General features: G+C 52.0%; 100 protein-coding genes and 1 other RNA gene (1 of these 101 running past the window's edge). 54 read left to right on the top strand and 47 right to left on the bottom strand.

Going from position 1 to position 115,343, the window contains the following annotated elements; all coding sequences use genetic code 11:
- On the bottom strand, window positions 1–322 hold the 5' portion of the coding sequence (waaA, locus tag Q1A69_RS04085; RefSeq protein ID WP_299581559.1) for a lipid IV(A) 3-deoxy-D-manno-octulosonic acid transferase. Its footprint begins 977 nt before the window's first position; 322 of the gene's 1,299 nt are visible here — the first part of the coding sequence; the start codon lies at window positions 320–322; its stop codon lies off the left edge, out of view.
- Between the two features lie 174 nt (window positions 323–496).
- Here waaA and Q1A69_RS04080 point away from each other — a divergent pair, with 174 nt between their 5' ends.
- Both Q1A69_RS04080 and Q1A69_RS04075 read left to right on the top strand, forming a co-directional pair.
- Window positions 497–1,612 (top strand): glycosyltransferase family 4 protein, encoded by a 1,116-nt coding sequence (locus Q1A69_RS04080; protein WP_299581557.1) that lies wholly within the window; start codon window positions 497–499, stop codon window positions 1,610–1,612.
- Window positions 1,609–2,274: a YrbL family protein gene (locus Q1A69_RS04075; RefSeq protein ID WP_299581473.1), complete on the top strand. Its 666-nt coding sequence runs from the start codon at window positions 1,609–1,611 to the stop codon at window positions 2,272–2,274. Before Q1A69_RS04080 ends, Q1A69_RS04075 begins: the two co-directional genes overlap by 4 nt.
- Here Q1A69_RS04075 and Q1A69_RS04070 read toward each other — a convergent pair.
- Complete coding sequence (locus Q1A69_RS04070) at window positions 2,271–3,161, bottom strand: ELM1/GtrOC1 family putative glycosyltransferase (RefSeq protein ID WP_299581469.1); 891 nt, start codon at window positions 3,159–3,161, stop codon at window positions 2,271–2,273. The genes Q1A69_RS04075 and Q1A69_RS04070 overlap by 4 nt on opposite strands.
- Before the next feature lie 178 nt (window positions 3,162–3,339).
- Between Q1A69_RS04070 and Q1A69_RS04065 the strand changes: the two genes are divergently transcribed.
- Window positions 3,340–4,674 (top strand): UDP-glucose/GDP-mannose dehydrogenase family protein, encoded by a 1,335-nt coding sequence (locus tag Q1A69_RS04065; protein ID WP_299581467.1) that lies wholly within the window; start codon window positions 3,340–3,342, stop codon window positions 4,672–4,674.
- 111 nt (window positions 4,675–4,785) lie between these two features.
- On the opposite strand, the gene Q1A69_RS04060 is transcribed toward Q1A69_RS04065, so the two are convergent.
- From Q1A69_RS04060 to Q1A69_RS04050, 3 genes are all read right to left on the bottom strand, one after another.
- Complete coding sequence (locus tag Q1A69_RS04060) at window positions 4,786–5,748, bottom strand: branched-chain amino acid transaminase (RefSeq protein WP_299581465.1); 963 nt, start codon at window positions 5,746–5,748, stop codon at window positions 4,786–4,788.
- A gap of 60 nt (window positions 5,749–5,808) precedes the next feature.
- The gene (gene glnE, locus Q1A69_RS04055; RefSeq protein ID WP_299581463.1) at window positions 5,809–8,652 is read right to left on the bottom strand and encodes a bifunctional [glutamate--ammonia ligase]-adenylyl-L-tyrosine phosphorylase/[glutamate--ammonia-ligase] adenylyltransferase; all 2,844 of its coding nucleotides are present in this window, start codon (window positions 8,650–8,652) and stop codon (window positions 5,809–5,811) included.
- Between the two features lie 67 nt (window positions 8,653–8,719).
- Window positions 8,720–10,492: a GspE/PulE family protein gene (locus Q1A69_RS04050; RefSeq protein ID WP_299581461.1), complete on the bottom strand. Its 1,773-nt coding sequence runs from the start codon at window positions 10,490–10,492 to the stop codon at window positions 8,720–8,722.
- A gap of 143 nt (window positions 10,493–10,635) precedes the next feature.
- On the opposite strand from Q1A69_RS04050, the gene Q1A69_RS04045 reads away from it, so the two are divergent.
- The 6 genes from Q1A69_RS04045 to ilvD all read left to right on the top strand — a co-directional run bounded on the left by Q1A69_RS04045 (window position 10,636) and on the right by ilvD (window position 18,252).
- Window positions 10,636–11,313 (top strand): TIGR00153 family protein, encoded by a 678-nt coding sequence (locus Q1A69_RS04045; RefSeq protein ID WP_299581459.1) that lies wholly within the window; start codon window positions 10,636–10,638, stop codon window positions 11,311–11,313.
- A 10-nt stretch (window positions 11,314–11,323) separates the two neighbouring features.
- Window positions 11,324–12,598, top strand: a complete 1,275-nt coding sequence (locus tag Q1A69_RS04040; protein ID WP_299581457.1) for an inorganic phosphate transporter — start codon at window positions 11,324–11,326, stop codon at window positions 12,596–12,598.
- A gap of 264 nt (window positions 12,599–12,862) precedes the next feature.
- The gene (locus tag Q1A69_RS04035; protein ID WP_299581454.1) at window positions 12,863–13,741 is read left to right on the top strand and encodes a DMT family transporter; all 879 of its coding nucleotides are present in this window, start codon (window positions 12,863–12,865) and stop codon (window positions 13,739–13,741) included.
- The gene (argE, locus tag Q1A69_RS04030; RefSeq protein ID WP_299581451.1) at window positions 13,719–14,882 is read left to right on the top strand and encodes an acetylornithine deacetylase; all 1,164 of its coding nucleotides are present in this window, start codon (window positions 13,719–13,721) and stop codon (window positions 14,880–14,882) included. Before Q1A69_RS04035 ends, argE begins: the two co-directional genes overlap by 23 nt.
- Before the next feature lie 74 nt (window positions 14,883–14,956).
- Complete coding sequence (gene argA / locus Q1A69_RS04025; RefSeq protein WP_299581448.1) at window positions 14,957–16,279, top strand: amino-acid N-acetyltransferase; 1,323 nt, start codon at window positions 14,957–14,959, stop codon at window positions 16,277–16,279.
- Between the two features lie 137 nt (window positions 16,280–16,416).
- Window positions 16,417–18,252, top strand: coding sequence for a dihydroxy-acid dehydratase (gene ilvD, locus Q1A69_RS04020; RefSeq protein WP_299581445.1), 1,836 nt, complete (start codon window positions 16,417–16,419; stop codon window positions 18,250–18,252).
- 47 nt (window positions 18,253–18,299) lie between these two features.
- Here ilvD and Q1A69_RS04015 read toward each other — a convergent pair whose 3' ends face one another.
- From Q1A69_RS04015 to lgt, 10 genes are all read right to left on the bottom strand, one after another.
- Window positions 18,300–18,950, bottom strand: a complete 651-nt coding sequence (locus Q1A69_RS04015) for an energy transducer TonB (protein WP_299581442.1) — start codon at window positions 18,948–18,950, stop codon at window positions 18,300–18,302.
- Between the two features lie 227 nt (window positions 18,951–19,177).
- On the bottom strand, window positions 19,178–20,530 hold the full coding sequence (locus tag Q1A69_RS04010) for a tetratricopeptide repeat protein (protein WP_299581439.1): 1,353 nt from the start codon (window positions 20,528–20,530) through the stop codon (window positions 19,178–19,180).
- A 12-nt stretch (window positions 20,531–20,542) separates the two neighbouring features.
- Window positions 20,543–21,160: an energy transducer TonB gene (locus Q1A69_RS04005; protein ID WP_299581436.1), complete on the bottom strand. Its 618-nt coding sequence runs from the start codon at window positions 21,158–21,160 to the stop codon at window positions 20,543–20,545.
- A gap of 5 nt (window positions 21,161–21,165) precedes the next feature.
- The gene (locus Q1A69_RS04000; RefSeq protein WP_299581433.1) at window positions 21,166–21,567 is read right to left on the bottom strand and encodes a biopolymer transporter ExbD; all 402 of its coding nucleotides are present in this window, start codon (window positions 21,565–21,567) and stop codon (window positions 21,166–21,168) included.
- Window positions 21,568–21,681: 114 nt separating this feature from the next.
- Window positions 21,682–22,209 carry a MotA/TolQ/ExbB proton channel family protein gene (locus tag Q1A69_RS03995; RefSeq protein ID WP_299581430.1) on the bottom strand — a complete coding sequence of 176 codons (528 nt, stop codon included), beginning with the start codon at window positions 22,207–22,209 and terminating at the stop codon, window positions 21,682–21,684.
- Between the two features lie 14 nt (window positions 22,210–22,223).
- Window positions 22,224–23,594, bottom strand: coding sequence for a MotA/TolQ/ExbB proton channel family protein (locus Q1A69_RS03990; RefSeq protein ID WP_299581427.1), 1,371 nt, complete (start codon window positions 23,592–23,594; stop codon window positions 22,224–22,226).
- Complete coding sequence (locus Q1A69_RS03985) at window positions 23,591–24,373, bottom strand: DUF3450 domain-containing protein (protein WP_299581424.1); 783 nt, start codon at window positions 24,371–24,373, stop codon at window positions 23,591–23,593. Before Q1A69_RS03985 ends, Q1A69_RS03990 begins: the two co-directional genes overlap by 4 nt.
- 287 nt (window positions 24,374–24,660) lie before the next feature.
- Complete coding sequence (locus Q1A69_RS03980; protein WP_299581422.1) at window positions 24,661–25,170, bottom strand: dihydrofolate reductase; 510 nt, start codon at window positions 25,168–25,170, stop codon at window positions 24,661–24,663.
- Window positions 25,171–25,182: 12 nt separating this feature from the next.
- Complete coding sequence (locus Q1A69_RS03975) at window positions 25,183–26,016, bottom strand: thymidylate synthase (RefSeq protein ID WP_299581420.1); 834 nt, start codon at window positions 26,014–26,016, stop codon at window positions 25,183–25,185.
- 6 nt (window positions 26,017–26,022) lie between these two features.
- Window positions 26,023–26,871, bottom strand: a complete 849-nt coding sequence (gene lgt / locus Q1A69_RS03970; RefSeq protein WP_299581555.1) for a prolipoprotein diacylglyceryl transferase — start codon at window positions 26,869–26,871, stop codon at window positions 26,023–26,025.
- 104 nt (window positions 26,872–26,975) lie between these two features.
- Here lgt and Q1A69_RS03965 point away from each other — a divergent pair, with 104 nt between their 5' ends.
- From Q1A69_RS03965 to Q1A69_RS03945, 5 genes are all read left to right on the top strand, one after another.
- The gene (locus Q1A69_RS03965; protein WP_299581417.1) at window positions 26,976–27,791 is read left to right on the top strand and encodes an NRDE family protein; all 816 of its coding nucleotides are present in this window, start codon (window positions 26,976–26,978) and stop codon (window positions 27,789–27,791) included.
- Between the two features lie 444 nt (window positions 27,792–28,235).
- Window positions 28,236–30,200: a L,D-transpeptidase family protein gene (locus tag Q1A69_RS03960; protein ID WP_299581414.1), complete on the top strand. Its 1,965-nt coding sequence runs from the start codon at window positions 28,236–28,238 to the stop codon at window positions 30,198–30,200.
- Between the two features lie 235 nt (window positions 30,201–30,435).
- Entirely contained in the window at window positions 30,436–31,620 is a 1,185-nt protein-coding gene (locus Q1A69_RS03955; protein ID WP_299581413.1) for a L,D-transpeptidase family protein, read from the top strand.
- Window positions 31,621–31,647: 27 nt separating this feature from the next.
- Entirely contained in the window at window positions 31,648–32,808 is a 1,161-nt protein-coding gene (locus Q1A69_RS03950; RefSeq protein WP_299581412.1) for a L,D-transpeptidase family protein, read from the top strand.
- 320 nt (window positions 32,809–33,128) lie between these two features.
- Complete coding sequence (locus Q1A69_RS03945; RefSeq protein WP_299581410.1) at window positions 33,129–33,662, top strand: DUF882 domain-containing protein; 534 nt, start codon at window positions 33,129–33,131, stop codon at window positions 33,660–33,662.
- Window positions 33,663–33,736: 74 nt separating this feature from the next.
- Here Q1A69_RS03945 and Q1A69_RS03940 read toward each other — a convergent pair whose 3' ends face one another.
- Window positions 33,737–34,915 carry an imelysin family protein gene (locus tag Q1A69_RS03940; protein WP_299581408.1) on the bottom strand — a complete coding sequence of 393 codons (1,179 nt, stop codon included), beginning with the start codon at window positions 34,913–34,915 and terminating at the stop codon, window positions 33,737–33,739.
- A gap of 67 nt (window positions 34,916–34,982) precedes the next feature.
- Window positions 34,983–35,642 carry an HAD family hydrolase gene (locus tag Q1A69_RS03935; protein ID WP_299581406.1) on the bottom strand — a complete coding sequence of 220 codons (660 nt, stop codon included), beginning with the start codon at window positions 35,640–35,642 and terminating at the stop codon, window positions 34,983–34,985.
- Window positions 35,643–35,981: 339 nt separating this feature from the next.
- Here Q1A69_RS03935 and Q1A69_RS03930 point away from each other — a divergent pair, with 339 nt between their 5' ends.
- The 3 genes from Q1A69_RS03930 (at window position 35,982) to Q1A69_RS03920 (ending at window position 39,726) form a co-directional block, all read left to right on the top strand.
- Window positions 35,982–36,488 (top strand): RNA pyrophosphohydrolase, encoded by a 507-nt coding sequence (locus Q1A69_RS03930; RefSeq protein WP_299581553.1) that lies wholly within the window; start codon window positions 35,982–35,984, stop codon window positions 36,486–36,488.
- A gap of 89 nt (window positions 36,489–36,577) precedes the next feature.
- On the top strand, window positions 36,578–38,830 hold the full coding sequence (ptsP, locus tag Q1A69_RS03925; protein ID WP_299581403.1) for a phosphoenolpyruvate--protein phosphotransferase: 2,253 nt from the start codon (window positions 36,578–36,580) through the stop codon (window positions 38,828–38,830).
- 149 nt (window positions 38,831–38,979) lie between these two features.
- On the top strand, window positions 38,980–39,726 hold the full coding sequence (locus Q1A69_RS03920; protein WP_299581400.1) for a hypothetical protein: 747 nt from the start codon (window positions 38,980–38,982) through the stop codon (window positions 39,724–39,726).
- Between the two features lie 114 nt (window positions 39,727–39,840).
- On the opposite strand, the gene gcvH is transcribed toward Q1A69_RS03920, so the two are convergent.
- The 10 genes from gcvH to Q1A69_RS03875 all read right to left on the bottom strand — a co-directional run bounded on the left by gcvH (window position 39,841) and on the right by Q1A69_RS03875 (window position 49,433).
- Window positions 39,841–40,227 carry a glycine cleavage system protein GcvH gene (gcvH, locus tag Q1A69_RS03915; RefSeq protein WP_299581398.1) on the bottom strand — a complete coding sequence of 129 codons (387 nt, stop codon included), beginning with the start codon at window positions 40,225–40,227 and terminating at the stop codon, window positions 39,841–39,843.
- A 66-nt stretch (window positions 40,228–40,293) separates the two neighbouring features.
- Entirely contained in the window at window positions 40,294–41,382 is a 1,089-nt protein-coding gene (gcvT, locus tag Q1A69_RS03910) for a glycine cleavage system aminomethyltransferase GcvT (protein ID WP_299581395.1), read from the bottom strand.
- A 205-nt stretch (window positions 41,383–41,587) separates the two neighbouring features.
- Window positions 41,588–42,694, bottom strand: a complete 1,107-nt coding sequence (locus tag Q1A69_RS03905; protein ID WP_299581392.1) for a hemolysin family protein — start codon at window positions 42,692–42,694, stop codon at window positions 41,588–41,590.
- Window positions 42,695–43,099: 405 nt separating this feature from the next.
- The gene (locus Q1A69_RS03900; protein ID WP_299581389.1) at window positions 43,100–43,384 is read right to left on the bottom strand and encodes a hypothetical protein; all 285 of its coding nucleotides are present in this window, start codon (window positions 43,382–43,384) and stop codon (window positions 43,100–43,102) included.
- 758 nt (window positions 43,385–44,142) lie between these two features.
- Window positions 44,143–45,123: a rhomboid family intramembrane serine protease gene (locus tag Q1A69_RS03895; RefSeq protein ID WP_299581386.1), complete on the bottom strand. Its 981-nt coding sequence runs from the start codon at window positions 45,121–45,123 to the stop codon at window positions 44,143–44,145.
- Window positions 45,124–45,255: 132 nt separating this feature from the next.
- Entirely contained in the window at window positions 45,256–46,491 is a 1,236-nt protein-coding gene (locus Q1A69_RS03890) for a UbiH/UbiF/VisC/COQ6 family ubiquinone biosynthesis hydroxylase (protein ID WP_299581383.1), read from the bottom strand.
- Between the two features lie 67 nt (window positions 46,492–46,558).
- A complete protein-coding gene (gene ubiH / locus Q1A69_RS03885; protein ID WP_299581380.1) occupies window positions 46,559–47,800 on the bottom strand; it encodes a 2-octaprenyl-6-methoxyphenyl hydroxylase in 1,242 nt (413 codons plus the stop codon).
- A gap of 66 nt (window positions 47,801–47,866) precedes the next feature.
- On the bottom strand, window positions 47,867–48,253 hold the full coding sequence (locus tag Q1A69_RS20325; RefSeq protein WP_366525546.1) for a M24 family metallopeptidase: 387 nt from the start codon (window positions 48,251–48,253) through the stop codon (window positions 47,867–47,869).
- A 47-nt stretch (window positions 48,254–48,300) separates the two neighbouring features.
- Window positions 48,301–48,846 carry an aminopeptidase P N-terminal domain-containing protein gene (locus tag Q1A69_RS20320; protein ID WP_366525545.1) on the bottom strand — a complete coding sequence of 182 codons (546 nt, stop codon included), beginning with the start codon at window positions 48,844–48,846 and terminating at the stop codon, window positions 48,301–48,303.
- Window positions 48,847–48,878: 32 nt separating this feature from the next.
- The gene (locus Q1A69_RS03875) at window positions 48,879–49,433 is read right to left on the bottom strand and encodes a UPF0149 family protein (RefSeq protein WP_299581377.1); all 555 of its coding nucleotides are present in this window, start codon (window positions 49,431–49,433) and stop codon (window positions 48,879–48,881) included.
- A gap of 115 nt (window positions 49,434–49,548) precedes the next feature.
- On the opposite strand from Q1A69_RS03875, the gene Q1A69_RS03870 reads away from it, so the two are divergent.
- The 4 genes from Q1A69_RS03870 (at window position 49,549) to Q1A69_RS03855 (ending at window position 51,032) form a co-directional block, all read left to right on the top strand.
- Entirely contained in the window at window positions 49,549–49,842 is a 294-nt protein-coding gene (locus Q1A69_RS03870) for a TIGR02449 family protein (protein WP_299581375.1), read from the top strand.
- Window positions 49,842–50,171 carry a cell division protein ZapA gene (locus tag Q1A69_RS03865; protein ID WP_299581373.1) on the top strand — a complete coding sequence of 110 codons (330 nt, stop codon included), beginning with the start codon at window positions 49,842–49,844 and terminating at the stop codon, window positions 50,169–50,171. Before Q1A69_RS03870 ends, Q1A69_RS03865 begins: the two co-directional genes overlap by 1 nt.
- 75 nt (window positions 50,172–50,246) lie before the next feature.
- A non-coding RNA gene (ssrS, locus tag Q1A69_RS03860) (6S RNA) lies at window positions 50,247–50,427 on the top strand.
- A gap of 26 nt (window positions 50,428–50,453) precedes the next feature.
- Window positions 50,454–51,032: a 5-formyltetrahydrofolate cyclo-ligase gene (locus tag Q1A69_RS03855; protein WP_299581370.1), complete on the top strand. Its 579-nt coding sequence runs from the start codon at window positions 50,454–50,456 to the stop codon at window positions 51,030–51,032.
- 112 nt (window positions 51,033–51,144) lie between these two features.
- On the opposite strand, the gene Q1A69_RS03850 is transcribed toward Q1A69_RS03855, so the two are convergent.
- Entirely contained in the window at window positions 51,145–51,282 is a 138-nt protein-coding gene (locus Q1A69_RS03850; RefSeq protein WP_299581368.1) for a hypothetical protein, read from the bottom strand.
- 245 nt (window positions 51,283–51,527) lie between these two features.
- Window positions 51,528–53,042: a threonine ammonia-lyase, biosynthetic gene (gene ilvA, locus Q1A69_RS03845; protein WP_299581366.1), complete on the bottom strand. Its 1,515-nt coding sequence runs from the start codon at window positions 53,040–53,042 to the stop codon at window positions 51,528–51,530.
- A gap of 214 nt (window positions 53,043–53,256) precedes the next feature.
- Here ilvA and rpiA point away from each other — a divergent pair, with 214 nt between their 5' ends.
- The 3 genes from rpiA to Q1A69_RS03830 all read left to right on the top strand — a co-directional run bounded on the left by rpiA (window position 53,257) and on the right by Q1A69_RS03830 (window position 55,157).
- Window positions 53,257–53,928 (top strand): ribose-5-phosphate isomerase RpiA, encoded by a 672-nt coding sequence (gene rpiA / locus Q1A69_RS03840; protein WP_299581364.1) that lies wholly within the window; start codon window positions 53,257–53,259, stop codon window positions 53,926–53,928.
- Window positions 53,929–53,943: 15 nt separating this feature from the next.
- A complete protein-coding gene (locus Q1A69_RS03835; protein WP_299581362.1) occupies window positions 53,944–54,567 on the top strand; it encodes a transglycosylase SLT domain-containing protein in 624 nt (207 codons plus the stop codon).
- A 209-nt stretch (window positions 54,568–54,776) separates the two neighbouring features.
- Window positions 54,777–55,157 (top strand): DUF4168 domain-containing protein, encoded by a 381-nt coding sequence (locus tag Q1A69_RS03830; RefSeq protein WP_299581360.1) that lies wholly within the window; start codon window positions 54,777–54,779, stop codon window positions 55,155–55,157.
- Between the two features lie 180 nt (window positions 55,158–55,337).
- Here the strand turns inward: Q1A69_RS03830 and Q1A69_RS03825 are convergent, their stop codons facing one another.
- Window positions 55,338–55,652, bottom strand: coding sequence for a helix-turn-helix domain-containing protein (locus Q1A69_RS03825; RefSeq protein WP_299581358.1), 315 nt, complete (start codon window positions 55,650–55,652; stop codon window positions 55,338–55,340).
- 528 nt (window positions 55,653–56,180) lie between these two features.
- On the opposite strand from Q1A69_RS03825, the gene Q1A69_RS03820 reads away from it, so the two are divergent.
- Window positions 56,181–57,218, top strand: a complete 1,038-nt coding sequence (locus tag Q1A69_RS03820) for an AraC family transcriptional regulator (protein ID WP_299581355.1) — start codon at window positions 56,181–56,183, stop codon at window positions 57,216–57,218.
- A gap of 109 nt (window positions 57,219–57,327) precedes the next feature.
- Here the strand turns inward: Q1A69_RS03820 and Q1A69_RS03815 are convergent, their stop codons facing one another.
- Window positions 57,328–58,569 carry an OmpA family protein gene (locus Q1A69_RS03815; RefSeq protein ID WP_299581352.1) on the bottom strand — a complete coding sequence of 414 codons (1,242 nt, stop codon included), beginning with the start codon at window positions 58,567–58,569 and terminating at the stop codon, window positions 57,328–57,330.
- Between the two features lie 370 nt (window positions 58,570–58,939).
- On the opposite strand from Q1A69_RS03815, the gene Q1A69_RS03810 reads away from it, so the two are divergent.
- The 4 genes from Q1A69_RS03810 (at window position 58,940) to Q1A69_RS03795 (ending at window position 65,000) form a co-directional block, all read left to right on the top strand.
- Window positions 58,940–60,148 carry an acetyl-CoA C-acetyltransferase gene (locus Q1A69_RS03810; protein WP_299581349.1) on the top strand — a complete coding sequence of 403 codons (1,209 nt, stop codon included), beginning with the start codon at window positions 58,940–58,942 and terminating at the stop codon, window positions 60,146–60,148.
- Window positions 60,149–60,158: 10 nt separating this feature from the next.
- Window positions 60,159–62,315 carry a 3-hydroxyacyl-CoA dehydrogenase NAD-binding domain-containing protein gene (locus tag Q1A69_RS03805; RefSeq protein WP_299581346.1) on the top strand — a complete coding sequence of 719 codons (2,157 nt, stop codon included), beginning with the start codon at window positions 60,159–60,161 and terminating at the stop codon, window positions 62,313–62,315.
- A gap of 190 nt (window positions 62,316–62,505) precedes the next feature.
- On the top strand, window positions 62,506–63,654 hold the full coding sequence (locus tag Q1A69_RS03800; RefSeq protein ID WP_299581343.1) for an acyl-CoA dehydrogenase family protein: 1,149 nt from the start codon (window positions 62,506–62,508) through the stop codon (window positions 63,652–63,654).
- 152 nt (window positions 63,655–63,806) lie between these two features.
- Entirely contained in the window at window positions 63,807–65,000 is a 1,194-nt protein-coding gene (locus Q1A69_RS03795) for a CaiB/BaiF CoA-transferase family protein (protein ID WP_299581340.1), read from the top strand.
- 580 nt (window positions 65,001–65,580) lie between these two features.
- Here Q1A69_RS03795 and Q1A69_RS03790 read toward each other — a convergent pair.
- Window positions 65,581–66,126: a hypothetical protein gene (locus Q1A69_RS03790; protein WP_299581337.1), complete on the bottom strand. Its 546-nt coding sequence runs from the start codon at window positions 66,124–66,126 to the stop codon at window positions 65,581–65,583.
- A gap of 813 nt (window positions 66,127–66,939) precedes the next feature.
- On the opposite strand from Q1A69_RS03790, the gene Q1A69_RS03785 reads away from it, so the two are divergent.
- Both Q1A69_RS03785 and Q1A69_RS03780 read left to right on the top strand, forming a co-directional pair.
- The gene (locus Q1A69_RS03785) at window positions 66,940–68,514 is read left to right on the top strand and encodes an ABC-F family ATP-binding cassette domain-containing protein (protein ID WP_299581334.1); all 1,575 of its coding nucleotides are present in this window, start codon (window positions 66,940–66,942) and stop codon (window positions 68,512–68,514) included.
- A gap of 42 nt (window positions 68,515–68,556) precedes the next feature.
- Complete coding sequence (locus tag Q1A69_RS03780; RefSeq protein ID WP_299581331.1) at window positions 68,557–70,092, top strand: cryptochrome/photolyase family protein; 1,536 nt, start codon at window positions 68,557–68,559, stop codon at window positions 70,090–70,092.
- Between the two features lie 325 nt (window positions 70,093–70,417).
- On the opposite strand, the gene Q1A69_RS03775 is transcribed toward Q1A69_RS03780, so the two are convergent.
- Window positions 70,418–70,834 carry a VOC family protein gene (locus Q1A69_RS03775; protein WP_299581329.1) on the bottom strand — a complete coding sequence of 139 codons (417 nt, stop codon included), beginning with the start codon at window positions 70,832–70,834 and terminating at the stop codon, window positions 70,418–70,420.
- A 651-nt stretch (window positions 70,835–71,485) separates the two neighbouring features.
- On the opposite strand from Q1A69_RS03775, the gene Q1A69_RS03770 reads away from it, so the two are divergent.
- From Q1A69_RS03770 to Q1A69_RS03735, 8 genes are all read left to right on the top strand, one after another.
- Window positions 71,486–73,093 (top strand): ABC-F family ATPase, encoded by a 1,608-nt coding sequence (locus tag Q1A69_RS03770; RefSeq protein WP_299581326.1) that lies wholly within the window; start codon window positions 71,486–71,488, stop codon window positions 73,091–73,093.
- 446 nt (window positions 73,094–73,539) lie between these two features.
- Window positions 73,540–74,325: an outer membrane protein OmpK gene (locus Q1A69_RS03765; protein WP_299581323.1), complete on the top strand. Its 786-nt coding sequence runs from the start codon at window positions 73,540–73,542 to the stop codon at window positions 74,323–74,325.
- A 1-nt stretch (window position 74,326) separates the two neighbouring features.
- Window positions 74,327–75,688: an NCS2 family permease gene (locus Q1A69_RS03760; RefSeq protein ID WP_299581321.1), complete on the top strand. Its 1,362-nt coding sequence runs from the start codon at window positions 74,327–74,329 to the stop codon at window positions 75,686–75,688.
- 11 nt (window positions 75,689–75,699) lie between these two features.
- Window positions 75,700–76,263 (top strand): phosphoribosyltransferase family protein, encoded by a 564-nt coding sequence (locus Q1A69_RS03755; protein WP_299581319.1) that lies wholly within the window; start codon window positions 75,700–75,702, stop codon window positions 76,261–76,263.
- Between the two features lie 387 nt (window positions 76,264–76,650).
- A complete protein-coding gene (locus Q1A69_RS03750; RefSeq protein WP_299581317.1) occupies window positions 76,651–77,991 on the top strand; it encodes an aspartate aminotransferase family protein in 1,341 nt (446 codons plus the stop codon).
- 326 nt (window positions 77,992–78,317) lie between these two features.
- On the top strand, window positions 78,318–81,011 hold the full coding sequence (pepN, locus tag Q1A69_RS03745) for an aminopeptidase N (RefSeq protein WP_299581315.1): 2,694 nt from the start codon (window positions 78,318–78,320) through the stop codon (window positions 81,009–81,011).
- Window positions 81,012–81,380: 369 nt separating this feature from the next.
- Window positions 81,381–81,842, top strand: a complete 462-nt coding sequence (locus tag Q1A69_RS03740) for a GNAT family N-acetyltransferase (RefSeq protein WP_299581313.1) — start codon at window positions 81,381–81,383, stop codon at window positions 81,840–81,842.
- Window positions 81,843–81,886: 44 nt separating this feature from the next.
- Window positions 81,887–82,939: a kelch repeat-containing protein gene (locus Q1A69_RS03735; protein ID WP_299581311.1), complete on the top strand. Its 1,053-nt coding sequence runs from the start codon at window positions 81,887–81,889 to the stop codon at window positions 82,937–82,939.
- Between the two features lie 855 nt (window positions 82,940–83,794).
- On the opposite strand, the gene Q1A69_RS03730 is transcribed toward Q1A69_RS03735, so the two are convergent.
- The 4 genes from Q1A69_RS03730 to Q1A69_RS03715 all read right to left on the bottom strand — a co-directional run bounded on the left by Q1A69_RS03730 (window position 83,795) and on the right by Q1A69_RS03715 (window position 90,085).
- Window positions 83,795–84,670 carry a hypothetical protein gene (locus tag Q1A69_RS03730; RefSeq protein ID WP_299581309.1) on the bottom strand — a complete coding sequence of 292 codons (876 nt, stop codon included), beginning with the start codon at window positions 84,668–84,670 and terminating at the stop codon, window positions 83,795–83,797.
- Complete coding sequence (locus Q1A69_RS03725) at window positions 84,670–85,896, bottom strand: hypothetical protein (protein ID WP_299581307.1); 1,227 nt, start codon at window positions 85,894–85,896, stop codon at window positions 84,670–84,672. The genes Q1A69_RS03730 and Q1A69_RS03725 overlap by 1 nt, the downstream gene beginning before the upstream one ends.
- Before the next feature lie 184 nt (window positions 85,897–86,080).
- Window positions 86,081–88,234, bottom strand: a complete 2,154-nt coding sequence (locus tag Q1A69_RS03720) for a transporter substrate-binding domain-containing protein (protein ID WP_299581305.1) — start codon at window positions 88,232–88,234, stop codon at window positions 86,081–86,083.
- Window positions 88,235–88,582: 348 nt separating this feature from the next.
- Entirely contained in the window at window positions 88,583–90,085 is a 1,503-nt protein-coding gene (locus Q1A69_RS03715; RefSeq protein WP_299581303.1) for a hypothetical protein, read from the bottom strand.
- Between the two features lie 327 nt (window positions 90,086–90,412).
- Here Q1A69_RS03715 and Q1A69_RS03710 point away from each other — a divergent pair, with 327 nt between their 5' ends.
- Both Q1A69_RS03710 and Q1A69_RS03705 read left to right on the top strand, forming a co-directional pair.
- Window positions 90,413–91,963 carry a CocE/NonD family hydrolase gene (locus Q1A69_RS03710; protein ID WP_299581300.1) on the top strand — a complete coding sequence of 517 codons (1,551 nt, stop codon included), beginning with the start codon at window positions 90,413–90,415 and terminating at the stop codon, window positions 91,961–91,963.
- A 143-nt stretch (window positions 91,964–92,106) separates the two neighbouring features.
- On the top strand, window positions 92,107–94,836 hold the full coding sequence (locus Q1A69_RS03705; protein WP_299581298.1) for a M1 family metallopeptidase: 2,730 nt from the start codon (window positions 92,107–92,109) through the stop codon (window positions 94,834–94,836).
- A gap of 181 nt (window positions 94,837–95,017) precedes the next feature.
- Here the strand turns inward: Q1A69_RS03705 and Q1A69_RS03700 are convergent, their stop codons facing one another.
- From Q1A69_RS03700 to Q1A69_RS03690, 3 genes are all read right to left on the bottom strand, one after another.
- Window positions 95,018–95,599 (bottom strand): HdeD family acid-resistance protein, encoded by a 582-nt coding sequence (locus Q1A69_RS03700; RefSeq protein WP_299581296.1) that lies wholly within the window; start codon window positions 95,597–95,599, stop codon window positions 95,018–95,020.
- 449 nt (window positions 95,600–96,048) lie between these two features.
- The gene (locus Q1A69_RS03695; protein ID WP_299581294.1) at window positions 96,049–97,362 is read right to left on the bottom strand and encodes an aminotransferase class III-fold pyridoxal phosphate-dependent enzyme; all 1,314 of its coding nucleotides are present in this window, start codon (window positions 97,360–97,362) and stop codon (window positions 96,049–96,051) included.
- A gap of 130 nt (window positions 97,363–97,492) precedes the next feature.
- Window positions 97,493–98,938 carry an NAD-dependent succinate-semialdehyde dehydrogenase gene (locus Q1A69_RS03690; protein ID WP_299581292.1) on the bottom strand — a complete coding sequence of 482 codons (1,446 nt, stop codon included), beginning with the start codon at window positions 98,936–98,938 and terminating at the stop codon, window positions 97,493–97,495.
- Window positions 98,939–99,144: 206 nt separating this feature from the next.
- Here Q1A69_RS03690 and Q1A69_RS03685 point away from each other — a divergent pair, with 206 nt between their 5' ends.
- From Q1A69_RS03685 to Q1A69_RS03645, 9 genes are all read left to right on the top strand, one after another.
- Entirely contained in the window at window positions 99,145–100,098 is a 954-nt protein-coding gene (locus Q1A69_RS03685; RefSeq protein WP_299581290.1) for a LysR family transcriptional regulator, read from the top strand.
- Between the two features lie 160 nt (window positions 100,099–100,258).
- Complete coding sequence (locus Q1A69_RS03680) at window positions 100,259–100,636, top strand: PH domain-containing protein (protein WP_299581288.1); 378 nt, start codon at window positions 100,259–100,261, stop codon at window positions 100,634–100,636.
- Between the two features lie 78 nt (window positions 100,637–100,714).
- The gene (locus tag Q1A69_RS03675) at window positions 100,715–100,945 is read left to right on the top strand and encodes a hexameric tyrosine-coordinated heme protein (RefSeq protein WP_143730228.1); all 231 of its coding nucleotides are present in this window, start codon (window positions 100,715–100,717) and stop codon (window positions 100,943–100,945) included.
- Between the two features lie 329 nt (window positions 100,946–101,274).
- A complete protein-coding gene (locus tag Q1A69_RS03670; RefSeq protein WP_299581286.1) occupies window positions 101,275–101,856 on the top strand; it encodes a nuclear transport factor 2 family protein in 582 nt (193 codons plus the stop codon).
- 296 nt (window positions 101,857–102,152) lie between these two features.
- Window positions 102,153–102,614, top strand: a complete 462-nt coding sequence (locus Q1A69_RS03665; protein WP_299581284.1) for a YccF domain-containing protein — start codon at window positions 102,153–102,155, stop codon at window positions 102,612–102,614.
- Between the two features lie 377 nt (window positions 102,615–102,991).
- Window positions 102,992–103,285, top strand: coding sequence for a hypothetical protein (locus Q1A69_RS03660; protein ID WP_299581282.1), 294 nt, complete (start codon window positions 102,992–102,994; stop codon window positions 103,283–103,285).
- Window positions 103,252–103,692 carry a DUF5694 domain-containing protein gene (locus Q1A69_RS03655; protein WP_299581280.1) on the top strand — a complete coding sequence of 147 codons (441 nt, stop codon included), beginning with the start codon at window positions 103,252–103,254 and terminating at the stop codon, window positions 103,690–103,692. The genes Q1A69_RS03660 and Q1A69_RS03655 overlap by 34 nt, the downstream gene beginning before the upstream one ends.
- 312 nt (window positions 103,693–104,004) lie before the next feature.
- On the top strand, window positions 104,005–104,610 hold the full coding sequence (locus tag Q1A69_RS03650; protein WP_299581278.1) for a lipase: 606 nt from the start codon (window positions 104,005–104,007) through the stop codon (window positions 104,608–104,610).
- A 70-nt stretch (window positions 104,611–104,680) separates the two neighbouring features.
- Window positions 104,681–105,136 (top strand): phosphate-starvation-inducible PsiE family protein, encoded by a 456-nt coding sequence (locus Q1A69_RS03645; protein ID WP_299581276.1) that lies wholly within the window; start codon window positions 104,681–104,683, stop codon window positions 105,134–105,136.
- A 78-nt stretch (window positions 105,137–105,214) separates the two neighbouring features.
- On the opposite strand, the gene Q1A69_RS03640 is transcribed toward Q1A69_RS03645, so the two are convergent.
- The 6 genes from Q1A69_RS03640 to Q1A69_RS03615 all read right to left on the bottom strand — a co-directional run bounded on the left by Q1A69_RS03640 (window position 105,215) and on the right by Q1A69_RS03615 (window position 110,065).
- Window positions 105,215–105,976: a TerC family protein gene (locus Q1A69_RS03640; RefSeq protein ID WP_299581274.1), complete on the bottom strand. Its 762-nt coding sequence runs from the start codon at window positions 105,974–105,976 to the stop codon at window positions 105,215–105,217.
- A 201-nt stretch (window positions 105,977–106,177) separates the two neighbouring features.
- Window positions 106,178–106,564, bottom strand: coding sequence for an STAS/SEC14 domain-containing protein (locus Q1A69_RS03635; RefSeq protein ID WP_299581272.1), 387 nt, complete (start codon window positions 106,562–106,564; stop codon window positions 106,178–106,180).
- A 181-nt stretch (window positions 106,565–106,745) separates the two neighbouring features.
- A complete protein-coding gene (locus Q1A69_RS03630) occupies window positions 106,746–107,060 on the bottom strand; it encodes a DUF2007 domain-containing protein (RefSeq protein ID WP_299581270.1) in 315 nt (104 codons plus the stop codon).
- Window positions 107,061–107,128: 68 nt separating this feature from the next.
- Entirely contained in the window at window positions 107,129–107,527 is a 399-nt protein-coding gene (locus tag Q1A69_RS03625) for a hypothetical protein (RefSeq protein ID WP_299581268.1), read from the bottom strand.
- Between the two features lie 204 nt (window positions 107,528–107,731).
- The gene (locus Q1A69_RS03620; protein WP_299581265.1) at window positions 107,732–109,240 is read right to left on the bottom strand and encodes an aldehyde dehydrogenase; all 1,509 of its coding nucleotides are present in this window, start codon (window positions 109,238–109,240) and stop codon (window positions 107,732–107,734) included.
- 162 nt (window positions 109,241–109,402) lie between these two features.
- On the bottom strand, window positions 109,403–110,065 hold the full coding sequence (locus Q1A69_RS03615) for a fumarylacetoacetate hydrolase family protein (RefSeq protein ID WP_299581262.1): 663 nt from the start codon (window positions 110,063–110,065) through the stop codon (window positions 109,403–109,405).
- A 149-nt stretch (window positions 110,066–110,214) separates the two neighbouring features.
- Between Q1A69_RS03615 and serA the strand changes: the two genes are divergently transcribed.
- From serA to Q1A69_RS03595, 4 genes are all read left to right on the top strand, one after another.
- Entirely contained in the window at window positions 110,215–111,462 is a 1,248-nt protein-coding gene (serA, locus tag Q1A69_RS03610) for a phosphoglycerate dehydrogenase (RefSeq protein ID WP_299581259.1), read from the top strand.
- A 297-nt stretch (window positions 111,463–111,759) separates the two neighbouring features.
- Entirely contained in the window at window positions 111,760–112,668 is a 909-nt protein-coding gene (rarD, locus tag Q1A69_RS03605; protein ID WP_299581256.1) for an EamA family transporter RarD, read from the top strand.
- A gap of 624 nt (window positions 112,669–113,292) precedes the next feature.
- Window positions 113,293–113,706, top strand: a complete 414-nt coding sequence (locus tag Q1A69_RS03600) for an MBL fold metallo-hydrolase (protein WP_299581253.1) — start codon at window positions 113,293–113,295, stop codon at window positions 113,704–113,706.
- A 51-nt stretch (window positions 113,707–113,757) separates the two neighbouring features.
- Window positions 113,758–114,213 (top strand): cupin domain-containing protein, encoded by a 456-nt coding sequence (locus Q1A69_RS03595; RefSeq protein WP_299581250.1) that lies wholly within the window; start codon window positions 113,758–113,760, stop codon window positions 114,211–114,213.
- Window positions 114,214–114,278: 65 nt separating this feature from the next.
- On the opposite strand, the gene Q1A69_RS03590 is transcribed toward Q1A69_RS03595, so the two are convergent.
- Window positions 114,279–114,659 (bottom strand): VOC family protein, encoded by a 381-nt coding sequence (locus Q1A69_RS03590; RefSeq protein ID WP_299581247.1) that lies wholly within the window; start codon window positions 114,657–114,659, stop codon window positions 114,279–114,281.
- Window positions 114,660–115,343: the final 684 nt, after the last annotated feature.

Genomic DNA, 115,343 nt, shown 5'->3' with positions numbered 1-115,343 from the left:
AGTGTAAAAGACGCCCCCCCAAAACCGGTTGTAGCGCCTCGCGGACCCGTTCGGAGCCGGTGGGGGTACTAGTAGTCACCAACCATTGCCAATCGGGATGACGGGCGGCCAGCTGGGCAATAACCGGCACTGCGGCCAGCGTCTCTCCCACGGAAACCGAGTGTACCCACAAAAGTGGCGCGCGGCTGAGGCGCGTCGGCACACGCCCCAAGCGTTCCCGCAGACGTTGCCGATACGCGGGCTGGCGGCGACCTCGCCACCAGAGGCGCAGCAAAATAAATGGGACGGCCACTCGAAAAATACAGGTATACAGGACACGCATCGACAAAAGTGCTTCACAGGAAGAAAACAAACGCCGGTAGGGTGTACCACCAGCTGTACGGGGTCGGGCTTCGCTGCATATAATGAGTTCCCTGCCAGGAAGCCAAAACCCGGCCATCATATCACTGGCAGAACATTTTCTTCTTGGTCACTCGGAGCTGGTCACTTGAAAGTAGTGCAACTACTGCCCGCCTTGAATTCGGGCGGGGTTGAACGCGGAACCGTGGATTTTGCCCGTGCGCTGGTCCATGCCGGACATCAGTCAATTGTCATTTCCAGTGGCGGGCGCATGGTCGAACAGTTGCAGCGTGAAGGCTCGCAACATATCACCATGCCCATCCACAAAAAGTCCTTAACCAGTCTGTTACAGGTGCGTCCACTGCGCAGCCTGCTCAAGGAACTGAATGCCGATATTCTGCACGTACGCTCCCGCGTACCGGCCTGGCTTACTTATCTGGCCTGGAAAAAAATGCCGCAAGCCAGCCGTCCGAGGCTGCTGAGTACCGCCCATGGACTCTACTCGATCAATCGCTATAGCGCGATCATGGCAAAGACTGAACAAGTTATTGCTATTTCCCGTTGCGTCAATGATTACCTACTCAAAAACTATCCGAGTGACCTACAGGCACCACCCCAGATTGTCTACCGGGGCGTGGATACCGAAGAGTTTCATCCGACAATTAGCCTGCCCGAAAACTGGATGGAAAAAACCTGTGCCGAATTTCCCCAGCTTGAGGGAAAGCGCTGGCTGCTACTTCCTGGACGTCTAACCCGCTGGAAGGGCCAGGAGGATTTCATCGACTTAATCGCCAAGCTCGCCCCCCTGAATAGCGACATACATGGCGTTATCCTCGGCGGTAGCGAAGCGAATAAAGCCCATTACGAAGAAGAGCTCAAAGAGAAAGTACAAAACCTGGGCATTGAAAATCGTATCAGTTTTGTCGGGCATCGCTCAGATATCCGCTACTGGTACAAGCAGTCCTCTCTGGTTTTTAACCTGTCTCAGCGCCCTGAGCCTTTTGGCCGTACCGTTATTGAAGCCGCCGCCATAGGTACTCCCATTATCGGCTATGACATCGGCGGCCCGGCCGAGTCCCTACAGGCTTGCTTTCCGCAGGGGTTGGTCAATCAAGGGGACTTACCAATGCTCCTCGAACGCACTCGGGAAATACTCGACACGCCGCTGCAAAAACCCCATCTCTCGGAGGATTTCACCCTGGAGAGACAGGCCTCACACACCATGGATATCTATCGAGCGATGCTCAATAGCAGTGCCAGGGCAACGCAATGATAGATTTAAACAACCGGGACCCCTTTGCCAGCGGGGGCAATCGCTTTTGTTACCTTCACCCTCAAGATCCCCAAAAGTGTGTCAAAGTCATGCGTCCGGGGCGCACCCGGGTACTGCTGAACAGAGCGCCCTGGTTTAAACGCTGGCGCGGCTTGGACAGCTTTGACGACAACCTGCGCGAACAAGAAGGTTATAGCCAGCGGGCCATACAACAAAGTCGAGAGGGGCTGTGGCAGCACCTACCGCGCTGGTACGGAATCCAGGCAACGACCCTTGGTCCAGCTGCGGTCACCGATATGATTCTGGACGAGGCCGGGACCCCGGCCCCCACCCTGCGCCAATACCTCAACAAGAATGGATTGGATGCAGAGATCCGCGCGGCCCTTGAAAAATTTGCCGACTGGCTATTGGAGTACGAGGTACTGACCAAAAACCTGATCGCACACAATCTGGTTCTGCGCCGGGAAAATGGGCATTTACAGGTCTATGTTATCGACGGTTTAGGCTGCGCCTCATTTTTACCTCTCCCCCAGTTTTCCCGCTTCTTTGCCAGACGCTATATCCACCGCCGTATTCAGCGGATGTGGCTGCGGGTCGAGTGGGAGGTCTCCGACAAGAAAATACCCTGGAGAAAATTTGAGGCGCGAGGTCTCAAGGGCTAATTTAGCGGCAAGCCACAGCGGCGCAAGAGCGCCCTGGCACACAGGAGATACTGATCTAAAGGTTGGCGCTGTGGCTGAGCCAGCACCTCGCCAAGGTGTTCGCTGACAATGTCCTGATCGATCAACCTCTGCACGGCTGCGCGGACCTTGTTGGACTTGCCCCGACCGGGAACCCGGATTACCCCCACTCGCGCGCGACTCTGCAGGGACTCGAACAACATTGAAACACTGTCTTCACTCACCCAGATCTGCCCTGCCAACGCCATCTGCTCCTGAACCCAACCGGGAGCACATGTACGCCAATCGACCAGGTTGATACGTTCACCGGACAACGCATCCAGCGTGCCCTCTGGAGTGCGCCGGCTGTCTGTAATTTGCCACTCGATAGGCTGGTTTAGCAGTGGCTCGATCTGTTCACTGATCGCCCGGATATCCCAGGCATAATGCTTGCTCGGGCCACCGAGCAATACCAATCCGCGCCCGGCCTGCGGGCTATTTTCAGGCAAAGGTTCCGTGAGCGCACCCTGGCTTAGAATAACGTTCTCGAGAGGTGGTGGCCGATCGTGTTCCGGCACAATCGCATAATCGAACCAGCTAAATGGCAACTGAGGACGATTAATCGATATCGCACGCCCACCAAAACGTCGCCGGGCGGCCAACATCGGCAGGCGACTCTTGCGACCAGTGCCGATAAGGAAATCCGGCTTTGGAAGCTGCTCTAGTTCTTCCATTCGCCCCAGCAATATACGCGATGGGGTTAACCCAGCCGGGATATCAAAGCTCTGTACCTGTCCGGCAAAACTCTTTCGCAAGCCGCAAACCAGCGCCGCGCTCTGCTTCTCATGCGCCCGGTTACCATCGAGAAAACGCCAAACTCTCAGCTGCAAAATGCGTAAACCCCTGTCATTGAAAAGCCTGCAAGCATAGCGTATTGCGCCTTTGTCAGCGAATAAGAGAGTCCCAGAATGCCGTGCTTAGCACAGGGTATGCTGGCAATATCTGGTACACTAGCGCGCATGTTTTATGGGCAACACAGCCCCTTCAGCGACAGGTAATGGGATACACATGAATGTAACGGTATTTGGCAGCGGTTACGTCGGTCTAGTTCAGGCCGCAGTTTTGGCTGAAGTTGGCCACAATATTTTATGCATTGATATTGATGAGAAAAAAGTCGAAGACCTGAAAAATGGGATTATCCCCATCTACGAACCCGGCTTATCCCCACTGATCGAGCGCAACCTGAAAAATGGGACCCTCAATTTCAGCACTGATGCGTCAAAGGGTGTCGAGCACGGCGAAGTCATCTTTATCGCCGTCGGAACCCCCCCCGATGAAGACGGCTCTGCCGATCTTCGCCATGTCCTGGCAGTCGCCAAGTCTATCGCCACTTATATGGCTGGCCACAAAGTCATCGTCAACAAGTCGACAGTTCCGGTTGGCACTGCGGATAAAGTAAGCAAAGCTATCACTGCCCAACTGGCAGAGCGCAATGCGAAAAACCTGACCGTTGAAGTGGTATCAAACCCCGAATTCCTCAAAGAGGGTTCTGCCGTCAGTGATTGTATGCGACCGGACCGAATCATTATTGGAACCAGCAGTCCCTCCGCAGAGGATGCCCTGCGCCAACTGTATGCTCCCTTCAACCGCAACCACGAAAAAATCATCACCATGGATGTCCGCAGTGCGGAACTGGCCAAATATGCAGCCAATTGCATGCTGGCCACCAAAATCAGCTTTATGAATGAGATGGCACAGATTGCCGATCACGTAGGGGCCGATATTGAGCAAGTGCGCCAGGGTATCGGTTCCGATCCCCGCATTGGCTACCACTTCATCTATGCCGGCATCGGCTACGGCGGTTCATGTTTTCCTAAAGATGTAAAAGCACTGATATCGACGGCGTCCCAAATGGGCATATCTCCCGGTATATTGAATGCAGTTGAGGAGCGAAACCAGGCCCAGAAAAGCTATTTGCTTGAGAAAATTAAAGAGCATTTTGGCAACGACCTGAACGGCAAAACCATCGCACTCTGGGGACTTGCCTTCAAACCCAATACCGATGATATGCGTGAAGCCCCCAGCCGCACGTTAATGGAGCAGCTTTGGCAGCTAGGAGCAAAAGTGCAGGCCTTCGATCCCCAGGCCATGGAGGAGTGCCAACGGATATATGGTGTTCGTGAGGATATGCAATTATGCGGCACGAAAGAAGTCGCGCTATCTGGAGCCGACGCCCTCATTATCGCGACCGAATGGCAACAGTTTAAAGCGATTGATACAAAGGCAGTAATTGAAGCGCTAAATAACCCAGTTATTTTTGACGGGCGCAATCTCTATGAGCCCAAGCACATGAATGACAACGGAATAGATTATTACTGCGTAGGCCGCCCCAAAAATAAGTAGCGCTCAAAAATACTGCTTGGGGGGGATAGCCCCCCATTGCTGAACAATAGCCGTTCCAAAACGCTAAAATGCATGTTATCAAATCAAAAAATTAACTGGCCTCTAGCGGTTTCAGGCAACGGCAAAGCGATTATCCTCACCAAAATTACCATCGGCCACATCGCTCAACCATCCCCGATGTGCAGTACTGCGCCCCTGTACCACATCGAAATAAAGCCCCTGCAGGCGACCAGTGATTGGTCCGCGATGGCCACTGCCGATGGATCGCCCATCGAGCATACTGACAGGTAGAACTTCCGCCGCAGTACCGGTGAAAAAAGCTTCGTCGGCGATATAAACCTCATCGCGGGTAATACGCTTTTCCACGACGCGATAACCGCACTCCCTGGCCAACTCAATCACCGTATCCCTGGTAATACCATCCAGGCAGGAAGTCAGCTCAGGGGTATAGATAATCCCGTCCCTGACAATAAAAAAATTCTCCCCGCTGCCCTCGGCCACATAGCCTTCGGGATCCAACAAGAGTGCTTCTTCACAGCCGTTGCGAATCGCCTCCTGCAGAGCCAGCATCGAATTAATGTAATTGCCGTTGGCCTTGGCCTTGCACATGCTGATATTGACGTGGTGGCGAGTATAAGAGGAAGTATTCACCTTTATGCCGCGCTCCAGTGCCTCGGGGCTCATATAGCTGGGCCACTCCCAGGAAGCCACAATCACATGAGTAGTGAGACCCTCTGCACGCAATCCCATCCCCTCAGACCCGTAAAACACCATCGGCCGCAAGTAGGCTTGATGCAGGTTATTTTCCCGCACCACCAGACGCTGGGCTTCATTCAGCTCATCGGCATTGAAAGGCATTGGGATATTCATGATTTTCGCAGAGCGGAATAATCGGCGAGTGTGATCCTGCAGCCGAAAGATACTGGCTCCACGGTCGGTCTCATAGGCGCGTACACCTTCAAACACCCCCATACCGTAATGCAGGGTATGGGTCAGCACATGCACGCGCGCATCGCGCCAGGGCACCAATTCACCATCAAACCAGATAACGCCGTCGCGGTCGGCAAAAGACATAGGGCAACTCCTACAAATCCTGAAAAACAGTTTAATCGGGCAGCAGGGTAAAGCCGGGCTTTAACCGAGTAATTGCTGCCAGTTTGTTAGAACGGTCTTTCTTTCCGCTGTGAAGCGGTCATCGCTCACTGTCCCTGGCAAATGTTGTAGTGCCAGGCGATGACCTTCAGATCGGTAGGCTTTGTAGGCGTCGATCAGATGCCCGACCTGTTTGGCCGGCATCAGGCCCGCGTCGTTCAGACTTTCGAGAATGCGAATATTATCGGTATACCGCACGATCGAGGGCGCAGCTTGTGCCCAGGCCAGAGCCGCATATTGAACCAAAAATTCAATATCGACAATACCGCCCGGGCCGTGCTTCAGATCGAAATTCTGATCATTGCTCTTATCCAGATGGGTGCGCATTTTATTGCGCATTGCGATCACTTCCTCGCGCAGTTTCCCCTCATTTCTCGGCTCGCAAAGCAATCTAAGGCGCAGCGCTTGAAAATCCTCACAGAGTGGGCCACTGCCCGCAACCGGACGTGCGCGCACCAGAGCCTGGTGCTCCCAGGTCCAGGCGCTCTCGCGCTGATATTTTTCAAAGGCCGTCATGGAAGTAACCAGCAGACCCGAATTACCCGAGGGGCGAAGGCGGGTATCCACCTCATAAAGGGGTCCGCTCAAGGTGCGAGTTTGCAGGATATGAATCAGCCGCTGCGCAAGGCGGGTGTAGAAGCGCAGGTTATCAATGCTGTTATCGCCGTCGGTGTAACTCTGCGGATCCGCATCGTGCACAAATACGATATCCAGATCCGAGCCATGAGAGAGTTCCAAGCCACCGAGCTTGCCGTAGGCCACGATAGCGAAATGCATATCTTCCGCCGTGGCCCCGGCCGGCTGCCCGTATTTACCCACCATCTGCGCCCAGGCCAAACTGAGGGATTGCTGCAATATTCCCTCGGCCAGCCAAGTGAGGGAGTCGCTGACCTGCATCAGCGGCAATGCACCGCTAACTTCCTGAGCGGCGATACGAAGGCTCTGGCTCTGCTTGAAATAGCGTAGCGCCTCCATCTGCAGCTCCAGATCTTCGGGGTCAATCCGCAACAGCTCGCGGCGCACTTCATCGGCAATATCTGCCGCCGTGGCCGGCGCCAACAGACGGCGGGAGTCCAGCAGTTCATCCAGCAGAATCGGATGGCGCGCCAACTGCTCGGCGATTCTGGGGCTGGCGCTACACAATTGCACCAACTGGCTGAGCACCGGTGGATTTTCATTGATCAGCACCAGATAAGCGCTGCGACGCAATATGGAACGCACCAGAGGCAGCACCCGGCCGAGCACCAAAAGTGGCCGTTCCTGTAAACTGGCCGCGGCCAATAACAGCGGCATAAACTGGTCCAAACGCGCACGCGAGGGTGCCGGCAGAGCCGCTACCATAGAGGAGTCATTTAGGTCTTGAAGCAGATCCAGCGCCTCACGCGCCGGGCTAAAGCCGATATTTTCCAGTGTTTGCTGGTTGACCTCTTCACTGCCCCCCTCACTGCAGCTACCCCATAGCCCCTGCCACTCCTCTGCCACGCGAGGTTCCGCAATCTCTTCCGGCGGCGCGATAACAGTATCGAACTCACGCTCCACCACATTGCGTACCCCTGCGAGCTCAGCGTACAGTTGATCCCAGCTGTCGCGGCCGAGGGCGAAAGCGAGCCGCTCACGTTCCGACTGATCCTGCGGCAACGCCTGGGTCTGCTGGTCTTTATAGGCCTGCAGGGCGTGCTCTACACGGCGCAGCAGCAGGTAACAATTTGCCAGCTCATCGGCTACACCGGGCTCCACATGGCCATCGGACTCCAACAGAGGCAGCAGTTTTAATAAATTGCGCTCACGCAGCGCCGGTTCGCGCCCCCCGCGAATCAACTGAAAAGCCTGGGCAATAAACTCCACCTCACGAATTCCACCGCGGCCCAATTTAATATTGTCCGTGAGTCCCCGAGCCCGTACCTGCCGCTGGATCAAGGCCTTCATTTCGCGCAGAGCATCAATCGCGCTGAAGTCGATATAGCGGCGATAAGTGAAGGGGCGCAATAATTCCATCAACTCTGCCGCGACTTCACTTTTGCCAGCCACTGGGCGCGCTTTAACCATGGCATAGCGCTCCCATTCGCGCCCCTGGGTCTGGTAGTAATCCTCCAGCGCGGCAAAATGACTCACCAGGGGGCCACTATCGCCGTAGGGGCGCAGGCGCATATCCACGCGAAACACAAAACCATCGGCGTTAATCGCGTCCAGGGATTTAATTAAACGCTGCCCCAAGCGCTGGAAAAATTTCTGATTTTCCACGCACGGTTCACCGTCGGTGTGGCCCGGCTCCGGATAGGCAAAAATCAGATCGATATCCGATGATAGATTCAATTCACGGGCACCCAATTTGCCCATTCCCAATACCACCATGGACTGTGCATTCCCCAGGCGATCGCGGGGCTCACCGTAGCGCTGTGCCAATTGGTCGTGATGCCATTGCAAGGCGGTGTTGATCGCGAGCTCCGCCAGATCGCTGAGACGCAGGCAGGCTTTTGGAATATCCCATTGGTCGGCAAAATCCCGGTAAATAACTTCGGCGATTGTGCGATTGCGCAGCTGCCGCAGGGAAAAATCGAGACTTTCATCGCTATCAAAGCTGGCTAACGGCAGGCCCTGGTCATCACTCTTCAGCAGATCTATCAACAACTGCGGTTGGCGGCGACACTGTCGATAAAAAAACTCGGAGCCGATAAAACTGCGCGCCAGCCCCAATCGAAGCGCCCTATCGCGCAATAGTTCTTTCGCTTCCCCAGCCAGCTCCGAACCCGCCTCTTCACTCCAGTCGCACCACAGGGATTGCAGTTGGGACTGCAGGGGCTCGGGGCAAATAGCGCTATCAAACATACGGAATCAGTCCTTATTTCCAAAAGTGGTGAACACTACAAGGGGCCGCTGGGCCCACCGCTCTCGGTCAAAAAGCGATATCTGGCGGCGGAGCCACACGCAACACTTCCGCTACTGTGGTCACACCGGCCGCCACTTTTTTGGCTCCCGAGAGACGCAGGCTATTCATGCCATCGCGCATAGCCTGACGGCGCAACTGCTGCAGATCACAATCGGGGGTCACGATCGTCTGCACCGCCTCGCTGAACGGCAGGATTTCATAAATACCCTGGCGTCCTTTGTATCCGGTGTTGCGACATTCAAGGCAGCCTTCTGGCCCGTATACCTTATCGGGCATTGGCGCTTTCCACGGGCGCACCAGGGAGTGCCAATCCGCCTCATCAATTTTGTCTTCACGCTTGCACGCGGGGCACAGTGTGCGCACCAAGCGCTGGGCCATCACGCCCAAAATGGTGGACTTCAGCAGGTAATGGGGCAACCCCAGGTCCAGCAGGCGGGTAACCGCCGTGGGGGCGTCGTTGGTGTGCAGAGTGGAAATCACTAGGTGGCCGGTGAGGGCCGCCTGTACGGCCATCTGTGCGGTTTCCAGGTCGCGGATCTCTCCCACCATGATGATGTCTGGGTCCTGGCGCATCAAAGTGCGGATACCCGCGGCAAAATCGAAACCGATAGCATGGTGCACTTGGGTCTGGTTGAAGCTCTCTTCCACCATCTCGATGGGGTCTTCCACCGTGGAAACATTAACGGCACTGGTGGCCAACTGCTTGAGGCCGGTGTAAAGGGTTGTGGTTTTACCCGAACCCGTTGGACCGGTAACCAGCACGATGCCGTTGGGGCGCGCCAGCATTGTCTGCCAACGAGCCAGGTCGGAACCCGCGAGCCCCAGATCGCTGTAGGAACGTGCCAATACTTCAGGATCGAAGATTCGCATCACCAACTTCTCGCCGAAAGCAGTGGGTAGGGTGGACAGACGCAGCTCCACCTCACTGCCATCGGGTCGCTTGGTTTTGATGCGGCCGTCCTGGGGCTTGCGCTTCTCCGCTACGTTCATCCGCCCGAGGATTTTCAAGCGGCTGGTCACCGCCGCATTTACTTGGTCGGGCAATTCATGGATCGGATGTAAGACCCCGTCGATACGAAAGCGTATGCGCCCCACCTGGCGCCGGGGCTCGATATGGATATCACTGGCGCGCTGATCAAAGGCGTGCTGTAGCAGCCAATCGACAATATTAACAATGTGCTGGTCGTTGGCCTCTGGGTCTTTGAGGCCGCCCAGTTCCAGTAACTGTTCGAAGTTATTTGCCGCAGAGGTACCCTGCAGACCACTGGCGCCGGAAATGGAGTTGGCCAGGGAGTAAAATTCCACACAGTAACGTTTGATATCCGCCGGATCTGCCACCACGCGGCGCACCCGGCGCCCGCTGGTGTGTTCCAGCTGTTCTTCCCAACCGTGAGTGAAGGGTTGCGCGGTAGCCACCATCAGCTCTTCCGCACCGGCCTCAACACACAGAATTTGGTGGCGCTTGGCAAACTGAAAGCTCATCACCTCTGTGACGGCATTCACATTCACTTTGAGCGGGTCGATATGGTAGAGGGGATGAGCGGAACTCTCCGCCAACCAGGCACTGAGCAACTCGTGGCTCAGAGTACCGGGGGCCTTCTGGTTTCCCAGATCGCAGCTGGCGATATAGCTAAGGGGGTGCATCTGTGCCTGCTCAGCGGTGCGCGGCGACCCCACGATGCGGTTCGCGTCCAACCTGCTCACGTAACCTTGGACGACAAGGTCTTCCAGTAGTCCGCGCAAATCCAGCAACCTGTCCGCCGCTCTGCTCTCAGCCATCGGTAACCCCTTATTCTCATATGACGACGCATTGTAGCCCTATCAACTATTGGGGACAGTGCATCGTTAACGCACTATTACCGAAGTTGCCCCGATTGGGGTACCATGCCGCCGATTTCGTGTCCTGAGCAATGGAGCTAACCATGGCCCTGTCGAATATTGCCAATCTGTTTGGCCGCTCACCGATCAAGCCGATCGAGAAGCATATGGCTACGGCCCACGAGGCTTCAGCCGACCTGATCCCCTTCTTCGAGGCCCTGATAAAAGGCGACCTGGAAGAGGCGGAACAAATTCAGTTGCGTATCTCTGCTACAGAGAATCGCGCAGATGACATCAAGAGAGACCTGCGTCTGCACCTGCCGGACAGTTTGTTTATGCCTGTTTCGCGGTCCGATCTGCTGGAACTACTGCACGCACAGGACGAAGTAGCCAATACGGCTCAGGACATCGCCGGGCTGGCGGTGGGCAGAAAAATGCAGATCCCGCAGAACCTGCAGTCTCTGATGACCACCTTTGTAGAGAGCGCTGTGGCCACTTCTGCCCAGGCACTGCGCGCCATCAATGAGCTGGACGAGCTGCTGGAGAGCGGCTTTGCCGGGCGCGAGGTGAACATCGCCAAGCGTATGACAGAAGAGCTGGATGAATTGGAACGCAAGTCAGACAAATTGGAAGTCGAGATTCGCGCTGCACTGTTTTGTATAGAAAAAGACTTACCGCCGGTGGATGTCATGTTCCTCTACCGGATAATTGAATGGATCGGCGAACTGGCTGATCGCGCCCACAGCGTGGGTAACCGTTTGCAGTTGTTGTTGGCACGTTAGGGGGTTCAGCGTGGAAATTCTTAGTCAATACGGCCATATCTTATTGATTCTGGCCATTGTGGCGGGCTTCTTTATGGCCTGGGGCGTTGGCGCCAATGATGTCGCCAATGCCATGGGTACCTCAGTAGGCTCCGGCGCACTGACTATCAAACAGGCGATTGTCATCGCCATGATTTTTGAATTTGCTGGCGCCTATCTGGCCGGTGGGGAGGTTACCGCCACCATACGTAAGGGCATTATCGATTCGGACGTCTTTGCCTCACAACCTCAGCTACTGGTGTACGGTATGCTGTCGGCGCTACTCGCAGCGGGTACCTGGCTGCTGGTGGCCAGTATCCTAGGTTGGCCGGTATCCACCACCCACTCTATTGTCGGCGCCATTGTGGGCTTCTCCGCGGTGGGCATATCCGCCGATGCCGTATCCTGGGGCAAGGTGGGTAGCATTGTGGCGAGCTGGGTCGTGTCGCCACTGCTGGCAGGCACCATCTCCTTCCTGTTGTTCCGCAGTGTTCAGCGCCTGATCCTCGACACCGAAGATCCTTTCGCCAACGCCAAACGCTACATCCCTTTTTATATGTTCGCGGTAGGCTGGATGATCTCCATGGTGACCCTTACCAAGGGTCTGAAGCACGTTCTCAAAGATGCGAATATCAAGCTCAGCTTCATACAGGATGCCGGCATTGCGGCGATTGTCGGCCTGATCGTCGCGGGTGTTGGCGTCAGCATGCTCAAGCGCATTAAGCGCGACCCCTCGATCGAAGCAGAAAATCGCTTTGCCAATGTGGAGCGGGTGTTCGCCATCCTGATGATTTTCACCGCCTGCGCCATGGCCTTCGCCCACGGCTCCAACGACGTGGCCAACGCAGTGGGCCCGCTGGCGGCGGTAGTGAACACCATCCAGAGTGGTGCCGTCACCGCTAAAGCCACTATGCCGTCCTGGATTCTCCTGCTCGGGGGCCTGGGTATCGTGGTTGGCCTCGCCACTTACGGTTTCAAGGTAATGGCCACCATCGGCAAAAAAATTACCGAGCTGACCCCCAGCCGCGGATTCGCCGCCGAGCTCGGCGCCGCCTCCACGGTGGTGATGGCATCCGGCACCGGCCTGCCCATTTCCACCACCCACACATTGGTGGGTGCGGTGCTCGGCGTCGGCTTGGCGCGGGGCATAGGCGCACTTAACCTGCGCATGATCACGACCATCGCGGCCTCCTGGGTCATCACGCTGCCCGCGGGTGCGGGTATAGCTATTCTATTCTTCTACTTTTTTAAAGGGCTATTTGGCTGATCTCAGCCAGGTCTATCGAACTAAAAAAGGGAAGCTGAGCTTCCCTTTTTTAGTTCTGCCTTTTCCCCCAGGTAACTCTTCTGAACACGCCTCAACTAACCCTCGCTACCATCTATTGAAAGAATACCGGGACACACGGATTACCGATTTTTCAGGGCCATGTACTGGCTTCCAGGGCGTGGAGCGCTTCCATTTATCCCCCTCGCACGCAATACTCACCGGCCAATACTCGCCATGTGAATTTGGCTCTGAGAACGCTTTAACATGCCACTCCTTATCATTGTCACACTCTTGTGGGCCTTCTCTTTCAGTCTCATCGGCGTCTATCTGGCGGGGCAGGTAGATAGCTACTTTTCAGCGATGACCCGAGTTTTATTGGCCGCTCTGGTTTTCCTTCCGCTGTTGCAATGGCGTCGCTGCAGCGCGCGCAACGCCGTAACCCTAATGGCTATTGGAGGCCTACAGCTTGGGGCCATGTACCTCTTTTATTACCAATCATTCCTTTTGCTGAGTGTACCTGAAGTACTATTGTTCACCATATTCACCCCCCTCTATATCGCCCTGCTCTACGATCTGATAGAGCGACGCCTATCACTGTGGAATCTGGCCATTGCCCTGCTTGCAGTATTCGGGGCAGCTATCATCCGCTGGGATTCTCCCAGTGGAGACTATTGGGCTGGTTTTGCCGTGGTCCAGGGCGCTAACCTGTGCTTTGCCGCTGGCCAGGTGGCCTATCGGCAATTTATGCGGCAGGATCAGTCACTTCCCCCGAGACAGACATTTGGATGGTTTTTCCTCGGTGCGGCCCTCGTTAGCGTGATTGCCTGGCTGATCCTGGGGCGCCCCCAATATCCGCAGAGCGCAACGCAGTGGACTGTGCTGCTGTGGCTCGGGCTGGTCGCCTCCGGCCTTGGCTATTTCCTCTGGAACAAGGGGGCTCTCCAGGTTTCCGCCGCGACACTCGCCGCCATGAACAATGCTTTGGTACCAGTCGGCCTGCTGGTAAATCTGTTGATCTGGAATCGCGATGCAGATATCCCCAGGTTGGCTCTGGGTGGATGTGCCATTGCCGTGGCGGTTATTCTCAATGAGCGACGCAATAAGATAAGGGACAATCCCAATGGCACCTATCGCAGTACCTGAGCTAAAAACCCAACTCCAACAGCTAATCGCCTGCCCAAGTGTCAGTGCCACAGACCCGGCTCTGGATATGGGCAACCGCCCGATTGTGGAAATGCTCTCCGCATGGCTAGAAACTTTGGGCTTTGCCGTTGAACTGATGCCCCTCCCGGGCAGCCCCCACAAGGCCAATCTGATCGCCACCCTGGGCGCACGTGAAGGTGCCGAAGGTGGCTTGATACTGTCTGGACACACCGATACGGTCCCCTACGATGAAGGGCTTTGGCACTCAGATCCCTTCAAACTCACGGAGCGTGATAACCGCCTCTACGGTTTGGGCAGCAGCGATATGAAGGGTTTCTTCCCTCTGGCTATTGAAGCGGCACGATCCTTTTGCCATCAACCGCTGCGCCAACCCCTGACGATACTTGCCACTGCCGATGAGGAAACCTCCATGACCGGCGCCAGAGAGCTCGTCAAGGCGGGTCGGCCAAAGGGGCGTTACGCGGTGATCGGAGAACCTACCGGTTTGCGTCCGGTGTGTATGCATAAAGGCGTGATGATGGAGTCGGTACGCATCACCGGACAATCCGGCCACTCCTCCGATCCAAGCCTCGGCGCCAGCGCCCTCGAGGCCATGCACGGCGTGATTGCAGAGCTGCTCAGCCTGCGGGGAGAGTGGCAGGAGAAATATAATAACACCGGGTTTGTCGTCCCCGTGCCCACCTTGAACCTGGGCTGCATCCACGGCGGCGACAATCCCAATCGCATCTGCGGCGCGGCGGAGCTGCAGTTTGATGTGCGCCCCTTACCGGGCATGGCTCTTGAGGAATTGCGTGCGGAACTGCAGCAAAGGTTGCAGGCCCGCATCCCCAGCGACAGAATTCAGATGGAAATAGTCCCACTCTTTCCCGGCACCGAGCCCTTTGAGCAAAGCCGTGATTCCGAGCTGGTCAAGGTTGCCGAAAAGCTCACGGGTTACAAAGCCGAGAGTGTCGCCTTCGGCACTGAGGCCCCCTACTTGAAGAGTCTGAATATTGACACTATTGTGCTCGGCCCAGGCGATATCGACCAGGCACACCAACCGGATGAATACCTCGGTTTGGACCGTATAGAGCCGATGGTGAAAATATTGCACAACCTGATCGGCCGCTTCTGCCTCTAAACCGGGCTATACCGCAGACCCGTATTCGGCTGCGCCCTTAAATCGCAAACACTTCGACAGACGGTAAGGCATTAGTGAGCGACGAAAACGCCTCTCTCAACTGGTTCCGCCACGCGGCACCCTATATCAACGATCTGCGTGGTCGCACTCTGGTGGTCGGCATTCCCGGCGACGGCCTGGAACATCATAATTTTCGCAACCTGGTTCACGACCTGGCCCTCCTCGCCAGTCTAGGTGTGCGCCTGGTAGTGGTGCACGGTTCCCGCGCACAGGTCAGCCGCGCCCTCGATGAACGCGGTATCGAGAACCGTTTTCACGGCAGTAAGCGCATCACCGACAGGGAAAGTTTGGAAGTCATTAAAGCCGCAGTGGGGAGATTACGTTTCGATATTGAAGCCGCTTTTTCCCAAGGGCTCCCCGATTCCCCTATGGCCCGCTCGGCATTGAAAGTGATCTCGGGAAATCTGGTCACCGCCCGCCCCTGCGGGATTCTCGATGGCGTGGACCTCGGCTGGACCGGCACGGTCAGGCGTATGGAAATCAATACGATTGAACAAGCTCTGGACCAGGGCGCGCTGGTATTGCTATCGCCACTGGGCACCTCTCTGACTGGTGAGCTATTTAACATCAACTACCTGGATCTGGCCGCGGAGGCCGCGCGCGCATTGCGCGCCGAAAAGCTGGTGCTATTTCGCGAGCCGGCCCAATTGCTACTCAATGACAACCCGGTCAATGAACTCAGCATTGTTCAGGCCGAGCAGGCCGCCACCCGGGTACAGAGTGAGACCCTGCAGTGCGCTATTCGCGCGTGTAATTCCGGTATTGCCCGAGTTCACCTTCTTAGCTATTGCCAGAATGGCGCCCTGATCCAGGAACTCTTTCGCCGTGAGGGTGCAGGAACCATGATCTACCGGGATAGTTATGAGGTCGTGCGCCGGGCCCGTATCACCGATGTGGGGGGCATTCTGGGCCTGATCCGCCCGCTGGAAAAACAGGGGGTGTTGGTACGGCGCTCACGGGAAAAACTCGAAGCGGAAATTGAGCACTTTACCCTGGTGGAGGTCGATGGGACGCCTGTGGCCTGTGCCGCGCTCTACCCCATCCAGGAGGAAGGCGGTCCAACATCCGCAGCGGAAATCGCGTGTGTGGCCAGCCATCCGGATTTTCGCGGCGGCGGTCGCGGCGCCAAACTAATGCGCCACCTGGAGCGCCAGGCTCGCACAATCCATATTTGCGAGCTCTATGTCCTCACCACCCAGACCGAACACTGGTTTATTGAGCAAGGCTTTGAGCAGGTGAATGTCAGTGATCTGCCCGCCTCGCGGAAATCCTTATACAACATTCAGCGCAATTCCCGCATCCTGCGCAAGCGTTTGGGCTGGGATAACGACGCTTAGGCAAGTTCGACACCACCTTATTCGAAATCGTTATCCTAGTAACGCACTCAGTGGACCACTAATGGGTGAAAACATCCCGAATATGGGCTTTTTTTGCTAAGCTGTCGCTTTAATTTGCCTAGCCGGATGCTTGAATCATGCCCAGATATCGTTCCCGTACCTCCACCGCCGGACGCAATATGGCCGGCGCCCGAGCCCTGTGGCGCGCCACAGGCATGACCGATGCAGATTTTCACAAACCCATTATTGCTATCGCCAACTCCTTCACCCAGTTCGTACCGGGTCATGTGCACCTGAAAGATATGGGGCAACTGGTCGCGCGGGAGATCGAGCGCGCCGGCGGCGTCGCCAAGGAGTTCAACACCATCGCCGTAGACGACGGCATCGCCATGGGCCACGACGGCATGCTCTACAGCCTCCCCAGTCGCGAGATTATCGCCGACTCAGTAGAGTACATGGTCAATGCCCACTGCGCCGATGCCCTGGTATGTATTTCCAATTGCGACAAGATCACCCCCGGAATGCTGATGGCCGCGCTGCGCCTGAATATCCCGGTGATCTTTGTTTCCGGCGGCCCGATGGAGGCCGGCAAAACCAAATTGGCCGATCACAAACTGGATCTGGTGGACGCTATGGTGATCGCCGCCACCGATACGGCCTCCGATGAGGAGGTGGCCGAGTACGAGCGCTCTGCCTGCCCCACCTGTGGGTCCTGCTCCGGCATGTTTACCGCCAACTCCATGAACTGTCTCACCGAGGCTCTGGGGCTCTCGCTACCGGGCAACGGCACCCTGCTGGCCACCCACGCAGACCGCAAAGAGCTCTTTCTGCGCGCTGGGCGGGAAATCGTTGCCCTGACTAAGCGTTACTACGAAAAAAATGACGAGAGTGCCCTACCCCGTAACATCGCCAACCGCACCGCCTTCATGAATGCCATGGCCCTCGATATCGCCATGGGAGGCTCGACCAACACCATTTTGCACCTGCTCGCCGCTGCCCAGGAGGGGGATATCGATTTTCATTTAGAGGATATCGACCGGCTCTCCCGCGAGGTTCCCCAACTGTGTAAAGTCGCTCCCAACATCGAAAAGTACCATGTCGAAGACGTCCACCGGGCGGGGGGCGTTATGGCAATTCTCGGCGAGCTGGAGTCCGCCGGACTGATCGATACCTCGCAACCCACCGCCTACGGCGGCTCCCTCGCCGATGCGCTGAACCGCTGGGATATCAGCCGCACCGATGACAACTCTGTGCACGACTTTTACCGCGCCGGCCCCGCAGGCATTCCCACTCAAACCGCTTTCAGCCAAGCCTGTCGCTGGCCGACCCTGGATGCCGACCGCCAGCACGGTTGTATCCGCTCCGCAGATCACGCCTATTCAGCGGAAGGGGGCCTGGCGGTACTGTTTGGCAACCTGGCCCCCAATGGTTGTGTGGTAAAAACTTCCGGCATTGACGAGTCATTGTGGCAATTCGAAGGCCCAGCCCACGTCGTCGAAAGTCAGGAAGCCGCTGTTGCCCATATTCTCGATGGCAAGGTACATAAGGGTGAAGCGGTGATTGTGCGCTATGAGGGACCCAAAGGCGGCCCCGGTATGCAGGAGATGCTTTACCCCACTAGTTACTTAAAATCCAAGGGGCTTGGGGAGCACTGTGCCCTGATCACCGATGGCCGCTTTTCCGGCGGTACCTCCGGTCTATCAATCGGCCACGTATCCCCGGAAGCCGCCTCCGGTGGCAACATCGCCCTAGTCCGTAATGGCGACCCAATTCGAATCGATATACCCGCACGCAAAATTGAGATTGTTATTAGTGAAGACGAACTCAACAAACGTCGTCAGGAAATGAGCGGGTGCGGTCAGGCGGCCTGGAAGCCGAGTGAACCGCGTCCGCGCAAAGTCAGCAAGGCGCTAAAAGCCTACGCATTACTTGCCACCAGTGCCGACCGGGGCGCGGTGCGGGAAATTGATTAGGTAGAAATACCTGGGATTTAAAAAAACGGCCCCAGTGGGCCGTTTTTTTATTGCGCCAATTTATAGGCAATACGATTGCGCACGCCATAGCGCTCAACCGGCTGGCCATCTTCCACTTGCGGCTGATATTTGAAGCGCTCTGCCGCTGCCAGCGCCGAGCGGTTAAATACGCTGGTGGCATTACCGGCGCTATCATAGCCAGCAACGACCCTGACATTACGTACCGCGCCGGTTTTGGTTATCACAAACTCTACAATCACGTACCCCTCTATGCCTCTGCGCAGAGCCGCACTGGGGTAACGCGGTGCGGGCTTATAAACAGGCAAAGGGTCTCTCGATACCAAATCAAAAATGCCTTCGTTAATAACAACCGGAGGCGTCACTGTTGTATTGGTATTTATAACCTTTACATCTTCTTTCTCTCTGGGAGGCTGAAGCGTTGGCGGAACTTCCTGAGGGCTTGCCGGTGCCTCATACTCTTTCATGGTAACCACTTTCTTCTCGGTAATATCGATAGGCTGAATCGTCGGTAATGGCTTTGCTAGAGGCTCCTCAAAACGAGTGGAGATCAACTGGCTCATTAAAAAAATCAACCCGAGGGTGGTCAGGGCAGCGTAGGCTAAGCCCTTCGCATAACTAGAAAGCAAGTGGGTAGGGAAAAATTCGGGGCTGGAAATTGGCGTGCAAGCTCTATCCATAACACCTCTCCTATTGTTATTAGGGTGCGTAAAAGGCATCCAAGTGCCGTAATGGAAAAAGCTGATCAGCTGACTCTAATCATTAGCCAATTTATATAAAAATGCAAATAGTTCGTTAATACAGGTTTTCTCAATTTTTTGTATTGGAAATCAGAAGTAAAAGAACATAAAAAAAGCCGTGCATTTCTGCACGGCTTTCTCGAGGACCTAAAAAGCTAACTCAACAATTAAATTGCCAGCTGCTTTTCACGCTCCTGTTCACCTTTCACAAAGGCTATCCACTGCTTGGCAAACTTCTCAGAGCGTTCATCTTTTTCAGCCTTTTTAAGACTTACTAAAGCGGCGTCATAGCGCTTCAAGTTGGCATTCGCCATGCCCATCACGACATGCAGGGTATCAACACGCTTGATATTGCCTTTCTTTAGAGCTTTTTTACCCATGGAAATGGCTTTCTCATTCTGGTCCAGATCCAGGTAGATACCAGCCAGACGCGAGTAGATTTCACCCTTGTCGGAAAGACTAGCGGCCGCTTCCAGCTGGGGGATCGCTTTTTGCAGCTCTTGAGCCATCTGGTAAGCCTGGGCAAGTGTCTCCAGGTTCTTGGCTGTACGTGGAATCTTCTTCTCTTTGATGCCCTTGGCAATCACCTTGGCCCCCTTATAAGGCATATCATGCCCCATAAAGAGATAACCCATGTTCAACAGGTCCCGATCCTTCTCCAAAGCGCCGGCAAGATAAGCCGCCTCCATCATATGCAGCTGGTCTTTATCGCGTTTGAGCTCGCCATACATCGCAGCCAGTGTTTTGTAATACACAGGCTTCGGATAATGCTGCACCAGCTTTTCCAGAACACCGGCTACTTTTTTATAATCACTGCGCTCGAAGTAAATGTACTGCTGAAGACCGTACCACCCCTCTTTCGGTACCTTGCCCTCTTTCTCGTACATGGACACCGCAACATTAATATCCGCGAGTGCCTTGCTCTGATTGCCAACCTGGTTATAAGCCTGGGCACGCAAAGCGTAGGAGTCGGCAGTAATACGATCGGAAACTTTGAACCATTGGTTCAGGTAATTGATCGCCTGCTTGTAGTCCTCTGTGACGAAGTAGAGCTGAGCAAGAGTGAATAAGGTTCCCACTTCAAGTGCCACCGGTAGGTTTTTCTCACCCTGGCTCAATACTTTCTTAAAGTACGGGATTGCCTGCTTATAACGCTCAGTACTGTAGTAAACGACACCGAAGAAATTGTACATCTGCGCTACTTCATAGCCGTTGTACCGCTTCTTACTCGCATCCATCTCCTTCAGCGCGACAAGGGCGCCCGCCCAGTCCTCTGCGTCGGCAGCTTCCTGGGCTTTTTCCAGCTTTTTATACGCGGCTTCGCGCATAGCCGGTACTTTGCGGCTCTTCTGTTTGCTGGGCTTTTTTTGCTCCTGCGCCAGGGCAGAAGCGAAAGGTGCGGAAACACCCGCTGCTTCGAGCACGGTGACACTGACCGCCGGTGCCAGCACCAGGGGTAGTGCCACAGAGGTGCGCAGAGCGAGCTTGGACAAACCTTTGCGAATGCTTGTCAACTTCATAGTGCTTCCCCCTTAGTCCTTAGCCATATTAAAGCTAATCTTAGTCCGCACATTGGGGACTTCAGTCGGCTTGCCATCAACTACCCGCGGCTTGTACTTATACTTCAGCGCAGACTTGAGCGCGGCCCTGTTAAAAACAGAGGTCGGCTTGCCGTCCAGGGTAAAAGCTTCGACCACTTTGGGGTCGCGCACAGAACCGTTGGTGGTCACCGTGTATTCAACAATCACAAAGCCTTCCATACCTCGCTGAAGAGCGCGGCGTGGATACTGAGGCTGAACCTTGACGATCGGCAGATAATCACCCTCACCAAAGCTAAAGCCCGTAAGCTTGACACCACCAGAGGCTTTCGGTGCAGAAATGCTGATGCCACCATCGATGTCCGGTTCTTCGAACTCCGGCTCTGGCATTTCCGGCGGCGGAGTCTCAGGATCCTCCGGTTTCACCGGCTTGGTCGTATCGTACTGTGTTTCAATCTTCTGCTCAGGCATCACCACATCGGCAACTTTGAACTGCTCCTTGTCCTCTGGAGCCTTCATGTTTGCCGCAATCAGCTGATGCATGGTGAAGATGAGGCCAAAGGTTGTGGCTACTGCCAGCGTACCTGCCCCAAGAAGTCTTACCGGATTCATAGCTGTTAACTCTTTTCTGTCGCGACCGAAACTTTCTTGATACCGATCTTCCTGGCCGCTTCCGCAATCAGGGCAATCTTCTCAATACTCGCTTCCTTATCGGGCTGAATCACCAACCACCCTTTCGGGTTTTCCGAGTAGAGGCGTTCCAGGACAATCTTTACCTGGCGCTCATCAACCTTATCTTTGGCAATCCAGATCTCATCACTATCGTTGATCGCTACCAGAATTGAGGCGGCTTTGAGTTCTGCGGTTGTCGCTTCCGGCTTCACAACATCAGCACCCGGCTCCTTGATAAAGGTCGCGGTGACGATAAAGAAGATCAGCATGATAAACACCACGTCCAGCATGGGCGTGAGGTCGATAGCGCCGGCTTCTTCTTCTGCCGTATTTTGTCTTTTGCTCATAGCAACTCTCTTAGCGAACTTTTCCGGCGGAAGCCCAGAGAGGGCCCCCGGCGAAAATTTCTGGCTTGGCTAAACCTTCACAGCAAATAAGCTCGCCTATTCGCTGATGTGTGCCTAGTGATCCATGGTCAGATGATCTTCCAAAAGCTGGGTCTCACGCTCAGCCTTACGAGCGAGATAGGTGTTGGCAAATACACCAGAGAGGGCCGCAACCATACCCGCCATCGTCGGGATAGTTGCCATGGATACACCACTGGCCATCTGTTTGGCGTCGCCACCACCAGTAATCGCGAGAACATCGAACACGTTGATCATGCCCCAGACCGTACCCAGCAGCCCGAACAGAGGTGCTAGGGCAACACAGGCCTGGATCATGTCCATATTGTCCTGAATCTTCTCGGATACCCGGGAAATCATCGCGTAACGGATCTGGTGGGAAGACCAGGATTTGCGCTCGTTGCGCTCCTCCCACTGGTCTACCGCACCTTGAACGTCGCTCTTTAACGCTTTGTTAAAGTAAAAAACACGTTCAAAAATCAGCGTCCACATAAAGAAGGTCAGGCCGGCGATCAGGAACAGTACTGGCCCGCCCGACGCCATAAAGGCGTTGACGGCGGCCCATGCGTCATTTAATGCGTGCATGTTGCCGCCTCCTCTTATTTACGCTCGGCGTTTTCTGCCACGATACCGGCACTCTGCTCTTCCAGAATGTGCAGGACACGCTTGGCGCGACCGTTGACTACGGTGTGCATCAGTACAGTGGGGATAGCCACTACCAGACCCAGAACGGTGGTGATCAGGGCGGAAGAGATACCACCAGCCATTGCTTTAGGATCACCGGCACCGAAGATAGTGATCGCCTGGAAGGTAATGATCATACCGGTAACGGTACCCAGCAGACCCAGCAGCGGGGCTACCATGGCAATGATCTTCAACAGGTTGAGACCAGACTCTACCGCCGGGCGCTCTTTCAATACGGCCTCTTCCATCTTCAGCTCGAGAGTCTCGCCGTCGACACCTTTGTTCTCTTCCGCAACAGCCAGTACACGACCCAGTGGGTTGTTGGTGTTCGGGGTAGAGGAACGCAGCTGAGCACTTACTTTGGCACTAACACCGGTCAGTACGATCAGGCGGAAGATGGCCAGCAGCATGGCGAATACACCAACCGCAGAGATGATGTAGCCAACGATGCCGCCCTGGTGCCAGCGCTCAACGAGGTCGGGGCTGTTGATCATAGCTTTCAAGTAGGAGCCGCCCGTAGGACCAGTCGGGTCAACACCAAAAGCACTGAACCCAGCGGTGGAAGCCTGCAGGCTTTCCGCCATGCTTTGGAACTTGGCATCCGGCTGGCGAATCAGTTCCGCCATTTTGTAGGCGTCGTTCATTTCCAGGTACTTGCCGTTGGAAACCAAGTTAAAGTTACCAACACGAACCACCTCCTGCTCAGCCTGCTCGCCGCTGGGCTTAATCACCGTAGCGTTGAACTTAACAACCTTGCCGGATTCTACGGTTTCACGTTGCAATTCAAACCACAGACGCTCGATTTCCTCGATAGTCGGCAACTTGGTTGCACTGTTCATCTTGGCCAGCAGGCCGTCGATAAACTCGGTACGACCGGGGTACTGAGCGGAAACCAGAGAGGAACCAACGTTCGCACGCAGATCTGCCGCGGTAGAAGACATATGGCCGAACAGTTCTTTCAAAGAACCCAGGCGCTCATCCAGCTGCTGACGCTTCTGGTCTACAGCCACTTCCTGTTCCTGGTATTTCTTTTCCAGTTCGGCAGAGCGTTTCTCTTCAGCGGTGCGGGTGTCTTTGGCTTTCTTCAGCAGGCTCTGCTGGTTGGACTTCTGACGGCGGAACTCGGCTTCGCGCTGCCTGTGCTCCTTGGACTCGGCAACCTTGGATTGCTTAACCATCTTGAGCAGGTCGTCGAGAGAGGAGGCTTTTTCCTGTGCAACAGCTGAGAAGCTGATCAGGCCAGCCGCTGCTGCAACTAGTACACGTTTGGCGATAGAGGATTTCATTGCGCTGCCTCCGGTGCCGCGATCGGCATAGTCATGATATCGATAGTGGCCTGCTTCTTGGCGATCTTGAGGCCGTTCATGAGGGCGCGGCGGTATTCGCCAGCATCAATCTCAACCCAGGCTTTTTGGCCTTTGTCGTAGGCGAGAGAAATCTTGGAATCCGTGGTCTGAGCCAGCAGGGCAATACGGCCAATTTGCAGCACTTTCACTTCGCGCTCCTGACCGTTGACGTTCAGGGAATCGCCGTAAGTGTCGATCTTACGCGCGTATTCCGCTTCGAAATTGTACAGTTCCAGTACCTGGCGGAATTTTTCCGCAACGGTAATATCGGAACGGTCCATATTGTTCTTTACGCCTTCGAGGTTGGCCATGCGCTCGTCCAGTTTGAACGGGGCATCCAGTTCAATGAACTGTTCCAGGCCGTCCAGCATACGCAGAATCAGCGGCTGGATCTGACGCTCAATTACCGTGACGTTGGCAATGGAATCATCCAGCTCATTGATCACTTCGAGCTGATTGGCCAGCTGTTTTTCCAGCTGACGGTTATACACTCGCAGACCATCGATTTCTTTATTAACCACCTTGAAGTCCTGCAGCAGGCCGCTGGTTTCTTCGGCAATCTTGTCGATGCGCTTTTGCGATGCCTGGGCCGCAGTGGTTTTCTGCTGGCCGACGGCGAGTACGTTATCGAGAGTATCCGCAGTGGCTACGCTGCCGTAGAGCGCGCCGGCAGACAACGCAGTGGTCAGCGCCACAGCCATGAATCGCTTGGTTTTCATTAGACCCCCCAGTGGGTTCAATATTTCACAACATGGTCGCGATGAGTTAGCTGCCACAACGCGGTGTCCTTTTGTTTTAAAAACATTGGTTAGAAGACAGCTAAGAGCCGCACATTGTAAACAGCCGATTTGATTATTCAAATGCCGATTGCCAGCATCGGCCCGCATGGGTAGCAAGGTAACACCCAGGTAACAAAACCGGGTCGCTTGCACACATTAGCGGCGAAGTTCCTTGTGTAAGCTGTCGCAGAATTTAACAGATTGATCAACTTTTAATCAAATTGTTTTTATTTAAATCTGTCGTACTGAACTAATGCGTAGTTGTACTCATTCTTGTCGGAGGCTGGGTAACACTCCCGTACAACCTCGACCCATGAGTCATTAAGTGTAGGAAAGAACGCATCGCCCGCCACTTCCGCATCCACCTCTGTGATGTAAAGGCGGGCCGCCCGCGGCATAGCCAGGCGGTAAATCTGCGCACCGCCAATCACCATCAGTTCGCTGGCGCCAGTCTCAGTGGCATACCCACCGGCAAGCTCGAGAGCAGACGCCAAAGAATCCACAACCTCAACCCCCTCAGCCTGCCAGTTGGGGTTGCGGGTAATCACGATATTGGCGCGGCCAGGTAGCGGGCGGCCTATAGACTCATAAGTCTTGCGCCCCATCACGATAGGTTTCCCCATCGTGGTGCGCTTAAAGAACTGCAGGTCGCCGGAAATGCGCCAGGGCAGCTGATTTTCCCTACCGATAGCGCCATTGCGCGCCACAGCCGCAATCAGTGCAATAGGTGTATCCACCGATTCCACCTCCTAAACCGCTACTGGTGCCGGGATATGCGGGTGCGCCCGATAGTCCTGCAACTCGAAATCCTCAAAGCGGAAAGCAAAGAGGTCTTTAACTTCGGGGTTGAGGAGCATTTTGGGCAGAGGTAAAGGCTCCCGCTGCAACTGCAACTCCACCTGCTCCAGATGATTGGAGTAAAGATGCGCATCGCCAAAGGTGTGGATAAATTCACCCGGCTGCAAATCACACACCTGCGCCAGCATCAAGGTCAAAAGGCTATAGGAAGCGATATTGAAAGGCACCCCGAGAAAGATATCGGCGCTGCGCTGATAGAGCTGGCAGGACAACCTGCCATCCGCGACGTAGAACTGAAATAGGGCGTGACAGGGAGCCAACGCCATACGTCCCTCGCGGGCATTGTCCGCAGGAGAAACGCCCTCATCGGGAAGGTCGGCCGGATTCCAGGCGCTAACCATCAAACGGCGGGAGTCCGGGCGGGTTTTCAGCTGCTGCAGCAGCTGTTCAATCTGGTCAATCCTGCGCCCATCTGGAGTGGGCCATGAGCGCCATTGGTGGCCATAAACTGGCCCTAAGTCGCCATCCTGGGTGGCCCATTCATCCCAGATCCGCACTTTGTTTTCCTGCAGGTAGCGAATATTGGTATCGCCCTGTAAAAACCACAGAAGTTCATGAACAATCGAGCGCAAATGACACTTTTTCGTAGTAATTAGAGGAAAACCTTCGGCCAGATCAAAGCGCATTTGATAGCCAAACACGCTCAGGGTGCCGGTGCCGGTACGGTCACTTTTCACTGTGCCATTTTCACGCACATGGCGCATTAGATCGAGGTACTGCTTCATTTCTATCTAGGCTCCGCCATTTACCTGGGAACGTGTTTCTTTATTACTCGCCTTTCCGCGCCCCTGGGGCAGCGGCTGAGTGCGGTAGCTCCACACCAGCAGGGCGATACCGGCAACAATCATCGGCAGACTCAAAAGCTGACCGCGGGTCATCCAGCCGAACAGATCAAAGCCTATATGGCCGTCCGGCTCTCTTACAAACTCCACCAGGAAGCGGAAAATGCCGTAAAAAAGTACAAACATACCGCCAACGGCGAGGCGTGGGCGCGGCTTGCTGGAGAACCACCAGAGCAACGCAAAGAGCACCAGCCCTTCGAGAAAAGCCTGATACAGCTGTGATGGATGCCTGGCCAACAACTCCGGATCCTTGGGAAATACCATGCCCCAAGGGCCTTCCGTTGGGCGGCCCCAAAGTTCCTGACCGATAAAATTACCGAGCCGCCCCAACCCGAGACCGATGGGCACCAGCGGGGCGACAAAGTCGATTAGCGCCGGGAAGGTTGTGCCAATTTTACGGGCATAGAGCACTGTGGCTAACATCACACCGACCAGCCCTCCATGGAAACTCATGCCACCTTCCCACACTTTGAGCAGGGAAAGCGGATTTTCCATCAGCTGCGGGAAGTTGTAGAAGAACATGTAGCCGAGCCGGCCACCCACAACCACGCCGATCGCGCAGTAGAGAATCAGATCCTCCACCTCCGACTTGATCACCGGGGACCAGGGCCTGGTGCTGCGTCGCAATGCCAGCCACCAGGCGACAATAAAGCCGAACAGGTACATAAGGCCGTACCAGTGCACTTTTAAAGGGCCAATAGCAATGGCCACTGGATCGATTTCTGGATAAGTCAGCATGGGAGAATCGAGATTGTTGGCGAAGCGCGTATTATGGTCGCAAAGCGCCCCCCAGCGAAAGAGGCGCGCCATCAGCCGCCTCCCAGGAATACGTCATCTGCCTATTGCTGTTTGCCTACCACTGCCACCCGGACTACCCGCTTCTGCTGATTGCCAATCGAGATGAATTTTACGCCAGAGAAACTGATCCAGCGGGGCCCTGGAGGGGCGGCCAAATGATCGCGGGGCGGGACCTGCGGGCGGGGGGTACTTGGGCGGGTATCGCTCGGGGGCGGGTGGCTGCCGTCACCAACATCCGCGAGCCCGACCGGGCGGAACCCGGCGATGTTTTGTCTCGCGGAGAAATCCCACAGAAATTCCTGACGACTTACAGCTCCCCCGAACAGTTCGCACAGGGCCTTGAGGGCGTGCGATATCGCGGATTTAATGCGCTGTTATTCGCCCAGGGTGCCAACCAACCCCTGGTCTGTGCCGGCAACCGCCACCGCCCTTTTGCCTTTTCTTCCGGTGTGCACGGTATCTCCAACGGTGCGCCCGATGCCCCCTGGCCCAAGGTTGAAAAGGGCAAAGCCGCGCTGGCGGAAATGATCAGGTGCGTCGATGGCCCAATCAACCAAACGAACTTTATTGGTCCCGCCCTGAGCCTCCTCCGCGATACCTCCCCAGCAGCGGACGCGGGACTACCCAATACCGGCGCGGGCCTGCCTTTGGAACGTGCCCTGTCGCCAATTTTTGTGCGGATAGTGCAGAGAGAGAATCTCCTGCCAAACGATGTTGCCGATGGCGACATCGCGCAAGGTTATGGAACTCGCGCCAGCACGATTATTGCGGTTCACCGCAGCGGCCTGACCCAGCTGTGGGAACAGAGCTTTACCCAGGGGACACGTTCCGGACCACTACGCCACTTTTCCATCCCCTAACAGCCCTCGGCAAGCCCCTGAAATTAGTAAGGTTTTTGAGGGCTGACCGAAAAGTTGGCCGTATCTATTCGTCCAAGCACAGAGTGACTGGTTGATAAATTTCCACCAATACCAGAACGCCATTGAGCAATTTACGATTTTTTCGGCGCTCCGACAGCAGTAGCCGCGGCACCTATTCTCAGAAGAAAGAAACGCCAAGCAAATTCTGCATTTATTGCCATACTTAGATTCACAGACTGGAATTGGTTGAGTTTCGCGCAAGTGTGACGCCAATTACTGTCTCAATAAGAGGACGTCGCGCGGGACGCATGACAAGTGCGAGCCATCGCTAGACACCAAACAGTCTCAGGATGGGTTCGCTTCAGGTTCGGAAGGTATGAACGATCTGGCGCCCGGCATTATCCACAGGACAACACCGGGCCCCTGCTGTATCGCCGAGGTACCATGTCTTATTTCAACCCAGAGCAGCGCAATCACAAATCCATTCTGCCCGTGCTGATTCTCGGCAGTCTCTGCGTCTCTATCCTTTATTACGCCTTTTCCGCCAACCAGAAAACGGTGCCGGTGTTGCCGGAGAACGCGGTTCGCCCGCACTTGGTGCATTGGCTGGAAGAGAACCCCGACGCATGGCCCGCCCAGGATCCTATCTTCAACCCCGCTGCAGTGCGCAGAATTTACCAGCGCACCAACTATCGCCTGCTTTGGTTCGATAACTACAACCTGAGCGACAGCGCCAACGACCTACTAAAACAGCTGACCGCGGCCAGCTCCGGCAACCCCAGCAGTATGGTGGACTATCGCTATCACCTCGGTTATTTCGACCGCACCTTGCGGGACACACCCCAGCGCCTGCAGATGGCCGCGGTGCTGGATATCTTGTTGACCGACGCTTTTGTGTCCTATGCCCAAGATACCCAGCTCGACAGAATCCATCCAAAGAGCCGCCCGCGCCGGGGCGTAACACCTGTTCTGCGCGAACACCAGGGCTTTCGCATGGTGGCCTACGGCAGGGCCCCACAACAGACGAGCAATGAGCCCAGTGGGCGCAAATACTTCCGCGGCTATGACCGGGCGCGCAATATTGGTAGTAAACCGCGCAGCCGCTATTACTCCCGCGAGTACAATACCGACCGCGAACGCAAGCTCTCCGGGTCCACTAGAACCCGCAATGAGCAGCGTACCCGCTACAACTCCCACAGTGAAAACGCTGGTAGCAACGCCGGTGCCCGCAGGGACGGCAGCCGGGTTTACTACAATCAGGGCCGCAATAGTAATGAGCCCCGCCGGGCTTCTCCATCACGTTCAGAAAACAGCGAGGGACCTTACTTCGAGGAAAGTACGCCTTACGGTAGCGATGTCTACGCACTCAGAAGCGCTCTTGAACGGCTGCGCAAAATCTCCAGCAGTGGTCGCTGGCGCCCGATACCTCCCGGACCGGCCATGACCATGGGGGCCCGTCACCCCCACGTGGGCCGCCTGAGAGATATCCTCACGCTCTATGGAGACTACCAGGGCCGCTACAGCTATGGCGGAGTTGACCGCAATCGCTTCGACCGGGGCCTGCACGAGGCGCTACTGCGCTTCCAGAAGCGCCACGGGCTCAAACCGGACGGCATTGTCGGGCGCGCTACCCGCAAACGCCTGAATCTCTCACCCACCGCGCGCGCCAGGATTGTGGAGATGAACATCCAGCGTCGCGAGGAATTGCCCGCCACTCTTGGCAAGCGCTTCATCCAGGTGAACATCCCGGCCTACCGCCTGCAATACGTGGAGGATGACCGGGTGAAGCTGGCGATGAATGTTGTGGTAGGCAAGAAAAAACACGCCACTCCAGAAATTACCACCAGGGTCAGCAAGGTGATCTTTAACCCTACCTGGACAGTACCGCGCAGTATCCTAGTCAATGAGATCCTGCCCAAGGCACGTAAAAACCCTGCGGGTATGGAGAACATGGGTTATCGGGTGGTGAGTGGCAGCGGCGAACACCTGCCTCTCACCAGCAATAACTTGTCTGCCGCCGGTGCAGGCTCTTATTTGATGCGCCAAATGGGCGGTGAGGAAAATATCCTTGGGCGGGTTAAGTTCGAAATTCCCAACAAGCACGATATCTACCTGCACGACACCCGCGCGCGCACCCTGTTCTCCCTCACGGACCGGGACTATAGCCATGGCTGTATTCGCCTGGAAAAACCACGCCACCTGGCCGAGGCCCTTTTGCGTCCCCAGGGGGACTGGGACCAGTGGCGTATCGACCAACTCACTGTCGGAGAGAAGACAACCGATGTCGATTTAAACCGATTGGTGAAGGTCTATATCACCTATTGGACCGCCTGGGTGGATGGACAGGGCAAACTGAATTTCCGCCCGGATATCTATGGTAAGGACGGGTTAACCGACAACCAGTTCTGAGCACTTCGGGGCGGTCCGATGGACCGCCCTTAGCCTCCCACCTCCACACCCTGTATTCTTTTTTTCTGAGAAACACCTATAGGTCATTCCTCAATAATATGAAGGGCCCGTGAGTCACAAGTTATCAATGTGAGCGGTGCGATCGATCTTTTTGGTCGCTTATCGCTTACAGGGGTGATTTATGGGTGCTGACAACCATTCTTCCTTTCACAGAACGCCAAATCACCGTGGTGCAATGGCCCTCGTGCTAACCATTGCTCTGGGCATTGATACTGCCCCGGTCTTGGCGAGCAGCGGCGAAAAACTGGAATTGCCCGTGGCAGGGAGAGACCCCTTTTCACCTTACGGCAGACAATACAGTCTGCTCAGCGAGGAACTGGCCCGCTATAGGGGATTGGCCCAGGGGAATCAATGGCGCCCTCTGGATGCCGGGCAACCGATAACGCCTGGCAGCCGTGGCCCCCGAGTGGCCCAGTTGCGCAGCCTGCTGATGCTCTACGGGGATTTCCGTCCCGCTGATTTCAGTGACAAAGAGGCAGAAGAAGCACTCCACGGTGACGTCTACGATAAACCGCTGCAGGCGGCTGTCCGTCGCTTTCAGCGCCGTCACGGCCTGAAAGCCGATAGCCTGGTGGACGAGCGCACCCGCAGCCGACTCAATACGAACCCGGAAAAACTCGCCCGTATTCTCGCCGCCAATATCGCCCGCTGGGAGGAACTTCCCAAAGATCTGGGGCCCAGATACATCATCGTCAATGTACCCGAATTTAACTTGCGCCTGATCGACGGCGAGCGGGAGCAATTCCGCATGAAGGTCGTCGTGGGTAAACCTAAACACAAGACTCCGCAGTTGACCACGCGCATGACCCGCCTCGAATTCAACCCGGTGTGGCGGGTTCCACCCAGCATCGCGCTGCGCGAGCTACTGCCCAAGGGCAGCTCGGCGCTGAGCGCGAAGGGTTACCGATTGATCAATCACCGCGGCAGAGCCGTTCCCTTCACCCGCGGTAATGTCGCCGCAGTGCGCCGGGGTCAAGTCTCCCTGCAGCAGAAGGGCGGACCAGGAAACGCTCTCGGACGCGTCAAATTTGTGATCCCCAATCGCCACGCCATCTTCCTACACGACACCACCAGCAAACACCTTTTCAAGAAGTCCCAACGCGCCTTCAGTCACGGCTGTATACGCCTGGAAAAACCCCTGAAGTTTGCCCGCATGATGCTCGCGGAACAAAACCGCTGGAACAGCGCGCGTATCGAGCGCGCATTAATGAGCGGTCGCACCCACGGCGTCGCATTAAAGAAAACCCTGCCGGTTTATATCGCCTACTGGACCGCCTGGGTGGATGAAAAAGGCCAACTGCAGTTTCGCCCGGATATCTACCAGCGCGACAAACCCGGCAAAGGGGCAAACCGTGGCTGAATTTAATCACTCCAGCGGGAGTTCACTATGGCTTGGTATCCCCGCCACCTTTGGCTAGTTGCCCTACTGGCAGTGGCCATCGCCTCCGCTGCCCCAATCAACGGTGCCCTCGCCACCAGGGAGGCTGCGGCCCTGGATACGGCCAGCATGGGCGACCAGTTGCGCAGCGAAGCCAGCCGTTACCGCGCGCTGGCCAAATACTGGCGTCCAATTCCTCAAAACGGCCCTCTGCGGGCGGGGGATAGGGGTGAGCGGGTATTACAGCTTCGCAAACTGCTGGAGCTCTATGGGGACTACCACGGTCAGCCCGGCCCTGTATCCGCCCCACAGAAGGACCCTATGCGTTTTGATAGCGCACTGCAATCTGCGTTAAGACGTTTTCAGCGTCGTCACGGCCTGACACCCAGCGGCGTCGCCGAAGGGGAGACCCTCGCAGCCCTGTCGGTTTCCCCCATGGAAAGAGCCGCGCAAATGACGAGGAATGCGCAGCGCTGGGACAAGCTCCCCCCTCTTACTGAGAGCCGCTATGTACTGGTGAACGTGCCTGACTATCGCCTGCAATTGGTAGAGGAAGGCCGCATCAAACTGGACATGAAAACTGTGGTAGGTAAAAACAGTAGCCGCACCCCAAATTTACACACCCATATCACCAGTGTGGTGTTCAACCCTACCTGGACTGTGCCACGCAGCATCCTGATCACAGAATTGTTGCCCAAGGCAAGACACAACCCGGCCGCTATGCACCGGCGCGGTTATCGCATTATCCAGTACCGCGGCGGCAAAACCTCTCCAATCACCAGTGAAAGCCTGGACCGAGCCGCCGGCGGCCACGCCACCCTGCGCCAAGTGAGTGGCCCGGGTAACACCCTAGGTAAGGTGAAGTTTGTTATCCCCAACAAGCAGGCCATATTTCTCCACGACACCCAGGCTCAGAGTCTCTTTACAGAGCACCAAAGGGCTTTTAGCCACGGATGTGTTCGCCTGCAGCAACCCGAGGAGCTCGCCTATACCCTGCTGCAATCCCAGGGGTGGGACAGAACCCGCATAGCCCAGGCTGCCATTGGCGATGAGCCCCTCAAGGTTTCGATCAAGCCCGCGCCCAGGCTCTACATCGTTTATATGACAGCCTGGATAGACACGGAGGGTCGCCCCCAATTCCGCCGCGATATCTATCACCAGGATAAATAGCCTCTCAGCACTAGCCACCCTCGCCAAATGGCCTTTCTGCACTCGCATAAAACTTGGCAGTCGCAAAAAAAACGAATTTTTACGTTTTGTCTGTAGATGACAACGCTGTCTCTGGTTTTTGTCCACATTGTCAGCATCCAGGCACGGAGACACGAAAACCGCTAGTACGCCAGCAAAAATTTACCCGTCGGACCCTTTGAATATTTCCTAATTAGCAGGTCGTAATTTGTAACGAATGGTTATTTTTTGTACATTTTCCGCCGTACCCGGTTGCCCCCACCCAAGGGCGCACCGAAGAGAGTTAACGACGAGGCGGAATTATGAAGAACCCATCCAGACGTCGATTCCTGGCAGTGACCTGCGCAACTGCGGCGGCGGTCAGCGCCGGACCGACTTTCGCGAAAGTCGGCAGCTCCCGCACCCTGAAGATGCGCAATCTGCACACTGGGGAGAAGCTGGAGACCGCCTACTGGACAAACGGTAGCTACAGCAACGGCGGCTTGAAACAGTTCAACAAACTATTGCGTGACCACAGGGCCAACGAAGTGACCCGCATGGACCCGAAGCTATTCGATATCGTGTATAAGCTGAAGGAGAAGTTCAATTATAAAGGGACCATCGAGATTATCTCTGGATACCGCTCGCCCAAGACCAACGCTAAGTTGCGCGCTGCCGGCCGCGGTGTTGCCAAGCGCAGTTACCACACGCGCGGCATGGCTCTGGATATCCGGATGCCCGGCGTGTCTCTGTCAAAGCTGAGACAAGCCGCACTGAACCTAAAGGCGGGCGGTGTCGGTTACTACCCGAAGAGTAACTTCGTACACGTGGACACAGGCCCTGTACGTCGCTGGTAAGCGATGTCAGATCCCCAAACAGCAAAAACCCCGGCGAAGACCGGGGTTTTTGCTGTTTGGTTAAGCGGGTCGACTCAGTCTTCCACAGCCGGTAGCGAGACTGGCATCACATCCTTTTCTGAGACCGGCACATGCACAGTACCCGTCATCAGGCCCGCCATCTGCTCCAGTAACTTACGCGCCCTGCCCAACTGCCCCAATTCCGCCAGCTCAAACGGATCCTCCATCTTTAACAGCAGGGCCTCAAAGTCGGAAAAAGTCTGTTCCAGCGCTCTGACCTGGTGGCGATCGAGCAATACCTCCGCCATACCGCCACCGCCTGTGGGTATCCAGTTCGACTGTAAGGTCGCCATAATCGCCAGCAGAGCCTGCTTCGAATCCGCGGCGCGGCCACTTTCCACATCGCTCTCAGAGCCCTCGGGTAGCCGGCGCATTAGCTGCTCATCAATAACCTGGGTGTGGGCGGCGCGGATCTGCTGCAAACGGGCCACTGGCCCGAGAGACAGGTACGCACGAGAGAGATTGTTGGCCGAGGTGGGCCAGCGGCGCGCCAACCCAGCCATATCCTCTTCGATACCCTTTACAATCAGGCGGGTTAGCTCGCGGCGGCGGTTGGCCGCCAGGGCCTCCGGCTTCTCGCCATTGCTATCGGCGACAAAATCCTCAGACATACGCTCGCTGGTTGGGCCCCAAAGCATCACCTCAAGGGCATGAAAACCGGTGCTCGCCTCCTCGTGCGCGGTGAGGCGGTGCTGCTTGCGCAGATTCACCAAGGTCAGCTCTATGGCGGTGTCGTTGACGATACCGCTGTCCGAGTAACCCGGCACCGTATCCAGGTAGCCCGGCTGGGCGGGCCAACTGTCCAGCGCAAGCAGCAACTTGCGCCCCTGACCGCGCAGATCCGAGGGTGAGAAGGCCAATTGAATATAAGGTAGAGTCGCCGCGAACTCGCGATGCGCATCCAACCAGGCGAGCCTGGTCTCCTCCAGTTGCTCCTCGCTGGGCTGCGCCAGCAGAGCCTGAACCGCCCGCTGTAGGGTTTCCACCGAGGCATGGGCGTGGAGTACCTGGGCCTGTCCCGCCTGCCAGATAGCCAGGGATAGATCGGCCGCGGCCTCTACATCGACCTGCTGGCTTGCTGTGGGGCGCTCGACTTTCGCCGGCTCGGCGCTTCTCTGCTCGCAACCGATTAAGATGAGCAGGCTGCCCATCAGCAGGGCGGCAACCATGTACCGAAGGGTATATCCGTTCACTCCATTCCTCGTTTTGTATTGGTTTAAAGGCCGCAACTTTTCATTTGCTAACAACGGTTATCTAGCCCTAGTCGCGCAGGCTGATGATCGGCCAACCCCGGGACTGCGCCTCCGCGCGCAAACGGGCATCGGGATCCACCGCCACCGGGTGTTCAACTTCAGTGAGCAGGGGTAGGTCGTTAATAGAATCGCTGTAGAACCATTTCTCTCTACTCGCGTATTCGGGGTTTTGCGCCAGCCACTGGTGCAAACGCAAGACTTTGCCAGCCTGGTAACAGGGGTCCCCCGCCACCCGGCCGGTAAAACGGCCCTCGTGCTCTTCGGGTTCGGTCGCCAACAGGGTATCCACCCCCAGGCGCGCGGCGATCGGCTCCACCACAAAACGATTGGTGGCGGTAATAATCATGATGTGATGGCCTTTGCGACGGTGCTCACCAATCAGCTCTTGTGCCGCCGGCAACCAAAGTTCACTGATCACCTCCTGCATAAACTCGCTTTGCAGATTCTCTAGCTGACCGCGCGAGATTTGTGCGAGCGGCTCCAAGGCAAACTCCAGATAGGCGAAAATATCCAACTCGCCTCGCTGATAGTCCTGATAAAAACGGTCATTACTTAAGCGGTAGTGCTCACCATCCACATGCTCGCGCTCCACCAGGAACTCACCCCAGGCGTGATCGCTATCGCCGCCGATTAGCGTGTTGTCGAGATCAAAAATTGCCAGGTGCATCGCCGGTTCCCCCATAAACTATAGATTCGCAAAGGCTATTTCGCCGCCAGGGTAAAGCAACCTCCACTACCGTGGCGGACGATTTTACCGCGCACTCGCCCCGATCACACGGACTGCGTCACTGAATTGCTGTAAACCCACCTCTGTGGAACAATGCGGGACAAGTAAGCGCGGCGCACGGCCGCACACAACAGTATTGAGGACGGTATTTTGGGCGACGGCAAACCGGCACAAGCCGGACGAAGAAACCGCCGTAGGCCTGCCAAGCAGTCAAATCGCACCGATAACCCCAGCGGCAATAACCGTAACCGGGGCCAGGGTGGCGACAACAGCAGCAATATAGACGCAGAGGGTTTCCGCCCCAATGTCGGTATCATTGTGCTGAATGCCCGCGGTCAAGCACTGTGGGCTAGGCGGGTTGGTGGCAAGGACGCCTGGCAATTTCCCCAGGGCGGTATAAATCCGGGCGAAACGCCTGAACAGGCGCTATACAGGGAACTGTACGAAGAAGTCGGACTCACTCGTGACCAGGTCAGTCTAATCGCCTGCACCCGCGGTTGGCTACGCTATCGGCTGCCACAGCGCCTGATCCGCCGGCGCTCAGAACCCCTGTGCATCGGGCAAAAACAAAAGTGGTTTTTACTGAAACTGGAGGCCGAAGAATCCTGTATCGGCTTCGACAACGGCTATAAACCGGAATTTGATCACTGGCGCTGGGTCAGCTATTGGCACCCGTTAAGCAAAGTGGTCACCTTCAAGCGCGAGGTTTACCGGCGCGCGCTGGCCGAACTGGCCCCACAACAGATTCAGCTGGAGAGACGTTGGTTACGCGAACGGGGCGAGTAACCCACCCGCGCCCGGTGCGTTCCGGCACCATTGGGCTCCGGACTGCCCTGGGCCCGTAATCTTCTTTGTTGACTGGCGAGGAAAGGCCATTGCTCGGATCTCTGCGAAGTATCGTTCAGGAAGTTAACTCCGCCAGGGACCTGCCCGCGGTGCTGGAGATTATTGTGCGGCGTGTGCGCGAAGTCATGCACACACGGGTCTGCTCTGTATACCTGCGCGATAAAGAATCCGGCAATTATGTTCTGATGGCCACAGACGGCCTGCGCCCCAGTGCCGTGGGCCAGGTTCACTTGGCGCCGGGTGAGGGGCTGGTGGGCAACGTGGTCACCCGCGAAGAACCCATCAACCTGGAAAAAGCCGAAGCCCACCCCGCCTTCCAATATTTCCCCTCCACCGGGGAAGAGCGTTTTAGTGCATTTCTCGGCACGCCGATTATCCACCACCGCATCGTACTCGGGGTCTTGGTAGTCCAGCAGGAGGAACAGCGCCGTTTCGATGAGGGAGAAGAGGCGTTTCTGGTCACCCTCTCCGCACAACTCGCCGGGGTAATCGCCCATGCCGAAGCCACTGGTACACTGGCCACCATCCGCCGACAACGACAGGAAACCCATTTCTCTGGCATCGCCGCCTCACCCGGCATTGCCATAGGTCGCGCCCATATTGTCACCCCAAGGGCCAACCTGGCCACTGTGCCCTATTCCCTGTGTCTGGATATAGAAGCGGAATTAGTCTTATTCCGACAGGCGCTCACCTCCGCCAGAGAGGAAATTCGCGAGGTAGGCGAGCGGCTCAAGTGCGAGCTCAACCGCGAAGAGCGCGCACTCTTCGACGCCTACATCAGCATGCTCGACGACAATTCTCTCGCCGTGGAGGTCTGCGATCGTATTGAGCAACAGCTGAGTGCCCCCAGAGCCTGGGCCGAAGTCATGCTCGAACATGTGCGTCGCTTTGAGGCCATGTCCGACTCCTACTTCCGCGACCGGGCTGCCGATGTGCGCGATTTGGGCGCGCGGGTCCTCACACACCTACACCAGCAACAGCAGAGCGAGCGCGACTACTCCGAGAACACCATTCTTGTGGGGGAAGAACTCACCGCAGCTGTTTTAGCCGAAGTCCCACGCGAAAAGCTTATCGGCGCCGTCTCAGTAAAAGGTTCCTCCAACAGCCATATGGCCATTATTGCCCGCGCCATGGGACTACCAGCGATCATGGGTGTGCAGGACCTGCCCTACGAAACCATCCACGGCGTGGATATGGTGGTCGATGGCTACCGCGGCGATCTTCATATCCATCCCGGCGCAGAACTCAAGCGGCGCTATGACGAAATAGTGGAAGAGGAGCAACAACTCGCCCACAGCTTCGACCACCTGGCCGACCTCCCGGCGGAAACCGCCGATGGACACCGGGTGCGCTTGCTGGTTAATACCGGGCTCATGGCCGATGTTGCACGCTCCCTGGAGCGCGGTGCCGAGGGTGTCGGCCTGTTCCGCACCGAAGTACCCTTTCTGTTGCGCGACCGCTTTCCCTCCGAAGAGGAACAGCGGGAGATTTACCGGGAACAGCTGGAGGCCTTCGCCCCCCTACCGGTCACTATGCGCACCCTCGATGTGGGCGGCGACAAGGCACTGGCCTACTTCCCAATCGAAGAGACCAACCCCTTCCTCGGATGGCGCGGCATCCGCGTCACCCTGGACCACCCGGAAATTTTCCTGGCGCAAGTGCGTGCCATGATGAAGGCCAGCCTGGGATTCAGTAACCTGCGTATCATGCTCCCCATGATCAGCGGGCTCAATGAACTCGAAGCCGCACGCAAACTGATTGAGCGAGCCTATCAGGAACTACTCGAGGAGGGCTATGAAATAGAAATGCCGCCACTTGGGGTTATGGTGGAAGTCCCCTCCGCCATCTACCTGATTCGCGAACTAGCCGAACGCGCGGACTTTATCTCGGTGGGTAGCAACGACCTGACCCAGTACCTGTTGGCCGTAGATCGCAACAACAGCCGCGTCGCCAATATCTATCATGCCTTACACCCCGCGGTATTGCGCGCGCTGCAGGAGATTGTCAATACTGCCCACGCGGAGGGCACCAAGGTCGGCATTTGTGGGGAACTGGCTGGGGAGCCCGGTGGCGCTCTGTTGCTGGTGGCAATGGGGTACGACATGCTGTCAATGAACGCCACTAATCTACCCCGGGTAAAAGCCACCCTGCGCGCAGTGCGTCAGGCGGATAGCAAGTTACTCTTGCAGCAGGCTCTCAAAATGAGCTGCCCAGTAGAGATTGAAAAAATAGTTAAAAGTTACCTCAAAAAAGCTGGCTTAAAGGTGACCTTACAGCCATAAATACATTTATCCAGCCTTGATACTTTCAATCAAAATATCCAAATTACATTCGAATAACTCAGAGGCGCCTAGCCTTTGAGAAATATTCCATGCTATTTCGAATTTAGCTGAAGCAACCCCCCCCGCAAGTAAGCACACACTAACGTTCAATGGTAGAATCCTCACGTAGCTCTAACTCACTTGAGCGTGCCTTTGCTAAACAATTTACTCAAAAAATTTTATTGTTAGGAAATATTTTCGTGCTAAAAAAAATAGCGCTTCTTACTCTGGTTATCACGGTTACTGCCTGTGTTTCTCCTACCTCCCTCGAGGAGCAATCTGTAGCCCCAAATTACCAGACTAAAGAATCAGTTTTGATTTCAGTTATCGACCAACGTCAACGAGTTCTTCAGGGAAAAAAGAAAACTTTTGTTGGTAAAGCTCATGTATCGTTTGGGATTCCAGTCGATTGGCACGTGAAACAAGTGCTTGCTACAGAACCGGGTGATAAAGAGAAAAACTTGGGGCAATTTTTACAAAGCCGACTTGTTCATGGCTTAAATACTTCTGGTTGGAATGCCATTGAAGTTGATCTGGATGAGAGCCCTGAAGAGGAAACTATCAGGCGACTGATGAAAGAAAACAATGCGGGCAAAATGATTAGCTTGGTACTTAATGAGTGGTACTTTAGCGTCAATCTTAATTGGGTATCCGCCTTTAACTTTGATACTGATACCAATGTACTGGTTTATGATTTGGAAGAGGGCCAGCTTCTAACAAAAAATATCAAAGAGCGTGACGTTATTGAAGAGAAGGCTAGCCAATCTCCCCAAAATAATGTGCTACTGGCTTATAAGGCTCAGCTAGACCAAATAGTAAATGATGAGGAAGTACGCAAAGCTATGTCTTTTGACTAGAAAGTACAGAAGCTTTGCCAAGTGATCAGCAGTCATTTGTACAGATTTTATTATTAACTATTGAAAAGACCACTAAAAATAGTGGTCTTTTCTTTTATCGCAATAGACTGGAACTCAGTCCTCAGACTCCGAACGATATGCGTCGGCATCCAACATATTATCCAACTCACTTACATCGCTGGGCTTGATACGGAAGAACCAGCCATCATCGTAAGGGGAGGAATTAACGGTTTCCGGGGATTCTTCCAGAGATTCATTCACCTCGACCACCTCACCGGATACCGGGGAGTAGATATCGCTGGCGGCTTTAACGGACTCAACCACACCGGCCTCATCGCCAGCGGCCAGGTTGCTGCCGACTTCCGGCGTCTCAACATACACCACGTCGCCCAATGCATCCTGAGCGTGGTCGCTGATGCCGATAGTGACAGTGCCATCCTCTTCCAGTCGAGCCCACTCGTGGCTGGAGAGGTATTTCAATTCATTGCGGATTTCGCTCATGCTGTGATCCCTTGATTAAGCATCTCAATAGAATGTCTTGCTGCGCGTACACCTACAGTGCGGCGCTTAAATAACCGATTTACCGTTGCGCACGAAACAGGGCTTAACCACCTTGACCGGCTGCATTTTTTTGCGGATTTCTACTTCGGCGGTATCACCGACACTGACCGGTACTCGCGCCAGAGCAACGGAGTAACCCAGGGTTGGCGAGAAGGTTCCGCTGGTGATGATACCGCGCTCTTCGCTACCGTCCACCATCACATACTGGCCCGCGCGCAGGACCCCGCGCTCTTCCAATACCAGGCCGACCAGCTTGTGTTCAACGCCCTTCGCCTTTTCCTCTTCCAGCTCAGCGCGACCTATAAAGTTGCGGCTTTCCGGCGCCCAAGCGACGGTCCAGGCCATATTGGCGATGAGAGGGGATGTTTCCTCGTCCATTTCGTGGCCGTAGAGGTTCATACCCGCCTCGAGGCGAAGGGTATCCCGTGCACCCAGGCCACTGGGTGCGACTCCGGCATCCGCCAGGGCGCGCCAAAAACCGCTGGCGTCTTCGCCGGGCAGCATAATTTCCAGGCCATCCTCGCCGGTGTAACCGGTACGCGCCACAAACCATTCGCCGCGTGCCACACTCTGGAAGACTTTCAGCGCATCGATCGCAGCGGTCCAATCGATACCCAACACCTCTTTGGTCTTGCTGATCGCATTGGGGCCCTGAATAGCGATCATCGCCAATTGTGGGCGCTCAGTAAGGGTGATATCAAAAGATTCCGCCTGCTTGTTCATCCAGGCTAGATCTTTCTCACGGGTGGCGCAGTTTACAACCACGCGATAGCCGGGGTCTCGCAGGTACACGATCAGATCATCGATCACGCCGGCCTTTTCATTCAACATGCCGGTGTACAGGGCCTTACCTGGATTGCCATCGAGCTTGGCCACATCATTGGCCAGCAGGTAGCGCAGGTAATCGCGGGCATCGGCACCATCGATGTCGACCACCGTCATGTGGGAGACATCAAACATCCCCGCATCGGTGCGCACCTGGTTGTGCTCATCCAGCTGCGAGCCGTAGTGCAGCGGCATATCCCATCCACCAAAGTCCACCATTTTGCCGCCCATAGCGACATGCGTGTCATACAGAGGCGTTCTGTTTCCCATTGTAAATTCTCAGTCCGTCAGGTTCCGAAGCGGCGTATTCTAGCGGCTTGGGTACTGGCCTTGCCAGCTGGCTATGCGCTGCGACATTTCTGCTCAGCTAGCCTAGCAGCCACCGGGATCAAAACCTGTACAGGTTGCCAGTGGCCGTCAAAGATTCCGCCGAGACGATCTGCAACCCCAAAATGAGACAAGCGGCGAGCGGAATTCAGTCGTCACGGCCTTTACCGGCCTCCTCAGTATCCTGTTCGCGCTGGGCTGACGTATCCACCTTGAGGCCGTGTCTCTTCGAGCGCCAACGCCACAGGCGCTTAGCCAACTCCTGGCGATCCGGAGTCTTATCCGCCTCATCGACAATTTCCTCGCCAAGCAGCGTCTCGAGGAGATCCTCCAAAGTAACCACCCCCTCCAGGCCACCGTACTCATCCAACACCGCACTGATCTGCATCCGCCGCGACAACATTTTCTGGAAGGCTTGATAGATGGTGGCGGTCTCCGGCAGCATCAACATTTCACGGCGAAACTCCGCCAGCTTGCGCTCCCCCTCCCCCTTCGCATGGGCGAGCAGTAACTCTTGTTTGAGTACAAAGCCCACCACACAGTCCTGATCGCGGTTTTCATATACCGGAATGCGGGAAAAGCGCCCCCTTTCCACCTCCTCATAGGCCTCGGCGAGAGTGGCGTCCTCCGGCAGGGAAAAAACCACCGTACGCGGCGTCATCACCTCGCGAACAGAGTGATCGCGCAGGGTAAAAAACAGATTGCGCAGAATACTCGACTCACGCTCCTCAAGCTGGCCCTCCGCCTCTCCTATCTCCGCCATAATCGCAAATTCATCGCGGCTGAACCCTGTAAGAGTAGGCCCGTGGGATAAGCCCCGCGTCAACCACTCGGACATTTTCACAAACGGATAGAGCAGCCAAACCAACCCGCGCAGCGCATAGGCGATAATCGGTGCCAGCTGGCGCCAATAAACGGCCCCTAGCGTTTTCGGGATAATTTCTGAGAAAACCAGAATCAACAGAGTGAGAATTGCGGAGGCAATACCCAGGTACTGGTTGCCAAAAACCGCCGCAGCCTGGGCGCCAGCCCCGGCGGCACCGGCGGTATGGGCAACAGTGTTCAAGGTGAGAATCGCAGCCAGAGGCGCGTTGATATCGCCTTTGAGCTTGCGCAACAGGGGACCCGCTTTGTGTCCCTGTCGTTCAAGCAATCGCACATAGGGCGTGGTGACACTGAGGATGACCGACTCGGCAATTGAGCACAAAAAGGAAAAACCGAGAGCGATAAAAATATAAGTGATTAAGAGAAACATATGTGCCTGGTTACAGCAGAATTAGGCTCCAATTCTTGCGCACTGTCCGCGACACAACAAGCCTAGAGAGCAGTAAAGCCCCAACAAAACAGCTTGCAACGGGTCGACGCCTTCCCCGTAAAGATACAGGGAGAGGCATCCGCCCAGTGCCATTCTCGTTTGGGCTAGCAATACTCTGGGAGCCTTCCAGCTGAAAAACCAGATCGAATCTGTCTCGAGTTATCCCGTCAGTACTCGCGGTCTCCAGATTTGAGTGGTAAATCTCCAGGCTCTCCCAATATTCGCCGAAACGAACACTGTAGACCCTTTGGGGGTATAAGTTGTCGGCAAGCGCGTGAATTACCAAGGCGTTCAACGGGTGCTCACGACCCAGAAGAATACACGCCAAATATCCAACGTAACGGCCTACAGCTGCCACCCGTTGATCTTTTTCGATCCAAACCCTGCGATTTCAATCACTCGGCTCTCACAATCGTGTCCGCATACGGTCGGCCGATACTGCAATATAAAGACCCCGCGCATCAGGCGGCCATTCGGTGAAAGCTTGGGACTGAAACCTAACACCTCGTTGGCCGTGGATAAATTGGGAGGCTTAATGCGCCGGACTCCTAGGAATACATCGAAATCTGGGCGGATATCACTGTTTTGGGAATCGGCCACAATGGCCAGGCGTGATTCCTCCGGAGACACGTCATAACTCTCTGAACCCTGGATCCAGCAAGGAATTTGCCAGCCAAGCTTAACGAAATTTTAAAGCCTGAGAATCTGGGCGCCTCATTCCGTGGCGTTCATAACACTAAAAAAGAAATCCAGACTAGATAACTCGATTCAAGGCGAAAGTCCGTCAAAACCACGTTTCACCAAATAGTAAATCTGCTTTGAACCTTCACGATGTCTTTTGCAATATTTGCTCTGCATAGCACCTCACTTCCTGTGAGGGTAAGGAGCCCCCGAGTGTGTCCCGGTGTAAAGAAGACAGCACCATTAATCCCATCGCCGGAAAGGCCAAAAATCTCCTGATCCTTCCGCTAAGTACCTGGGGTAAATGCACCGCAGAGCGCTTTGGTATCCCAGACTTTCAAAAACAGCCACCCAAACCAATCTGTAGGGCAATAGGTCATGGGCTTTCCTGTTAAAAATAGGCCAAATCGCCACTGTGGGCTACGACCGGTGCCGCACAGTATTTTTTGCAGCTTGCCGGCGCTACCGGCATGGTCCGAGTGGGCATAGGTAATAACGATCAGATCTAGTGCTTTAAAAGTAAGTCCCTTCGGGCGAGAAATTTTCCAAATTTTTTCTCTGTACCGGGCAATCCAAAGTCCACCAATTGTTTTCCCTTTGAGCTAAAAATCAGGTGCGCGTTCCCCCCCATGGGGAGTACCGGAATTCTAATAATGCCCAGGTTTGTCATTGGCTATTGCTTGCTACCCTTGCACAGCTTGGATTGTCTACGACGGAACAAACCTGCGTGCCCCACTCAATGCACAGTACACCAGGGCAATGAACAGGCCGCTGAGAAGGCCACCGATATGGGCGGCATTGGCAACACCCACCCCAGTCAATAAAGTCATAATGCCCAGGGCGCACAGTAGCAACCATACCAGGGCCACTGTGAGGATACCTGTGGGTATATCGCGCCACTGGGGCTGAAAACGCTGCACAACCAGGGCGAATCCTACCAGGGCATAAACAACACCGGACATACCGCCAAAAAGCACCCGGGGCTCCCAACAATACTGGGCCAGATTAGAGGCAACAGCACCGAACAACACCAGCGCTACAAAAAGAAAACTACCCCCACGGGCCTCAATGGGCCTGCCGAGAATCCAGATACCCAGAGCATTGAACAAGGCGTGAGGCAGGGAGAAGTGCACAATGGCCGGGGTAAATAATCGCCACCACTGCCCCTGTTGTATATGCCAAGCCAAAGAGGACTGCGAAAACGGCGTTTGAGAAAAAAGCGCACCGCTGCTCCGATCGGGATAAATCAGCAGGCCACTGCTTAAATTATTTATTTGCAAAAACCACCCTAAAAAACACAGGGCGATCAACAAAAGGCTGATCGGTGTTTTATCCAGGGGAAAAGTCGGCAGCACAAAGGCTGAAGCTTTGGGCTGCCCATCCGACATAGCGCCCTCAGGCCCCTGCTGGGTTTCAATCGTTGCGTTTGTGGTTTGCGGCCCTTCACTTGTGGGCTCACCATTCTCCACACGCTGCATTTGTACGCGATCGAGATCTAGCTCACCTGAATCCCAACGCTGTAGCAGCGGCTTCAGCATATCGGCTAAGCCTGCATCAGGACTGAGCAATAATTGCTGGTTTTTTTCCTCGGTAATACGCAGGGGCAATTGGTAGCGATGAATAAATCGCGCCAGCGCACTGAGATCTTTAGAGGAGGGGAAAGAATAAACGGTAATCCACTGGCTCAATTCAGAAAACCTTTTTTGCCGACCTGCCAACGAACATCATATTCCAGCAGATTTTATTTCTATACCCAGCGGCCAACTTGAAGCTTTTAAGTTAGCCGCTGGGGAAAATACAGATTGAATAGCAAGCCCGCACTAAACCGCCATAGCCCGCATAATGATCCGTTTCTTTAACATGGGGCTGGCATCTACCATACTCAAGCCGGTATTGCGCAGCCAGCGCCAGTGGAGGTCGCCGGCTCCAAACAGGGACTTGAAAGCGCTCATTGCCTTGAGTGTAGTGGCATTATCGCCACGGCGACGACGCTCATAGCGCGCCAATACCGAGGCGTGCGCCGGCTCCAGGCCGCGAGACAGGGCGCGATCTATTTCATCCGCGAGCACACGAACGTCCTGAAAGCCCAAGTTCACACCCTGTCCCGCCAGTGGGTGAATACTGTGGGCTGCATCCCCGACCAAAACCGCACCGGGGCCGTGGTAGCGCTCCGCGTGGCGCGCGCGCAGGGGGAAGGAAAAGCGTTCACTGACAGATTCCAGCTTGCCCAGCCGGCTCTCGAATGCCTTCTCAAGATTCAGGGCAAAAGCCTGGTCATCCAACATCATCAATTCGCGCGCGAGCGGATCATCTGCCGACCACACCACCGCACAGTGGTTATCATCGCCCAGTCCGGCCAGAGGTAGAAAGGCCAGAGGGCCACTCTGCAGAAAACGCTGCCATGCGGTGTGCCGGTGGGACCTCTCAGAGCGCGCGACACAGACCAGTGCTGTCTGATGGTAATCCGTATCCTGGCAGCGGATGCGCAGCAGGTCACGCACCTTAGAGCGGGCGCCATCTGCACCGATTAGCAGGCGTGTACGTACTATTTCGGCCTGCTCCCGCAATCCCTCGACCCCATCGGACTGTTCGCCCCGCGGCTGCAGGTGCCAGAGGCCGCAGTCGCGCCACCAGCTCTCCAGACGGAAGCCATTCACCAACTCCACATTGGGCAGAGCCTCGAGTCTCGCACGCAGGGCGGCGATAATAATACTGTTCTCAACAATATGCCCCAGATTGGGCAGCTGCACATCGCGACTGTTAAAACGTACAGAACCGGTGCCATCCGCATCCCATACACGCATTTCCACATAAGGGCAGGCACGCTGCGTGGAAATTTCCTCCCAGACCCCGATCTCATCGAGCAGCGCGCGGGAGGCATGGGTAAGGGCTACAACCCGCGGCTCGTAGTCCTCAGATTGTTGCGGTGCGGTCTCAGTAGAGGCCTCCAACAGGGCCACGCGCATCCCCGGGTGACGCACAGCGAGCAGCGCGGCCTGGGCCATACCCACCATCCCCGCACCGACAATGGCAAAGTCCAAACGGTGTCTATTCATATCTAGCCAATTCCACTGTTTTACCGAATGATGTGCCGAGTATTGTGCCGTGCTGTGCAGAGCACCGTTAGAGCCCAAATCCCGCCGCCTGGCCAATAAACTGCTGCCGCAGCGGAGGTATCAGTGTAAGACCAAGCAACCCCATTTGGCGCACCACTTGTTGAAAAGGATTCCCCGAGGAGAACAGCGCCGGAATACGGTCGCTGAAACCCACGGTTAATCGCTGATCGCGCCGGCGGTTTTCACCATAGGCGGCGAGGCATTCCAGCTGTCCCACAGCGCCCTGCTGCAACCGCGGCTGTGCCAGCGCCTGTGCCAGGGCATAGCAATCCCGCACGGTCAGATTAAATCCCTGCCCGGCCACTGGATGCAGAAAATGCGCACAATTACCGAGTAACACCACGTTGCGCCGCCACTGTTCCCGGGCCAAAGACAGGCTGAGCGGATAACCCTGCAGGGCACCCGCTTTGATAAACCGGCCGGCGCGCCAACCAAATTGCTTTTGTAAGCGCTGCAAACGCGCATCTTCCGAAAGCACACAGATACCCTCAGCCTCCTTCTCCGCGCAGGCCCAAACCAGAGCCGCGCGGTGAATACCCTCGCGCCTTGGCAATGGCAGCAATGCCATAGGACCGGAAGGGGTAAAACGCTCAAAGGCGACGCCTTCGTGGTCCCGTTGTAGAGCAACAGTAGTGACCAGCGCCCTCTGTTGGTACTTTACCGTGTCAATTTCCATTCCCAACTGCCTGCACAGGGGGGAATCGACGCCATCGGCGACTACCAACAACGCGCAACCCAGTACGTTCTCAGGACCACCTTCAGCGGCGTTCCAGTGCAAATTCGCGCCGCCATTATCCATATGCACCCCTGTCACCCGAGCCGGCGCCAAAAGCTCGACCGGCGTCTCTGCCAGCGCCTTATGCAGAATGGGCCCCAGTGCCGCATTTTCGATAACTGCCCCCAGCATCCCCTCAAAACTGGCCTGTTCCTGTTCACTGGCAGATAGTGCTGCACCGAAAGCGTGGCCCCGATCACTGACCTGAACGCGCTTGATTGGCGCGCAGTACTCACGCAGGGCGGGCCACAGCCCCAGCTGTCTGAACAGTTGTAGGCTGCCGGCGGCAATTGCGGTGGCACGGGTATCGAAGCTGGGCAGCTCAACACTGGCAGCGGCATCGGGCAAAGCCCTCTGCTCCAGTAGCCGAACACTGAGATGTGGACAAAAATGCGCCAGCATCAGTGCCAAACTGGCGCCCGCCATACCGCCACCGACAATAGCCACATCCACCCGCTGTTGCGGCTCACTCATTGCAGTCTCCCCCGGCCCGGCGACCGGAAAGAGTCCGGGAGCGGGGCCACTAAATCTCAAATTAAACTAGCGGGTCAGAAAATCCCGGCCGTGACGCATGGTGTACTCGATATCGCGCACGACTTTCGGTGCGCCATCGGACAGAACGGATGCCCCTTGCTCGGTCAGGGCAACATCGTCCTCTATGCGAATTCCCATACCGCGAAACTCTATGGGTATTTGCTCATCGTTCGCGGGTATATAGATGCCGGGCTCGACGATCATCACCATCCTCGGTTCCAGTTGGCGCCAGGCACCCTGGACCCGATAATCGCCCACAACGTGAACATCCATCCCCAGCCAATGGCCAACCCGATGCCTATAAAAGGGCTGGTAGGCACCGCAGTCCAACAAGTTGCGCAGATTATCGCGCAACAGTCCCAGATCCAATAACCCGCGGGTGATCACTTCCACGCTGGCAGTATGCGGATCGTTTCAGTGATTGCCCACGCGCACCCGCTCTATCGCCGCTCGCTGCGCCGCCAGGTCAACTTCATAAAGTGCCTTTGGCGCAATTCCCATAGTTGGTAATCCAGGTCCACCATTTCCGGGGACCTCTTATTGCCAGGAGCTTCCTCTATGGCTTGCCGATGAGCCCGCAGGCGCCGATCCAGATGTGCATAACGCCCCATAGGAAAATAAACGCGCTCACGCCCTCCCAATAATCCGGGCAGATTATCGTCGAGGTCACTGATAGGGAACGCATCGGACAGGCCAAACTGGCTCAGGGCTCGCTCGGGACCCAGACGTGGCCCCTCCCAACACTCTTTTTCTCTTTCTCGCTCACGACAAAACAGCAGAGTCTCACCCTGGCTGCGACCGAGCAATAAGACCAGTAGGGCCTCAGGCTCGGGAAAACCGGTCAAATAGAGAAAGTCACTATCCTGGCGACAAGGAAAGTAGGTATCACGGGAGCGCAACTGCTCAGTGGCCGAAGCAATAATCGCGATGCTGTTAGGGGCCAGTTCTGCCAGTAATTGGGTGCGACGACGTGCGTACTCCACCATACCAACCCCCGTATATTTTTCGCCAGAGGACATCAGTGGACGGTTGGGCCGCCGCTAGCTTTATTTCCACGCACCTCGGTAAAAATATTGAGCACCGCAACCCGCACATACTCTTGTAGCTCAATCAGCTGCTGCTCCGCTTCTTCGCTAGCATCAACGTGGTCGGCATCCACCTGTGCAATTGCGCCAATATCTTTTAGCGCCTCCTCACTGGTGGGTAGCAGCTTCACTTTAGCGCCACCGATGCCGAATCCATGTAGAAAACCCGCACACCAATGCCCGAGAGCGAGGGTGCGCGAAACGATGTCTTCATCGTCACAGAGCACTAACTGAAAAGAAAAATCTGAGCCTCCCAATTGCTTGCCGCTCTCCTCCGCTAACTGCAACAAATCCCGGTCCAAATCGGCAGGCACAGCCTCCACATCGAGCAGGGCCGCCAACTCACTCTGCCAGCGTTTTTTATCCGGCTCGGCTCCGGCGGCCAAAATTCCACAGGTAAAGCCGTGTAACTCGCTGGGGTCCACCTGGCCACCCGCGGAGAGAATGGCATTGGCAAGTTGCTCAAATCGGTTGTTTTCTGAAGTCATGTTTACCGCACAGTTTTCTAGATCGGGATATATTCAAGCGCCGCTGTGACAGCGGCAAGTGTGAGAACTGGGGGTCCTCAAGGCAATTTTGTGATTGCCCGCGCAGGTGGAGCGATTGACCCACCATTTCGCCGGCAATATAGTAGCGGAATCCCTCGCAGTCTGTCGTGTTGCGAACCCAGACGTAGACTCAAACGCAGGAAATATGGATAAGCTGCAAGCGTTAGAAAGCACCGTAGATTCACTGATTGCCCGCTGCCAACAGCTGGCCGATGACAATCGTGAATTGCGCCGGCAGGAAGCCGACTGGCTGCGTGAACGCCAGCGCTTAATAAAAAATAATGAGGCCGCCCGCTCGCGGGTTGAAGCCATGATCAATCGTCTCAAAGGGCTAACGCAAGAATCCTGATGGCTGACTCTGCATTAACTTCTGAAACCGTCACTGTTTCCATTCTCGGCAAAGAGTACCGCGTTGCCTGTGCAGACAGCGAGCGCGCCGGACTCCTCGCTTCCGCCCAACTATTAAATGAGCGCATGTCTAGAATCCGCACCGCGGGGACTGTCATTGGCGCAGAGCGCGTCGCCGTCATGGCCGCCCTAAATATTGCCCATGAGCTCATTCAGGCAAAAGCAGAATTAAGCAGTATCCCGCTGCAAAAGGAAATTTTAGATCGCCTGCAAGACAAGGTTCACAATGTATTGGGGGAAACAGACCCGGAGAGTGAACCTCAGTCATAACTCAATGTGGGCGGCGCGACCAAAACATCTGAATTTCCGGTTAACAGCCCCCCTTTTGACAAGTTATAATTGGTACATACCCTGGGGTGTTGGCCAGCAGACTATGTCCTTGAGCCGATAATCTTACCCCGGTGGTTTCCAGCGGGTGCTGGTGTGCAGGTCCGCCATGCAGCGGAAAGCCTTATGTACTCCGGAGACCGCCACCTTGAACCTTACGGTTCAAGGCTCCGTCTACAGCCGCACTCTCGGGGTTTCCAATTCTATTCCAGTATTTCCCTACCCATGAACGAAAATAAAACCCAGCTGCGCCGGCGCTTGCGCGCTGAGCGGCGGGCACTCAGCGCCTATCAACAGCGTTTACACGGCCGCGCGGCCATTACGCTGTTAGGCCGAATTCCACAAATGAAGCGCGCCGGTCATATTGGTATTTACTGGCCTATGGATGGCGAACTGGATGTTCGCTCCCTTTTGCGGCGCTTTCCCGAGAAACAATTCTATTTGCCGGTATTACCGGAGGAGCCGCATCCCCATCTGGGCTTTAAATACTGGAATGGCGCTCCCCTACCTTTTCGCAACCGCTTTCATATTCCAGAGCCAGTGCGAAGCCCCAGTCGCGCAGCGGGTTTATTGGACTTGGTCCTGGTTCCCCTGGTCGCCTTCGACCCTACGGGGGCCCGCCTCGGCATGGGAGCGGGCTTCTACGATCGCACTTTTGAACACAAGCAGCTGTTGCCGGGGAGCGGCCCGCAATTAATTGGCGTCGCCCATCAGTTGCAATGTGTCCAGCACCTGCCCACGGATAACTGGGATATTCCTCTCGATACAGTGGTGACCGAGCAGCGTATCTATCGCTGCCGCTAATTCGACTTAAGCAACGGGTTTCACCGTGAACCGCTCAACAAAAAAGGCCGGACACCCTAGGGTATCCGGCCTTTTTTGTTTGTGCTTGGGCAGAGCGCCCCCCGGCCATGGCCTAACGGGTAACCACTCCCTGTTGCAAAGCAGCCGGCGGCTCCTGTTCCGAGGCAAACACCTCGGTCAAACCACTAGTGCTCAGCAGAACGCCCGCGACAAAGACAACCACAGCGATTGTCAGCGCATCGGCTTTCATTGGGACCATCCTGTACGATCTATTTTTTTGTTATGTGCGTTTCACTTCGCATATGACCGGTGCCATAGTAAAAGTTCCACGACCAAAGAAGATACTTAACAATCGAGGGAATAGTAACTGTTTGTTGAATATTTTCTGCGTTTTTTGTCGCATTATTGCGCAGGGTGGTTCGACATAATCAAAATTGTGGTCTATGTAGCAAAAATTTATTGAGATAAATTACTCTAACCTTTTCTTCTTAAGGTTTAGTTGGCCAGGAAAAATCGATAAGCCGGATTTTTAGTTTCATCCCAATAGGGAAATTGCAGTCTCTCGAGTAAATCCAGTAATTTCGCACGCGCTGAAGGCGCCACCTGCAGGCCCACCAAGACCCGCCCATAGGCGGCACCGTGGTTGCGGTAGTGGAATAGTGTGATATTCCAGCGCCCCGCCAAGTGCTCAAGAAATTTCCGCAATGCGCCAGGGCGCTCGGGAAACTCAAAGCGATAGACCACCTCATCGCGCAACCCTGGAACCCGCCCTCCCACTAAATGGCGGATATGTAGTTTTGCCATTTCGTTATCGGTGAGGTCGGTGACGCTATAACCGTTCCCTTCAAGCCTCTCAACCAACTGACTCCGGTCGCTGTCGGCGGATACCTGTACACCAACAAAAATATGTGCCTCCCCCTCCCCGGCGTAACGATAGTTAAATTCGGTAATGGCCCGATCCCCCAGATCTCGACAAAAACGCAGATAGCTGCCCGGACGCTCCTCAATGCGCACCGCCAATACTGCCTCGCGTTTTTCGCCAATTTCGGTGCGTTCGCTGATATAACGCAGCCGATCGAAATTAATATTGGCACCGCTACAAACAGTGGCGAGGGCTTCGTTGCGACTGCCGCTCTGCTCAGCGTACTTTTTCAATCCCGCCAGACCTACGGCCCCAGCCGGCTCGGCAATGGAGCGAGTGTCCTCAAAAATATCCTTGATCGCCGCACAGATTTCATCGGTGCTCACGGTGATCACACCATCTACAGTTTCACGCAAGATGCGGAAGGTCTCTTCACCAATTTGTGCCACCGCGACGCCATCGGCAAATAACCCCACTTGAGCCAAGCGGACACGCGCATCACTCTCCAGAGCGGCCTTAAGACAGGCCGCTTCCTCCGGCTCTACGGCATAGACCCGAGTCTCCGGACGCACATATTTGATATAAGCGGCCATACCTGCAGCGAGCCCGCCTCCACCGACAGGGATAAAAACCGCCTCAAGGTTGCCGGAGTACTGACGCAGTAACTCCATCGCCACAGTGCCCTGCCCAGCTATGACATCCGGGTCGTCATAGGGGTGCACAAACACCAGATCGCGTTCCTGCATCAACTGCCTGGCCCGAAAAGTTGCCTCATCAAAGGTATCCCCATGAAGAACCACTTCGGCGCCACGCATACGCACGGCATTGACTTTGATCAGGGGAGTGGTCTTGGGCATGACAATGGTGGCACGCACCCCCAATTGCGCCGCGCCCATGGCGAGGCCCTGGGCATGGTTCCCCGCAGAGGCGGCAATCACCCCGCGCGCGCGCTGCTCCGCCGGCAATTGCAGCAGCTTGTTATAGGCACCGCGAATCTTGAAGGAAAATACCGGTTGCAGATCTTCCCGCTTGAGTAAAACCCGATTGCCGAGCCGGTGCGACAACTGGCGCATAGGCTCCAAAGGCGTCTCGGTGGCGACATCGTAAATGCGCGCGTCTAAAATGCGCTTGATATAGGATCTAGGCATGGCGTGTATCAGCTGCCGTTGCGGTTAATTTCTGTGCGCGACTCAGGCAAGCGTAGTAGCAGGAGTGGACGGTCAAGTAGCCGCCGCGCGCAACACCGGCAGGCCAGTCTAATCCCTGCCTAGCACGATTTCTATTTTTTTATATACATTGCGCTTTTTTTTATCGAAAGATAGAGATAAAGCAAAAATAATTGCACAGGAAACTATCCAGCGTATGACCCAGGATGAACTGAAGCAGGCCACCGCTCGCGCCGCCATTGACTATATCTCCCCGCGCCTGGAGGCCGATTCCATCGTCGGCGTCGGCACTGGCTCCACCGCCAATTTCTTTATCGACTACCTGGCAGAGGTGAAAGGCCAGTTTGACGGCACCGTTGCCAGCTCCGAAGCTTCCGCAGAGAGGCTCAAGGCCCACGGCATTCCCGTGTATGAGCTCAACAGCGTCGATGGCATCCAGTTTTATGTGGACGGTGCCGATGAAACCAACCCCGCACTAGAGCTGATTAAAGGCGGGGGGGCAGCCCTGACTCGTGAAAAAATTGTCGCTGCCTGTGCCGAAGAGTTCATCTGTATTGCCGATGACAGCAAGTGGGTGGATACGCTGGGGAGTTTTCCCCTGCCGGTTGAGGTAATTCCCATGGCGCGCTCGCTAGTCGCGCGCGAGCTGGTCAAACTTGGAGGGGACCCGGTCTACCGCCAAGGTGTGATTACCGATAATGGCAACGCCATTCTGGATGTCTATAACCTGAAGATTGAGCGGCCCACAGCCCTTGAAGACGCCATCAACAATATCACCGGTGTCGTCACCAACGGGATCTTCGCCAAGCGCCCGGCAGATGTATTGCTGCTCGGTACCAGCACCGGAGTGAAAACCATCACCGCTTGATGGTTCAGAGATATTATGGGAAAAAATAATAAAAAATTGTTGCTGGCACTGCTTGGTGCCATCACCCTCAGTGCGGGCTGTGCCACCAGCCCGCCCAGTAACCTCGACAATATCTGTTCTATTTTCCGTGAGAAGAAGAGCTGGTACAGGCAAGCCAAAGCCTCGGAGGACAGGTGGGGGTCACCCATAGCCACTATGATGGCAATCCTGCACCAGGAATCACGTTTTGTGCACGATGCGCGCCCACCTCGAACCAAAATACTCGGTTTTATCCCGGGTCCACGCCCTTCGGATGCCTACGGCTACGCCCAGGCGCTGCGCAGCACTTGGCGCGGATATCAACGCTCCAGCTTCAACTACGGCGCGGATCGAGATGATTTTAGCGACGCTATCGATTTTGTTGGCTGGTACAACAACACCAGCGCGCGCCGGTGCCAAATTCGCTCCAATGATAGCTACCACCTCTATTTGGCCTACCACGAAGGGCACGGCGGTTTTAACCGGCGTAGTTTTAAAAACAAGGCTTGGCTTAAAAGGGTTTCTCACAAAGTCTCAGCGCGGGCACAGCGCTACCAGCAACAGCTGAACAGCTGTGAACATTCGCTGCCAAAACGCAGGAAGTTCCTCGGTCTTTTTTAACCGCTGGCCACTGCGGATAAAAATTGTCGCAGTGGCGGGGAATCGCGCCACGATCTCTCTGAAACTGGCTACCCTGAAACTAATGTCTCAGCGTTGATCGCACCAGAGCTGTCAGCGGCCAATGGATACCGTACCAACGCCCCGGCACTGCAGTGTGGCTGGGCGTTCCCTAGAGAAGCAAAAGCGCCCCCAACTTTCAGGAGTGCCCAATGAAATCCCCTTTGAAGTATCTCGCCCTCTTCGCCCTATTACTCACTGTGCCCTTTGCTGTCGCGCAGTCTCCATCCCCACAGGCAGAGGCCCCCAAAATATCCATCAGTGAGCCCCAGCTCAAGCAGTTTGCCAATGCCTACCGCTCAATTGTTATGTTGAGCCGAGAATATGCACCCAAGCTTAAAGCGGCCGCCGATATCAAGGAGGCTGAGGCCCTAAATAAGGAGGCACAAGGCAAAATGGTCGCAGCTATTGAAAAGGCTGGATTGTCAAAAAGTAAATACCAGGAAATCGCCAGCAGTATTAAATCAAACCCCGCTCTGCTGGAAAAGGTCAATAAAATACTGCAGCAAAGCCACAGTCCAAAACCGCAATAATCCTGACAGGGCGACCTCACTAAATTCTTAGTCGGCCTGTTTACCGGGTGAATGCGGCACAGAGATGTGCCGCTGCCTGCGTTGAAATACCTCAGTTTGTTCTATCGGCACCAGCTTTATACGGGCGAAAAGCTCTTGAAAGGGGTTATTCATATAGCTTTTCTGTGAATAATGGGCCGTCTAACTCAGTGTGATCCCCAGCACCTGACATATTGTGGGCAAATTCTTTTTTACCCAGCTGCGATCAAAAGAGCCCCAATCCCGCAGTAGGTAATAGCCGTCATTGTGGCGCACACCCTCCTGGACAAATTCCACCTGAGTGCCGTGACCAGGTAACCCTTTGGCGATGATGTCCTGAACAGTACGTCGTGGCCAGCCGGTCGCTTCCTCAAGTGCAGGGTTATTGGGGCGGGGAATCTGCTCAATCAAATAAGCAATCAACATGCGTCGGCAGATTGTCGGATTCAATGGGCTTTCGACGGGCGTTGATGGCATCAGGCCACTCCTTTATTGCAGATTCTGATTTATTCTTAGCGTAAGTGACCATTCAGTCCAAATAGGTGGGTACCCCTGGACTCTGAACCCATAAATAAGCGTTCACTCTTAAGGCCACTGTATGGCTTTTAAATCCATTTATACCCCCTACGACCTGAGAAAAACATAGTTAGCTAGGCGTATAAATATACTGGCAATAAATCAATAACCCCATTTCAATAGCTTTTCGCCCGTATAAAGCTGGTGCCGATAGAACAAGCTAAGGTGTTTCACTGAGCCTGTGCCCCTCTTAAATCATATAAATTCACTAGCAGGCTGGTTTATAAGGCTAAGGGCGGCGAATTTCTGAGAAATAACACGAAGTCGTTCAGCTCCAACCCCCTGTAATTGTCCTTGTAGCCTGTCGCAATCCACTCTTTCTTACATCTACCGGGGATAAACCTGACTTTCACGCTAGCTTTGCGCATAATCCCTGCTCAGATTTAATAATTACATACAGCAAACACAATCATGTTGAGGGCTGAGACAGTGGAAAGCGAGACTCCCAAACTCCGCGAAGCGGACCCAGGTATCCTCGCCGCGGTAGTGCGCGCCCAACTGGTGGGCGCCCAGGCAGCAGGGCTGGACTGCCAACAGCTGCTTAGGGATAGCGGGATAGATCCCGCCCAGCTTGAAGACTCCGACAGCCGAGTCGGGCGCGAGCAGATGGCTAGCCTGCTGCGTCTGGAGTGGGATTTACTGAATGATGAGTCCGGAGGTTTCCTGGCTCGTCCCTGGCTGCCCGGCACCTTCGCAATGATGGGGCATGCCTGCATCAGCTGCCCAAACCTGCGCCGCGCCCTGCTCCGCTCCGCGCGCTTTATCAGCATGGTCAGTGACGACCTGCACATCAAGCTGGTGGAAGACGGCGAGGAAGCCAGACTGATTATCCACCATAGCAACGACAAACAACTGCCCAACCAGATCTTTGTGGAGTCTATCGCGGTTATCTGGTTGCGTTTTTTTAGCTGGCTGATCGATCGTACCATCCTGCTCGAGCGTGTTTTACTGGCCTTTCCACCGCCAGATTACAACGAAGATTACAGCGATATGTTCCCCTGTCGGCACTACTTCAATCAGGCCGAAACCTGTTTAGTGTTTAATACCCGCTATCTACAAATGCCTTTAGTGCGAGACGAGCAGCAGCTGGCGGACTTCCTTTCCAGAGCGCCAGAGTGTCTGCTCACCCAGTACAAATCCGATCATAGTTTTACCGGCCGTATCCGCCGCATGCTGCAGCAGCAAAACAGCATAGAAAATCTCTCCCTCGACGATGTGGCCGCTCGCCTTTACACCTCGCCACAAACACTGCGCAGGCGCCTTAAAGATGAAGGAAACAGTTGGCAGGATATCAAGGATTCAGTGCGCCGCGATATGGCGGTTTTTCAGCTAAAGCAACAGGAAACCGCAGTAGCGGAAATTGCCGAACGACTCGGCTTTTCTGAGCCTAGCGCCTTCAATCGCGCCTTTAAGAAGTGGACCGGCCTCGCCCCCGGTGCCTACCGAGAAAAATTTCGCAGCTGCTAAATAGCCCTGTTTTTTGCCGATTAATGAATCCGAAAAACTCTTTTCCTCATTAAAAAGCCCTGCCAAAAAGCAGGGCTTTTTTGATTTCCTCGGGAATGAAAAGATTGACCTACTGAGTAGTTACCACCCGTACACTAATTCGCTCATTCTGAGTTTTTTTCTGCGTATTTTGCTCAGGTTCATCTCCTGCGAGCGGCTTCGCCGATCCCATTCCAGTGGCTGTAATACGATTGGCCGCAATCCCTTTTTGTAATAGTATTTCCCGTACTACATCTGCTCGCTCCTGGGAAATTTCCTGCTCCCGGATTTCATTACCCTCGCCCTGCACATGCCCCTCAATTGCGACGGTGAGCTTGGGGTTTTCCTGCATTATTTTGGCCAGTGCACGGATATCAGCCGCATTGGGATTTAGGATTTTTGCAGTGCGCGCCTCAAACTTCACCTCCAGGGGAAATTCCTGGTTGGGATCACGATCGAAACTCTTCAGATAGTCGCTGAGGTTACTGGTGAACTTATCCGGCCCCAGCTGCGCCTGGGCATTACGATCCGTGAGAGTAGTATCGTCCCCCGATTGCGAAGGCGATTCCATAAAAGCCTGCTCCTGAGGGGTTTCGAGGGGCTGATCTGCAGGTCTCTCCTGCCTGCCCTTATCCATACACATATTTAAGGCGTAAAGGGCTACCAACACCAATAACAGCGGAAAAAACCAGCTGCTGAAACTGACGGGTTTCTTTTTTTCTCCACTTCCATGAAGCGCCTGCTCCCGCGGCTCTTGAGGCTTGGCGTGGCCATGGGTGACCAGAGAGGCTCCCAATTCATCGAAGCCCTGTACATCCAGGGCATCCAAAAGCGCATCGGGAATTTTATTGCGCAAAAACTCTCGCTGGCCAATTAAAAATGAGGCCAGATCGGAAACATCCATTTTCTGCGATTTTACCTGTGCGCCTAACAGCGCTGCGACTAGGGGAAGTACTAGTTTTAGGAGTCTCCCGCCTCCATTACCGGGCACCTCTGTGGTGGCGACTTTTGTGACCTCCTCCACCCGTGTACCAAACACCTTTTGCAGCATCTCAGTACCAACCGGCAGTGTAGATGCAAGCTTTTCCCTATTCGAAAACTTATTTGTAATATCTGTGAGGTCCGCCGCTTCACTTCCAGTGATTAAATTAAACAAATAAGCCATACCAGTCTTACTACTGGCCTTGTTCAACATGCCCGCCAGGACAAATGCGACACCTGTATCCAGTGCTGATTGACCTTTGTCTGCCGGAAGGTCGAGTTCCGAAGCCAGGGTACCAATACCCGAGGCACCCAGCTGACTCGCCGCCAGTTCCAGTAGATTCTCCGCCATAGTCAACCCTCACTGCTTATTAAACGCAAGCCGCCCCAAGGTAACGCCAGTGAAAACTCAACACAGGTAAAAAGTTTTCATTGAGGGCTTTAGCCTGTTTCAAACCTCGACCAAAAAGGCTATTGCGATCTTAATACGCACCAATCAGCCCTTTTTCTTGGCCGAAAATAAAAAATAAAGCGCCTTATTTGAGTGTACGGCAGTCCAATCATCGAGTTAGTTTGATTTGAAATAAATAAAGTTAAAAACTTAACCGAGTTATTAATTGCTGCTGACACCCGCGTCACCGTCCCTGGCGTCTTTCATCATTGCGCCAACGCCTCACACAACTATGGTTGTACCCACAAGCAATAATAAAGAGGCCATAACCGTGCCCACAGAAGCCTATATCTACGATGCAATCCGCACGCCACGCGGCAAAGGAAAACCCAGCGGCGCGCTGCATGAAGTCAAACCTATCACCCTACTTTCCGGCCTATTGCGCGAACTACAGCAACGCAGCCAGTTGGATACCGCTCAGGTCGATGATGTCGTGATGGGATGTGTGACCCCCATCGGTGAGCAGGGCGCCGATATCGCCAAAGTGGCCGCTCTTAGTGCCGGCTGGGATTGGGATATCGGTGGCGTCACTCTCAACCGTTTTTGTGCCTCTGGCGCCGAGGCCGTGAATTTAGCCGCCGCCAAGGTTCGTTCCGGGTGGGAACAACTGGTCGTGGCCGGTGGTGTGGAATCCATGTCGCGTGTTCCTATGGGTAGTGACGGCGGTGCCTGGGCTATGGACCCGCAAACGGCCATCGAAACCGGTTTTGCTCCCCAGGGTATCGGGGCAGACCTAATCGCCACCCTGGGAAGCTTCTCACGAGAAGATGTGGATAACTTCGCCCTGCACTCCCAACGCAAGGCAGCTGCGGCATGGCAGAGAAAGGCTTTCGCCAAATCCATTATCCCGGTGCGGGATCAGAACGGTCTGATGCTGCTCGACCACGATCAACTGGTGCGCCCGGAAACCTCCATGGATGGGCTGGCCAACCTCAACCCCTCTTTTGCCGCAATGGGCGACCTCTGTTTTGATAGCGTGGCAATTTCCCGTTATCCCCAGGTGGAATCCATCGACCATGTGCACACCGCCGGTAACTCCTCAGGCATAGTCGACGGTGCTGCTGCCATTCTTGTTGGCAATGAACAGGCCGGGCGGGACCTAGGCCTGACACCACGTGCACGAATCATCTCCGCTGCCGTAGTCGGGACCGATCCCACCATCATGTTGACAGGCCCTGCCCCCTCCGCACAAAAAGCCCTCAAGGCGGCTGGTCTGAGCGCCCAGGATATCGACCTGTACGAAGTCAATGAGGCCTTCGCCGCGGTGGTACTGCGCTTCCAGCATGAACTGGATATCGATCCGCAAAAAATCAATGTGAACGGTGGCGCCATTGCTATGGGTCACCCTCTCGGGGCTACGGGTGCCATGCTCATCGGGACGGTACTCGATGAATTGGAACAACGACAATTGCGTTACGGCCTGGTGACCCTGTGTGTGGGTGGCGGCATGGGCGTGGCAACCATTATCGAAAGGGTGTAGGGGAGCAAACATGAAATCTATCCGCCTGGAAACAGACAGTGACAACATCGTCCATCTGATTATGGACAATCCCAATGCCTCGGCGAATGTAATGGACCGGGATTTCAGCGACTCCCTCCAGTCCGCAATTGAGCAACTGAAGCAAAAAGATTTCTCCGGCATCATCGTGCGTTCGGCCAAAAAAACTTTCTTTGCCGGTGGTGATCTCAAATCCCTCTACGCCGCCAAAAAGACTGAAGCCAAAGCATTTTTTGCTTCCTGTGAGGCACTCAAAGCTAACTTGCGTTGGCTGGAAACCCAGGGCAAACCCGTCGTGGCAGCGATCAATGGCGCCGCACTCGGCGGCGGTTGGGAAATTGCCCTTAGCTGTCATCACCGCATTGCCTTAGAAGATCACTCAGTAAAAATTGGATTACCGGAAGTCACCCTCGGCCTGCTGCCCGGAGGCGGCGGCTGTATACGGATGCCCCGCCTGCTGGGCATTCAAAATGCGCTGCCTTTCCTCTTGGAGGGCAAGCAGGTGCGCGCTAAGCAAGCCCAAGAAAGTGGCCTAATTCAACAAACAGCCACCGATACAGAGGACCTATTGAATAAGGCCCGCACCTTTATCCAAGAAAACAGCCACGAGTCACTACAGCAACCCTGGGATAAACCCGGCTACCGTATACCCGGCGGGGATGCCAAAAACCCGAAAAATGCCCAGCTTTTGATGGTCGCACCGGCCATGCTAGAGAAAAAAACTCGCGGTTGCCTACCCGCCCCCGAGGCAATTTTGGCGACCGTGGTCGAGGGTTCCCAAGTAGATTTTGATACCGCGACTCGTATTGAGTCCCGTTATTTTGTCGACCTTGCTTGCGGTCAAGTAGCAAAAAATATGATTGGTACCTTCTGGTTTGCCCTCAACGAATTAAAAGATGGAGCCTCTCTACCCCAATCCGCGCGCCAATCGGAAACAACTCCCATTCGAAAAATCGGCATCCTCGGAGCTGGAATGATGGGCTCGGCAATTGCCTATGCCTGTGCCAGTAAAGGTATTGAGGTGGTCCTGAAGGATATTTCCAAAGAAGCGGCACAGAATGGCAAAGGCTATGCCGAAAACGCCCTGCAAAAGCGCTTAGCCCGCGGTCGCACTGACGAAGCACGCATGCAGGCCATTTTGTCCCGCATATTCCCTACTGACAATGCTACTGACCTAAGCGGGTGTGAACTGGTCATTGAAGCTGTATTTGAGGACCGGGGGCTAAAGGCCCAAGTAACTCGCGAAGCTGAAACTCAGCTAAATAGCAGCGCGATCTTTGCATCCAATACTTCGACCCTACCGATCACCGGCCTGGCCGAAGCTTCCGAGCGACCAAATAATTATATCGGCATGCATTTTTTCTCCCCGGCAGACAAAATGCCACTAGTTGAAATTATCTGCGGTGAAGCAACCAGCGATGAAACGCTGGCACAAGCCTTCGCCTTTGTTTTGCAAATCGGTAAAACTCCCATTGTTGTCAACGACAGTCGCGGTTTCTTCACCTCAAGAGTATTTGGCTGCTATACCAATGAAGGAATAGGCATGCTAAGTGAAGGGATTAATCCAGCAACTATTGAAAATGCTGCATCCTTGGTTGGGTTCCCGGTAGGGCCTCTGGCTGTAAGCGACGAAGTATCACTTACCTTGATGGGAAGAATTCGCCAACAGACAATAAAAGACCTACAAAAAGAAGGTAAAAGCATCCCCACGCACTCGGCAGAGGCCGTTATTGATCATATGCTGGAGCTCGGCCGTTCCGGCAAGGCCGCCGGTGGAGGTTTTTATTCATACCCCGAAGAGGGGAAAAAACATCTGTGGCAGGGACTACAACAGGAGTTTCCACCGGCCAAGCAACCCCCAGTCGAGGATATCCAAGAAAGACTGCTGTTTATTATGGCGATCGAGACATTGCGTTGCTACGAAGAAAAGGTATTGCGCAGTGTACGGGAAGCCAATATAGGTTCTATTTTTGGTATTGGCTTCCCCCCTTGGACTGGTGGGGCGCTGCAGTACATTAACCAATATGGTATTGAAGCCTTTATACAGCGTGCGCAAAGGCTCACTGAAGCCTATGGCGACAGATTTTCACCGCCAGAAATTTTGATGACACTTGCCGAATCCAAACAGGACTTGAACGATATCAAATAATGTACCAAGCGACATAAAACACCAAGAACCGCTGATCACTGTGGCAAATGACCGGATTGTCAAAGTTAGACAACACACACAGCAATAGCCCAGTTACAGCGGGTTTGAAATTGCATAGCAGCTCCAAACCCCTAGGTGTTACGTGCAGGTCTACAATTCCAGATAATAAAAAATAATGATGGAGTAAAGGATGATACCGAGGACTGTTTACAACGAGGATCACGAACAATTTCGCGATACCGTACGGAAATTTCTCGAGAAAGAGGCCATCCCCTTCCACGGTCAATGGGAGAAAGATGGACAGGTAGATCGTGCCCTGTGGAATAAAGCTGGAGAAATGGGCTTTTTATGCCCTCAGATATCGGAAGCTTACGGCGGCCTGGAGCTCGACTACGGCTACAATTCTATTATCGATGAAGAAATCGCCCGAGCAGGGCTTTCGGGCATTGGCTGGGGCCTGCATTCCAACATTGCTGTACCTTATATTATTAACTACGGCACAGAAGAACAAAAAAAGAAATACCTTCCTAAGTGTATCAGCGGCGAAATTGTCACGGCCATTGCTATGACGGAACCCGGTGCCGGCTCCGACTTACAAGGCGTAAAGACAACCGCAATCAAAAAGGGCGATCATTATCTACTTAATGGCTCTAAAACATTTATCACCAATGGACAACATGCCGACCTCGTTATTGTCGTTGCAAAAACGGACCCCTCCGAAGGGGCTTCTGGTGTTAGCCTGCTATTGGTCGATGCCCAATCTGCAGGGTTTCAAAAAGGAAGTAATCTAGAAAAAATTGGGATGAAAGCCCAGGATACTTCGGAGCTTTTCTTTGATGATGTCGAAGTACCGGTAGAAAACCTCTTGGGTGCAGAGGGGCAGGGCTTTATTTATTTAATGCAGGAATTACCTCAAGAAAGACTGAGCGTTTCAATATTTGCTGTATCCAATTCCGAAGCGGCTTTACAGTGGACAATTGACTACGTACGTGAACGCAAGGCGTTTGGCAAGCCAATTGCCGCTTTTCAAAACACTCAATTCAAGTTAGCAGAAATGGATAGTGAACTCACCGCTCTTAGAGTCTTTGTGGATCGCTGCCTGGAACTGCACTACGAAAAAAAATTGGATATTGCCACTGCTGCTAAAGCCAAATTGCTCACCACTGACTTTCAGTGCAAATTGTTAGATGAGTGTGTACAGCTACACGGTGGCTTTGGATATATGTGGGAGTACCCCATTGCCCGCTCTTGGGCTGATGCCAGAGTCCAGCGTATCTATGCGGGCACCAATGAAATTATGAAACTTATTATTTCCCGCGAAATCTTGCGAGAAATCTAACTCCTGGCTGATTACCGGCAAGCAGTCTGCTTGCCGGTAACTTCCGACTGCGTAATACACCACAATTTATTTTTCGCATATTTTGGGTGTGGAACTTTATTAGGGCAGTTCTATTGCGCCATAGCACTCTTATCAATACAGACAAATAATTTATGGACGACAATAAAACCCCTCTTCAGGGGCTTAACATCTTGGACTTTACAACCCTTCTACCAGGTCCATATGCAACTATGTTATTGGCCGACATGGGCGCAGAGATTCTGCGAATTGAATCCCCAACACGCCCTGACATGTTGCGCGGCCTACCCCCGATACTGGATACTGAAAATCCAGTATCCGCTGCACACGCCACAATTAATCGCAATAAAAAATCCCTGGCGCTGGACCTAAAAACCCCTGAAGCAAAGGAAATAATTCTCCGCCTCCTAGAGAAATACGATATTGTTGTCGAGCAATTCCGTCCCGGTGTAATGGAAAAATTAGGACTCGGATACGAAATACTCCGAGCAATCCGTCCAGATATTATCTACTGCTCAATCACCGGCTATGGGCAAAACGGCCCCCTAAAGCAGAAGGCCGGCCACGATATCAATTACTTGGCTCGTTCAGGCCTGGCCAGCTACTCCGGTCGAAATAAAACTGGCCCCAGCCTCAGCGGTATGCAAATAGCCGATATAGCCGGAGGCTCCCATCACGCAGTGATGGCAATTCTCGCCGCAGTACATAAGCGCACACGAACCAATTGTGGTGTATATATCGATATCAGCATGACTGACTGCGCCTTCGCCCTGAACGCCATAAGTGGCGCTAATGCTCTGGCTGGCAGTTGTGACCCACAATTGGAAATGGAACTGCTCAATGGTGGCAGCTTTTACGATTACTATCGCACAGCAGATAATCGCTACCTGGCTGTAGGCAGCCTGGAACCACAGTTCGCCAAGGCTTTTTTTTCTGGAATAGGTCATCCAGAATGGATTAGTCGTGTACTGGAAGCCGATCAACAGGAACAATTAAAACAGGACATCACCGACACAATAGTTAAACGTAATCTTAGAGAATGGACAGATATTTTTGACGGTAGTGATGTCTGTGTGGAGCCCGTACTCAAATTCAGCGAGGCCGCCGAAAGCAAATTGATTCAAGATCGGAAAATGCTATGCTTAGCAACTACATCTCACGGAAATACCATCCGGCAAATAAATACCCCCTTTAATTTTAATGGCAAAAAAAACCAACAATATATAGCCGGAGGCCCCCTGGGTGAACACAATCAGACTATTTTACAGGCTCTCGGATACGAACCAGACGAGATTGAGCAAATTTCTTCTCAGGACATAGCTACCTGAAGCAATATTTCCATATTGAGTATAATGACAGCCCCCTTAGCGGATCCTGCTTTCATAGGAAGCCTAGCCTATCTAACAAGCTATTACCTACCGCCAATAGGCTAACGCAAAATAGCTTTTTAAAGGGGGAAACGGGAAACTTTAGAGAACAAACATAAATTAATTGGCGAAGCAAATATCTGAAAATACCAATGCAATATTGAGAACTACAGATGAGGATTAAGGGTATTACCATACAATCAACAATTTTGATAAAAATTTTCAGTTGTTTTGGCTAGGTTGATGCGATCGATAAATTTTTTAAGCAGAGCTTATCTCGCTTAACAGATTACGAGTACTCCTGGATAGTTCGACTCGTAGTAAATAGGCTCGAATCATTAAAATGGGCAAGACCACAGGGTTGAAAGTATTACATTCGAATTGAGTAAATTTACAGCTACACGTTTATATCAAACCATTTTGCTTTAACGGCCAGGTAATTGTCCAGATTTATAAAAAATCATTTGCGGACTATAAAAATTGATAGATTTCCCTAAATCCGGATCTTGCCCCCCTTTTCAAGCCAAAACTAACCATTAAATCAGTGTCTTTCCATTTTTACCGGGGAGGCGATAGACTCTAAGACTTGGTCACTTTCAAATGGAACACCAGTAGAATTGGAATATCTGGTCAGCATATTGAACCAGCTTAAAAGAAATATTGCCCGGCAAGCCCTATCATAAGATCCATAATGCTCCACAAAGGCTCGCACTGAATCCTCTGTCATTTTTGCATCATTTGTAATTTCATCACAGGCTTTGCAAAGTATCTGATACCAAGTTTCCAATGGGCTGACATCCTCAGAGAGGACTATATCTACAATTTCCTGTGGCAGCGATGCCGTCTTTTTGTGAAAATTAATTTCATACTGTGAGTTGTTGTCTTTACAAACTCTATAAAGCATAACTTCCCGATCGTCATCAGGCAGGTAATCATCACTAAACAGTGCTGAAACTACGGAATATATTTCAGGGGCAATTCCAGTTCTGGCAAGCATAACAGCAATATTTACCGGCGGAAGTCCACTCAAAAGCTCTTGGGTCTTACCATCAAAATCTTGCACCGAAGCCAACGGTATTCTATTCATACAACACCTCACCAATGACTCATCAGACAACCTAAAGGACATTAACCTAGATCATACACATTCCTTAGAGTTTAGGATGAATTCAAGATTTAGACACCCATTACCAATTCCGACTCTACCTGAGGCCATCTTCGATTCTTGGATCATTATCTATATCAGATAATGAAGGTAGTGCGCTTTTGAAAAAGCAATACTATTTATCGCACAGAAATTTATTAGGCTATTTTTATAGCCCCCTTTAAATTATTGGTTATCGGTAAATTCTCATCGACACACATTAAAAGAGCTAACTGAATATACTTCCGCAGTAATTAATAGATGATTGCATAACCCTGCCCTATCAAACTCCATGCTTACATCTATGGCTGACCACATACAGCATCAGCTTAAGATGCTGTAAGCCCCTAAATTACACCATTTCATTCCATATATTCAAAATATGTAAGTAAGGGTAATTAGAAATTTAGTACTACAGGTTTTTAAATAGGTCTTCACTTAGACCATAGACAGTTTATCCAAGGGATATCATCCCAAAATACTTGGATCTGGACACCATAATGAAGGCTTCTTGCATCTTCCTAGATAGTTTACTATTCTATGTATCTTCAAGAACTCTTTACAAGCCCAAGTACTTTTTCAACATCCCATTCTAGAGCCTATTACGCCAATGAACTAAGCCCTGCACAACACTGGAAATGAACCCGTTTTCTATTGCGGAACTATTTTATCCTGTGCAGGTGGCGTAATTTTAACAGGCAATTCTAAAACCCAATAAATATATTGCGCCACCCATTCCGATCGTCGGAGGGCCATATGACGGCTATTTGTACTCTTGAGAATCTCTCATTGGCATTTGGAGGTACACCTTTATTCCTAAAAATAAATTCAGAGTTACCTGCCGGCATAACCGGTCTAGTGGCACCCAATGGCGGGGGGAAATCCACACTTCTAAAGGTACTCTCTTCCCAAATCCCTATTGATAACGGTCATTTTACATGGAAAAAACCAAACCATCTGGTGCGGCAGTTTTATAACCTATCCAGTTTCAAGATTGTTGATTTCCTGGAGAAGGGACAACTTTGGAAATTATTTACGCGTATTGAACAAGGTCTTGCTACTGAAGAAGACTTCGCAGCCGTTGCAGATTACTGGCATATACCCTTAACCTGGCAGCGGCAGCTGGAATCAGTAGAAATTACAGCACCGCTGGATACCCCAATCGAACACCTTAACGGCGGGCAAAGAACGAGATTATTTCTCTCCCATGCATTCTCCAAAAAAAATCACTACCTTCTATTGGATGAGCCCAGTAATCATCTTGACCGGGAAGGCAGGGAATGGTTACGCAATAGCTTAATGCAACACCCAGGAGGAGCTTTGGTAGCCAGTCATGATCGAGAACTATTGGAATATGTAAACCAGATATTCGAACTACACCAACAAGGTCTTAGACTTTACGGCGGTGGGTATAGCTCTTATCAGCACAGACGCAATATTGAGCAGGCAGCTTTGTTACAAAAGGCCCAAGATAATCATAAAGAGCTTCGGCAGATAAACAGGATAAAGCAACTCTCTATACAAAAATTCGCAGAAAGACAGCGGCAAGGTGAAAGTAAGCGAAACTCCCAAAGTAAAAGTTTACTTGATGCACAGAAGAATCGTGCGGGTCGAGGTTTTGGGAAAGTAAAGCGTCGACTTGAGCAACGTCAATTAAATTTGGAGATAAGGCAAGATGCATTACAAGCTAGATCCAGGAAAGAAACCTATAGATTAAAGCCACAGAAACTTGATATCAAAACCGATGATTTACGCGGGGGAAGACGACTGCACCTGGAGAATATATGCCTTCCCCGTGGTAGCCATAAAGATCCAATTTCCCTGACCCTTCAAAGTGGAGATCGCTGGCAGGTCACAGGAAGCAACGGAAGTGGAAAATCAACCCTTCTTAAGATTATCGCGGGTCAACTCAAGGCTAAAAAGGGAGTTTGCCAGCATTATGGCAATTATTGTTATCTGGATCAGGACCTTAGCTTTCTCAACAAGAGTTTATCTGCTTTGAGTAACCTTAATCACCTATATCCTGGCCGTAGTGAGGGACACTGGCGCACAATGTTAGCGACTATGCGCCTAAGGGGTGATTTGGCGTTGCGTCCTCTAAAAGACTTAAGTGGCGGAGAACAGTTAAAAGTGGCACTGCTTGCAGCCACACGTGGCAACCCCACTACAGATCTGCTACTACTGGACGAACCGGATAATTACCTGGACCTGGATTCCCGCAGACTTCTTGAGAAGGCACTTGTAGGGTTCCCCGGAACTTTTCTATTGGTTTCGCATGATCCTATTTTTATTGAAGCGATAGGCGTCAACGGCCAATATAAACTTGAATAGTAAAATGACCAACTATATGGCTACCAAAGAGAGGTCGTACCTGTGAAAACTCTTCGGCTGATTCTTGGAGACCAACTCAACTACAAGCACTCCTGGTATCGTAATGACGATCAGAGCATATATTACTTCATCGCTGAGATGCGCCAAGAAACAGATTACGTTGTTCACCATATTCAAAAAGTAACGGCCTTCTTTGAAGCCATGCGGGAATTTTCGGCATGGCTAAAATCTCGCAAGAAACAAATTATATACTACCAGCTCCAAGACAAACAGAACCAGCAAGACCTATCAAAAAATATTAAAAATCTAATAGAAAACTACGGATTCGAGAAATTTGAATATCAATTACCCGACGAATATCGACTGGATCATCAGCTAAAAACATTATGCACAAAGCTTAAAATAGACTTTGAAACCTATGATACCGAACACTTTCTTACCAAAAGAGAGGACTTGACAGAATTCTTCAAAGGCAAAAAAAGTCTTTTAATGGAAAGCTTCTACCGTCATATGCGCAAGAAGCACAAGATCTTGATAATTGGTGACGAAACCCCAGAAGGAGGAAAGTGGAACTACGACCAAACCAATCGGAAAAAATGGAAGAAAAACATCAAAATTCCGCATCAATATCAATTCCGCAAATCAGTATCTGCAACATTCAATCGTATTGTTAAATCTGGCATAAAAACTCTGGGGAAAATTGATCCGGAACACTTCCCATGGCCAATTAATCGCAAAGATAGCTTAAAAATGCTTCACCATTTTTGTAAGTATTTATTGCCACATTTTGGTGACTATCAGGATGCCATGGACCCAAAGGAAGTTTACCTTTTCCATAGCCGCTTAAGTTTCTCCCTCAATAGTAAGATGCTTAATCCCTTAGAAGTTATAGAAGCGGTCATTGGCCAATGGGAATGTAATAAAGAGGTTATTCACATCAATCAGGTTGAAGGGTTTATTCGTCAGATACTCGGCTGGCGTGAATATATGCGTGGTATCTATTGGAGAGAAATGCCACATTATAGAAAGCAGAATAAATTACAGAACTCTAAACCGCTTCCCGCTTTCTACTGGGATGCAGATACGGATATGAATTGCCTGCACCAAACCATCAAAAATAGCCTGCAGCACGCCTATGCTCACCATATCCAACGTCTGATGATTACCGGCAACTTCGCCCTGCTAACCCAGACTAATCCGGACCAAGTTGAAGCTTGGTACCTAGGAATCTATATAGACGCCATAGAGTGGGTAGAAATGCCTAATACGAGAGGTATGAGCCAGTATGCTGATGGCGGCCTAGTTGCCACTAAACCTTACATTAGTAGTGGTGCTTACATCAATAAAATGAGTAATTACTGTAGTGAATGCCGGTATAATGTAAAAGAAAGGATTGGCAATGATGCATGTCCCTTTAACAGCCTCTACTGGAATTTTCTCCTAAAAAAGCGCAGTCATTTCAACAAAAATCCGAGGATGGCTATGATGCTAAGCCTCTTAAATAAACTCACCTTCAGTGAAAAAAAAGACATTCAAAATCACGCCGATCGGTTTATAAAGTCTTTACAGATTGATTAGCATTACCTTTTTAAATTCAAACACTAAAAACATTTAAAATCTTGCTTCACCCCCGCCCAGAAAACCTGACTGTGAGCTTTAAAGATATAGCCAATCTTTACCTTTTACGAACTCTAAAGATAAGACTATCAAATTAACCCCAAAAATCTTTCAGCATAGGCTAAAAAATTAAGTGGTTTTTAAGAGTCACTCGCCCTAGGTGCCGGGGATAGGAATGTAAATAAAACTATTTTAGAACTATTTACGAAACTTTATTTAACCTAACCTTCCAGGCGACAAAGAGTACTTGGAAGGCGGCAAATTAATATCTGATTCCCGGTGAGCTTTATTTAAACATCAACTCTGGATTCAGCATTGTCTTCATTTCCAAAACATTACCGTTTGGATCTTCAATAAAGAAGGTTTCCTGCTCATACTCACTACCCACAAAGCGACGGTAAGGCTTATCCAGGTATTCCAGGCCAGCCGCTTCGATACGACCTTTGAGTGCCTGGAACTCATCTTCCGGTAAGTGAATGCCAAAATGAGGAACCGCAACCGCTCCCATATCCACTTTGTGGCGCACATTTGGCAGCTTTTCTTCACTTTGATGCAGAGTCAGTTCATTGCCCCAGAAATCGATATCAACCCAGCGCCCTTCTTCACCGTTTCCGGTTTTACAGCCGAGTACATCGCAATAAAAAATTTTCGTGGTCGCCAAATCCCCAGCAGGGATGGCAAGGTGTAGACAATTAGATTTCATAAAACCTCCAGACTTTGCCTGCTCCTGAGAGAAATCAAAAAATTGATAGTCTGGCACTTATACCTCATTAGTACTCCAACCCTCAATTCCCTGAGAGCAGCAATATTAGCCTTGCCACCCAAACTCCCCAAAGGATACAAATAAGATCAATTGATCCGTTCATTATTTAAATTAAATTGGTCGCTTTATTGTTTGGCGACCTTTTGCCGGGGGATTCCCATCACCAGACGGTCATAAAGCTACTTTGACCTTAACTACAGAATCTGGATTTGAATAGTATACAAATGTATATCATCGTATCCCACCCAAGAGTGGAATATCCTCCTAGCCAGACGACACACTTTAACACAGGTATTTCAATAAATAATAATGTGGTCAAGGTTATGACCAGATGTAAGACAGCGTATCTCTTCGCGGTAGCCACTGAGAAGTTAGTACTCGCTTAGAGCTTACCCACCATTTCCCCCCCGACGGATTCCACTTTAAGCTCTAGGCTACTGGGTCAACCTCTATACCACTGGGCCTGCTCAATTATTGAACATATTCCTCGACACCCCCGCTCTAAATCCTTATAGTGCGCCCCCCGCAGTACGCCTCCAATTTTGGCGAAGCTGGTTTACCAGCCCACTTGCAAGCTCCAGGAATACGCCCTTGATCACCACCGCAAATATCACCATGCAGTTTGGTGCCCAGCCACTGTTTGAAAACATCTCGGCAAAGTTCGGCAATGGCAACCGCTATGGCCTTATTGGGGCCAATGGATGTGGTAAGTCGACCTTTATGAAGATTCTGAGCGGGGCCCTGGCACCCTCAGCTGGTAATGTATCCATTGCGCCTGGATGTACCCTGGGCACCTTGAGCCAGGACCAGTTTGCCTTTGAAGAGTACACTGTGGTCGATGCGGTCATTATGGGAGATGTCCGCCTGTGGGAAATAAAGCAGGAGCGTGACCGCATATACTCGCTGCCGGAAATGAGCGAAGAAGACGGTATGCGCGTAGCCGAATTGGAAGTCCAATTTGCTGAGTTGGATGGCTATAGTGCAGAGAGTCGTGCTGGCGAAATTCTGTTGGAGGCCGGCATCGACGAGTCCCTACATTTTGGGCTTATGAGCCAGGTAGCTCCCGGTTGGAAGCTGCGGGTATTGCTCGCCCAGGCGCTCTTTGCCGATCCCGATATCTTGCTATTGGACGAACCGACCAATAACTTGGATATCCATACGATCAAATGGCTAGCTGATGTACTCAATCAGCGCAAAAGCACCATGATCATCATTTCTCACGATCGCCATTTCCTGAATTCTGTCTGCACGCATATGGCGGATATAGATTACGGCGAATTGCGAATTTTCCCCGGTAACTATGAGGACTTTGTTGCGGCCTCGACGTTGATACAGGATCAGCTGCACGCGGAGAATGCCAAGAAAAGTGCCGAGCTGGACGAGCTTCAGAGCTTTGTAAACCGCTTTTCAGCCAATGCCTCTAAGGCCAAGCAAGCCAGCTCCCGCGCGAAGAAGATGGAAAAAATCAAACTGGACGAAATCAAGCCCTCCAGTCGAGTGAGTCCTTATATTACATTTAACCAGTGTAAAAAATTGCACCGCCAAGCACTGACCCTGGAGGGACTATCTCACGGTTTTGAAAGTGAAGTGCTATTTAAAGATGGGGAAATGCTACTCGAGGCCGGTGCTCGCTTGGCAATTATCGGAGAGAATGGCGTTGGCAAAACAACCTTCCTGCGCTGTCTGGTCAATGAGATCCAAGCCAACAGTGGTGATATCAAATGGTCGGAAAATGCCGCTATCGGCTATTGCCCACAAGACAGCAGTGCCGATTTCGACGGTGACCTAACGATATTTGAGTGGATGTCCCAGTGGCGCACGCCCAAGCACGATGACCTGGCTGTGCGAGGTATTCTGGGCCGGCTGTTATTTACTGCAGATGATTCCAACAAGAAGGCCCAGGTGTGCTCCGGCGGCGAGAAGAATCGCCTGCTGTTCGGCAAGCTCATGATGATGGACACCAATGTGCTAATCATGGACGAGCCAACCAACCACTTGGACATGGAGGCTATTGAGGCTTTGAACAAAGCGCTAGAGAAATACGAGGGCACCCTGATTTTCGTGAGCCACGATCGCCAGTTTGTCTCATCCTTGGCAACCCGAGTTGTAGAAATCAAGGATCAGGCGCTGATCGACTTCCAGGGTACCTACGAAGAGTATCTGGCGCACCAGTCAAATGCAGAGCAACAGGTAGCCTGATTCTTCATGGGGGGAGGCAGGTTGAGGCTATCAACCCTCGTCCAGCTCCCCCCCTGTTTTCCCGACAAAAAGCACATCGCCAAGTACGTTCATTTACGGTAAGGCGTATGAACCCAAGACACCAAAGACAATAAAATCCGGTTACGGCTAGCTGAAGAGCTTCGCCCTCCCCCTTGCACACCAAAATCTTTGGAAAACCCACCTCAGGCTCTCTCTAGATCAATTTCCTATAAAAGACACTTAAGGCCAAACAAAGCATCAACTTTTAACGTATTTAAAAGTTAATTTACTTTTTCCTGCCTGGTATGCCTTCAAGCATTAATAAAAAACACTGGAAAATAGGGCACAAATTCTGGTACATTCCGCGCCTATTTTTTAACCAACTGCCGACTAGAGTGTCGGCCGCCAGTGCGGTTTCCGCCTGTCGCTGTAACAGAGGTAATACAATGAAACCAACTAAGCCCCTGCTACTGCTGGCCACCGGCCTGTTATCTGTAGCTGCACAAGCAGAAATGACTTGGAGCGATAACAGCCTCAGCCTGTTGTATGGCCGCGACTATGAAATGAACTACGGCCTCAACACCGATGATTCCGAGCGCTCCGTCGTGACCTTTGAGCACGCCAGCGGTCACAGCTGGGGCGACCTGTTTATTTTCGCCGACTACCTGGCTTCAGAAGATGACTCCAAAGAGCTCTATACTGAAATTTCGCCGCGCCTGAGCCTGGGGAAGCTCAGCGGTCGTGAACTGGCTTGGGGGCCAGTAACCGACGTATTGGTCGCCAGCACTGTTGAACTGGGCAACATGGACGACCCAGATCATCTCACCGCTACTGGCCCACACTTCACCAATATTCTGACAGGGCTCGGCTTTGATCTTGCGGTACCGGGCTTCTCCTTTGTACAGGTTAATGCCTACCATCGTGACAACGACGACAAAGCCAGCAACGAGCAGCTGACCCTGGTTTGGGCCATGCCGTTTACCCTCGGCGAGGCCAGCTTCGTCTACGACGGTTTTATCGATTGGACCAGTGCCTCAGAAAACGCACACCCCAGCATGAATTTCACCTCCCAGCTCAAATGGGATGTAGGCGCTAATTGGGGTGACTCCAAGGCACTGTATGCCGGTATCGAATATGTCCATTGGAATGACAAGTTTGGGTTCAAGGACGGTACCTACAACACAGATTCCAATGAGCGCAACGTAAACCTGCTAGTAAAGTACCACTTCTGATATGAAACCCTCTGATATCCAAACATCAGCGACCCCAGGGTCTGGTATTCCCCAGGCGGGCGGCGACGCCTCTTTATTGGAAAAGCTGTTCAAGCTGTCTGAGCGTCAGACAAATATTCGCCGGGAAGTCATTGCCGGTGTGACCACTTTCCTGACCATGGCTTACATCATTTTTGTAAACCCCAACATCCTGGCGGCGGCTGGTATGGATAAGGGCGCCGTGTTTATGGCGACCTGTCTTGCTGCTGCGATCGGTTGTTTGATTATGGGGCTATACGCCAACTATCCCATCGCACTGGCGCCGGGAATGGGCCTCAACGCCTTCTTCGCCTATGTGGTCGTGGGTGAGATGGGTTACAGCTGGCAAGTGGCCCTGGGTGCGGTGTTTATATCAGGGGTGATATTCCTATTACTCAGCATCTTTAAATTGCGCGAGTGGATAATCGACAGTATTCCCACCTCCCTGCGCCAATCCCTGGCAGCCGGTATTGGTCTATTCCTGGCGATCATCGCCCTGAAGAGCTCTGGAATCGTGGTTGCCAGCCCGGCCACCCTGGTGACCCTGGGGGACCTTAAGTCTGTTGAAGCCATGCTGGCTGCTCTGGGCTTCTTTATTATTGTGGCTTTGTCCTATCGCCGTATGCTCGGCTCGGTAATGATCGGCATCCTCGCGGTTACCGTTATTGCACTGGCCATCGGTAAAGTAGAGTTCACCGGCCTGGTCTCCGCACCACCGAGCCTGGCGCCCACCTACCTCGAACTGGATATCGCCGGGGCATTTGAAGTGGGCATGATCAGCGTGATCTTCGCCTTCCTGTTCGTAGACCTGTTCGATACTGCCGGCACTCTGCTGAGTGTCTCCGACCGCGCCAAGCTACTCGATGAAAACGGTAAGTTGCCGGGCATGGGCAAAGCCCTGATGGCAGACAGCTCCGCTTCCGTAGTGGGTTCCGTACTGGGCTCCTCTACAACCACCTGTTATGTAGAGAGCACCGCAGGTATAACCGCTGGTGGACGCACCGGTCTGACGGCTGTGGTTTGTGCCGGCTTATTTCTCCTGGCAACTTTCTTCTCACCACTCATCGGTATGATCCCCGCTTATGCGACCGCGGGCGCCCTGTTGTATGTTGGTGTCCTGATGACTTCCGGGCTGTCTTCCATCGACTGGGATGACATCACCGAGGCAGCTCCGGCTGTGATTGCGGCGGTTATGATGCCGCTGTCCTTCTCAATCGCCCACGGTATTGCACTGGGCTTTATTGCCTATGCAGTCATCAAAACACTGAGCGGACGCAGCAAAGACGTCAGTATCAGTGTCTATGTGTTAGCGGCACTCTTTGTTGCCAAGTTCGCCTTTTTCTGAGGGGTACATAGATGAAAAAGCACTTTATCAGCGCACAGCAACTCCTAACGGATTCCTACGCGCTTGCGGAACAGATCTACCAGAGTGGCTTTCGCCCCAACTACATCGTCGGTGTTTGGCGTGGCGGGGCTCCGGTGGGTATCGCAGTACAAGAACTGCTGCACGTGATGGGTGTGGATGCGGATCATATCGCTATCCGAACTTCCTCCTACCTCGGCATTGGCGAACGTGATAAGAACGTCCGTGTGCATGGCCTGAACTACCTGATCAAGCGCCTCGAATCCCATGATTCGCTGCTGATCGTAGACGATGTACACGACTCAGGCCTAAGTATTGAGCAAACGGTCTTAGACCTGCGTGCCGCCTGTAAAAAGAACACGCCAGAAATTCGTATCGCAACACCTTACTACAAGCCCAAAAACAATAAAGCCAAGCGCGAACCGGATTACTACATCCACAAAACCGAAGAGTGGCTGGTGTTTCCCCACGAGATCGACGGCCTCTCGCGGGAAGAGATCCTGGAAAACAAGCCTGAATTGGCGCCTTATGTTGACCGGATTGCCACCGCAGTCTAAGCAGCTCTGCAACCGGGGGAGGCCGCCCCCGGTCCTCCCCCTAGCCGCCTTTATATACGTTAAGCTCAAAAGCCCCGACGCAATCACTTCCTGGTATCACGTTAACCCAAGCACGGATCGGCTTCAGGGGTTAAAAAGAACCTCATGCATTACCGCTATTCTATTATTTAGCGTTAATAGCAGCCCCAAGTCACTCATTCTCAAATCCTAGCGGCCCCATACTCCAAACCTTTCTTAATAATCCCCACTTATTCTTCTAAAGTTAGTTTTGGCCAATGTATTAAATGGAAAAGTTGGTCCAGAATTAAGGAGTTCTGAATCACTCCCTGATATCTCTAGCTTTCACAGACGCCGTAAAATAACTGACCCAATTGTCGGAAAATAAAAATGAACGACAAGCTCGCAGGACTGACCCAAACACAACTCGATGCCCACTGGATGTCTTACACGGGAAACCGACAATTCAAACGGGACCCGCGTATTATTACTGCCGCCGATGGCTGTTATTACACCAGTGCCGATGGTCGTCCAATATTTGATGGCCTCTCCGGCCTGTGGACCTGTGGAGCAGGTCATAATCGAAAAGACATCGCCAAAGCCATTAGCCAGCAATTGGCAAAACTCGACTACGCTCCCGCCTTCCAGTTTGGTCACCCTGGTTCCTTCGCATTGGCTGAACGGATTACCCAACTGATGCCGGAAGGGCTCAATCGGGTATTCTTCACCAACTCCGGCTCAGATGCCGTAGAAACCTCCCTAAAGATTGCCCGTGCCTATTGGCGCAAGAAAGGGCTAGCCAGCAAAACCAAATTGATTGGCCGCAGCAAGGGGTATCACGGAGTAAACTTTGGTGGAGTCAGTGTCGGCGGAATCCGAGCCAATCGAGCCATCTTCGGCCCAGCCCTCTCTACCTCACACCTACCTCATACTCTATTATCAGAAAATCGTTTTAGCCGTGGACAACCCGAGTGTGGTGCACACCTTGCCGAAGCATTACTCGATATTATCGACTTACATGATGCGAGTAATATTGCCGCCGTTATTATTGAGCCGATGGCCGGCTCTGCCGGCGTTCTGCCTCCACCAGAGGGATATCTACAGCGACTGCGCGATATTTGTGAACAGCACCAGATTCTCTTGATTTTCGATGAAGTAATAACAGCTTTCGGACGACTCGGTAGCGCCACCGGTGCTGAGATCTTCGGTGTAGTACCAGATATCCTAAACACAGCAAAACAGCTCACCAACGGGGTAATTCCCATGGGTGCTGTTGTTGTGCAGCAAGAGATTTATGAGTCGTTTTTGCAACAGGGCGGACCGGATTACCAACTCGAACTGCCCCATGGCTATACCTATTCAGCGCACCCTGTCGCCTGTGCCGCGGCATTGGCGACTTTAGATATTTTAGAACGAGATAATCTGTTTAAGCGCTCTGCCGAGCTCGCCTATATTTTAGAAGACTATATACATCAGCTGCGCAATCTGCCGTTAATTTATGATATCCGCAATTGCGGCCTGGCCGCTGCACTTACCATTGAAAGCGCTCCTGGCGAGCCGCTACTGCGACCGTTCCTTATTGCCCTAAAAATGTGGGATAAAGGTTTTTATATCCGCTATAGCGGTAACACTCTGCAATTGGGCGTGCCTTTTATTTCCCGCAGCGAAGAAATTGACGGGCTCATTAACGCTCTGGCCGAGTCTATCTTAGAGGTGGCCAATGGCCAATAAATTTTGATATTTATTCAATTCACCGCAAAATACGCCTCAATTAATTTATAACATCGTCTAGTAAAATTATTCCAAATTCCAATCAGGTAAGATTGTTATTCTCGGTTTTTATGGATTAGCAACTACTCAACCGTAATACTATGCATACTACTGATAACATTTATACTGCAAGACTGAGCAAATTGATGGAACTTAAACCCCCTCTTCATAGGGGCGTATATAGAAATATCACAGCATTATTGACCAATTCCCGAAAAGTGAATTGATAAAAGCGTTTCCGTATAACTCAAATCAGGCCAAAACAATAATCAATAAGTGAGAACACCATGATACAAAAGTACAAATTAGCAGGTACAAAACTTGCTATAACCCTAGCCTACAGCATCATACTGGCAGCCTGTGGCGAGAAATCCGCCCCCCAGGATAATGCGCTAAATCCTGTAACAGGATCGCCGCTACGAGTAGAAACCGCCGGTCTTTCTGAAAATTACGCCAAACTGCGTAAACAACAGATCACCAAGGTGGACTACCAACTGAGTGTTCATCTAGACAGTGTCGATGACCATTTTTCAGGCACCATGATTGCTGAAGTCGATTTCAACAGAGTTCTTCAACAACCTCTCACCATCGACTTTTCCGACGGCACGGTAGAATCTGTCAAAGTGGATGGACAGGAGCGTCCTTTCGACTACAACGGGCACTTTATCCGTATAGCCCCAGCTCAGCTTCCAAAGCAACAACATAAAATTTCGGTAAACTATCGGCATCCCTACTCCAATAATGGCTCCGGATTACACCGCTTCAAAGATCCGATAGATGACAAAGTCTATATGTATACCGACTTTGAACCCTATGATGCCAATCGGCTTTTCCCGCACTTTGATCAACCAAACTTAAAAGCCCGCTACACCCTGGATGTTACCGCCCCCAAAGATTGGATAGTGATCAGTGCGGAACGAGAAAACCGTATTGAGGAAATGGGAGAGCTTAATCATTGGTTTTTCCCACAAACGCAAAAGTTTTCCTCCTATATATTTTCTCTTCATGCCGGCCCCTATCATGTTTGGGAGGACGACGCTGAGGGCATCCCCCTGCGCCTGATGGCCCGCCAGAGCCTGGCAAAGTACGTGAAAACTGAAGACTGGTTTACTTTTACCAAACAGTCCTTTGAGTTTTTCCAGCCCTATTTTGAAATAGACTATCCCTTTCAAAAGTATGACCAGATCCTGGTGCCCGACTTCAATGCCGGCGCCATGGAAAATGTGGGCTCGGTCACTTTTAATGACACCTACGTCTCCCGCGGAGAAAAGACCCAGGCACAACGTATGCGCCTGGCCAATGTGATCGCTCATGAATTAGCACATCAATGGTTCGGTAATCTCGTCACCATGAACTGGTGGGATGACCTTTGGCTCAATGAGAGTTTCGCCACCTATATGGCCAACCTGTCCCTGGCCGAAAACAGTGAATTTACCAACGCCTGGGAGAACTTTTACCTAGGTACCAAGCAGTGGGCTTATCATTCCGACCAACGCCCCACTACACACGCCATCCAATTGCCCGTAAGAAATACCGATGAAGCTTTTGCCAACTTCGATGGTATTACCTACGGTAAAGGTGGCTCGGTACTCAAGCAACTACCTTATTACCTGGGAAAAGAGGAATTCCGTAAAGGTGTCAGCAATTACCTGAAAGAGCTCTCCTACCAAAATTCAACACTCGATGATTTTATAGGGCACCTGGGCAAAGCTGCCGGTATAAACCTAGATAACTGGCAACAGCAATGGCTCTATCAGGCAGGCCTTAACACCATTGAAGCCAGCTTCCAGTGTGAAAATGCGCAGATTAGTAGCCTGACCCTCAAGCAGAGCGCACCCGAAGCGCACCCGACCCTGCGCGAACAGCGCACACAGCTCGGTTTTTATCGCATGGATGGTGAAAGTATGAAGCGTTACGCCACTTTGCCGGTTCTGTACAGCGGCGCAATCACAAAGGTAAAAGAGGCAAAGGGCCTGCCCTGCCCGCAAATCCTCTACCCAAACGAAGGCGATTGGGCATTTGCCAAGGTGAACCTGGATACAGTAACCGTACAGAATATGGCGCAACATATTAACTCTATCGAGCAGCCATTTGCACGTCTGATGTTATGGCAGAGCCTGTTTGATAGTACTTATGATGCAAAGCTGCCTCTGGATGAATATATCAGCTTTATTATCAACAACGGGGCTGTAGAACAAGATATCAATGCTATCCGACTCAATGCGCGTTATCTCAGCTTTGTTTACAGTTACCTAAATCAGATTCCTATCGATAAAGAGCGCCGCACCGAACTACGACTGGCTATTGAGGAGTTTGTCTGGCAACAACTTCAACAGGCATCCGGCGGTAGTGACCAGCAGAAAGTTTGGTTTGGTATTTTTACCAGCGTGGCTCATTCATTGGCGGCGCTCAATAATGCCAAGCAGATGTTAATGGGTGAACTCGCTATTGAGGGGCTGACACTGGACCCCGATATGCGTTGGGAATTGATTAGTCTTCAGAATCGCTATCTATTTTCTGACTATGAGGAAGCGATTACTCGAGAACTGGAAAAAGATAGTTCTGACAGATCAAATCTTAACGCTATAGCCGCTGAGGCGATTAGACCTCTGCCAGAAACTAAGAAAAAATGGCTGGATAACCTAATTTTGAATAGGGACAAGTTCAAGTTAAGCGAACTCCGCAGAGCAACTTCATCCTTATTCACCTCGGAGCAAATTGAACTTTTTAACCATAATAGAGAGCGTATATTCGCTGCTTTGGAGCAGATCAATAATGAAGATTCTTCAGAGTTGATCAGCACCTACGCATACATGTTTCCCCTTATGTGTTCGAAGGAGGGCGCTCAGAAAATTAGCGCTACTTTGGAGGGGGAGAAGCCGCTCAAACCCATGCTGATCAAGGCATTTAAGAACCATCGATATACTAGCGAGCGCTGTATCAAAATGGGGCAAACCCTCCTAAAGCATCAACAGGGTTAATCTTGACCTTAATCGTATAGGATGCTAACCAAGGGCCTTTATACCTATATACCAGCAACAAATGCCCCCAACAAAGAAACCATTAAGGGCCCCTGGGCCCTTTTTTAATTATTTTCGATTTAAATTGTAAAAATATACTTAAATTGATATAAAACCAATTGTTATAGCGACCCTATTCCTAGTACTTACAGGCTTGGCGACAGAGAAGTCAAATTATCGTTCAGCTGTATCTTTAAGAAATACTCCTCTGCGGCTTGGTTCTCATAATGGAGGTCGCTCAGCTCAAACTTACCGTGGATGGCCATTAAAATTCATAGTACGTGCCCCATTTTTGCAACATACACCCGATGAAAGTAAAGGCGTGAAGGAATGAAGTTTATAGTACAAAAAGACAATCTGTCTGATGGCTCTATTAATGCTCTACTAGAATCCCACTTACAGGAAATGTATCAACACTCCCCTCCAGAAAGCGTACACGCCCTGAAGTCTAATGACCGAAAAGATACAACAATCACTTTCTGGAGCGCTCGAATTAATGGTGTTCTCGCGGGCTGCGGGGCCCTAAAGGAGATCTCAGCATCCCAGGGTGAAATCAAATCCATGAAAACCAACCGATTATTTCTTCGCAAAGGCGTTGCCAGTGCAGTCCTAGAAGAAATACTGCAAGAAGCAAAACGCAGGAATTACAGAGAGGTTAAGCTGGAAACTGGCAGCAGTGAACCTTTTACTCCTGCAGTTACACTATACCGACAATATGGCTTTAAACCTTGCAACCCCTTTGCCAACTATAGGGAAGACCCTCATAGCCTATTTCTTTCCAAACAAATCTAACTGAATAATAAGTTCCAACAATTAAAAAAGGGATTTTGCAAAAAATGTATTTTTCCAGGCGCAATTTTCTAAAGTTAACCGGATTAGCACCTCTTGTTATTGGTGGAACTTCTGGAAAAGCCGAAACCATATGGGAACGACCACAGCTTTATTTGTCAAGGTTGCCCGACCTAGCGATTCCAATTCAGGAAATATACCCCACAGCTTTTGCCGGTGAGATTTTTGTTTCCGGGGGACTTACTCCATCCTCCACTCCAATCTTTTACGATCTATCTCCTTCGAAGCGTTGCTATATTTTTTCACCGAAAATTTTAACATGGAGAAAGGGCCCCTCACTCCCAGAAGCTAGACATCATCTGGGTATGGCAGCAAATTCCAATTACCTATACGGCATAGGCGGCTTCCATGGAAAAAAAGACGATGCCTGGCAAGCCATGGCTACAGTCTACAGACTTACTAGAAATGGAAATGAGTGGGATTCGGCCCCGCAACTTCCTACCCCTATAGCCGAGAGTATATATACCAACATTTCGGAAACAATCCATGTGGTCGGTGGAAAGTCCCCCAACAATCATTCCAGAAATATCGACACAAAAAATCACTATGTTTTGATAGGCAATACCGATTGGGAAACAGCAGCACCTGCCACCATCAGACGAAATTCAGCCGCTGGAACAGTAGTAAATAATAGAATTTATGTTATTGGTGGCCGCCAGACCAGCAATGGAAACACTAAAGCCAGAAATCTCGCTTATGCCGAGGCCTATGACCCCAACCTGGATCAGTGGGAGAAAATAAGACCATTGCCACAAGCTCTCGCCGGTCTTACAGCGGCTCCACTCAATGGAAAGATTGTCGTTACGGGTGGTGAGGCATTTGGCCCCAATGGTAATTGGAAAACCGGGACAGCATTTAGCACAGTCTGGGCCTACGACCCCATCAGTGATCAATGGAGTAAGGAATCCCCATTAAGCGGGGCTCGACATGGCCACGGCGCGGTCACGATAGATAATAACCTCTATATTATAGGAGGAGCTGCAAAAGCAGGGCCACAGAAAACACTTGCATCCACTATAAAGCTAAGCTGGAAATCTTAGCAACTAAAAATCATTCTTTAAATCGAGCTAAGTTATTCACAGCCTCTATCGGAGCATAGTAACAATTAAATATAAAATATTTCAATAAATATTAAACCCCAGATATTTACTGATCCCTTAGATTCTCTGCAATTAGGGGAGAACAAAAACTACCAAGGCAAGCAAGACCAACGGATGAATGAAGAGCGGAGGAAATACCCTCTACAACAAATGAGTTAATGGGGAGTAAATAAAGGACATACTAAGAACACCATCACCATCGAACAACAACCATGAATTGTCGACGATACATCTCGCACTGGAAAATTGAAAAAGTTATAGGTGGCAATTATATCGGCAGATATCCATAGTAATGTTCTAGTCGCAACTATAAAGATTTACTCTCCCGCAACACTGAAAAGCTTTCCACTCAGGCTACCATAGAGCTACTTGAGCTATACAGGTAACTAGTACATACCACCACTGCTAATAAAAACCTCATTAAATGAAACTGTTAAATAAAGAGCTTGACTTAAAAGTCTATTATACGCATCCGTATACACCGTGAGAGACACGGTTTGAAAAAATGGCTTTCCACCACATAACTTTCCGAAAAATGCTGACTTCAAGCTTGCAAATTAAGCGGATCACAAAAGGACCATTGAGCGTTTAAACCATCACACATAAAAATGTTTGGTTTTAAATTTCCTGGAGGATATTGGGAAAACACACGGCTACCGTCTCTTGACGGGCGACGCGCTTCAGCGCTGAACATATAAAATCAACTTAATCGATGATTTGTATTTGTCGACTGCTGTATTTTTAGAATATTTAGGGGCAGAAATTATCACCACCCCATCAACATGCTCAAATATTTTATTGTCCAGAAACAATCATTTTTTTTATTTCTTCGGACTCTTTACCGTACTTATCAACATAGACTGGCCACTTGAGGGGGGCGAAGCTCTTTGTAAGAGTGGCATCTCCAGCTACCTGTAAAGAATTCCTTAAACCGGACTTATCAATATCACCAAAATCAAGTTGCACACTACAATATACTTTATCTAGAAGAGCCTGCATTTCCTCATCACGGATTTCCTCACCAAGGATACCTATATGTGCCGGGCAAGTCTGGCCAAAGCTTGCCTGAATTTTAACAATCACTTTATCAGACACAGGAAATTGCATAATTTGCATGCGGGATGGGCTATATCCCAACTTTGATTCAACTCTAAATTTAGCCGCAGGTACGGGTAGACTATCTATAACTTGCCAATTTACAGGCGCCTGATGCCATGGAACCCCCTCATCAGTTTCATACCCATAACTTGAATTAAGAAAATGGGTTACCGCTAGCTCAAAGATTTTAGGATGAAAGACTGAAGTATTTTCTGGCTGAAATTTCCAGCGATAAGCCGAAATAGAGAAATTAATATTGGCTAACTGCCCAACAAACCAACTCCCATAAAACGCCCAAACTCGTTTTAGTATAGGCCAAGATTCCCAAGCTTCATTTTTTATGAAGTTAGAAATATTGCGCGATGAATAGCCAACTCTAACATGATCACCTTTAGGTTCCAGTTTTTCTTTCTTGCGTCGGCCAGAGTCGTGACGAGGCAATATAAGACTTACTTGAGCTCCATCAATAATTATCTTTTTACGCTTTGCGCTCTCAAAATCAGGACCAACTGGAGTAACAGGGGTTTCAACCTTCCGCAACTGCAAACCTGAATACTTCAGAAAATTTCGCATTAAAGGCGACCTTTAATATGTTTATTGTGAAACTTGGGAGCAATTGACTTGGTCGCATTATTCGCCGTCTTCAGAGCCCCAGCACCGGATACTGCCACAGCGCCTACCAGGGTCAAGACAGCGGGAATCGCTGGAGCAGAAATAGCCATTCCAGCCAATCCAGATAAATAGGCAACGGCAGCCACACCAGAAGCCGCCAGCCCCTGGGCACTCTTACCATAAGTAATTGCATCTATTGCGGCATGTGACCACTTATAGTTATCTCTTGCATCTTTCAATCGATTAACAATCACCTTTAGCTGTGACTGATTGCCCACCCAGTCAGTCATATCTGACTTAGAGAAATTTCTCTCGATCTGAAGGCCAAGTTTATGTGCCTGCTTTATGGCCTCATTAGGGGACGTAGTCGGCCTGTGCATATACACCGTATGATCCTCTAATTTAACATTTTGACCAGCCAGTATTTTCATTGCCTGAGTCAAAACCGCAGACCCGCCAAATTCGGCAATCCAGCCTACACCCTCGATTTTCCTAGCATTATACATGGTTCTTGCCAGCAGAATCGCAGATTCATGGATACGTTCATCGTCTAATGGACAAATCGCGTAACGATATGATTGCAAACGACCAATATTTTCTTTCTGCGGCGTATAATGTAAATCATACCCAGTTCTTTTAAGAGTATTACCTGTGGTAAATGGAGCCTCTGAAAGGTTTTCAAATATAGCATCAGCTGTTTCATCTACTCTTCCATAATTACTATCGGCAATTGCGACTCTTCTTTCTTGTATTTTGTCAACGCTCCCATTTCTTTTGAATTTTGTTTTCCATTCATCATCTTTATGGGATGCGGAGTAAAGCCCCGGTTTAATCTCTTGCTTCTGTAACTCAAAAAAATCTAAATCCGCTTCTAAATAAAGAACCCTAAAAGTATCAGATTCCAATTTTTCCACTGTCGCTTTACAGCCCGGTAAAATTACATAAAATTCTTCCGTTCCACCCCTGTGTACTGCACCCGGCTTAATAAAGATATTATTTTGGTGTAACCGCCCTGATGCCAACTGATGCAAGCCATTTACTGTGGTTTGGGCCCAGTAATTGCCTTTTCTCGCCTTCTTTACGAGCTCGTGGTATATAGGTTCAGCTTGAGGCGTAATTGTTACCGGTTTACCTGCGGTACTTCCTGCAATCCTTAACTCCCTTGTAAATGTTTCATTAGAAAACATCTTTACTTCCCTTTATCTAAAGCTCAATAAGAATACTATTGTATATATCTTCACCTAAATCCTCTAACAAAATATAAAACCTGATAGTCAGTACAAGGTTGAAAGAAATAATTTCTGCCAAATATCTTTTGTGAACCGCATCACTCTTTTTTGATTATAAAATTACTTATCAAATTGTGTCGCGTCAAAAGTTTCGACTGGTATAGATATAGCCAAGATATCGATCTCTAATCTCCCGCACATACTTGACCGGCTCCCGACCACGTACATAGCCAAAACGGCTCTGGCGGTAGTATTCTGGCTTGGATAAGAGCAGCATGGCTTGCTCCACATGGCCAAACCATTGATTCGGGTCCAGCCCGAGGCTCTGGGCGAGGGTCCTGGCATCGCGGACATGGCCGTGTCCGGCGTTGTAGGCGGCCAGTGTGAAATAGATTTTTTGCTCCAGGGGAAGATCCTCTGGGAAGCGCTGATCCAGCCAGTCCAAATAGGAAACCCCTGCGCGTATTCCATTCTCCGGCTCATAGAGGTTTGCCACCCCCATTTGGTTTGCCGTGCGCGGAAGTACCTGCATCAGCCCCTGGGCGCCGGCGAAGGATTGTGCACGAGGATTAAACTGGCTCTCCTGATACATTTGTGCAACCACCATACGCCAGTCGCGGTCGGTACGCTCGGTATATTTATGCACTAGGGGATCGTAGGGAGAAAGGGCATCGCTGTAACGTAGACGACTCTCCTGGTGACGTAGAATATGCTTTTTTTCCTTAAAATATTTATTATACGTCACGTTAAAAAACAGATCGCGATGATGTTTTTTCAAGAAATTATTTAATTGCTTTAACAGTTGAGGTTGGTCCTCACGTACGGCCCAGGCAATATCCCTCGCTTTCGGTAGATCGGCTACTACTCTGAAATCATCACGATAGGTGCTTTCAATCGCAACCAGATGGGAGTCCGCCACGGTATAGGGGAAAAGCCCCTCGGCAACGGCATTAATCAGATGCTCTGTCGTTGCGCCATGCTGTGTAGAAATCTGGATTGGGGCAATACCCCGCTCACGCTGCAGTGTGATCATTTCGGCAAGGCTTTCATGGTAACTGGTCTGCGGATTTACGGCGACAGTTTTACCCGACAGCATTTGCTCCAGGGGAGCATCACCTTGTAGGGAAATATCGGCGCTTGATGCAATCAGTTGCTCTCGGACCTGAAGATAGGGCCGGGAAAAAACCAAGCCCTGTTTGCGGCGCAATTCAGTAACGGTCAAAGATGCCGCGATCACATCGCCCATACCCGCCCTCAAGGCTTCGGCCAAATCCATATCCGCATCGGGAACGACCATGCTCAAGCGCAACTTGTGATCGCGGGAAAATTTTTTCAGCAGATCATAATCGAAGCCCATTAACTCCCCACGCCAGATGAAATAGGAAGCGGGGTGATTGCGGGTAAGAACTCTTAAGGTCCCTCCCTCAATGATGTCCTGCCAATCCCGCACGGGTTTCACTCGATTTTGCCTAGCCAGCACCAGTTCGGCGGTCAGAAATTCATTCAATTCACGCCGCAATTCGGTGGCATTGGGTCGTACAGCCCAGGCTATGTCCCTTCGGGATTCCAGCCTGTCGCTGGCGGTGAGTTGTGGATAAGCGGGTAGGAGCGCATCGGCCAAATTGCTATCCATCACAGTGGCCTGATACTCCCCAGCAACTACAGCAGCCAGGAGTGTGCTGTTGGCTACAGCTCCATCGAGGAGAGTTACCTTATAAGTATGTTCCGTATCCGTGGCAAGGGTCTCGGCATAGGCACTGCCGCGGCGCACAGCAACCTCTTCCAATGGTTTTTGCACCCCTTTTCGGGTAATCAGCAATTCGTTCACCGCCTGTAGAGGACGGGTGAATGCCACTTCTGCACCGCGCTTAAAGGTACGCGAAAAGTTAGTGGCGATTACATCACCGCGCCCTTCAGTCAGAGCGGGAATCAATGCGGCAAAGTTATCCACATAGATCCATTGTGGCTGCAGGTCACGGCTGTAGGCGAATTTTTCTGCCAATTGCCGCCACTCGCCCTGCGGCAACCCCGCGCGCGGCAAAGCGTCCTCTTCCGGGCCCCTCGGAGCGAGCAAACGCAATATGCCGCGCTCTTGCAGTGCGGAAAAATCGCCCTGCTCCTGATAGTTGGCAAAAATAGTTTTGGGTTCTGCACTCTGTGACGCTGCACCCTGATCGATAGCGCTCTCTTCAGTTACATCTATCGATTCCCCCTCCTGAGAGGGTTTCTTTTGACAGCTCACCAACAAGAGAAGAAAAACCAGCAGAAAAATAACCACTCGTAGTATGTTTTGCACAGTTCACCCTAATTTACGCGTAATTTTTATGGTTCTTAACCCGGCAAACACCATCGTCAGCAGGTTAAGGCTGCACCAGTACATGCTAGTACCAGCCTAGTGCCGGCATGGATAACAATGCATAGACAAATGACATTGCCAGGTTAAGGAAGCCGGAATTAACCGGTGCGCGCTCTACCCAGGGACACTCACCATTACAACAGTATAAGGAAATCGTACCAGCTTTTGCTTCCGGGCATAAAAAAGCCCAGCAAATCAAATTGCCGGGCAAATATACGATGGCGACTATAGGTTGTCTCTTACACTAAGTGACAGACCCTCTGTTATTGTGCGAGCCTCTTATTGTTATTAGCTAGATTTAGGTTTGCCCTGTAGCTCTGCCAATCTCATTTTTATTTGTTTATTCTCCTCCTCATCCGGGAGTTCGAACATCAGCGGTTTTGCAACCCGTGCAAAATATTCCGCATTTTTCTGTTGATACAACTCTTCCGCTAGCCATTGGGCAATATGTAGCTCCCGCGGCGCTCGGATATAGGCCTGCTCCAAATTAGAGAGATACTCCTCGCGGGGGTAGTTCAGCATTTCCATTGCCATAGCCAAACCAAACCAATGGGAAGCATTCTGTGGTTCTTTCTTCACTAAGTAATCAAATTCATCGCGGGCTTTTTTCAGGCTGCGTAAATCGCGGGTATCGTTCGGTACTGTCGCCTGCTGATTAACTGTCAACCAGGCGTGGGCACTCAGGTACCAAGGTTGCTGACGGTCTTTGCGCGGCACACTGGCAAGCAGGTGGCTGGCCTGAGGAAAATCCCCTATACGCAGGTCTGCACTCGCTTTAATCGCCGCCAGTTCTGTACTGTAGATCCCGGTGTGATAGGAGTAGGTGATCAGGTCATCCAGGGCTTGCAGGTTGTAACCAGACTGGGCAATAAAATTCGCCAGCACATTTACCGCTTCACGCTTGCGCAGGCGCTTGACCTCAGGAGTGACCTCCTTGAAATTAGCGGGCACTTCACCACTAACCACCTCATACTCACCCGAATCGAAAGCAGCTACATATTCTTGCTCTAGCTCATCCACTGACATCCCCAGAGCTTTCTCCAATGACTTCACCGGATCGGCACCATCGTTGTAGTCATCGACGAACTGCTTAAACTCCTCCGCCTTGTTGCCCTCCATCATCAACCAGTGGGATAGCAGCCAACCGCTGGCATAGACATCGGCCTTCTCTTCGGCGTCGGTGTTGTAAACCGTTGCACGCAGCAACTGATCCAGGGGCATCAAGCCGGCATACATCAGTGTCCTAGCGCGCTCCTGGGGAATTTCACCCAGCTCATAGCGGCCTTTTTTGGGGAAGGACATCGTCGCCATAAATTCAGCAAAGCCCTCACTGTACCAATAAGGGAAGTGAGTGGTGTTACCGTTGTAACTGAGGAAGTGGGTGTACTCGTGGAAAAGAAACTCACGAGCCTTGAGCTGTTTTTCAACGCTGCGGCCATCTAAATTAACCAGGGCATAACTACCCTCGGCCGAGGTATCAAAGAGGCCGTTGGTCATATCGGCTAACTCGGCACCCACCAAGCCCGCATAGGTATCGCGATCACCCGCTGCATAGACTGTGAGCTTGGGAATATCGGGATCGACATCCAGTAGCTTGATAGCGACCGCACGATAACGCTCCAGATCGGCCACCAGGGTTTTTACCGCGTTGGGGTCGCCATCGGTAATTACCCGAAAATTCTCACTTTCCACCTCATACCAGATCTCCTCGCCGAGATAGCGGGGAGCGGCATTGGCCGATAATAAAAAACCGAAGAAAAATACTAAAAAAACAGCTGAGCGAGAAACCATAGTTCAGGCCACCAAGTCATTGTTGCCAAAGCCTTCCATAGCCAAACCCTAGAGGCGACACACTACCGGTTTTTTATGATCAAAAAAAGAGCAATATGAATAAGAAATGAACTTTTTAGGTGGGTTTTGTGTGACCAGCGGGACAGGCTTATATCAAAAACCCGACCCAAAGACCTAAAGCGGTCAGCGACAAACAACGAGACAAGCGTCTCATTTTTTAACCAAACAGCATACAAATACACGGCGGGCTTCTATATATTGCGCAGTTGACCAGTGTGTTACACCGGGTCAAACAATAAAAATAATTTGCTTTGATGAGAGAAAAAAATGAAAACTGCTCCACTACTGGCGCTGCTCGGCAGTGCCATGATGTCAGCCCATGCCTGGTCGGCACCAGAATATATCTCCAACCTGGATATCACCTCTTTTGATGGAACCGTGCTCGATGCCAACCTGTTCGTGCCGGAAACCCCTGCACCGGCAGAAGGCTATCCGACAGTCATCTTCACCAATAGCTGGGGCCTTGAGAAGCGTCAGTACCATTTTCAGGCCAAGGAGCTCGCGGAGAATGGCTATCTAGTATTGAGTTACTCCACCCGCGGATTCGGACACTCAGACGGCCTGGTAGACGTAGCCGGAGAAAATAGCATTGCCGACGTGGGTGTACTGATTGATTGGCTCGAAACCAATTATTCGGTGGGTAAGTTAGGCATGGCCGGAATTTCCTATGGTGGCGGCATCTCCCTGTTGAGCGCCGCACAGGACCCACGCATTGATGCGGTTACCGCTCTTTCCGGTTGGGCCGATGTGGTTGAAGCCCTCTATCCCAATGAAACCGTTAACCTGGTTTGGGGAAGTTTACTCGTTACTACCGCCTTCGATAAAGAAGCCGAGCTAGAGCAGATCTGGAGTGATCTACGCAGCGGCCAAAACCTGGAACAGGTTATCGAGTTCGGTGCCAAACGTTCAGCCATCAGCTATATCGATCAACTGAACGAAAACGGCACCGCGGTACTCGTGTCGAATAATTTCGCCGACTACCTGTTTAAACCTAACAGCATGACCGACTTTTACTCCCTGCTGGAGGGCCCCAAAAAGCTGCTACTGAATCCGGGCACCCACGCCATTACCGAAACCCTCTCTGGAAACAATGGACATATCTGGTCCACTAGCTTCCGCTGGTTCGATCACCACCTGAAGGGTGAAGACAACGGCATCAACCGCGAGCCGAAGGTAGATATGACTGTGCGTATCAGCAACAAGCTGGAGCACTATGATGACTATCCTGTAACCCAAGAGAGCACCACCTGGTATCTACAACCGCGTTTCACCATGTTTAACAGCGGTAGTATGGAGAGTGGCAAATACGATGGCTGGAGCTGGAGCAATGAATTCCATGGAGGCTGGGACACCTTTGCCGGTACTGGTATCCCCTTGATCTCCGATGCCCTGGAAGGTTTCGGTATTCCGGTGTACGCACCCATGATGGCGATCAACGGCTACTATGCCATCGAATACAAGTCACCGAGACAGTCAGAAACCCTGAAAGTCCGAGGAGCGCCAAAACTGGAAATGTGGATAGAGCCCAGTGAGAAGGAAGTACAGCTGAATGTCCACCTCTACGATGTTAACTTCTTCGGCCTTGGTCGCCTTATCACCCACGCACCGATCACTGTACGCACCGATGAGCCCGGCAAAAAGCAAAAAATCGAACTTGAGCTGTTCACCACCAGCTACGATGTGCCCGCCGGCCACCGCGTGGTAATGGCCATCGATACTCAGGGCCCGGTCTACAAGAAACCAGACAACACCAACTACACCATCACGGTGCCTTACAGCAGCAGCAAGGTCTCCAGCCTGACCGTGCCGCACCTGTAAACCATCCCTCTGCTCAATTCAAAGCCCGGCAGGACCTGCCGGGCTCCCCCTCTGCACCATCCTTGTTAACCCCCAAAGGGTGACGCGCGTAATTTTTCACCAAAGCGTTACAATGGCTTTTTTTGGCCAAGTACCCTCACCCTATGAACAAGACGATATCGTTCGCCCTGCTGACTGCGGCGCTGCTGTCCGTGGCCGGGTGCAACCCGGCGGAAAAGGCCCCGCAAGAAATTGATTCGGAAGTAAGCGCCCAGACAGCCCCTCTGGATCACGGTACGGCCCCCGAGGGCAAGTTACCCGAGGGTGTAAAACCCACAGCCTACCGCCTGGACTTGATCCTGGACCCGCGCAAGGACGGCTTCAGTGGCCGTGTCGCCATCGACATCCAGCTCGACCAGACCGCCAAACATATCTGGCTGCACGGCAAAAATTTGGCGGTGGGTGAAGCCAGCGCGCTACTGGCGGACGGACGCAAGGTGGGAGGCTCCTATCGAGAGGTCCTCGATAGCGGGGTCGCCGCGATTGAATTCGCCGAGCCCCTACCGGCGGGTAATTTCACCCTGCACATCGATTATGCGGCCGATTTCGATCGCAATTTGGCGGGCCTGTTCAAGGTAGAGGAGCAGGGCGATGCCTATGCCCTGGCCAAATCAGAGTCGATCCAAGCGCGCAAATACCTGCCCGGCTTCGATGAGCCCGGCCTCAAAGCACCTTTCACCATCAGCCTCACCGTACCCGAGGGCTACGCCGCCATCAGCAATGGTCCGGAACTGAAGCGCGAACCCGGGCAGGACGGCATGGAGAAAGTCACTTTCGCCACCACTCCACCCATGTCCACCTACTTGCTCTCCCTGTCGGTCGGCCCCTTCGATATTGTGGAACGCGCGGCCATACCGCCGAGCCAATACCGTGCGGAGCCTATCCCCTTGCGCGGTTTCGCGCGCCGGGGCCGCGGTGCGGATATGAATTACATCCTCGATATCACCCCCAAAATGGTGGAGACCTTCGAGACTCAATTACAGCGCCCCTACCCTTTCAAAAAGCTCGATATTATCGCCGCGCCCCAATGGCCCAGCGGCGCCACCGAGTTGTCCGCCGCCATCACCTATCGCGAGCAGCGCATTCTTGTAGGTGATAACCCCGCTCCCGGCGCCCGCCTGGCTTTAGTGGAAGTGCATGCCCACGAAATCGCCCATATGTGGTTTGGCAACCAGGTGACTCCGCCCTGGTGGGATGACCTGTGGCTGAAAGAGGGCTTTGCCACCTGGGGCGAGCCACTGGCGTTGACCATTATGGAGCCCGATGAGGGCCACGACTTGAATGCCGCAACTTACGCCATCGGCGCCATGCAGCTCGACTCCCTCGCCAGCACCCGCGCCATCCGCGAGCCGGTGAGCGACAACAACAATATTCGCAACGCCTACGACGCCATCACCTACTCCAAGAGTCTCGGCGTGATCCATATGGTGGATAGCTATTTCGGCGCCGAACGCTTCCGCCCGGCCCTGGGCCGCTACCTCGAAGCCTTTCGTGGTGGCGAAGCCGATTCCCCCTCTTTCTACAAAGTGATTGGCGAGGAGACCAATACCCCGGAACTGACGGAAACCTTCCGCAGCTTTGTGGAGCAAAAAGGCGTGCCGCAGCTTGAACTGTCCCTGGACTGCAGCGATCCAGCCCAGGCCAAACTGCACATCATGCAGAGCCGCTACCAGCCCCTCGGCTCCCCCATCACCGAGACCGGCCAGCCGTGGAGCATTCCCTTCTGTTTTAGTCGAGATGACGGCGCGCAACAGTGCCAGATCCTCACCGGAAAGGAGGAAACTCTGGAGATTGCCTCGGGCAGCTGCCCCAGCTGGGTCATGCCCAATGCCCAGGGCAGCGGCTACTACCGCTGGAACCTGCCCGAACCCCAGTGGCAAGCCCTCACAGAGCGCTTCGCCCTATTTGCCCCAACCGAGCAGCTCTCTATTATCGACAGCGCTTTTGCCGCCTTTGAGGCCGGCACATTACCCGCTCCCCGGTTACTCGACGTGGTGCGCCAATCCGCGAGAGCGGACAAGCGCCAAGTGATCGCCATGCCCCTGCGCTACCTGCGCAAGTATCGCGATAGCTACCTCGACGGGAGCCAGCGCCTAGCCTTCCTGAACTTCGCTCAGAATCTCTACCTACCGCTGATCAACCGCAGCGCTGGCGGCAGTGATGCCGACCAACAGATGCTGCACAGCGACCTACTAGGCTTTATGGCCCTGGTCGCGGAAGACCCGGATACGCGCAAACAACTAATGGCAAAGGCCTTTGCCTTTACCGGCTTCAAAACCGAGCGCAATCCAGAGGCACTGAACTCCGACCTGTATGGCCCGGCTCTGACTGTGGCAGTGCAGGACGCCAGTGGAGATTTCCTCAAGCACCTCATTCAGGTGCGCGGCGAACTGGATGATCCACGCTTTGAAAATGCCAGCGCCAGTGCTATCGGCAGCAGCAACAGCCCCGAGCAGGTGGAGACAGTCCAGGCATTGGCACTCAGTAAAGAGATGGGCCCGCGCGAATCCTTTGGCCTTATCCAGTACGCTCTAGCCCAGCCCCTGGTGCAGGCGCAACACTGGCGCTGGCTGCAGACTAATTTTGGCAAAGTGGTGGATAAGATTCCCGCACAAGTTCGCCGCCGCACCCCCGCATTCGCCAATGCGTTTTGCGATAAGCAGCGTCTGGATGAACTGCAGCAACTATTTGCCAAACACGGAAAGCTGGCCCCCGGCTACCGGCGCAGCCTAGCGCAAACCGAGGAGCGTATTCAGTTGTGTATGGCATTAAAACAAAGGGGACAATCACTGATGCAGTCTCTACCGCAGTCGGTAGACTTGGCGAAAAAATAAGGCTGTAATTATTTGTCTGGGCAGGGGGAGGAGTGCCCTCCTCCGGCCCCAAAAGAGCCGACAATTCACACGCGTTCAGTCTAAAGCTCTAGGGTTATCTTTCTCGCTGGCCCTCACAAATAGACACTTTTGAGGGCGCCAACACCTTTAACTCCCCCCAATTTTCCGGCCTGTCCCGCCCTCACGACTCGCTGCTTTTATGTTTGCGCAGACGAAACGCTAGCCAGATCATGGGCAAGCCGAAGATAATCGCATAGGCCCCAATTACCCAGACCAATGCCAGGGCACCGGCTCCGGGACTCACTAATATCGCAACACCAAAAATAACCGAAAGCACACCGATAGCAATCAGCAGCCACTCGTTGTCGATTTCCTTGCGCAGTCGAATCGCCCCGACAATTTCAAAAATTCCCCGTACCAAAGCCCAGGCACCAATAAAAATCACCAGTACCAGCGCAGTTACCTGGGGGAACATAAAGGTCACGATCCCCGCAGCCAAGCTGATTAATCCGGACACGATCAACCACCACAAAGGATTGCTCTCGTGGCGCCCCATCACCGCCGCCACCAGAGAAAATATTCCATCGAGCAGGGCGTAGATTCCAAAGAGAAAAACCAGAGTAAGCAGTGATAATCCCGGCCAGATAAAAGTGAGTACCCCGAAAATCACCGCGATAAGGCCTCGCAGCAACAACAGCCACCAATTGGCGGAGAGCACTCGTAATATAGGACCGGAGGGAAGAGCGGAGGTATCTGTGGACATAAGCCGTCGCCGAGTGAACTATCTCCATTAAGTTAAGCGCCAGAACGCACAGACTTCCAGCTTGTCAGGAATTTTCCTCGGTAAACCCCAAAAAAGAGAACGTACGGGGATTTTTTTTGCCGTATTAACTGCAAAATTGTATCGAGGATAATTCCACCCGGTTTTATCGGGGCAAGGTCTGAGGGTAGAGCCGGAACTGGCAAGCTCGATAAGAGGCGGCCCACGAGCGCGACCAAATAGTCGACTCTGCAATGACTCCGGTCGTGCCGCAGGCCGCTATTTCCAGTGTAGCCACAACCGACAGATTGAGAGCACCACTCTGCAGCCGCGCAAAAGGGCATGCGGAGAGATGCAGCGGGAAAAATCCCGGTGGAATTGGTGGGGGTAAATAGAGATAAAACTGTGCACGGAAAACCGGCAGCCCTAGGGTTGCCGGCAGGAAGGGTGGATCAAGCCAAGCTGCCGATCACACCGCGCAGCTTATCCACAATCGCATCAATCTCGTGTTTCTCGATAATCAGCGGTGGGGACATACACAGGGCATCGCCGATACCACGCGCCATCACTCCGGCCTCCCAAGCCATACCGGATGCCTTGGCTCCAAATTTACCCTTCAGATTTTCCGGCGCACGCAGTTCGATCGCGCCGACCAAGCCGTAGTTGCGCACATCGATGACGTTGTCCATATCCGCCAGGCTGTGCAGAGCATTTTCCCAGTGCTGGCCAATTTCACCCGATGCACGAGTAAGCAGACCTTCGCGCTCATAAATATCCAGAGTCGCCATACCCGCTGCACAGGCAACCGGGTGCGCGGAATAAGTGTAACCGTGGAAAAATTCCACCATGCCCTCTGCAGCCGCATCCATGATGGTGTTGTGGATCGCATCCTTCACAAAGACCGCACTCAAGGGTACCGCCGCATTGGTGATGCCCTTGGCAGAAGTAATCATATCTGGAGTGACATCGAATTCGATAGCGCCGAATGCAGAACCGGTACGGCCCCAGCCGGAGATGACTTCATCGAAAATCAGCAGCAGATCGTGCTTGTCACAGATTTCGCGCAGACGCTTGAGGTAGCCTTTCGGAGGCAGTACCACGCCACCGGCTCCGGCAAACGGTTCAACAATTACCGCAGCTATCTGGTCCGCACCGTGGAAGGCCACCAAGCGCTCCAGGTCTTCCGCCAACTCGACACCGTGCTCCGGCAGACCGCGGCTGAAAGCATTGCGCTCGATATCCAGGGTGTGACGCATATGGTTGGCTTTCACCGGCTGGCCAAAGCCCTGGTAATTCGGCGCGATGCCGCCCACGGAAATACCACCGAAATTTACCCCGTGGTAACCCTTCTCGCGGCCGATAAACATAGTGCGAGTGCCCTTGCCACGCACACGCTGATATTGCAGGGCGATTTTCAGTGCCGTCTCTACCGCCTCGGAACCGGAGTTACCGAAAAATACATGGTCGAGACCGTCCGGAGTATGCTTCACCAAGCGTTCGGAATATTCAAAACCCAGCTCGTGGCCAAAATTAAAAATGGAGCTGTAGTCTAGGGTCTTCGCCTGCTGATAAATTGCCTCGGCAATCTCGGTGCGACCGTGACCGGCATTACTACACCAAAGGCCGGCGGTAGCATCAATAATCTGGCGTCCACCTTTTTCGGTGAGGTAAATCCCCTCTGCACTTTCCACAATTCGCGGCGCAGATTTAAAAGTGCGATTGGGGGTAAAGGGCATCCAGAAAGCGTTCGTTGGCATCTCAGACATGGACTGTATCTCCGCAAGTTCCCTGTAATTTAAAAGTATTTAGGCATGGGAGCCAATAGCTCCCGCGCATCTGTTCGGGCGCTTGTCCAAATTCAGACAAGCGCGTGGCACTACCGTTCGGACCCGTAGATCAAACTCCGAGGCAGCAGTATTTGGTCTCGTAGAATTCCGCCATTCCCTCGACACCACCCTCGCGGCCGATGCCGGATTCTTTGTTACCGCCAAAAGGCGCCACAGTGGTTGAGAAAACGCCGGTATTACAGGCAATCATGCCGTATTCCAGCGCCTCTACCACGCGGTGTGCGCGGCGAATATTCTCGCTCATCACATAGGCGGCCAAACCGTAGGGTGTATCGTTGGCCCGGCGAATCACATCGGCCTCATCGGTGAACTTCTGCACCGCCGCGATGGGGCCAAAATTTTCTTCCTGAGCGACTCGCATAGCATCGGTGACACCGGTGAGCAGCGTGGGCGCAAAATAGTTTTCTCCATTCGGCAGCGGTTCACCACCGATTTCGATTTTCGCCCCAGCTTCCACCGCGTCCTCTACCAGGCCCTGTACACGATCCACCGCACGGCGATAAATCATCGGGCCCATGGTAATGCCGTCTTCGGTGCCGTGGCCGATTTTCAGCGCCGCCACCTCGGCACGCAGTTTTTGCACAAATGTATCGTGTACCGACTCGTGTACATAGATGCGGTTAGTGGCCACACAGACCTGGCCGGCGTTGCGGAACTTAGTGGCCACGCAAGCCTGTACCGCGGTATCCATATCCGCATCGTCAAATACGATAAACGGGGCGTTACCCCCTAGCTCCATGGACATCTTCTTTACGGTGCTGGCGCACTGCGCCATCAGCAGTTTGCCCACAGCGGTAGAGCCGGTGAAAGTGAATTTGGCTACACGCGGATCCTGGGTCAATACCTTGCCTATCCCCGGCGAATCACTGCCCGTCACCACATTAATGGTACCTTTAGGCAGGCCCGCCTCTTCCGCCAGCTGGCACAGCGCCAGCGCGGATAACGGGGTTTCCAGCGCCGGTTTGATCACTACGGTACAGCCTGCGGCCAGAGCCGGGGCCGCCTTGCGGGTGATCATGGCGTTGGGAAAGTTCCACGGCGTTATACAGGACACAACTCCTACCGGTTGACGAATAGTGCTGAGGCGCATGGCCGGGTTATGGGTGGGAATCGTTTGGCCATAGGCGCGGCGACATTCCTCGGCGAACCACTCAATAAAAGAGGCGCCATACAAAATCTCACCCTTGGCTTCCGCCAAGGGTTTGCCCTGCTCCAAGGTAAGAATGCGCGCCAAATCGTCGCTGTTATCCACAATCAACTGATACCATCGCTTGAGAATCGCCGCGCGTTCGCCAGCGGTGCGGCGGCTCCACTCGGGAAAAGCGTTACTGGCCGCGGCCACAGCCGCCTCTGCATCTGCGGCAGAACCATCGGCCACACAGCCCAATACTTCACCATTAGCCGGATCACGCACTTCTGCAGTGCCCGCAGCATCCCGCCACTCGCCATCGATATAGTTCTGGGACTTCAACAGGTTTGGATTCGCCAGTTTCACCGGAAAACTCCTGATAATTAGAGGTTATTAGTGGTATTGCGGCGATTCTGGCCGCCGCAGACCGGGGAGAATAGTAGTATTTTTCGAACTAAAGTTTATATTTATCAAACTTACGTGAAAAGAGGTGTGAACACTTTCACTCCACCTTTGCCAGCAGGGATTAAGCTACGGCAAAAAACCAGAGAAAACACGGGAAAAGTCGGCAAATGGGCAAATCAAAAAGCGCCTTGGGCGGGCGCCTCAGTGACATAGACCTGCGCCTGTTGCGGGTTTTTCGCGAAGTCGTGCGCGCCGGGGGACTGGCCCCGGCGGAAGTCACACTCAATATTGGGCGCTCTACCATCAGTGTGCATATCTCCGACCTGGAAACTCGCCTGGGTATGCAACTGTGCCTGCGCTCCCGAGGTCGTGCCGACTTTAAACTGACACCCGAAGGAGAGGCCGTCTATCAGGCCATTCTGGAGTTGGACGGGCACCTGGAGGCCTTCAAAAGCCAGGTGAATGCTATTCAATCCCACCTTACCGGCACCCTGCGTCTGGTGTTGCCCGATGATGTACTCGATATCCCACAGTTAGACCTGCCAGCGTCCATTGCCCGCCTGAGACAACAAGCTCCACAGCTGCACCTGGAAGTTCAACTGGCCGCGCCTCAGGAGCTGGAATTAGAGATACTCGCCGACCGCGCCGATGTGGGTATCAACCCGCTGCACGCCCGTCGGCCTGGGTTGGAATATCAGCCGTTATTCCAACACCGTTCCATCCTCTATTGTGGCGCCGATCACCCCTGCGCCAAAGCCGATCGGGTTAGCGAGGAATTACTGACACAACAGGAACTCGCCGCCCCCAGTCACGCGGTACTTTCCGGTGCCGCCCATCTCTACCGTCTCTTCCCTCATCGCTCCACGGCCAACCACATGGCTGCGAGACTCGCGATGATCCTATCGGGCTGTTTTGTTGGATTCCTGCCGGAGTATCTTGCGCAGAAATATGTAGAGACCGGTGATCTGGTCCCGCTGTTAGCCGAACGCTTTCACTACCGAATTCAAAATGCTGCCACTTTTAAAAAAAGCTCAACCGAACACCCCGCAGTAAAGCTGTTCTTAGCGGGACTGGTCATTAGAAATCCAACTGATTCACTGCAGCAATCAAACGCTGAGTAGAGAAGCATTCACCTAGGGCTGAAAGCCGGTTAGATCATAGTGAAACAATAGCGCCGACATCAAATCTTGACGTATTCAATCTATCCTGGATATATAACCTGATATAACCGTGGATTATGTATAAAATAATACCTTAATCAATGATTGACACGGTAGAGAGATGATCGACTTTAAAAATTCACCGATATTTAAACTCAAGCCCATTGAAGTTTCAGAGGCCAGAGATGAATTTAATCGATTTTTGATTGAAGAAGAATTTATTTTTGCCGGATTCAAAACCATACGGGATCAGGTTGTTTTTACAAACAAAAGAATAATTTCAGCCAATGTACAAGGCCTGACTGGCTCAAAGGTTGACTACACATCACTACCCTATAGCAAAATACAGGCGTTTTCTGTGGAGAGCGCTGGCACCTTCGACTTGGATTGCGAAATCGAGGTTTATCTCGGCGAGGTGGGCAAGATTAAATTTGAAATTAAGGGATCTTTTGACCTTATTCAATTTAACCAACATATCAGCAAGTATGTGCTGGCATAGGATTTTTGGTTTTCAATTGTTGCTGCGGGAAGGTATATTTGGCCCGCCATAGATACTTAAGATAAGAGAGGGAAGTTCATGTCACATATGTGGTTGGAAAGCTTGATCACCGAAAATGCCCAGCAAGGTTTTGAGCTGGCGATGAAACTATCTAGAATGGGGGTAAAGTATACTCAACCTTCGGATGAGGTAAGAGGCAAGCTGAGATCTTCCTACGAAGAAAACGCAGACAGCTTGATCGCCTCTTCCCAGGTAGTTGCCATCAACTTTCAGACTGTCGCTGCCGCCAATAACTACTGGCGCAGCTAAAGGGTATAGATGCGCTTTGCAGTAGCGTTTTAAGCCACCCAAATGCTCACCGCTCTGTAAAGCGCCCCAATTACTACCGATTTCGAAGGGTATCAACGCTAGATACGCCTTAATTAGGCGCGTACTACCTGATCTCTTACTCAATCGAATTCACACTAAACTTCAAGAAACATCAATATCCCCACCATTTCAATCTATATTGCTAATGAGCTTATTCATACAAGCGGTAAAAAACGCCTAACTCCGACATTTTTATCAACCTGGAGTTGGGGGCGCCTACTCAAGCTTATTATTCTGCAAGTGGTCACGAATCCAGACGGGAAATAGCTATGAAAAAATGGGAAGAACGGCTAGTTAATGTCTTGGAGACCCATAAAGCAGCCGAGTTTGAGCTAAAAGATGCGGATGCTGCCATCGCGACCATGACCAACAACCCAGTTCTAATCCATGTACCGGTCAATACCGGCGCAACAGGCAGGGAACCACTACGGCATTTTTATCGGGATATTTTTATTCCACAGATGCCGCCCGACGTTGAATTGGAATTGTTGACTCGCACTGTTGGCGAACACAGAGTTATCGATGAATTTATTCTGCATTTGACACACTCTCTGCGTATGGATTGGTTCGCTCCCGGTATTGAGGCTACCGGAAGAAAACTATCTATTCCCCAAGTTGCGATTATCTCTTTTGAAGTCGATAAAATCAGCTCTGAACATATCTATTGGGATCAGGCAACTGTGCTTAAGCAGATGGGGTTTCTGGATAACCAATTACCAATTACCAATTACCAATTACCAATTACCAATTACCAATTACCAATTACCAATTACCAATTACCAATTATTGGTAAGGGTCAATGTAAACGCTTGCTCGATATCAATGCGCCTGCGAACGAATTAATTCCATAACCTTCTCAAATTGCTAAAGATAGATCCTACTCTTATTGAACGGCCGCCAAAGCAGCATCTCCTATTGCCTCAAAGATACCTGAAGAATCAAACCGACCAGCCAGTCTCACCTGTTGCGATCAAACAAAATATTTGCCCTAATGCATCTATTGAGGCCCCCCAACACGTCACAGTTGTATGGATCTAGCAAAAGGGAGTTGATACTGCTCTTTGGGAAACCGCCAACGTCAATGTTCGTCTTGGTAAGCAAACGCTATCTGTATAAGTGCCCTATAACAGCTCAATAGGAGATCAATATGCGCACACTCGGTAATTTTTTATGGTTTATTCTCGGCGGGATCTTTATGGGCCTCTGCTGGTGGTTTTTTGCTCTTATTGCCTTTATCAGCATTGTCGGGATTCCCTGGGGAAGGGCCTGTTTTGTAATGGGCAAACTCTCATTCTTTCCCTTTGGACATGAAGCCATTTCCCGCAAGGAGCTCACCTTAAATGAGGACATAGGTACCAGTGGATTCGGCTTGATAGGCAATATCATTTGGTTCCTATTCGCTGGAATTTGGCTGGCAATTGGTCATTTGGTCCATGCAATTGCCTGTTTTATCACCATCATTGGCATTCCGTTTGGCATTCAACACCTGAAGCTTGCCGGTATTTCTTTATCCCCGATAGGAAAGACCGTTGTAGATAAGGAAGTGGCACAAGCGGCAAGAATGCGTAATGCTAATGCTACTGTTTCCCAAATGCGCGGTAGTATGTAGTCCCACCAGAAATAGAGGGGCTTAAAAGGCCCCGAACTGCAAGTCCACAGAGAAGCGAGTCCACCAGGAAGGGGATTGGAATGGAGTTCGCCTTAAGAACATATTGGGGGTTTAGCGATTTCTAATTTCGACGCTTTTCAGCCGATCATTTAATTTGGAAAGGGCCAAGTAGTAATTCTGACCCTTATTATCCAGGGATTTTTCTAGATATCGAAACTAGCAACAGCTGTAGAGAGCCTGCATCAAGAAAATAAAATCCCACATAAAATACTTTAAAATAACGAAAGGTATTAAAATACTTACTACCTACACCCTTATCTTAATACTCAGCAGCACAAGCTTGTCCGCAAACAGTCACTCTGCTCAAGAAGGAAAAAATGAATCAGAAAGCTCAGATAATGCTTTTTGGTACCTTTCATTTTTCTAATCCTGGGCGGGATTACGTCAAGTCAGAATTTATCGACGTGCTAACTCCTGAGAATCAGGACTACTTAGAAGAACTTACCAGTAAACTTGCCAATCAATCACCTACCCATGTAATGCTGGAGTGCGATCCATCTCAGCAAGGAAAGATCAATAAGAAATTTATCTCTTATCTTGCCGGGAAGCATCAATTGGCAATTAATGAAAAGAACAATTGGGATTTCGTATTGCCAAGAAATCCGGCCTAAACGCAGTTTTATGCCATGACGAAAGAGAAGTACATTGGAATGGCGAGGCGCTTATGGCACACATGGAACAATTTGAACCGGACAGGAAGGCCAGTAACGACGAGTTTTTAAAGAATTTTAGTAAAGAAACCGGCGAACGCGACAAAACACTACCTTTAAAAACTTTGCTTCAGCTGGATAACGACCCCACTGAAGACCCAAAGAACATGAATCTATACCTTATGAACAACGATATTACTACTGGAGAAGCCTTTGCCGGAGCCGACGCCTCCGCTAGCTGGTGGCACAGAAACTTCCGAATGTATGCCAATATTCAGGCCAAAGCACAACTAGGAACCAAGGTAACAGCCATTGCAGGCTCTGGCGATACCGCCATTTTGAAAATCCAACTAACCACGGACTTGTAACGCCAATCCTGGGACGTTAAACCCTACCTTTAACGCTAAATAGTTGCGGTTTTTCCAAGTGGAATACGTCGTATATAGCTCTGTAAGGTTACTCAATATCTTTTGCCTGTATATATTATGGGATGTTGAGGATTAGTAAACCGCCCAGTGCTCCTTAATCTCTATCGGCGTGTATTACCCGCCGATAGGGCGCCGTTAAGTACAGATTTTTCCTGAAAGAGGCTCACCAGACTACACTCTTTAGCAAGGTTCTTGGGCTAATATCGATAATCATCTCAACCTCATTTTAAACCATTCAAAACATGTCATACGATGAATCGTAAAAGTCGCACGGTTTTATTGATTCCTGGGATTTTTGATCGGGGTACCTGTCTTTTAAGAATGCAACGCGCGCTTTCTAATGCCGGCTTTAACGCCCACTATATCCATTTACGATATAACTCCGGCTGGCATGGCATGGAACATCTTTCCTCTCAACTTATGGCAAAAATAGAGAAACTGCTTATTACGGGCGAGACCTGTACACTAGTGGGCTTCAGCATGGGAGGAATAGTAGCGCGTTATTACCTACAGTCGATGAGTGGAATACGTAAGGTACACAAATTTATTTCTATTGCATCTCCCCACCACGGTAGTTACTGGGCTAACTTTCTACCATACAAGGGGGGCAAGCAATTGCGTATTGGCAGTGAATTCTTGTGTGACCTAAATAAGTCAATACACCTACTCGACCAGACAAATCCAGTCTCCATCTGGACAAAATACGATGTCACTATAATGCCACACAGTAGCGCACAACTGGGACTTGGCATTTCTTACGAGGTGCCTGTTATTTTGCACAGATTGATGCCAATCAGCAGTAAGGTTATCTCCCTGACAAAAAAAGAAGTCATTACTGGGATGGCTGATTCCATATAGCTTTATACGGCGCCAGATTAGGTTCATATTTTTCTTGAGACATCCAAGACTTTCATTTTGAGAATTAGCGATGAGTGATTCGGAAAAAGAAACGATCAAGTCGGCAAGCGCCGTTCATAGTTATTACCGTAAGTTTGAAAGCTTTATCGCCCTTCTGCTGACTATCATTATTATTATTATCGTAGTGGTGGCCATTACTCGACTAGCCTATTCAGTGTATTCCATGTTATTGGTAGGCATGAAAGATCCGCTGGATCATAAAGTTTTTCAAACGATCTTTGGTGAGATCATTACGCTACTGATCGCCTTGGAATTCAGCCACACTCTCCAGTATGTAGTCACCAGACAACAAAGTATTATTCAAACCACCGTTGTGGTATTGATTGCCATCTTAGCACTTGCGCGTAAATTTATTATTTTGGATCTGGATAAAGTAAGCGCGACGGAAATTATAGGACTTGCTGCAGCAACTCTGGCACTAGGATTGACCTACCTGATACTAAAATCTAAGAGAAGTAATTATTAATATTGTATTACCCTACCAACCGAGAAAGGGAGGAACAATAGGCTATTGCTCCTCCTGCTTAGACCTTCTGTCTATCGTTTATTCGCGCTCCTCACGTAACGTATGGTGCAACTGCACCGGTGCAGTCTTGCGTGCTTTTTTCCCACGAAAGCGTAAGTTAAGCATTTCCACGGCCATAGAGAACGCCATAGCAAAATAGATATAGCCTTTGGGCACATGCACATCAAAACCTTCTACCACCAAGGTGAGCCCAACCATAATCAAAAAGGCCAGCGCAAGTATTTTGACTGTTGGATGACGGTCTACAAAATCGCCAATAGGTTTTGCAGCAATCAACATAACAATCACTGCGAGAACAATTGCAATCGCCATGATAGAAATTTCATCGACCAAACCTACAGCGGTTATTACTGAATCTAGGGAAAAAACGATATCCAACAAAGCAATCTGAAACAAAACCATGCCAAAAGCCGCAGTTCCCAGAGATGCAGCGTCCGTCTCGGCGCCTTCCAGGCTATTATGAATTTCATGGGTCGCCTTACCGATCAGAAAAAGTCCCCCTCCAACCAGAATAATATCGCGTCCGGATATCTCCATACCAAACACACTAAATAGCGGATCTACCAGACCCATAATCCAGACAATAGAAAATAGCAGCCCCAGGCGAGTCACCATGGCCAGAGTCAAGCCAATAAACCGGGCTGGTTCACGCTGTTTGGGCGGTAGACGCCCGACAAGGATAGAAATAAAAATAATATTATCGATGCCCAGTACTATCTCCAACGCCGCTAGCGTAGCCAGAGCAATCCAGGCTTCCGGGTTAGCTACCCACTCGAACATGAAAAAATTCCTTATAAATGGTTATTGTTATTAGGGAGCCCATAGAAAAGTCGGTACTGTCTCAGGCGAAGTCAAGGTCCACCCAGGGGACTTTTAGCGATCTCACTGATTATTCTGAGGCACCTAAATATTGTATTTTCTCCAGCGTTTTCGCAGGGGTTTTCTCAATGGAGTGTGAACAATTCACACCGCACGGTTATTCTATTCTCCCTCACGCAACCACGCCATGGCGGTTTCCTCAGAATCAAAAACCTTGTATTCGCCACCGATAAACCAGCTGCCCACCTTGCTCGCCCATTTCATCCAACGTTTATCCGATATAACCGCAATTCGATTGAATTCGCGTCCGTGGGACACTCCCAGTTTAAAGTCATCCCAAGCGGCACGCGGTTCCCAGCCTTGCAGATCACTTGCATCCATCAAGCAATCTATTTTCGGATTTTCTATACCGGCAATGGCGGAATTCAGCATAGGCACCATGGTCTGATAATCCTCATGGGTCAGCTTGCCATGAGCGCGCAGGGTTAAAAAGAAATGCTTGCCATGCTGTTGCAGTCCAATGGAAACACCATGAGATTGCTCGCTCATAGATCACCCTACAAACACGTCCGGTTTTAATACTTTCTATTTAACATGTGGATACACTCTTTCAACCGGTAATTAAAGATCACTAACATGCTCTTGCGAACTATCTATGCAGGTATTTAAGGGTTTTGGCCTACGCCGTTGCCCGTTGCCCGTTGCCCGTTGTTAATTCGACAAGTTGATGCTATGAATCCTTTATTGCCGGACGCGACTTGCCACACTGCCAGCAGTAATCAAAGGCAGCCCCGTTCTCTTCGCTGCAGCCTGGACAGGACCAGGCCTCCTGTTCGGCTTCAGTGTCTTGTAATAACTGGTGTGCGCGCTCGTAATCCCGCTCTCGTTCCAGCCAAAGTTCCGGCCAGGCCTGATTAGGGGCCAACTCTCCGGATGCGCCCTGAGCAAATTCATTTTTTAGCTTCACCGGGATACCGGCAACTTCCAAACGGCTTTTGGCCAATTCCACCAACAAGCGGTTTTCATGGGTGTATATCAATTTCATCGTGTACAGTGTCCCTTTCCATCCCTAGATTATCCAGCACCCACCAATCGTTCAATAAACGTTATCCGCTAATCCACTGCGGAAACCGTACAATCTACACGATTACAATATTCTTCATGGGGTACCGTGATAATTTCCAGGAAATTTTCCACTGAATGAAGTGCCGCTCGACTATTGATAAGCACTCTACCAGGGCGGCTGGCGATATATTCGAGTACCGCCCTACCCTTACTGTTTTTGTAAACCGCCAGAAGCTGCCCTTTTTCAACGGCATCGCCGTGGCTGACAAAGACTTCCATCCAGTTACCAATCAAGTTGCGAGCCGGGGAATCACGCACAATCCGCGCATGCAGTTGCCCGGCACCAACCAATCCGACAATTTCTCCGAGCCTGGGGGCCTCCGCTGCCCGTAAATGTGTTATTCCGCTCACAGCCAGGATAACGAAGCACAGGCAGACTCTTTTCAATCTGATTCTCCTCAAACTGGTTTACGTCTTAGGCACAGGGCCCAAACCAGGAACACTGTCGCCGAAAACGGTTGTAGAGGGCGATAACTTAGGTATAGCTGACTAAATAATTCACGCCAGATTGAGCGCACATGTGACAGGGCGGTAGGGGAGGAGAAAGGGCCTCATATTGCGGCCCTTTTTGTAATCTATACTAAGGGGTATTTAGCCCAGATCGATCCAAGTAGACTTCAGCTCACAGTACTTATCCAGGGCATGTAGAGACTTGTCTCGGCCATTTCCGGACTGCTTGAAACCACCGAATGGTACGGTGATATCTCCGCCAAAGTAGTTATTAACCCACACCGAGCCCGCGTAAATATCGCGTGCCATACGGTGGGCGCGGCCCAAGTTATTGGTCCAGATACCCGCCGCCAGGCCATAGATGGAATCGTTGGCGATAGCGAGCGCCTCCTCTTCGGTCTCAAATTCGATGACCGACAACACCGGACCGAAGATTTCCTCACGGGCGATGGTCATATCACCGCGCACCCCACGGAAAATGGTGGGTTCGTAGTAATAGCCCCCAGTCACCTCGTCCACGGGCTTGCCACCACAAACCAGCTGAGCGCCTTGCTCCAGACCCTTGGCGACATAGAATTCGACGGTGTCGAACTGACTACGGTCAATCAACGCACCCATTGCAGTATTCGGGTCCTGAGGATGGCCGGGCTGGAAGCGCTCGGCGGCCTTGCGCACCTTGTGAATAAACTCATCGGCGATACCCTTCTCAACCAGCAAGCGTGAACCGGCAGTGCAGGTCTCCCCCTGGTTGTAAAAGATAGCCAGCGCTGCGGCATCGGCAGCCTTGTCCAGGTCCGCATCGGCAAAAACAATATTGGGGCTCTTGCCGCCCAGCTCTAAGAACGTGCGCTTCAGGTTTGACTGGCCGGAGTATTCGGTAAGGGTCTTGCCCACCTCGGTGGAGCCGGTGAAAGTGAGGCAGTCAATATCCATATGCAGACCCAGCGCCTTACCCAGGCTGCTACCGGGCCCCGGCAGTACATTGAACACACCATCGGGTAAACCCGCTTGCTTAGCCAGGCCCGCCAGTTTGATTGCGGTAAGCGGAGTATTGGAAGCGGGCTTGAGAATTACGCTGTTTCCAGTTGCCAAGGCCGGGCCCAACTTCCAGGCTGTGGTGGACAGGGGGAAGTTCCAGGGCACAATCGCCGCGACCACACCCAGTGGCATACGGGTGACCAGGCCTAGCTCACCGGGCCCGGTGGGCGCCACTTCATCGTAGATCTTATCGATAGCTTCACCGCTCCAGCGAATCGTGGTCGCGGCGCCGGGAACATCCACGGCCATGGTGTCACCAATAGGCTTGCCCGCATCGAGGCTTTCCAGCAGGGCAATTTCCACTCGATGCTCTTCGATCAACTCGGCAAAACGCACCATAATCTGCTTGCGCTTCATTGGCGGCATTTTTGACCAGGCCCCAGACTCAAAGGCCTCGCGCGCAACGCGCACCGCCAAATCCGCATCCTGTGGGCCACAACTGGCGATTTGAGCCAGTTCTTTCCCATCGGCAGGGCTATAGGTAGCGCGGGTTTCACCGGAAAGCGCATCGACATAATCGCCATTGATAAAGGCGCGGCCTTCAATTTTGAGGGAGGCCGCCAGGGCCTGCCACTCCTGCAGGGTTTGAGGAATATTATTTTTCTCTGTCATGGCGCACCTCATTTGAGACTGTTGGTTTCTCTGGGTTATATCTAAAATGTGATCACAAATCAAAGGGATTACATACTGCATGGGGCGATAGCTGGCTCTGGCGGCGGATTCGCAAGTACAGGTCAGAACTATCCGGAAGAAATGATCTGCTGCCGACCGGAATTAGGCGACCTCAGTATTCACCTGCAGCCAATCCCCTTGTAACTGCATCATCAGCTTGTCACCGTGCTGCAACTCACCAACACCGGCGGGGGTCCCCGTCAGCACCACATCGCCGGGCTCGAGCGTGAAGTAGCTGCTGATATAGGCCACCAGATCGAGAATTGGGGTGAGCATATGTTCCGTCTTACCGCGCTGACGCAACTCGTCGTTGAGCCAAAGGGAATAGCTGAGCTTGTCCCAGTCCGGCAGCCAGTCCAGCTTGACGAACGGCGAAAGGGGACAGGAGTTGTCGAACCCCTTGGCTTTCTCCCAGGGGTGTCCCACTTTTTTAAGTTCAGCCTGTAAATCGCGCAGGGTCAGATCTAAAGAAAGACCCAAACCGGCGATTGCAGGAGCTACTTCAGTGGCATTGGCATTAGTGAGTTTTTCACCGATAAGCAGTGCCAACTCTCCTTCAAAGTGACAGCTGCCATGCCCTGTGGGCAAGTGAATAGGCTTGGCCATATCAACCGCCGCGGTAGATGGCTTGATAAATATCAGAGGTTCTTCCGGCACCGGGTTGTTCAACTCTGCCGCATGGTCGGCATAGTTTCGCCCAACACAGAGAATCTTACCCAACTGAAAAGGGATTTCGGTGCCACAGGTAAATTGGTGTAGGTACATAAATAAACAAGATAGTTAGGATAGAAATTTCGTATAAAGTGTTATAACCAGCATGTGCTATGATCGCGCCTTCGCCTGGCTTCGGCACCTCTTGAAGTGATAAAGCACTTTTTACATCGCGTTATTCGCACTCAGTGAAGAGATAGTTTATGGCTCCGCACAATCCCGATCAAAAAAAATCCCTGCATAAAGACAAGATTCGTATCCTGCTACTGGAAGGTGTACATCAATCCGCCATCGATCTGCTGGCATCCCGCGGTTACACCAATGTGGAGTACCTAAAAACTTCACTACCAGAAGAGCAATTGATCGAAAAAATTGCAGACGCCCACTTTATTGGTATTCGCTCACGCACCCAGCTAACCCGTAAGGTGCTGGAGAACGCCTCCAAGCTGATCGCTGTTGGCTGCTTCTGTATCGGCACCAATCAGGTGGATCTGCAAGCGGCTACAGAGCTGGGGATAGCTGTATTTAACGCCCCCTATTCCAATACCCGCAGTGTGGCCGAGCTGATCATTGCCGAAACTATTTTTATGCTACGCGGTATCCCAGAGAAAAATACCGTATGTCATCGCGGCGGCTGGTTAAAATCTGCCGCTGGTTCTTTCGAGGCGCGCGGCAAGACTCTGGGCATTATCGGCTATGGTGCCATCGGCTCGCAGGTATCGGTGATGGCGGAAGCCATTGGTATGCGGGTGAAATTTTATGATGTCATCACCAAGTTGCCGTTGGGCAATGCCAGCCAGGTAGGCTCTCTGGAGGAATTGCTGCGCAAATGCGACGTGATTTCCCTGCATGTGCCCGAGCTGCCCTCCACGAAGATGATGATCGGCACCGAGCAGATCGCGCAGATGAAACCTGGCGCAATCCTGTTGAACGCCTCCCGTGGCACTGTGGTGGATATCGATGCCCTGGCAGATGCGCTGAAGCGCAAACACTTGGCCGGCGCCGCTATCGATGTGTTTCCGACAGAGCCACGCGGCAATGACGACGAATTCGTCTCGCCCCTGCGCGGCATCGACAATGCCCTGCTCACCCCGCATGTTGGGGGCTCCACCATGGAAGCACAGGAAAATATCGGCACCGAGGTGGCGGAAAAGCTAGCGCATTATTCCGATAACGGCACTACGACCAGTTCGGTCAACTTCCCCGAAGTTGCTCTACCGGGCCACGCCGGTACACACCGTCTCCTGCATATCCACAAAAACGTACCCGGTGTATTGGGTGCCATCAACCAGGTGTTTTCCGAAAACACTATCAATATTTCCGCCCAGTACCTGCAGACCAATGAGACACTGGGTTATGTGGTGATTGATGTGGATGCGGCTTACTCGGACCTGGCTTTGGAAAAACTGAAGAACATCCCCGGCACTCTGCGCTGCCGCGTACTCTTTTAAACCGCCTCAGCCTCCTCCGCTACAGGAGGAGGCACAGCGCAGGAGGTATTAATTCCACATGGAGCCCGTACCTCCTGCCTATCCTCAACTGATCGACTGATCGACTGATCGACTGATCGACTGATCGACTGATCGACTGATCGACTGATCGACTGATCGACTGATCGACAAGGGTATTGATCCCCACTGGCGGGCACTTCTACAATAGCGACTTCTACTTCTGTTGGCTCGGCCCCGCACCCAATCCCCGTGTGTCGAGCCCAATCCTATACTTCGTTTTCCTCAGCAGGTGCTCCCTTGCGTAATAACGATTCCGCCACTACCGGCTTGCTTGCCGGCGTTGTCGCCTTTCTCATTTGGGGGCTGGCGCCTCTCTACTTTAACCAGTTACAGGATATGCCCGCAGCGGAGATTCTCGCGCATCGCAGTATTTGGTCGCTGGGACTAGCACTGATCATCCTACTTTTTATACGCAAGCTACCCGACCTTATCGCTACTCTGCGAGATGGTAAGAAGATGCGTATGCTCGCTCTTACGACAGTGCTAATTGGAAGCAATTGGTTGGTCTTTATCTGGGCTATTAACAATGGCCACCTGCTAGATGGAAGCCTCGGCTACTACATTAATCCACTGATCAACATTATCTTAGGCGTACTATTCCTTGGCGAGAAATTGCGGCGTCTGCAATGGCTGGCCGTCGCTTTGGCATCAATAGGAATCGCCTACGAGCTTTGGCAATTTGGCCGTGTGCCCGTAATCGCCCTATTCGTTGCCGGTACTTTTGCCCTCTATGGGCTGGTACGCAAGCGCGCACCTGTAGATAGCCTGACCGGCCTCACCATCGAAATCCTGTATATGCTGCCAGTGGCCCTGATTTACCTCGTTTGGAGCGACAGTCCTACCAGCAACCTGTTAAGCAATAGCTGGGAACTAAACGGCCTGCTGGTTCTGGCCGGTCCAATCACCCTAATCCCGCTGCTGCTGTTTACTATCGCCGCACGCAGACTCAACCTATCCAGTTTGGGGTTCCTACAATACATAGGTCCATCACTCATGCTGGTAGTGGCCACCCAGGCATTGGGAGAACCATTCAGCGAGGGCAAACTCACCACCTTTATGTTTGTATGGTTGGGCTTGGCGCTCTACTCCATAGATGCCCTGGCACAAAAACGCAAACTGCACCTGCAGGGCAAGGCCACACTCTAATGCGTTAATCTGCAAGCAGCCTCCTCTTCTCAACGTTGCAAAGATGGCGGTTACAACAAGGAATAAATACCGCCATCGACCAGTGTTTACCCCACTCTATCTTGCCGTTCCCAAACAGGCAGAAATTATTCACAGTATCAGTCGCCACTCTGCTCTGAACACTCCTGCCCAGATCCAGCTGGATAAGTGGCGCTCTTATTTTATTGTCTGTTGAAACATTGGCCCAGAAAGTTACCGAAATCCCTGTCCCTCTGGGACCTTTAGGTTATCGGGATGGCCCTATCCATTCCCCTATCCTTACATGCGACCTATGGAGACTGCCTTTGCACTCTAGAATTTCAACAAGTAACTCTCCTAAAAAATGAAAACCCCAGTATCAGGCTCCACTTTACAGACAACCATTTATGTCTAAATCCTGGCTTTACTCCTTCCACACCCTTACCCCCCAAACACTAAATTTTGCTTTTTCCATTCTTAAACCAACCTGATTTTTTCAATACGTGTCATAGGTTTCTATGATTTTAATCAACAACGGAGGGTGCGTTATTCATCCAAATTAATGTGGAATTTTCCAGAATCCAGTCATAGGCTTTAGAGATCTTCTATCCTTGCCGGCCGATAAATATGTTCTCATTATTCGCCAAAGGGTTCCTTGTCACACTATTTTCCTTATTGACTAGTACCCTGATCAGAGTGGAACAACCTGCATCTCTCAAGCACTATCCGCCATACGTGAAAGATGATGACAAGCTGCATATCGACTTTTGCAGCACTGGCACTCCCGACCCTACCTATCAATGGCTGCGCCACCCCGCCTGTGTAGTAATACGCAGTAGTGGAAAATTATTCCTTGTTGATGCAGGTGAAGGCGCGACAGCACGCACCGGCCATCTGGGCCTTAACTTGGCGCAAGTGAATCCAATATTTATTAACCACTGGCATTCCGATCACTTTGGAGACCAGGCAATGGTGATTAATGCATCCTGGTTTGTGATGCAAGGCAAGGACAGATCAGAAAAACCGTCCAAAAAGAGTTGAGGACAATTAGCCCCTATTAATTGGTCAACATCAGATTAGATACAGGAAAGGATGATTATGCGTATTTCAAACAACTTTATATTCTTTACCCTATTTTTAACCTTCACTTACAATGCGGAAAGTCAAACTGATATAGGTGCGGTAAAATTCGAAACACTGGTGGCTTCCAGTAAGGATTGGGAGGGACATAAGCTTCCCGAAATGAGGCCCGGCCAGCAGGAGCTGACTATCGTTCGGGTAACGATCCCTCCCGGCAAACAAATGCCAGTACATAAACACCCAGTTTTAAACGGTGTGTACATCGAAAAAGGCACACTTACCATCGTACTCCCAGGACAAAAAGAAACACTCACCCTGGGAGAGGGAAAGGCTTTTATTGAGGTCACAAACAAATGGCATTATGGGCGCAATGACGGCAAGGACCCGGTGATTATTGTTCTTTTTTATTCTGGCCCCGAGGGAGAGCCAACCACCATATTCAAAAATCCAGACGAGAAATTACAATAAACAATAAAAATACTCCACAGCCGGCCCAACAAGACTGGCTGTGGATACTAGATCCATCAGATTACTTACTTAACTCTGTGGAGGGCACAGATTTTATTGCCTGCAGGATCGCGCAGATAAGCTATATACATTCTACCAGCAACCCCCTCACGAATTCCCGGAGGGTCTTCACAGGCCACACCGCCATTGTCAATGCCCGCTTGGTGCCAGGCATCTGCTTCTTCAATACTCTTCGCACTAAAACCAATAGTGCCACCATTGGCGTGAGTAGCCAATTCACCATCGATAGGCTTCGAGATAGCAAAAACACCGGATTGAGAAAAGTAAAAACAGCGGCCCTTCTCATCCATAACACTAGGCTCATAACCCAGAACACCTAAAACAGCATCGTAAAACGCTTTGGACCGCTGAATATCATTAGTACCAACCATAATATGACTAAACATTTCACCCTCCAATTTTGTCAGTTTCTCGGCGACAATCCAGCCAAGCACATAGTCACAGCTTTAATTATCTTCTGCAACAACATTCTCTAGTAGATACCTATACCAAAGAACCTAATATTACTAGGACCAAAGAGTATTTCATCCGCGCATACCGCCATTCATAACCACCTTCTTGCACTTTATCACTCTCCCTATAGAGTGACTTACCTCATTCGCACAGATTTCAAAATCAGCAAATTATTGATAAAATCAAATTAATCAATCATTAAATACGATATTTACATGAAGAGCCCTAATCAAAATAATGCAAAAAATTCTTCATCCACATCCGATTTTTTAAGATAACTGGTCACGATGGGATCAGTTGTCCATAGGGCCAATCAAAGGCGACACTGTTCGAAATCTAGCCCCTCTCGCTCACTTATAGTTTGTGGGGGCCAGACTAATTTGTGCAAACATAAAATTTTCATCAGGAGTTCGCAAACGCCTTCCATGAATTTATCATTGGAGCGGGCAAATCTATCCGGCATCCGCGCGATTAATGAGAACCACAGATTTATACCTAAGCCAAAGATTCCCCATAAGTAATCTTTCCAGGGGATTTATTCCTAGATTGCCAACATAAGTGACACACGTTTACCCACCAAAAATTCCAGTGGGCTCAAGTAATTTAACACCTTCCTG

The sequence above is a fragment of the uncultured Microbulbifer sp. genome (genome assembly GCF_947498635.1).
Taxonomy (GTDB): domain Bacteria; phylum Pseudomonadota; class Gammaproteobacteria; order Pseudomonadales; family Cellvibrionaceae; genus Microbulbifer; species Microbulbifer echini.
Note: the sequence above shows the minus strand (reverse complement) of the source record. Positions and strands in the feature narration are given on the sequence as shown.

Coding starts and splice junctions, on each gene's coding strand:
- Q1A69_RS04075 (WP_299581473.1), top strand. CDS start 1,609: ATGATAGATTTAAACAACCGGGACCCCTTTGCCAGCGGGGGCAATCGC.
- Q1A69_RS04065 (WP_299581467.1), top strand. CDS start 3,340: ATGAATGTAACGGTATTTGGCAGCGGTTACGTCGGTCTAGTTCAGGCC.
- Q1A69_RS04060 (WP_299581465.1), bottom strand. CDS start 5,748: ATGTCTTTTGCCGACCGCGACGGCGTTATCTGGTTTGATGGTGAATTG.
- glnE (WP_299581463.1), bottom strand. CDS start 8,652: ATGTTTGATAGCGCTATTTGCCCCGAGCCCCTGCAGTCCCAACTGCAA.
- Q1A69_RS04050 (WP_299581461.1), bottom strand. CDS start 10,492: ATGGCTGAGAGCAGAGCGGCGGACAGGTTGCTGGATTTGCGCGGACTA.
- Q1A69_RS04045 (WP_299581459.1), top strand. CDS start 10,636: ATGGCCCTGTCGAATATTGCCAATCTGTTTGGCCGCTCACCGATCAAG.
- Q1A69_RS04035 (WP_299581454.1), top strand. CDS start 12,863: ATGCCACTCCTTATCATTGTCACACTCTTGTGGGCCTTCTCTTTCAGT.
- argE (WP_299581451.1), top strand. CDS start 13,719: ATGGCACCTATCGCAGTACCTGAGCTAAAAACCCAACTCCAACAGCTA.
- ilvD (WP_299581445.1), top strand. CDS start 16,417: ATGCCCAGATATCGTTCCCGTACCTCCACCGCCGGACGCAATATGGCC.
- Q1A69_RS04015 (WP_299581442.1), bottom strand. CDS start 18,950: ATGGATAGAGCTTGCACGCCAATTTCCAGCCCCGAATTTTTCCCTACC.
- Q1A69_RS04010 (WP_299581439.1), bottom strand. CDS start 20,530: ATGAAGTTGACAAGCATTCGCAAAGGTTTGTCCAAGCTCGCTCTGCGC.
- Q1A69_RS04005 (WP_299581436.1), bottom strand. CDS start 21,160: ATGAATCCGGTAAGACTTCTTGGGGCAGGTACGCTGGCAGTAGCCACA.
- Q1A69_RS04000 (WP_299581433.1), bottom strand. CDS start 21,567: ATGAGCAAAAGACAAAATACGGCAGAAGAAGAAGCCGGCGCTATCGAC.
- Q1A69_RS03995 (WP_299581430.1), bottom strand. CDS start 22,209: ATGCACGCATTAAATGACGCATGGGCCGCCGTCAACGCCTTTATGGCG.
- Q1A69_RS03990 (WP_299581427.1), bottom strand. CDS start 23,594: ATGAAATCCTCTATCGCCAAACGTGTACTAGTTGCAGCAGCGGCTGGC.
- Q1A69_RS03985 (WP_299581424.1), bottom strand. CDS start 24,373: ATGAAAACCAAGCGATTCATGGCTGTGGCGCTGACCACTGCGTTGTCT.
- Q1A69_RS03975 (WP_299581420.1), bottom strand. CDS start 26,016: ATGAAGCAGTACCTCGATCTAATGCGCCATGTGCGTGAAAATGGCACA.
- lgt (WP_299581555.1), bottom strand. CDS start 26,871: ATGCTGACTTATCCAGAAATCGATCCAGTGGCCATTGCTATTGGCCCT.
- Q1A69_RS03960 (WP_299581414.1), top strand. CDS start 28,236: ATGTCTTATTTCAACCCAGAGCAGCGCAATCACAAATCCATTCTGCCC.
- Q1A69_RS03955 (WP_299581413.1), top strand. CDS start 30,436: ATGGCCCTCGTGCTAACCATTGCTCTGGGCATTGATACTGCCCCGGTC.
- Q1A69_RS03950 (WP_299581412.1), top strand. CDS start 31,648: ATGGCTTGGTATCCCCGCCACCTTTGGCTAGTTGCCCTACTGGCAGTG.
- Q1A69_RS03945 (WP_299581410.1), top strand. CDS start 33,129: ATGAAGAACCCATCCAGACGTCGATTCCTGGCAGTGACCTGCGCAACT.
- Q1A69_RS03935 (WP_299581406.1), bottom strand. CDS start 35,642: ATGCACCTGGCAATTTTTGATCTCGACAACACGCTAATCGGCGGCGAT.
- Q1A69_RS03920 (WP_299581400.1), top strand. CDS start 38,980: ATGGTAGAATCCTCACGTAGCTCTAACTCACTTGAGCGTGCCTTTGCT.
- gcvH (WP_299581398.1), bottom strand. CDS start 40,227: ATGAGCGAAATCCGCAATGAATTGAAATACCTCTCCAGCCACGAGTGG.
- gcvT (WP_299581395.1), bottom strand. CDS start 41,382: ATGGGAAACAGAACGCCTCTGTATGACACGCATGTCGCTATGGGCGGC.
- Q1A69_RS03905 (WP_299581392.1), bottom strand. CDS start 42,694: ATGTTTCTCTTAATCACTTATATTTTTATCGCTCTCGGTTTTTCCTTT.
- Q1A69_RS03890 (WP_299581383.1), bottom strand. CDS start 46,491: ATGAATAGACACCGTTTGGACTTTGCCATTGTCGGTGCGGGGATGGTG.
- ubiH (WP_299581380.1), bottom strand. CDS start 47,800: ATGAGTGAGCCGCAACAGCGGGTGGATGTGGCTATTGTCGGTGGCGGT.
- Q1A69_RS20320 (WP_366525545.1), bottom strand. CDS start 48,846: ATGGTGGAGTACGCACGTCGTCGCACCCAATTACTGGCAGAACTGGCC.
- Q1A69_RS03875 (WP_299581377.1), bottom strand. CDS start 49,433: ATGACTTCAGAAAACAACCGATTTGAGCAACTTGCCAATGCCATTCTC.
- Q1A69_RS03865 (WP_299581373.1), top strand. CDS start 49,842: ATGGCTGACTCTGCATTAACTTCTGAAACCGTCACTGTTTCCATTCTC.
- Q1A69_RS03855 (WP_299581370.1), top strand. CDS start 50,454: ATGAACGAAAATAAAACCCAGCTGCGCCGGCGCTTGCGCGCTGAGCGG.
- Q1A69_RS03850 (WP_299581368.1), bottom strand. CDS start 51,282: ATGAAAGCCGATGCGCTGACAATCGCTGTGGTTGTCTTTGTCGCGGGC.
- ilvA (WP_299581366.1), bottom strand. CDS start 53,042: ATGCCTAGATCCTATATCAAGCGCATTTTAGACGCGCGCATTTACGAT.
- rpiA (WP_299581364.1), top strand. CDS start 53,257: ATGACCCAGGATGAACTGAAGCAGGCCACCGCTCGCGCCGCCATTGAC.
- Q1A69_RS03835 (WP_299581362.1), top strand. CDS start 53,944: ATGGGAAAAAATAATAAAAAATTGTTGCTGGCACTGCTTGGTGCCATC.
- Q1A69_RS03830 (WP_299581360.1), top strand. CDS start 54,777: ATGAAATCCCCTTTGAAGTATCTCGCCCTCTTCGCCCTATTACTCACT.
- Q1A69_RS03825 (WP_299581358.1), bottom strand. CDS start 55,652: ATGCCATCAACGCCCGTCGAAAGCCCATTGAATCCGACAATCTGCCGA.
- Q1A69_RS03815 (WP_299581352.1), bottom strand. CDS start 58,569: ATGGCGGAGAATCTACTGGAACTGGCGGCGAGTCAGCTGGGTGCCTCG.
- Q1A69_RS03805 (WP_299581346.1), top strand. CDS start 60,159: ATGAAATCTATCCGCCTGGAAACAGACAGTGACAACATCGTCCATCTG.
- Q1A69_RS03800 (WP_299581343.1), top strand. CDS start 62,506: ATGATACCGAGGACTGTTTACAACGAGGATCACGAACAATTTCGCGAT.
- Q1A69_RS03795 (WP_299581340.1), top strand. CDS start 63,807: ATGGACGACAATAAAACCCCTCTTCAGGGGCTTAACATCTTGGACTTT.
- Q1A69_RS03790 (WP_299581337.1), bottom strand. CDS start 66,126: ATGAATAGAATACCGTTGGCTTCGGTGCAAGATTTTGATGGTAAGACC.
- Q1A69_RS03785 (WP_299581334.1), top strand. CDS start 66,940: ATGACGGCTATTTGTACTCTTGAGAATCTCTCATTGGCATTTGGAGGT.
- Q1A69_RS03775 (WP_299581329.1), bottom strand. CDS start 70,834: ATGAAATCTAATTGTCTACACCTTGCCATCCCTGCTGGGGATTTGGCG.
- Q1A69_RS03765 (WP_299581323.1), top strand. CDS start 73,540: ATGAAACCAACTAAGCCCCTGCTACTGCTGGCCACCGGCCTGTTATCT.
- Q1A69_RS03760 (WP_299581321.1), top strand. CDS start 74,327: ATGAAACCCTCTGATATCCAAACATCAGCGACCCCAGGGTCTGGTATT.
- Q1A69_RS03755 (WP_299581319.1), top strand. CDS start 75,700: ATGAAAAAGCACTTTATCAGCGCACAGCAACTCCTAACGGATTCCTAC.
- Q1A69_RS03750 (WP_299581317.1), top strand. CDS start 76,651: ATGAACGACAAGCTCGCAGGACTGACCCAAACACAACTCGATGCCCAC.
- pepN (WP_299581315.1), top strand. CDS start 78,318: ATGATACAAAAGTACAAATTAGCAGGTACAAAACTTGCTATAACCCTA.
- Q1A69_RS03740 (WP_299581313.1), top strand. CDS start 81,381: ATGAAGTTTATAGTACAAAAAGACAATCTGTCTGATGGCTCTATTAAT.
- Q1A69_RS03735 (WP_299581311.1), top strand. CDS start 81,887: ATGTATTTTTCCAGGCGCAATTTTCTAAAGTTAACCGGATTAGCACCT.
- Q1A69_RS03730 (WP_299581309.1), bottom strand. CDS start 84,670: ATGCGAAATTTTCTGAAGTATTCAGGTTTGCAGTTGCGGAAGGTTGAA.
- Q1A69_RS03725 (WP_299581307.1), bottom strand. CDS start 85,896: ATGTTTTCTAATGAAACATTTACAAGGGAGTTAAGGATTGCAGGAAGT.
- Q1A69_RS03715 (WP_299581303.1), bottom strand. CDS start 90,085: ATGGTTTCTCGCTCAGCTGTTTTTTTAGTATTTTTCTTCGGTTTTTTA.
- Q1A69_RS03710 (WP_299581300.1), top strand. CDS start 90,413: ATGAAAACTGCTCCACTACTGGCGCTGCTCGGCAGTGCCATGATGTCA.
- Q1A69_RS03705 (WP_299581298.1), top strand. CDS start 92,107: ATGAACAAGACGATATCGTTCGCCCTGCTGACTGCGGCGCTGCTGTCC.
- Q1A69_RS03700 (WP_299581296.1), bottom strand. CDS start 95,599: ATGTCCACAGATACCTCCGCTCTTCCCTCCGGTCCTATATTACGAGTG.
- Q1A69_RS03695 (WP_299581294.1), bottom strand. CDS start 97,362: ATGTCTGAGATGCCAACGAACGCTTTCTGGATGCCCTTTACCCCCAAT.
- Q1A69_RS03685 (WP_299581290.1), top strand. CDS start 99,145: ATGGGCAAATCAAAAAGCGCCTTGGGCGGGCGCCTCAGTGACATAGAC.
- Q1A69_RS03680 (WP_299581288.1), top strand. CDS start 100,259: ATGATCGACTTTAAAAATTCACCGATATTTAAACTCAAGCCCATTGAA.
- Q1A69_RS03675 (WP_143730228.1), top strand. CDS start 100,715: ATGTCACATATGTGGTTGGAAAGCTTGATCACCGAAAATGCCCAGCAA.
- Q1A69_RS03670 (WP_299581286.1), top strand. CDS start 101,275: ATGAAAAAATGGGAAGAACGGCTAGTTAATGTCTTGGAGACCCATAAA.
- Q1A69_RS03665 (WP_299581284.1), top strand. CDS start 102,153: ATGCGCACACTCGGTAATTTTTTATGGTTTATTCTCGGCGGGATCTTT.
- Q1A69_RS03660 (WP_299581282.1), top strand. CDS start 102,992: ATGAATCAGAAAGCTCAGATAATGCTTTTTGGTACCTTTCATTTTTCT.
- Q1A69_RS03650 (WP_299581278.1), top strand. CDS start 104,005: ATGAATCGTAAAAGTCGCACGGTTTTATTGATTCCTGGGATTTTTGAT.
- Q1A69_RS03645 (WP_299581276.1), top strand. CDS start 104,681: ATGAGTGATTCGGAAAAAGAAACGATCAAGTCGGCAAGCGCCGTTCAT.
- Q1A69_RS03640 (WP_299581274.1), bottom strand. CDS start 105,976: ATGTTCGAGTGGGTAGCTAACCCGGAAGCCTGGATTGCTCTGGCTACG.
- Q1A69_RS03635 (WP_299581272.1), bottom strand. CDS start 106,564: ATGAGCGAGCAATCTCATGGTGTTTCCATTGGACTGCAACAGCATGGC.
- Q1A69_RS03630 (WP_299581270.1), bottom strand. CDS start 107,060: ATGAAATTGATATACACCCATGAAAACCGCTTGTTGGTGGAATTGGCC.
- Q1A69_RS03620 (WP_299581265.1), bottom strand. CDS start 109,240: ATGACAGAGAAAAATAATATTCCTCAAACCCTGCAGGAGTGGCAGGCC.
- Q1A69_RS03615 (WP_299581262.1), bottom strand. CDS start 110,065: ATGTACCTACACCAATTTACCTGTGGCACCGAAATCCCTTTTCAGTTG.
- serA (WP_299581259.1), top strand. CDS start 110,215: ATGGCTCCGCACAATCCCGATCAAAAAAAATCCCTGCATAAAGACAAG.
- Q1A69_RS03600 (WP_299581253.1), top strand. CDS start 113,293: ATGTTCTCATTATTCGCCAAAGGGTTCCTTGTCACACTATTTTCCTTA.
- Q1A69_RS03595 (WP_299581250.1), top strand. CDS start 113,758: ATGATTATGCGTATTTCAAACAACTTTATATTCTTTACCCTATTTTTA.
- Q1A69_RS03590 (WP_299581247.1), bottom strand. CDS start 114,659: ATGTTTAGTCATATTATGGTTGGTACTAATGATATTCAGCGGTCCAAA.